At 66.3% G+C, this 114,187-nt stretch carries 103 protein-coding genes and 1 pseudogene (1 of these 104 only partly in view); 58 read left to right on the top strand and 46 right to left on the bottom strand.

Annotated features, from left to right (window positions below; all coding sequences use genetic code 11):
• Complete coding sequence (locus QA600_RS06885) at positions 1-2,097, bottom strand: hypothetical protein (RefSeq protein WP_278291212.1); 2,097 nt, start codon at positions 2,095-2,097, stop codon at positions 1-3.
• A 593-nt stretch (positions 2,098-2,690) separates the two neighbouring features.
• Here QA600_RS06885 and QA600_RS06880 point away from each other — a divergent pair.
• The 4 genes from QA600_RS06880 to QA600_RS06865 all read left to right on the top strand — a co-directional run bounded on the left by QA600_RS06880 (position 2,691) and on the right by QA600_RS06865 (position 4,872).
• On the top strand, positions 2,691-2,885 hold the full coding sequence (locus QA600_RS06880; RefSeq protein WP_278291211.1) for a hypothetical protein: 195 nt from the start codon (positions 2,691-2,693) through the stop codon (positions 2,883-2,885).
• A 252-nt stretch (positions 2,886-3,137) separates the two neighbouring features.
• A complete protein-coding gene (locus tag QA600_RS06875; RefSeq protein ID WP_005556697.1) occupies positions 3,138-3,728 on the top strand; it encodes a 50S ribosomal protein L15e in 591 nt (196 codons plus the stop codon).
• Between the two features lie 160 nt (positions 3,729-3,888).
• Positions 3,889-4,323: a universal stress protein gene (locus tag QA600_RS06870; protein WP_005556699.1), complete on the top strand. Its 435-nt coding sequence runs from the start codon at positions 3,889-3,891 to the stop codon at positions 4,321-4,323.
• A gap of 120 nt (positions 4,324-4,443) precedes the next feature.
• Positions 4,444-4,872 (top strand): low molecular weight phosphatase family protein, encoded by a 429-nt coding sequence (locus QA600_RS06865; RefSeq protein ID WP_278291210.1) that lies wholly within the window; start codon positions 4,444-4,446, stop codon positions 4,870-4,872.
• Positions 4,873-4,893: 21 nt separating this feature from the next.
• On the opposite strand, the gene QA600_RS06860 is transcribed toward QA600_RS06865, so the two are convergent.
• Both QA600_RS06860 and QA600_RS06855 read right to left on the bottom strand, forming a co-directional pair.
• Positions 4,894-5,604 (bottom strand): phosphoribosyltransferase family protein, encoded by a 711-nt coding sequence (locus QA600_RS06860; RefSeq protein WP_005556703.1) that lies wholly within the window; start codon positions 5,602-5,604, stop codon positions 4,894-4,896.
• 96 nt (positions 5,605-5,700) lie between these two features.
• Entirely contained in the window at positions 5,701-6,399 is a 699-nt protein-coding gene (locus QA600_RS06855) for a helix-turn-helix domain-containing protein (RefSeq protein ID WP_278291209.1), read from the bottom strand.
• A 92-nt stretch (positions 6,400-6,491) separates the two neighbouring features.
• Here QA600_RS06855 and QA600_RS06850 point away from each other — a divergent pair, with 92 nt between their 5' ends.
• Positions 6,492-7,094 carry a PEMT/PEM2 methyltransferase family protein gene (locus tag QA600_RS06850; protein WP_278291208.1) on the top strand — a complete coding sequence of 201 codons (603 nt, stop codon included), beginning with the start codon at positions 6,492-6,494 and terminating at the stop codon, positions 7,092-7,094.
• Between the two features lie 11 nt (positions 7,095-7,105).
• Here QA600_RS06850 and thrS read toward each other — a convergent pair whose 3' ends face one another.
• A complete protein-coding gene (gene thrS, locus QA600_RS06845; RefSeq protein WP_278291207.1) occupies positions 7,106-9,055 on the bottom strand; it encodes a threonine--tRNA ligase in 1,950 nt (649 codons plus the stop codon).
• Between the two features lie 317 nt (positions 9,056-9,372).
• Here thrS and tenA point away from each other — a divergent pair, with 317 nt between their 5' ends.
• From tenA to QA600_RS06825, 4 genes are read left to right on the top strand one after another with little or no spacing between them, the layout of a single operon-like run.
• On the top strand, positions 9,373-10,032 hold the full coding sequence (gene tenA / locus QA600_RS06840) for a thiaminase II (protein ID WP_278291206.1): 660 nt from the start codon (positions 9,373-9,375) through the stop codon (positions 10,030-10,032).
• Positions 10,029-10,778, top strand: coding sequence for a TenA family protein (locus QA600_RS06835; RefSeq protein WP_278291205.1), 750 nt, complete (start codon positions 10,029-10,031; stop codon positions 10,776-10,778). The genes tenA and QA600_RS06835 overlap by 4 nt, the downstream gene beginning before the upstream one ends.
• 56 nt (positions 10,779-10,834) lie before the next feature.
• Positions 10,835-11,536, top strand: coding sequence for an HAD family hydrolase (locus QA600_RS06830; protein ID WP_278291204.1), 702 nt, complete (start codon positions 10,835-10,837; stop codon positions 11,534-11,536).
• Positions 11,533-12,174 (top strand): class II aldolase/adducin family protein, encoded by a 642-nt coding sequence (locus QA600_RS06825; RefSeq protein WP_278291203.1) that lies wholly within the window; start codon positions 11,533-11,535, stop codon positions 12,172-12,174. Before QA600_RS06830 ends, QA600_RS06825 begins: the two co-directional genes overlap by 4 nt.
• 74 nt (positions 12,175-12,248) lie before the next feature.
• Here the strand turns inward: QA600_RS06825 and QA600_RS06820 are convergent, their stop codons facing one another.
• Together QA600_RS06820 and pyrE are read right to left on the bottom strand one after the other, a co-directional pair.
• A complete protein-coding gene (locus QA600_RS06820) occupies positions 12,249-14,321 on the bottom strand; it encodes a glycosyltransferase family 2 protein (protein WP_278291202.1) in 2,073 nt (690 codons plus the stop codon).
• 299 nt (positions 14,322-14,620) lie between these two features.
• Positions 14,621-15,148 carry an orotate phosphoribosyltransferase gene (gene pyrE / locus QA600_RS06815; RefSeq protein ID WP_278291201.1) on the bottom strand — a complete coding sequence of 176 codons (528 nt, stop codon included), beginning with the start codon at positions 15,146-15,148 and terminating at the stop codon, positions 14,621-14,623.
• Positions 15,149-15,270: 122 nt separating this feature from the next.
• On the opposite strand from pyrE, the gene QA600_RS06810 reads away from it, so the two are divergent.
• The 3 genes from QA600_RS06810 (at position 15,271) to QA600_RS06800 (ending at position 18,880) form a co-directional block, all read left to right on the top strand.
• A complete protein-coding gene (locus QA600_RS06810; protein WP_278291200.1) occupies positions 15,271-16,695 on the top strand; it encodes an amidohydrolase family protein in 1,425 nt (474 codons plus the stop codon).
• A gap of 363 nt (positions 16,696-17,058) precedes the next feature.
• Entirely contained in the window at positions 17,059-17,865 is an 807-nt protein-coding gene (locus tag QA600_RS06805; RefSeq protein WP_278291199.1) for a hypothetical protein, read from the top strand.
• 454 nt (positions 17,866-18,319) lie between these two features.
• On the top strand, positions 18,320-18,880 hold the full coding sequence (locus tag QA600_RS06800; RefSeq protein ID WP_278291198.1) for an HD domain-containing protein: 561 nt from the start codon (positions 18,320-18,322) through the stop codon (positions 18,878-18,880).
• Between the two features lie 93 nt (positions 18,881-18,973).
• Here QA600_RS06800 and QA600_RS06795 read toward each other — a convergent pair whose 3' ends face one another.
• Together QA600_RS06795 and QA600_RS06790 are read right to left on the bottom strand one after the other, a co-directional pair.
• The gene (locus QA600_RS06795) at positions 18,974-19,480 is read right to left on the bottom strand and encodes a hypothetical protein (RefSeq protein WP_278291197.1); all 507 of its coding nucleotides are present in this window, start codon (positions 19,478-19,480) and stop codon (positions 18,974-18,976) included.
• Between the two features lie 343 nt (positions 19,481-19,823).
• Entirely contained in the window at positions 19,824-20,183 is a 360-nt protein-coding gene (locus QA600_RS06790) for a 4a-hydroxytetrahydrobiopterin dehydratase (RefSeq protein ID WP_278291196.1), read from the bottom strand.
• Positions 20,184-20,319: 136 nt separating this feature from the next.
• Between QA600_RS06790 and QA600_RS06785 the strand changes: the two genes are divergently transcribed.
• Both QA600_RS06785 and gdhB read left to right on the top strand, forming a co-directional pair.
• Positions 20,320-21,498 carry a M24 family metallopeptidase gene (locus tag QA600_RS06785; RefSeq protein ID WP_278291195.1) on the top strand — a complete coding sequence of 393 codons (1,179 nt, stop codon included), beginning with the start codon at positions 20,320-20,322 and terminating at the stop codon, positions 21,496-21,498.
• A gap of 5 nt (positions 21,499-21,503) precedes the next feature.
• A complete protein-coding gene (gene gdhB / locus QA600_RS06780; RefSeq protein WP_278291194.1) occupies positions 21,504-22,793 on the top strand; it encodes a glutamate dehydrogenase GdhB in 1,290 nt (429 codons plus the stop codon).
• On the opposite strand, the gene QA600_RS06775 is transcribed toward gdhB, so the two are convergent.
• The 4 genes from QA600_RS06775 to QA600_RS06760 all read right to left on the bottom strand — a co-directional run bounded on the left by QA600_RS06775 (position 22,794) and on the right by QA600_RS06760 (position 28,320).
• Positions 22,794-23,396 (bottom strand): hypothetical protein, encoded by a 603-nt coding sequence (locus tag QA600_RS06775; RefSeq protein WP_278291192.1) that lies wholly within the window; start codon positions 23,394-23,396, stop codon positions 22,794-22,796.
• Positions 23,397-23,484: 88 nt separating this feature from the next.
• Positions 23,485-23,880: a VOC family protein gene (locus QA600_RS06770; protein WP_278291191.1), complete on the bottom strand. Its 396-nt coding sequence runs from the start codon at positions 23,878-23,880 to the stop codon at positions 23,485-23,487.
• 237 nt (positions 23,881-24,117) lie between these two features.
• Complete coding sequence (locus tag QA600_RS06765; RefSeq protein WP_278291190.1) at positions 24,118-27,339, bottom strand: FAD-binding and (Fe-S)-binding domain-containing protein; 3,222 nt, start codon at positions 27,337-27,339, stop codon at positions 24,118-24,120.
• A gap of 9 nt (positions 27,340-27,348) precedes the next feature.
• On the bottom strand, positions 27,349-28,320 hold the full coding sequence (locus tag QA600_RS06760) for a D-2-hydroxyacid dehydrogenase (RefSeq protein ID WP_278291236.1): 972 nt from the start codon (positions 28,318-28,320) through the stop codon (positions 27,349-27,351).
• 120 nt (positions 28,321-28,440) lie between these two features.
• On the opposite strand from QA600_RS06760, the gene QA600_RS06755 reads away from it, so the two are divergent.
• The 5 genes from QA600_RS06755 to QA600_RS06730 all read left to right on the top strand — a co-directional run bounded on the left by QA600_RS06755 (position 28,441) and on the right by QA600_RS06730 (position 34,282).
• Positions 28,441-29,763 carry an amidohydrolase gene (locus tag QA600_RS06755; protein WP_278291189.1) on the top strand — a complete coding sequence of 441 codons (1,323 nt, stop codon included), beginning with the start codon at positions 28,441-28,443 and terminating at the stop codon, positions 29,761-29,763.
• Positions 29,760-30,992, top strand: a complete 1,233-nt coding sequence (gene ilvA, locus QA600_RS06750; protein ID WP_278291188.1) for a threonine ammonia-lyase — start codon at positions 29,760-29,762, stop codon at positions 30,990-30,992. The genes QA600_RS06755 and ilvA overlap by 4 nt, the downstream gene beginning before the upstream one ends.
• A gap of 206 nt (positions 30,993-31,198) precedes the next feature.
• Complete coding sequence (locus QA600_RS06745; RefSeq protein ID WP_278291187.1) at positions 31,199-31,588, top strand: hypothetical protein; 390 nt, start codon at positions 31,199-31,201, stop codon at positions 31,586-31,588.
• 497 nt (positions 31,589-32,085) lie between these two features.
• A complete protein-coding gene (locus tag QA600_RS06735) occupies positions 32,086-33,249 on the top strand; it encodes a Gfo/Idh/MocA family oxidoreductase (RefSeq protein ID WP_278291186.1) in 1,164 nt (387 codons plus the stop codon).
• Between the two features lie 67 nt (positions 33,250-33,316).
• Positions 33,317-34,282, top strand: coding sequence for a C-terminal binding protein (locus tag QA600_RS06730; RefSeq protein WP_278291185.1), 966 nt, complete (start codon positions 33,317-33,319; stop codon positions 34,280-34,282).
• A 46-nt stretch (positions 34,283-34,328) separates the two neighbouring features.
• Here the strand turns inward: QA600_RS06730 and QA600_RS06725 are convergent, their stop codons facing one another.
• Positions 34,329-34,580: a hypothetical protein gene (locus tag QA600_RS06725; RefSeq protein WP_278291184.1), complete on the bottom strand. Its 252-nt coding sequence runs from the start codon at positions 34,578-34,580 to the stop codon at positions 34,329-34,331.
• Between the two features lie 123 nt (positions 34,581-34,703).
• Here QA600_RS06725 and QA600_RS06720 point away from each other — a divergent pair, with 123 nt between their 5' ends.
• From QA600_RS06720 to QA600_RS06705, 4 genes are all read left to right on the top strand, one after another.
• Complete coding sequence (locus QA600_RS06720; RefSeq protein WP_278291183.1) at positions 34,704-35,936, top strand: HD domain-containing protein; 1,233 nt, start codon at positions 34,704-34,706, stop codon at positions 35,934-35,936.
• A gap of 52 nt (positions 35,937-35,988) precedes the next feature.
• Entirely contained in the window at positions 35,989-37,011 is a 1,023-nt protein-coding gene (locus QA600_RS06715) for an amidohydrolase family protein (protein WP_278291182.1), read from the top strand.
• Between the two features lie 241 nt (positions 37,012-37,252).
• Entirely contained in the window at positions 37,253-38,056 is an 804-nt protein-coding gene (locus QA600_RS06710) for a thioredoxin domain-containing protein (protein ID WP_278291181.1), read from the top strand.
• 103 nt (positions 38,057-38,159) lie between these two features.
• Positions 38,160-38,885 (top strand): FAD-dependent oxidoreductase, encoded by a 726-nt coding sequence (locus QA600_RS06705; RefSeq protein WP_278291180.1) that lies wholly within the window; start codon positions 38,160-38,162, stop codon positions 38,883-38,885.
• A 349-nt stretch (positions 38,886-39,234) separates the two neighbouring features.
• Here QA600_RS06705 and QA600_RS06700 read toward each other — a convergent pair whose 3' ends face one another.
• Complete coding sequence (locus QA600_RS06700; RefSeq protein WP_278291179.1) at positions 39,235-39,879, bottom strand: hypothetical protein; 645 nt, start codon at positions 39,877-39,879, stop codon at positions 39,235-39,237.
• 204 nt (positions 39,880-40,083) lie between these two features.
• On the opposite strand from QA600_RS06700, the gene rqcH reads away from it, so the two are divergent.
• Entirely contained in the window at positions 40,084-42,240 is a 2,157-nt protein-coding gene (rqcH, locus tag QA600_RS06695) for a ribosome rescue protein RqcH (RefSeq protein ID WP_278291178.1), read from the top strand.
• A gap of 31 nt (positions 42,241-42,271) precedes the next feature.
• On the opposite strand, the gene QA600_RS06690 is transcribed toward rqcH, so the two are convergent.
• The 3 genes from QA600_RS06690 to QA600_RS06680 all read right to left on the bottom strand — a co-directional run bounded on the left by QA600_RS06690 (position 42,272) and on the right by QA600_RS06680 (position 46,076).
• On the bottom strand, positions 42,272-43,048 hold the full coding sequence (locus QA600_RS06690) for a CPBP family glutamic-type intramembrane protease (RefSeq protein ID WP_278291177.1): 777 nt from the start codon (positions 43,046-43,048) through the stop codon (positions 42,272-42,274).
• Positions 43,049-43,159: 111 nt separating this feature from the next.
• Positions 43,160-44,323 (bottom strand): ABC transporter ATP-binding protein, encoded by a 1,164-nt coding sequence (locus QA600_RS06685; RefSeq protein ID WP_278291176.1) that lies wholly within the window; start codon positions 44,321-44,323, stop codon positions 43,160-43,162.
• Complete coding sequence (locus QA600_RS06680) at positions 44,313-46,076, bottom strand: iron ABC transporter permease (protein ID WP_345782012.1); 1,764 nt, start codon at positions 46,074-46,076, stop codon at positions 44,313-44,315. Before QA600_RS06680 ends, QA600_RS06685 begins: the two co-directional genes overlap by 11 nt.
• A 240-nt stretch (positions 46,077-46,316) precedes the next feature.
• Between QA600_RS06680 and QA600_RS06675 the strand changes: the two genes are divergently transcribed.
• Positions 46,317-46,631, top strand: a complete 315-nt coding sequence (locus QA600_RS06675) for a thiamine-binding protein (RefSeq protein ID WP_278291174.1) — start codon at positions 46,317-46,319, stop codon at positions 46,629-46,631.
• A 75-nt stretch (positions 46,632-46,706) separates the two neighbouring features.
• Here QA600_RS06675 and QA600_RS06670 read toward each other — a convergent pair whose 3' ends face one another.
• The 3 genes from QA600_RS06670 to QA600_RS06660 form a co-directional block, all read right to left on the bottom strand.
• Positions 46,707-47,792, bottom strand: a complete 1,086-nt coding sequence (locus QA600_RS06670; protein WP_278291173.1) for a thiamine ABC transporter substrate-binding protein — start codon at positions 47,790-47,792, stop codon at positions 46,707-46,709.
• Positions 47,793-47,843: 51 nt separating this feature from the next.
• On the bottom strand, positions 47,844-49,589 hold the full coding sequence (locus QA600_RS06665) for an asparagine synthase-related protein (protein WP_278291172.1): 1,746 nt from the start codon (positions 49,587-49,589) through the stop codon (positions 47,844-47,846).
• 133 nt (positions 49,590-49,722) lie between these two features.
• On the bottom strand, positions 49,723-50,256 hold the full coding sequence (locus QA600_RS06660) for a hypothetical protein (RefSeq protein WP_278291171.1): 534 nt from the start codon (positions 50,254-50,256) through the stop codon (positions 49,723-49,725).
• 117 nt (positions 50,257-50,373) lie between these two features.
• Here QA600_RS06660 and QA600_RS06655 point away from each other — a divergent pair, with 117 nt between their 5' ends.
• Positions 50,374-50,634, top strand: a complete 261-nt coding sequence (locus tag QA600_RS06655; protein WP_278291170.1) for a hypothetical protein — start codon at positions 50,374-50,376, stop codon at positions 50,632-50,634.
• A 1-nt stretch (position 50,635) separates the two neighbouring features.
• Here the strand turns inward: QA600_RS06655 and QA600_RS06650 are convergent, their stop codons facing one another.
• The 3 genes from QA600_RS06650 to QA600_RS06640 form a co-directional block, all read right to left on the bottom strand.
• Positions 50,636-50,920 (bottom strand): DUF6360 family protein, encoded by a 285-nt coding sequence (locus QA600_RS06650; RefSeq protein ID WP_278291169.1) that lies wholly within the window; start codon positions 50,918-50,920, stop codon positions 50,636-50,638.
• A 137-nt stretch (positions 50,921-51,057) separates the two neighbouring features.
• Positions 51,058-52,836 (bottom strand): ferredoxin--nitrite reductase, encoded by a 1,779-nt coding sequence (locus tag QA600_RS06645; RefSeq protein ID WP_278291168.1) that lies wholly within the window; start codon positions 52,834-52,836, stop codon positions 51,058-51,060.
• A 76-nt stretch (positions 52,837-52,912) separates the two neighbouring features.
• Positions 52,913-53,239 carry a hypothetical protein gene (locus tag QA600_RS06640; RefSeq protein WP_278291167.1) on the bottom strand — a complete coding sequence of 109 codons (327 nt, stop codon included), beginning with the start codon at positions 53,237-53,239 and terminating at the stop codon, positions 52,913-52,915.
• A 289-nt stretch (positions 53,240-53,528) separates the two neighbouring features.
• On the opposite strand from QA600_RS06640, the gene QA600_RS06635 reads away from it, so the two are divergent.
• Positions 53,529-54,596 carry an mRNA surveillance protein pelota gene (locus tag QA600_RS06635; protein WP_278291166.1) on the top strand — a complete coding sequence of 356 codons (1,068 nt, stop codon included), beginning with the start codon at positions 53,529-53,531 and terminating at the stop codon, positions 54,594-54,596.
• A 6-nt stretch (positions 54,597-54,602) separates the two neighbouring features.
• Here the strand turns inward: QA600_RS06635 and QA600_RS06630 are convergent, their stop codons facing one another.
• Complete coding sequence (locus QA600_RS06630; protein ID WP_278291165.1) at positions 54,603-55,043, bottom strand: hypothetical protein; 441 nt, start codon at positions 55,041-55,043, stop codon at positions 54,603-54,605.
• 239 nt (positions 55,044-55,282) lie between these two features.
• On the opposite strand from QA600_RS06630, the gene QA600_RS06625 reads away from it, so the two are divergent.
• Positions 55,283-55,963 (top strand): DUF4336 domain-containing protein, encoded by a 681-nt coding sequence (locus QA600_RS06625; protein ID WP_278291164.1) that lies wholly within the window; start codon positions 55,283-55,285, stop codon positions 55,961-55,963.
• Between the two features lie 32 nt (positions 55,964-55,995).
• On the opposite strand, the gene QA600_RS06620 is transcribed toward QA600_RS06625, so the two are convergent.
• Positions 55,996-56,694: a phosphoglycerol geranylgeranyltransferase gene (locus QA600_RS06620; protein WP_278291163.1), complete on the bottom strand. Its 699-nt coding sequence runs from the start codon at positions 56,692-56,694 to the stop codon at positions 55,996-55,998.
• 152 nt (positions 56,695-56,846) lie between these two features.
• Here QA600_RS06620 and QA600_RS06615 point away from each other — a divergent pair, with 152 nt between their 5' ends.
• Together QA600_RS06615 and QA600_RS06610 are read left to right on the top strand one after the other, a co-directional pair.
• Positions 56,847-59,537, top strand: coding sequence for a PAS domain S-box protein (locus QA600_RS06615; protein WP_278291162.1), 2,691 nt, complete (start codon positions 56,847-56,849; stop codon positions 59,535-59,537).
• A 308-nt stretch (positions 59,538-59,845) separates the two neighbouring features.
• Entirely contained in the window at positions 59,846-60,127 is a 282-nt protein-coding gene (locus tag QA600_RS06610; RefSeq protein ID WP_278291161.1) for a hypothetical protein, read from the top strand.
• A gap of 261 nt (positions 60,128-60,388) precedes the next feature.
• Here QA600_RS06610 and QA600_RS06605 read toward each other — a convergent pair whose 3' ends face one another.
• The 4 genes from QA600_RS06605 to QA600_RS06590 form a co-directional block, all read right to left on the bottom strand.
• On the bottom strand, positions 60,389-61,582 hold the full coding sequence (locus QA600_RS06605) for a threonine synthase (RefSeq protein ID WP_278291160.1): 1,194 nt from the start codon (positions 61,580-61,582) through the stop codon (positions 60,389-60,391).
• A gap of 70 nt (positions 61,583-61,652) precedes the next feature.
• On the bottom strand, positions 61,653-62,351 hold the full coding sequence (locus QA600_RS06600) for a DUF4013 domain-containing protein (RefSeq protein ID WP_278291159.1): 699 nt from the start codon (positions 62,349-62,351) through the stop codon (positions 61,653-61,655).
• A gap of 248 nt (positions 62,352-62,599) precedes the next feature.
• Entirely contained in the window at positions 62,600-62,776 is a 177-nt protein-coding gene (locus QA600_RS06595; protein ID WP_005556804.1) for a 50S ribosomal protein L37e, read from the bottom strand.
• Complete coding sequence (locus QA600_RS06590; protein WP_005556806.1) at positions 62,773-63,000, bottom strand: LSM domain-containing protein; 228 nt, start codon at positions 62,998-63,000, stop codon at positions 62,773-62,775. Before QA600_RS06590 ends, QA600_RS06595 begins: the two co-directional genes overlap by 4 nt.
• Before the next feature lie 124 nt (positions 63,001-63,124).
• Between QA600_RS06590 and QA600_RS06585 the strand changes: the two genes are divergently transcribed.
• Both QA600_RS06585 and QA600_RS06580 read left to right on the top strand, forming a co-directional pair.
• On the top strand, positions 63,125-63,427 hold the full coding sequence (locus QA600_RS06585; protein WP_278291158.1) for a hypothetical protein: 303 nt from the start codon (positions 63,125-63,127) through the stop codon (positions 63,425-63,427).
• A gap of 570 nt (positions 63,428-63,997) precedes the next feature.
• Positions 63,998-64,954, top strand: coding sequence for a zinc-dependent metalloprotease (locus tag QA600_RS06580; protein WP_278291157.1), 957 nt, complete (start codon positions 63,998-64,000; stop codon positions 64,952-64,954).
• Between the two features lie 18 nt (positions 64,955-64,972).
• Here the strand turns inward: QA600_RS06580 and QA600_RS06575 are convergent, their stop codons facing one another.
• From QA600_RS06575 to QA600_RS06565, 3 genes are all read right to left on the bottom strand, one after another.
• Positions 64,973-65,194, bottom strand: a complete 222-nt coding sequence (locus QA600_RS06575) for a hypothetical protein (protein WP_278291156.1) — start codon at positions 65,192-65,194, stop codon at positions 64,973-64,975.
• Positions 65,191-65,616: a nuclear transport factor 2 family protein gene (locus QA600_RS06570; RefSeq protein WP_278291155.1), complete on the bottom strand. Its 426-nt coding sequence runs from the start codon at positions 65,614-65,616 to the stop codon at positions 65,191-65,193. The genes QA600_RS06575 and QA600_RS06570 overlap by 4 nt, the downstream gene beginning before the upstream one ends.
• Before the next feature lie 62 nt (positions 65,617-65,678).
• Complete coding sequence (locus tag QA600_RS06565; protein WP_278291154.1) at positions 65,679-66,230, bottom strand: hypothetical protein; 552 nt, start codon at positions 66,228-66,230, stop codon at positions 65,679-65,681.
• 117 nt (positions 66,231-66,347) lie between these two features.
• Here QA600_RS06565 and QA600_RS06560 point away from each other — a divergent pair, with 117 nt between their 5' ends.
• From QA600_RS06560 to QA600_RS06540, 5 genes are all read left to right on the top strand, one after another.
• Entirely contained in the window at positions 66,348-66,593 is a 246-nt protein-coding gene (locus QA600_RS06560; protein ID WP_278291153.1) for a hypothetical protein, read from the top strand.
• A 47-nt stretch (positions 66,594-66,640) separates the two neighbouring features.
• Positions 66,641-66,946 (top strand): hypothetical protein, encoded by a 306-nt coding sequence (locus tag QA600_RS06555; protein WP_278291152.1) that lies wholly within the window; start codon positions 66,641-66,643, stop codon positions 66,944-66,946.
• Between the two features lie 229 nt (positions 66,947-67,175).
• Positions 67,176-68,105, top strand: coding sequence for a substrate-binding domain-containing protein (locus QA600_RS06550; protein WP_278291151.1), 930 nt, complete (start codon positions 67,176-67,178; stop codon positions 68,103-68,105).
• 9 nt (positions 68,106-68,114) lie between these two features.
• Positions 68,115-68,831 carry an ABC transporter permease gene (locus tag QA600_RS06545; protein WP_278291150.1) on the top strand — a complete coding sequence of 239 codons (717 nt, stop codon included), beginning with the start codon at positions 68,115-68,117 and terminating at the stop codon, positions 68,829-68,831.
• Positions 68,828-69,595 carry a phosphate ABC transporter ATP-binding protein gene (locus tag QA600_RS06540; RefSeq protein WP_278291235.1) on the top strand — a complete coding sequence of 256 codons (768 nt, stop codon included), beginning with the start codon at positions 68,828-68,830 and terminating at the stop codon, positions 69,593-69,595. The genes QA600_RS06545 and QA600_RS06540 overlap by 4 nt, the downstream gene beginning before the upstream one ends.
• A 67-nt stretch (positions 69,596-69,662) precedes the next feature.
• Here the strand turns inward: QA600_RS06540 and QA600_RS06535 are convergent, their stop codons facing one another.
• Positions 69,663-70,184: a hypothetical protein gene (locus QA600_RS06535; RefSeq protein ID WP_278291149.1), complete on the bottom strand. Its 522-nt coding sequence runs from the start codon at positions 70,182-70,184 to the stop codon at positions 69,663-69,665.
• A gap of 163 nt (positions 70,185-70,347) precedes the next feature.
• Between QA600_RS06535 and QA600_RS06530 the strand changes: the two genes are divergently transcribed.
• From QA600_RS06530 to QA600_RS06515, 4 genes are all read left to right on the top strand, one after another.
• Positions 70,348-73,107 carry an AAA domain-containing protein gene (locus QA600_RS06530; protein WP_278291148.1) on the top strand — a complete coding sequence of 920 codons (2,760 nt, stop codon included), beginning with the start codon at positions 70,348-70,350 and terminating at the stop codon, positions 73,105-73,107.
• A gap of 76 nt (positions 73,108-73,183) precedes the next feature.
• Complete coding sequence (locus tag QA600_RS06525) at positions 73,184-73,411, top strand: hypothetical protein (protein ID WP_005556828.1); 228 nt, start codon at positions 73,184-73,186, stop codon at positions 73,409-73,411.
• A 78-nt stretch (positions 73,412-73,489) separates the two neighbouring features.
• Positions 73,490-74,749 carry a lactate racemase domain-containing protein gene (locus QA600_RS06520; RefSeq protein ID WP_278291147.1) on the top strand — a complete coding sequence of 420 codons (1,260 nt, stop codon included), beginning with the start codon at positions 73,490-73,492 and terminating at the stop codon, positions 74,747-74,749.
• Positions 74,750-74,815: 66 nt separating this feature from the next.
• The gene (locus QA600_RS06515) at positions 74,816-75,955 is read left to right on the top strand and encodes an ion channel (RefSeq protein ID WP_278291146.1); all 1,140 of its coding nucleotides are present in this window, start codon (positions 74,816-74,818) and stop codon (positions 75,953-75,955) included.
• On the opposite strand, the gene QA600_RS06510 is transcribed toward QA600_RS06515, so the two are convergent.
• Together QA600_RS06510 and QA600_RS06505 are read right to left on the bottom strand one after the other, a co-directional pair.
• On the bottom strand, positions 75,919-76,929 hold the full coding sequence (locus QA600_RS06510) for an AIR synthase family protein (protein ID WP_278291145.1): 1,011 nt from the start codon (positions 76,927-76,929) through the stop codon (positions 75,919-75,921). The genes QA600_RS06515 and QA600_RS06510 overlap by 37 nt on opposite strands.
• 79 nt (positions 76,930-77,008) lie before the next feature.
• Positions 77,009-77,419, bottom strand: a complete 411-nt coding sequence (locus tag QA600_RS06505; RefSeq protein WP_278291144.1) for a low molecular weight phosphatase family protein — start codon at positions 77,417-77,419, stop codon at positions 77,009-77,011.
• Between the two features lie 95 nt (positions 77,420-77,514).
• Between QA600_RS06505 and QA600_RS06500 the strand changes: the two genes are divergently transcribed.
• A complete protein-coding gene (locus QA600_RS06500) occupies positions 77,515-78,507 on the top strand; it encodes an arsenic resistance protein (protein WP_278291143.1) in 993 nt (330 codons plus the stop codon).
• A gap of 48 nt (positions 78,508-78,555) precedes the next feature.
• On the opposite strand, the gene QA600_RS06495 is transcribed toward QA600_RS06500, so the two are convergent.
• Both QA600_RS06495 and QA600_RS06490 read right to left on the bottom strand, forming a co-directional pair.
• Positions 78,556-79,563 carry a TIGR04024 family LLM class F420-dependent oxidoreductase gene (locus QA600_RS06495; protein WP_278291142.1) on the bottom strand — a complete coding sequence of 336 codons (1,008 nt, stop codon included), beginning with the start codon at positions 79,561-79,563 and terminating at the stop codon, positions 78,556-78,558.
• Entirely contained in the window at positions 79,560-80,336 is a 777-nt protein-coding gene (locus QA600_RS06490; protein WP_278291141.1) for a glucose 1-dehydrogenase, read from the bottom strand. The genes QA600_RS06495 and QA600_RS06490 overlap by 4 nt, the downstream gene beginning before the upstream one ends.
• 162 nt (positions 80,337-80,498) lie before the next feature.
• Between QA600_RS06490 and QA600_RS06485 the strand changes: the two genes are divergently transcribed.
• The 3 genes from QA600_RS06485 (at position 80,499) to QA600_RS06475 (ending at position 83,721) form a co-directional block, all read left to right on the top strand.
• The gene (locus tag QA600_RS06485; RefSeq protein ID WP_278291140.1) at positions 80,499-81,683 is read left to right on the top strand and encodes a lactate 2-monooxygenase; all 1,185 of its coding nucleotides are present in this window, start codon (positions 80,499-80,501) and stop codon (positions 81,681-81,683) included.
• Positions 81,680-82,414: an HAD family hydrolase gene (locus QA600_RS06480; RefSeq protein WP_278291139.1), complete on the top strand. Its 735-nt coding sequence runs from the start codon at positions 81,680-81,682 to the stop codon at positions 82,412-82,414. The genes QA600_RS06485 and QA600_RS06480 overlap by 4 nt, the downstream gene beginning before the upstream one ends.
• Before the next feature lie 185 nt (positions 82,415-82,599).
• Positions 82,600-83,721 carry a GNAT family N-acetyltransferase gene (locus QA600_RS06475; protein WP_278291234.1) on the top strand — a complete coding sequence of 374 codons (1,122 nt, stop codon included), beginning with the start codon at positions 82,600-82,602 and terminating at the stop codon, positions 83,719-83,721.
• 15 nt (positions 83,722-83,736) lie between these two features.
• Here the strand turns inward: QA600_RS06475 and QA600_RS06470 are convergent, their stop codons facing one another.
• Positions 83,737-84,951, bottom strand: a complete 1,215-nt coding sequence (locus QA600_RS06470; RefSeq protein ID WP_278291138.1) for an acyl-CoA dehydrogenase family protein — start codon at positions 84,949-84,951, stop codon at positions 83,737-83,739.
• Positions 84,952-85,106: 155 nt separating this feature from the next.
• Here QA600_RS06470 and QA600_RS06465 point away from each other — a divergent pair, with 155 nt between their 5' ends.
• The 4 genes from QA600_RS06465 (at position 85,107) to QA600_RS06450 (ending at position 89,206) form a co-directional block, all read left to right on the top strand.
• A complete protein-coding gene (locus QA600_RS06465) occupies positions 85,107-86,216 on the top strand; it encodes a phosphotransferase family protein (RefSeq protein WP_278291137.1) in 1,110 nt (369 codons plus the stop codon).
• Positions 86,216-86,668: a MaoC family dehydratase gene (locus tag QA600_RS06460; protein WP_278291136.1), complete on the top strand. Its 453-nt coding sequence runs from the start codon at positions 86,216-86,218 to the stop codon at positions 86,666-86,668. The genes QA600_RS06465 and QA600_RS06460 overlap by 1 nt, the downstream gene beginning before the upstream one ends.
• A gap of 117 nt (positions 86,669-86,785) precedes the next feature.
• Positions 86,786-88,747 (top strand): 3-hydroxyacyl-CoA dehydrogenase NAD-binding domain-containing protein, encoded by a 1,962-nt coding sequence (locus tag QA600_RS06455; protein ID WP_278291135.1) that lies wholly within the window; start codon positions 86,786-86,788, stop codon positions 88,745-88,747.
• A complete protein-coding gene (locus tag QA600_RS06450) occupies positions 88,748-89,206 on the top strand; it encodes a MaoC/PaaZ C-terminal domain-containing protein (RefSeq protein ID WP_278291134.1) in 459 nt (152 codons plus the stop codon).
• A gap of 6 nt (positions 89,207-89,212) precedes the next feature.
• On the opposite strand, the gene QA600_RS06445 is transcribed toward QA600_RS06450, so the two are convergent.
• The gene (locus tag QA600_RS06445; protein ID WP_278291133.1) at positions 89,213-89,605 is read right to left on the bottom strand and encodes a hypothetical protein; all 393 of its coding nucleotides are present in this window, start codon (positions 89,603-89,605) and stop codon (positions 89,213-89,215) included.
• Between the two features lie 170 nt (positions 89,606-89,775).
• Between QA600_RS06445 and QA600_RS06440 the strand changes: the two genes are divergently transcribed.
• On the top strand, positions 89,776-91,149 hold the full coding sequence (locus QA600_RS06440) for a polysaccharide deacetylase family protein (RefSeq protein ID WP_278291132.1): 1,374 nt from the start codon (positions 89,776-89,778) through the stop codon (positions 91,147-91,149).
• A gap of 22 nt (positions 91,150-91,171) precedes the next feature.
• On the opposite strand, the gene QA600_RS06435 is transcribed toward QA600_RS06440, so the two are convergent.
• The 3 genes from QA600_RS06435 to QA600_RS06425 form a co-directional block, all read right to left on the bottom strand.
• Complete coding sequence (locus QA600_RS06435) at positions 91,172-91,936, bottom strand: helix-turn-helix domain-containing protein (RefSeq protein ID WP_278291131.1); 765 nt, start codon at positions 91,934-91,936, stop codon at positions 91,172-91,174.
• Positions 91,933-96,930, bottom strand: a complete 4,998-nt coding sequence (locus QA600_RS06430; protein ID WP_345782011.1) for an MMPL family transporter — start codon at positions 96,928-96,930, stop codon at positions 91,933-91,935. The genes QA600_RS06435 and QA600_RS06430 overlap by 4 nt, the downstream gene beginning before the upstream one ends.
• Before the next feature lie 163 nt (positions 96,931-97,093).
• Entirely contained in the window at positions 97,094-97,828 is a 735-nt protein-coding gene (locus tag QA600_RS06425) for an MBL fold metallo-hydrolase (RefSeq protein ID WP_278291130.1), read from the bottom strand.
• A gap of 89 nt (positions 97,829-97,917) precedes the next feature.
• Between QA600_RS06425 and QA600_RS06420 the strand changes: the two genes are divergently transcribed.
• Complete coding sequence (locus QA600_RS06420; RefSeq protein WP_278291129.1) at positions 97,918-98,979, top strand: zinc-dependent alcohol dehydrogenase family protein; 1,062 nt, start codon at positions 97,918-97,920, stop codon at positions 98,977-98,979.
• 13 nt (positions 98,980-98,992) lie between these two features.
• On the opposite strand, the gene QA600_RS06415 is transcribed toward QA600_RS06420, so the two are convergent.
• On the bottom strand, positions 98,993-99,898 hold the full coding sequence (locus tag QA600_RS06415; protein ID WP_278291128.1) for a hypothetical protein: 906 nt from the start codon (positions 99,896-99,898) through the stop codon (positions 98,993-98,995).
• A gap of 270 nt (positions 99,899-100,168) precedes the next feature.
• Between QA600_RS06415 and QA600_RS06410 the strand changes: the two genes are divergently transcribed.
• Positions 100,169-102,970: an ATP-dependent helicase gene (locus tag QA600_RS06410; protein ID WP_278291127.1), complete on the top strand. Its 2,802-nt coding sequence runs from the start codon at positions 100,169-100,171 to the stop codon at positions 102,968-102,970.
• Between the two features lie 160 nt (positions 102,971-103,130).
• Positions 103,131-103,655 carry a winged helix-turn-helix domain-containing protein gene (locus QA600_RS06405; RefSeq protein WP_278291126.1) on the top strand — a complete coding sequence of 175 codons (525 nt, stop codon included), beginning with the start codon at positions 103,131-103,133 and terminating at the stop codon, positions 103,653-103,655.
• A gap of 51 nt (positions 103,656-103,706) precedes the next feature.
• On the opposite strand, the gene QA600_RS06400 is transcribed toward QA600_RS06405, so the two are convergent.
• A complete protein-coding gene (locus QA600_RS06400; RefSeq protein ID WP_278291125.1) occupies positions 103,707-104,498 on the bottom strand; it encodes an NAD-dependent deacylase in 792 nt (263 codons plus the stop codon).
• Between the two features lie 101 nt (positions 104,499-104,599).
• Here QA600_RS06400 and QA600_RS06395 point away from each other — a divergent pair, with 101 nt between their 5' ends.
• Positions 104,600-105,949, top strand: a complete 1,350-nt coding sequence (locus QA600_RS06395) for a cytochrome P450 (RefSeq protein ID WP_278291124.1) — start codon at positions 104,600-104,602, stop codon at positions 105,947-105,949.
• A gap of 13 nt (positions 105,950-105,962) precedes the next feature.
• On the opposite strand, the gene QA600_RS06390 is transcribed toward QA600_RS06395, so the two are convergent.
• The gene (locus QA600_RS06390; RefSeq protein WP_278291123.1) at positions 105,963-106,442 is read right to left on the bottom strand and encodes a cupin domain-containing protein; all 480 of its coding nucleotides are present in this window, start codon (positions 106,440-106,442) and stop codon (positions 105,963-105,965) included.
• 148 nt (positions 106,443-106,590) lie between these two features.
• Here QA600_RS06390 and aspS point away from each other — a divergent pair, with 148 nt between their 5' ends.
• Both aspS and QA600_RS22800 read left to right on the top strand, forming a co-directional pair.
• Positions 106,591-107,895: an aspartate--tRNA(Asn) ligase gene (gene aspS / locus QA600_RS06385; protein WP_278291122.1), complete on the top strand. Its 1,305-nt coding sequence runs from the start codon at positions 106,591-106,593 to the stop codon at positions 107,893-107,895.
• 470 nt (positions 107,896-108,365) lie between these two features.
• Positions 108,366-108,506, top strand: a complete 141-nt coding sequence (locus QA600_RS22800) for a zinc-ribbon domain-containing protein (RefSeq protein WP_345782010.1) — start codon at positions 108,366-108,368, stop codon at positions 108,504-108,506.
• Between the two features lie 118 nt (positions 108,507-108,624).
• Here the strand turns inward: QA600_RS22800 and QA600_RS06380 are convergent.
• Positions 108,625-110,827 (bottom strand): annotated as a pseudogene (locus tag QA600_RS06380) (amino acid permease).
• A 517-nt stretch (positions 110,828-111,344) separates the two neighbouring features.
• Between QA600_RS06380 and QA600_RS06375 the strand changes: the two are divergent.
• Together QA600_RS06375 and QA600_RS06370 are read left to right on the top strand one after the other, a co-directional pair.
• Positions 111,345-113,090 carry a cation:proton antiporter gene (locus tag QA600_RS06375; protein ID WP_278291121.1) on the top strand — a complete coding sequence of 582 codons (1,746 nt, stop codon included), beginning with the start codon at positions 111,345-111,347 and terminating at the stop codon, positions 113,088-113,090.
• Positions 113,091-113,092: 2 nt separating this feature from the next.
• A protein-coding gene (locus tag QA600_RS06370; RefSeq protein WP_278291120.1) for a cation:proton antiporter crosses the window boundary here: on the top strand, positions 113,093-114,187 show its 5' portion. 708 nt of this gene lie beyond the right edge of the window; 1,095 of the gene's 1,803 nt are visible here — the first part of the coding sequence; it begins with the start codon at positions 113,093-113,095; the stop codon falls past the right edge of the window.

Here is a 114,187-nt window from a genome sequence, read left to right as displayed (position 1 = left end):
TTAGGTCTCGAGCCCGACGACGGTCTTCGTGACGGTCTCGGCGTTCTCCTTCCGCCAGCCGAAGTTGTTGACGCTGACGCCACCACCGTACTCGCCCGCCGGGTCGGGACGGGCGTACTCGACCGGCCCGACCGTGTACGAACCGGTGTCGATCAGCTCGGTCGGCACCTCGACGAAGTACCGCACCGTCCCCTCTTCGACGGTTTCGTCGGCGGTCACGACTTTGCGCTTCCCGTCGCTGATCTCGTCGACGCTGACGTCGCCGTCGACGACCTCCCAGTTGGCCGGGATGCGGTCGCGGACCCGGACTGGTTCGTCACTGTCGACGTGAATCTGCACCTGGCTGGTCTGTCCGGCCGTGAACAGCGAGGCGTCGGCCTCACGTTCGACGTCGAGATCGATCGGCGTGTCCTCGCCGACGGTCACGTCGTCGTGGGCGATCGCCTGCGTCCCCTCGTTGATCCCGCCGGCGAAGGCCACACCGTTTCGAGCGACCGCACACCAGTGGAACGGCGTTCCCGTCGAGAGGGCGCCGAGGGCGGCGTCGTCGGGAATATCGGGCCCGACCCGGCTGTACCCGGTCTCCTCGAGCCCGGGGTCGTCGGTGATCTCCAGAAACCGTGTCCCCGCGTGGTAGTGCCCAAGGACGACGGTCCCGTCGGCGTCGATGTCGAGGTTGTGCGCGCTCAGGTTGAAGTCGTCGAACCCCTCGTACTCCTGGTCATCGTCCTCGGCCTCCGCTTCGAAGCCGGGCGTCTCGTCGAACGTCTGCTCGTCCGACTCGAAGAGGATCCAGTAGTCCAGTTCCGTTTGCCCGTTGTCCTCGTACATCTCGAAGGCGGTTCGGCTCGCGGGCTCGACGCCGTCCTCGCGCACCGTCGAGGACGCGCCCAGGTAGACGGGCTCGTCGCGTTCGCCCGCGAGGACGTCGTCGATCGGATCGGCGTCGACGAGGTAGTAGTGGCCGCTCTCGCCGTCGTTGCGGACGTGGCCCTCGGACTCGTGGCTCGAGGGGTTCTCGTGGCCGGCGACGAACACGCGCGTCCCGTTCAGCAGCGTCGGCGCCGGCACCGTGTGGTGGGCCCGGTCCTGTTCGAAGACGCCGAGTTCCTCGATGTCTTCGGGATCGCTCACGTCGAGCAGCCGGGTGCCGGCGTTCCAGTTCGCGAGGTAGGCGACGGGCGTCCCGAACCGGGGATCGTCCTGGACGACGATGTCGTGGGCATAGGCTTCACCACCGTCGATGTCGGTCTCCGTCCCCGGCTGGGCGAGTTCGGCCGAGTAGTTCCACCAGTTGACGAACTCGAGCGTTCCGGCCTCGCGATCGAACTCGAAGACGTTGATGCCGCCGGTGACGCCGTCCTCTCCGTGGGTCGTAAAGACGTACTCCCCGCCGCCGATCTGGTGATACCAGGCGTTGTGCGGGCCGAGGGTCCACACCGACAGCGACGACTGCGTGACGAACTCGGGGTTGCCTGGATCGGAAATGTCGACGACCTCGAGCGCCGCGCCGTCGGCACCGCCGGCGTCCGCGTCGTCGTCGTCGTCGAGGTCGAGTTCGGTCTCGTCGAACAGCGCTGTGAACGGCTGCTTCGAGATGAACGCGTACTGCCCGTCGTCCGTGAGCTTGACGTCCATGCAGGCGGCGCCGTCGTTCCGGTTGCCGAAAAAGGAGAGAACGTTAAGCTCGGCCGACTCGAGGGCCGCCTGGCTCTCGGCGCGCGTGAACTGCCCGATATCGAGGACGGCCATCCCCCGACCCGGCGTCTCGTCGCGCGAGGAAAACACCGAGAGCACCGCGATGTCGTCGTGGAGACGCAACTCGGTGAGGCCACCGTAGTGTGGCTCGTCGGGGGAGCCGGCCATCGATGCCGAGCCGATCCCGCCGAGGCTGTGGTAGCCGACGACGTCGGTGTTGGCCGCGGCGTCGGCACGGTTCCCGTCGAACTGGTCGCCGTAGGGGCCATCGGTCGTGTACTTGTGACCGGTCGCGACGCCGCCGACCGCACTGACTCCCAGCGCGCCCGCAGCCGCCGTCAGTACCGCTCGTCTGGTCGTTCCTGTGAGCGTGTCGTTCGAAAGAGTGTCTCGCGGCATGGATTAACAGACGGGAAAGACGATCAAGAACCGTGAACCAAATCGGTTAGGACGCTCGCTCGCCGGGCAACACCAACACTTCTTACAGGAACGGCGAGACGCCACTCGAACGGCCATCGGACTCGGCCCTCGAGCCGAAGTCGCAACCAGTTCACACCCTGTACGTTTGACCACCGGCCGAAGCCGACCACGTGTTTGATGGTATGTGGATAGCTGTTACGTCCATGTCTTGTCGGGCCGATTCTTCTGTCTCCCCCTGTCGACCGACGAGAGAACTATTATTAAATTTATTACTGTTTACACTGTCGAACCGGCGGGGCTGACGCCGTTTCTGCACGGTGAAACGCTCGGATCGAAACGTTCTGAGGACGGGACGACGCGAGAGCGCAGCTGCGTGCGTTGCAAAAACAAAACATACGGAGCCACCCGGGAGAAGCCATACGCCGCTGATTTCGCCGCTGCTTCGGCTCGGCCGGCCCCTTCGGCTCCCGCCCGGCTGCAGTCCCCGAGAGTACCTGGTCAACACTTCGCACTGAAGAACGATGATAGTGAATCTCATAACTAACTTGGCTGAGGGTGTGTGTCCAGTTAGCATGAGCGAGACACCACTCGAGTATCAACGGGACGTGCTCGAGACCGTCGTCGACGAGGCGGTCAGCGAGGGGATGACGTCGGAGTCCGAGGCCGAGCAGCTACGGCACCGGGTCGAGTCACTCGAATCGATGCAGTCGGTCGATCGGCTCTGGGACGACCTCTCACAGGAGTACGAACTGCTCGAGCCGGCGTGACCGGCTCGAGGGCAGGAGCGCGGCGCCGCGCGCCGCGGACCAGCCAACGGTGATCGCAGGGAACCGGGAGCCGACAGCGAGCGCCGTCGTTGCGCTTCGAAGCGTTTATACTCGGCAGTCCGATAGATCAGGACGACTCGCTGGGTCGCGGGCGCCGGCGGGCACCTGTTCGGTTTCGACGCCCACAGGTCGGGATGTGATCCGCGGGACCGACCCGCTGGGTTGAACCAGGAAACGCCCGCAGTGATCACGATGGCAAAGAGCTTCTACTCCCACATCAAGGACGCGTGGAAGGACCCCGACGACGGCAAACTCGGTGAACTGCAGTGGCAGCGCAAACAGGAGTGGCGCGACCAGGGTGCGATCGAGCGAATCGATCGTCCGACCCGACTCGACAAGGCCCGCGAACTCGGCTACAAGGCCAAGCAGGGTATCATCGTCACTCGCGTCTCCGTCCGCAAGGGGACGGCCCGAAAACAGCGACACAAGGCTGGTCGCCGCACCAAGCGCCAGGGTGTCAACCGGATCGGCCGGCGCAAGAACATCCAGCGCATCGGCGAGGAACGGGTTTCCCGGAAGTACCCCAACCTGCGGGTGCTCAACAGCTACTGGGTCGGCGAGGACGGCTCGCAGAAGTGGTTCGAAGTGATCCTCGTGGATCCCGAACACCCCGCGATCCAGAACGACGACGATCTCAACTGGATCTGCGACGACGCCCACACCAACCGCGCGTTCCGCGGCCTCACGAACGCCGGCAAGGCAAACCGCGGGCTGAACAACCGCGGCAAGGGCGCCGAGAAGGTTCGCCCGTCCAACACGGGCGGCCAGGGCCGCGCGAAGTAACGCCGGCTCGAACCCGATCTTCGATTCTTTGAACGTCGATAGCCACGGCTCCGCGAGCGGACGAAATCTCCATACGACCCCAGCTCGCGGAGCGAGAATCGCCCCACTGCGTGACCGTTTGTGGGGTGTACTTATCTGGGATGATACTGTACACCGAGCCATGGCGAAACGAATCCTCGTTCCGATCGACGACTCGGACCGCTCGACACAGGCTCTCGAGTTCGCGCTCGAAGAACATCCCGAAGCGTCGGTGACGGCACTCCACGTCCTCGATCCGGGCGACTTCTACGCGGCGACGGGGATCGAGGGCGGCGCGATGGCCAACTACGACGAGATCCAGGATCACCACGAGACACGGGCCGAGAACATCCTCGAGGACGCGGCCGAACACGCGAGTCAGCTCGGCGCGACCATCGAAACGGACAAGATCGTCGGCGGGATCTCCCGGTCGATCGTCGACTACGCCGAGGACAACGAGTTCGACCAGATCGTCGTCGGCAGCCACGGACGAACCGGCGCCAGCCGCATTCTCCTGGGAAGCGTCGCCGAGACCATCGCCAGACGCTCCCCAGTTCCGGTGACGATCGTCCGCTGAAGCCGGCCCTCACGGCTTCGTGTTCCGAAAACCGCTCCCGTAAGTATCCATATATGTGGCTATAGTTCTCACTCCACCGAACATACGAACCGTTAGGTTGCGGCTCGGACAGAGCGTCGTATGGAAGCCGACCCGACCCGTATCGCGATGGTGTGCGTACAGAACGCCGGACGGAGCCAGATGGCGACCGCCTACGCCGAGCGCGAACGCGAGCAGCGCGGCCTCGAGGGAGAGGTCGAGATCGTCTCCGGAGGAACCCACCCCGTCGAGTCGGTCCACGACGTCGTCCGCGAGGCGATGGCCAAGGAAGGGTTCGATCTCTCCGATCGAACGCCACAGGAGGTCTCCGATGCGGAGCTCAAGGCCTGCGACTACGTCGTGACGATGGGGTGTTCGACTCTCGAGCTCGATGCCGACACCGACATCCGGGACTGGGTCCTCGAGGATCCTCACGGGAAGGAGCTCGAGCGGGTTCACGAGATCCGTGAGGACGTGCGAGGTCACGTCGCGGCGCTGTTCGACGAGCTCGAGGCCGAGCGAAACGAATAGTTGACCGGAGAGAACGGGCAGTTAGACGGAAACCAGCGAACCGATCGGCGCGTCCGTCCGGTCGCGGGCGCGTTCGATCCCGTCGTCGCCGGCCGCGATGAGCGCGAAGACGCCGGCGACGTCGGCGTCGGCGGTCTCGACGATGTCGAGCAGGAGTTCCTGGGTCTCGCCCGAGCGGATGAGGTCGTCGACGACGAGGACGGACTCGCCCTCGTCGATCGCCGCGGCCGGCAGGTAGTAGGTCAGCTCGATCCCCGACTGGAGCCGCTCGCGGGCCTCGATGAACTCCTCGACTGCGGTCTCCTTGGTCTTTTTCGCGTAGGCACAGCGGGTGCCGTAGTAGCTCGCCAGCGCGCTCGCGAGCGTGATCCCGTCGGTCGCAGCGGTCAGGACGACGTCCGGACGGTCGAACTCGAAGGCGTTGGCGACGACCGGCGCGGCGAGGTCGAGAAACGGCTGGTCGAACACCGTCGCCGTGTTGTCGACGTACCCCTCGTCGTCGACGCTGATTCGGGCGTCTAGCTCGTCGGCCAGCGCCTCGCGGCCGAGGTCGTCGACGACCTCGCGGGCACGCTCGGTGCCGGGCAAGACGTGGCCGTTGACGTACCGGTTGAGGTCGCCCGCGGGAAGACCCGTTTCGGCGGCGAGCTCGTCGTAGGTGCGCGTCTCCTTCAACATTCCCAGAACGTCGACCGCCCGAAGCTGGAGGGCGGCCTTCTCGGCGCGGTTCATACTAGTATGCACGATGCTGCAAGTATGGGCATTTCGATTCATTTTGTGGCGTGTTCACACCACGTGTGTGTATCGCCGGAAACGAGAGCAGGCGATTCAGCGGCCGTGGCGGTCGAGCTCGCAGGACTGACCGTAGCGGCTCTCCAGTCGTCGCATGACCCGCGCCTGGGCCTTCTGTAGCAGCGTCGCCGCCGTGCTCGAGGCACAGTCGAGCACCTCGGCGACGTCGTCGACCCCACCCTCGCGGGGCACCTCGAAGTAGCCGACCTCGACCGCGGCCCCGACCGCCTCGAGCTGTCGGTCGGTAAGATCGCCGACGAGTGGCGCGTGACGGCGATCGTACTCGCCGACCGTCCGCACGGTGACGTCGATCGCCTTCGGGAGGTTCTCGAGCATCGCTCGCAGGTTCTCGCCGGTGCCGACGACGGTCATCGAGAAGGCCGCTGTCGAGTCGTAGACGATCGGCGGCACCACCAGGAGATCCAGCGCGGCGAACGCCCGCCGCCAGCGAACGTCCTGCTCACGGGTCTCCTGACAGATGTAGCAGTAGAAGGAGCTGTCATCGACGGGAGTCAGGTCGAACCAGCGGACCGAATCGACCGTCTCGAGGGTGTCCTCGTAGGGACCGCGCTCTCCCGCAACGTAGAACAGTTCGTACTCGAGGGTCGGCTCCCGGTCGTCAACGTTCCAGGCCCGCAGCTCTTCATACCGTACCGCCTCGCTCTCCCGGATGAACCGCTGCATCGGATGGAGCATCGCGTCGGGCTGGGAGAGACGAGCTTCGAGGTACTTCATTCGGGTCCCCTCGAAGCTGGCCCGCGAACACTTATAAAATCGCTAGTGGATCCGTGAGAACGCCGAGGCAGGTCCGCCCGTAATCGTCGGCTATGTTCGGCTGGAACACCCTCGAGTCGCTGGCGCCCGCGCTGTTTGCCGTCGGGATCGGTGCCCTCTCGCTTAACGCCGCGGGCGTCGTCGCCAGCGCCGCCGGCGCGGCGCACTACTGGCCCCCGGGAGAGCGCGACTGGCGATTCTACGCCCAGTGGTCCCTCTCGCAGACGTTCACGATCTGTCTCCTGCTGGTCGCCGTCGCGGACTGGAACGCGCTCGGATCACCCCACGGTCCCTCGCTGCTCGTCGGACTGGCGCTGGTCGTCCCCGGTTTCGCGATCGCGATCGCTGCCGGGGTGGATCTCGGGGGTGAGGAGACGGTCGGCCTGACCGGGAAGCTCCGAACCGACGGCTGGTACCGCTACTCGCGAAATCCACAGTACGTCGGCTACATTATCGCGAGCGTCGGGTTCGCGCTGCTCGCGAACTCGGCGTTCGTCGCCGTCCTCTGTGCGGTGTACGTCGGCTGGTGGCTCCTGCTCCCGCTCGCCGAGGAGCCCTGGCTCCGCAAGCAGTACGGCGAGGAGTACGAACGCTACGCCGAGCGAGTACCTCGGTTCGTCAGCGTAGAAACCGTACGAGCGTTCGCGTCGAACTGACCGGGCTCTCGTCAGCCCTGCAGGAAGTCGGGTTCGGAACGCTTCTCTGCGCGTTCAGTCTCGAGGTGCTCTCTGAACGAGTCGATCTCGACGTCGTACTCCTGGTCCTCGAAGCGGTCTCGCACCGAGATGTTGCCGTCGTCCTCCTCGTTGTCGCCGACGATGATCTGGTAGGGGACCCGGTCGTCGTGGGCCGCCCGGATCTTCCGTTCCAAGGTGCTGTCGCGCTGGTCGACCTCGACGCGGAACTCCTCGAACTCGTTTGCAACGCGGTGGGCGTAGCCGAGGTTGTCGTCCGAAATCGGCAGCACGCGAACTTGCTCGGGCGCAAGCCACAGCGGGAACCGGCCCTCGAAGTGCTCGATGAGCATCATGAAGAACCGCTCGTAGCTGCCGTACAGCGCGCGGTGAATCATCACGGGCTGGTGCTGTTCGTTGTCCTCGCCGACGTAGTCCAGATCGAAGCGCTCGGGCATGTTGAAGTCGAGCTGGACCGTGGGGCCGTCCCAGGAGCGCCCGATCGCGTCCTCGAACGCGAAGTCGATTTTCGGTCCGTAGAAGGCGCCGTCGCCCTCCTCGATCTCGTACTCGTGGGCGCGGGCCTCGAGGACTTCCTCGAGTTGGTCCTCGGCGCGGTCCCAGATCTCGTCGCTGCCGACGGACTTCTCGGGTCTCGTTGCCAGCGCCATCTCGTAGTCGAGGTCGAACGTCTCGAGGACCTCCGTGATCATGTCCATGATCTCCTCGACCTCGCTGCGGATCTGGTCGGGGCGGATGAACAGGTGGCCGTCGTCGATCGTAAACGCCCAGACTCGCGACAGTCCCGACAGCTCGCCGCGCTGTTCCTTGCGGTAGACCTTCCCGTTCTCCGCGTAGCGGATCGGCAGATCGCGGTACGACCAGGACTGGTCCTGGAAGATGGCGGCGTGGCCCGGACAGTTCATCGGCTTCAGGCCGAACTCGTCGTCGCCGACGTCGAAGATGAACATATCGTCGGCGTAGTTCTCGTAGTGGCCCGAGCGGTGCCAGAGATCCGTCTTGAACACGTGGGGCGTCTCGACGTAGTCGTAGCCCGCGTCCTCGTTGAGGTCCTCGACGAAGCCCTCGAGCTCCTTCAGCACCGTCTTGCCGGCGGGGTGATACAGCGGCAGTCCGGGGCCGGTGACGTCCTGGATCGAGAACAGGTTCATCTCCGAGCCGATTCGGCGGTGGTCCCGTTTCTCGGCTTCCTCCTTGCGCTCGAGGAAGCTCTCGAGGTCGCTTTCCTCCTCGAAGGCCGTGCCGTAGATGCGCGTCTGCATCTCGTTTTCCTCGTCGCCGCGCCAGTAGGCGCCCGCGATCTCGAGCAGTTTGACGACGCCGATCTCGCCCGTCGAGTCGACGTGGGGCCCGGCACAGAGGTCCTCCCACTCGCCCTGTTTGTAGAAGCTCACGGTGTCTCCCTCCTCGGCGAGCTCCTCGAGCAGCTCGAGCTTGTAGGGTTCGTCGGCCAGCCTTCCCTCGGCCTCCTCGATCGAGACGTCCTCGCGCTCGATATCGTAGTCCTCGGCGACGATCTCCTCGATCTCGTGTTCGAGCTCCGCGAGGTCCGCTTCGTCGATCTCGAGGTTATCGAAGTCATAATAGAAGCCCTCGTCGGTCGGCGGGCCGATCGCGAGCTTGACCTCCTCGTCGTCGTACAGTCGCTCGACCGCCTGCGCGAGGCAGTGCGAGGCCGAGTGGCGCATCACGCGCAGGTACTCCTCGGAGCCGTCGGTGACGATCTCGAGTTCGGCACCGTCGTAGACGGACTCTTCCTTGGCGACGAGCTCGCCGTCGAGCTTGCCTGCGACGGTGTCGCTTCCGAGCCCGGGCCCGATCTCGTAGGCGCAGTCCTCGACCGTCGCGCCGGCGTCGACCTCGAGTTCGGATCCGTCTGGCAGTACGACCGCTATCCGTTGCTGTGAATCTGATTCTGACATGGCTGTAATCGGTTGGGGAACTTCGGTGAGAAGTTCGGACGGGCGTCCGCGCACACCGCTCGCCGGTGGATCGACACGCCGAGCGGTAGGTAGTGGTTAGAAGCGGGCGAGAGCCCCTGTAAAGCGGACACCTACCATCGTGGATACAAGTTGTCTCGAGCGGGATAAAAGCGTTGTGATGGTGTGCGCTCGGATCGCACCGGGCCTCGAGCAATCGGTATCGATGCCCCGCCAACGACGGCAAATCCGCAGACGGTCACGTGTATTATTAGGTGGTATTCGCCAATTATATCTCCGCTCGGATCGAACTACCGCCGATGGCTTTCAGCGACGACCTCCTCGAGCACGGCAGTCACGTCTGGGAGGCACAGCTCGAGCATCCCTTCGTGGTCGAACTCGCCGAGGGGACGCTCGACGAGGACGCGTTCGAACACTGGGTGAAACAGGACTACCGATATCTCCTGGACTACGCGCGGCTGTTCTCGATCGCGGGCGGGAAGGCTCGCGACGAGGCGACGATGACCCATCTGCTCGGCGTCGCCCACCAGGTGCTGGACCACGAGATGGATCTCCACCGTGAGTTCGCCGCCGATTACGGAATCTCGGTCGAGGAACTCGAGCGCGTCGAGAAGGCCCCGACCTGCGTCGCGTACACGAGCTTTCTCGTGCGAACGGCCCACGAGGGCTCGATCGCCGAGATCGCCGGGGCGCTGTACCCCTGTATGCAGGGGTACCTCGACGTCGCCGAGCACATGGCTGACCTCGCGACCGAGGAACACCGCTACACGCCGTTTATCGAGATGTACACGAGCGACGAGTTCCGGGAGGCGACCGACTGGTGTCGCGAGTTCGTCGATCGCTGCGGCGAACGCTACCCCGGCGAGCACGAGGCGATGCGCGAGGCGTTCCTGACGAGCGCCAAACTCGAGTACCGATTCTGGGAGATGGCCTACACACGGGAGGGGTGGGAGCTGTGAGCGACGTCCCCGCCAGCTACGACGAGTACGCCGCTGGCGTCGACGAACCCCGGTTTACCGACTGGCTTCGGGAGCGCTCGGAGCCGGCGTGGACCGACGCGGTGACGCACCCGTTCACCCGCGAACTCGGTGCGGGAACGCTCGAGACGGACGCCTACGCGACCTACCTCGTGCAGGACTACGCCTTTCTCGAGGCGCTGGTCGGCACCTTCGGCTTCGCGGTCGGACAGGCGCCGGGGATCGAGGCCAAGCGGCCGCTGATCGAGTTCCTCGAGACCGTCACTGGTACCGAAAACGACTACTTCCAACGGTCGTTCGACGCGCTGAACGTTCCCGATACCCGCTGGAGCGATCCGGACCCCTCGCCGACCGCGGCCGCGCTGGTCGACCTGCTTGGACGGGCCGCCCGCGAGGGCGGGTACGCCGAGACGCTGGCCGTGCTCGTCCCCGCGGAGTGGATCTACCGCGAGTGGGCGACCGCAGTCGCAGCGGAGTATGGCGATCCCGACACCGAACCGCCCAGCGACGGGGCCGACCTCCCGTTCTACTACGCCGAGTGGATCGACCTCCACGCGGTGCCGTCGTTCGTCGCGTTCGTCGACGAGCTCCGCGACCAGCTGGATACGGTCGGAGCAGAGTGCTCGACACGACGACAGGCACGAGTCGAGCGACTGTTTCGGCGAACGGTTGATCTCGAGGTCGCGTTCTTCGACGAGTGCTACGACGTGGACTCGGGGAGCGGGTAAGACGCTGCTTCGCACGGACCGGTACTCGTTTCCACCTCGACCGTAACGGGTAGCGTATGACAGCCAACGTCGTGCTCTTCGACCTCGACGACACGCTCTATCCGTACGCGCCGTGTCGGGACGCCGGCCTCGAGGCGGCCCGCGAGACAGCCTCCGATCTGGGCTACGACTTCGACGCGACCGCGTTCGACGAGTTCTATCAGACCGGCCGTCGGGAGGTGAAACGCGAACTCTCCGGCACCGCAGCGACCCACGAACGGTTCATCTACTTCAAGCGCGCGGTGGAAGAACACACCGGCGAGCCCCGGGCTGGCGACGCCCTGGCGCTCGGCGAGGCGTTCTGGGAGGGGTACCTCGAGGAGATGGAACTCTTTCCGGGCGTCGAGGAGACCCTCGAGACCCTCCGGAGTGAACTGGTGGACGTCGCGATCACGACCAACCTGACGACCCGTATCCAGCTCGCGAAGGTCGAGCAACTTGGACTCGAAGAGTACATCGACGTTCTGGTCACTTCGGAGGAGACGGGTCGGGAGAAGCCGGGTTCGGTCATGTTCACCCTGCCGCTGGCCCGGGTGGACCGACGCGTCTCGGAGGCGGTGATGGTCGGCGACAACGTCGGCGCGGACATCGTGGGTGCCAACGCGGTCGGCCTCGAGACGGTGCTGTGGAACGCCGAGCCCGACGAGTCGCTCGAGGGACGGCGACAACCCGACCACAGGATAGATGCCTTCGGGGAGCTAACGGAGCTGGTACTGTGATCCTCGAGTCCGAGCGCCGACAGGTTGTCGCACACGCCGCCGAGCTGGCCGAACTGACCCCCGCGCGGACGGGGAATCTGAGCGTCCGCGAGGGCACCGACGGCGACGCGTTCGCGATCACGCCGACGGGGGTCCCCTACGACAGCTTCGACGTCACCGAGACGCCCGTGGTCGGCGTCGACGGCGAGCAGCGCGAGGGCGAGATGGCCCCCAGCAGCGAGGTGCCGATGCACAGCGCGATCTACCGCCGCGAGGACGTCGGCGCCATCGTCCACACTCACTCCCCGTGGTCGACGGCGCTTGCGGTCGCCCACCAGCCACTGCCGCCGATCCACTACATGATCGTCGCGGTCGGCAAGGAGGTTCCCGTCGCCGAGTACGCCCCCTACGGCTCCGATCAACTGGCCGCGAACATCGTCGAAGCGATGGACGAGGCTGGCTCGACCGCCTCGTTCATCGAGAACCACGGGCTCGTCGTGACGGCGCCCGACCTCGAGGCGGCCCTCGAGAACACCCACCACGTCGAGAGTCTGGCTCGACTGTATCTCGAGACGCGTTCGGCTGGTCTCGAGCCCCGACGGCTCTCCGACGAGCAGTTAGAGACAGTGCTTGAGAAGTTCGAGTCCTACGGACAGTAATTCGACGCACGGTCGATCGGTTCGGGATCGACGGGCGGCGGAAGCGGTCGACTCTCTCTCGTCCGATCCGTATCCTACTCCGTCGATTTCTCCGTTACGTACCACAGTCGTGGCGCACCCGCGAGCTGGAGGTACAGCGCGTGCAGTTGGACGAACCAGCCGAACAGGACCCAGAGATTCGCGTAGGCGATCACCTCGCCAACGCGCTTCGGCGTGGTCGGGAACGGGATCTCCGGATCGCACAGCGCCGCGTAGCCGAAGGAAACGACGCGAGCGGGCAGCATGAACAACCCGAGCGCGATCGCCGCGTAGAGCGGCAACGGCGGCGCGAAACCCACGAACCAGAGGATCATGAGGATCGGGAAGACCGTCGACACCGGCGCGCTTATCGAAGTGAACAACAGCCACTCGATCCCCAGGGTTCGGCGCCAGCCTAGTTCTCGTCGGGATCGGAGAATGTCCCCGAAGTGCCGTATCGAAGCCTGTACCCAGCCGCGGGCCCATCGGACACGCTGGCGCACCAGCGCCCGAACGGTCGCGGGATGGAGCTCCCACCCCACCATGTCGGCCGTGTACTCGACCACCCAGTCGGTTTCGCTGTAGAGCCGGAGCGTGAAGTCGATGTCCTCGGTGAGCGCGTCCGGGTCCCAGCCGTCGACCGCCCGGGGAACCTCGCGGCGAAAGAGGGCTATCGATCCGCCGAAGTGTCCCGCACCGAAGATATCGTCCATGAACGGGTGGTCGATCCAGGTGCTGTGCTGTCGTTCGACGCTCACGTACCGCGAGAAGGCGTCCGTGCCTGGGTGGGACGCCGCTTTCCGCCCCTGGACCACACCCACCTCGGAGCGCTCGCGCAGAATCTCGACTCCGCGCGCGACGGACTCGAGCCCGATGGTCTCGTCGGCGTCCAGGATGAGTGCGTACGGCGTGTTTACGTGTGACCACGCCTGGTTGAGATCCCCTGCCTTCGATCCCGACGTGCCCTCTACCACGCGGAGTCGGTCGTGGGTCGCTGCGTACTCGCGGGCGATCGCTACAGTGCCGTCGTCGGACTTCGCCGCCGGAACGACGAGAAACGGGAGGCCGTCGAGCACCTCGAGGTTCGTCGAGAGGCTCTCCGGTAACACGTCCGCCTCGAAGGCGGCGGTGACCACCACGGTGACGGGCGGGTCTTCGGACAGCGAGGGTGGATCGGATGACGGTCGCTGTCGCCGTCTGTGAGCGTATGCGGTCTGCAGATACTCGATCGTGGTGACGAGAAGGAGCCAGCCGAGAAACGCGACGACCGCCCAGACGAACACCGGCGTGGCGACGAGGAATACCGCCAGCAGCAACGCGTTCAGCAGGATGATGAGGGTCGCGCCGTGCTTGAGGACGGTGACGACGGTACCGGTGAGTGGCTCGAGCAGGTCCGGTGGCGAGGGCGGGCGACCGAGGATACCGAAGCTGAGGACCGCCGCACCGCCGGCCGCGACCGCGGCCGATCGCGCGAGCGGCGACGGAAGCGTCAGCTCGCCGGCGGGAACGGTAAAACCGGTCGCTGCGGCACCGATCAGTCCGACGATGAGGGAGATGAGTAGTCCTGCCTCCCACCGGGACATCGTGTCGGGCTCGGGCGGCGTGTCGTCGGCGATCTGGCGCATCCAGAACGTGTGGAGGATAAGCGACGCGAAGCCGGTCGCGTACATGATAAGCGCCGCGCTCGGATCAAACGGTCCCACACCGAGGACTAGCGTCATGCCGGCAAACATAGTCGTATGACCCGTCACGGGGACCAGCCATCGGGTGCTTCGGGAAGCGCCAAGCGGATGGACGTTGATGGCGAAGAGAAACGCCTGTACTCCCAGCGCGAGCGCGGCCATGCGCTGAGAAATCGAGAGCTCCGGTGGCAGCACGCCGCCAGTGATTCCTGCCGATACGAACAACACCAGCGGACCGCCGACGAGGGCGGCGACGCCGCCTACGGGTCGAACCGCGCCGTACCGAGTTCGTAGCCACGCAGCGGCGATCGTTAGGCCACCGAGGACGGTTCCGCCCACGATGAGGATTGCACTGCCCGCTTCCCATCCCGCTCCTTTACCGACGATACCGGCCAGCATCGAGGCCACCGCTGCATACCAGACGAAACCGCGCAGTCGCGATACCATCACCGCTAGGAGACCGATTGTGCAGAAAAACTCTCGTCTTGCAAAAGATTTCCATACAAAAACCCTCTATTCTAGTAATAGTTGGTATTATCGTGCGCCACTATCGCAATATGTATGAAGTATTGATGAAGGATGTATACGGCTGATCTCGAGGTGGTATTTTGGAACTGTCGACCGTCTACCGACGGTTGCGATGCGATCGGATCGTATACGCGGCCCGAACGGTAACGAACGCCGTCCGAAAAGAGGGTACGCGCGGATCCCGACCGGAATCGGTACGGAGACCGGATCGCAGGCCCTCAGTCCCGCTCCGCCAGCAGTTCCTCGGCCGTCACGAGCGCCTCCATCTCGAGGCCCGCCTCTTCGACGGTCTCGCGGCCCCCTTCCTGGCGGTCGACGACGACCAGCGCGCGCTCGACGGTCGCACCCGCCTCGCGCAGCGCCTCGACGGCCTCGACCAGGCTCGTTCCTGTGGTGACGATGTCCTCGAGGACGACGACCTCCTCGCCTTCCTCGAGGCGGCCCTCGACCAGGTTGGACGTGCCGTACTCCTTGCGCTGCTTGCGGACGATGACGTAGGGGGCCCCCGCCGCGACGCTCGTGGCCGCGGCCAGGGGAACCGCGCCGAGGGCGACGCCCGCGAGCTTGTCGTCGGGCTCGAGTCGCTCGGCGAACGCTTCGGCGATCGCCTCGAGACAGTTGGGATCAGTCTCGAAGAGGTACTTGTCGACGTAGTACTCGCTTTTGCCGCCGTGGGAGAGTTCGAACTCGCCGAACTGGACGGCGTCGGCCGCACGCAGGGCGTCGATGAGCTCCTGGTTGGTCATTGCGAGAAGGAGTGCGTCCTACCGAAATAAGCGGTCTGGTCCCAAGCGCCCGACGGTTCGATTCACCCGCACCGAGTTCCGGTTCGCCGACGGTTTTGTCGGCGGGTGTCGTCGGTCGGGGTATGGACCTCGCTATCACGAACGTCCTCGCACTGACGATGCGTAACGACCGACTGGGCATCCTCGAGGACGCGACGATCGGAGTCGACGGCGGTCGGCTCGCGTACGTCGGCTCGAGCGACTCGCTCGACGACGAAGCGGAGCGAACGATCGACGGCGACGGCCTCGTCGCGACGCCCGGCCTGGTGAACGTCCACGCCCACACCGACCTGACGCTGCTGCGCGGTGGCGCACAGGACGTCCCCGAGATCGAGTGGATGAACCGCGCGCTCGGACCGCTGTCGGCGGCGATGGAGCCCGAAGATCGCGTCGCGGGTGCCCGGCTGGGCGTCCTCGAGGCGCTTCGCTCGGGCGTGACGACCGTCGGCGAGTACGCCCACGATGTCGAACGGCTCGTCGACGAAGCTCACGAGCCGATGGGCGTCCGCACCGTCGCGACGGAGACGATCAACGCCGTCGACGGCCCGACCGACCATCTGGGTCCGGACGAGCCGTATCCGATTAGCGAGGAGCAGGGGTGGAGTGCGCTCGAGCGCAACGAGACCCTGTTCGAGGCCTGCGCCGACCGCGAGCGCGTCTCGGCGCTGTACGGGCCGCAGGCGCTGGACATGGTTCCACGGGAGCTGCTCGAGGAAATCCGCGAGCGCGCCGAGTGCCACGACCGGGGGATCCACATGCACGTCGCCCAGGGCGAGCGCGAGCAGCGCCAGATCGAGGCCCGGTACGGCGCGGGTGAGACGACGGTGAGCGTCCTCGAGGAGCTCGGGCTCGTCTCCGACCGATTGCTCGGGGCCCATCTCCACGGCGCGACCGCCGAGGAACGCACCCGCCTGGCCGATTCGGGCGTCCGGATGGCCGCCAACCCGAGTTCGATCGCCGCCATCGACGGGATCACGCCGCCGATCGTCGAGTACCGGGGGTCGGGCGGCGTCGCGGGAGTCGGTACCGACCAGGCGCCGGGACCCGGGGGCCACGACTTCCTCCGGGAGCTACGGACCACCGCGTTGCTCGCGAAGACGAAGCGAACCGATCCGACGGCGTTTCCGGCCTGGGAGGCCCTGCGAGTCGCGACGATCGAGGGCGCCCATGCGCTCGGGATCGAGGATCGGGTAGGGTCCCTCGAGGCGGGAAAACGGGCCGACCTCGTTCTGTTCGACCTCGAGCATCCGTCGACAGCCCCCGTTGTCGCCGAACCGCTGCATACGGCCGTGCCGAATCTCGTCTACGGCTCGAACGGGGGCGTCGTCGACACCGTACTGGTCGAGGGCGAGGTCGTCCTCGCGGACGGCGAGCTTCGGACCGCAGAGGAAGAAGCGATCGTCGCCGAGGCGAACGACCGTGCGGCCGACGTGTTCGACCGGGCCGGCGACGCGTGGCGAGCGGCCGGCTCGGAACTCGTGGGAGCCGTCGAGGACGGGTGGGTGTAGCGCTGTGACACCGCATGGGATGCGGTTCGATGAATCGGCGTACTGGCCCTCCGTTCGAGGTTTTTCGAGCACGACACGCTACAGGAGCGCTCGCGGGCCGATAGCTGACACTCCACGCGGTCTTCGAGCGTGACGCGTCGACCGGGCCGACGGACCGTCCCCTGACAGCGGTGAACGCGGCGCAGTGTCGACTGAGGAGGGGCTGTGACCCCGTCGTGGTCGTACCAGAAAATACTAGAACAACAAATAGTATCAAAACAAGACATGTTTGTGGATGATAACAAACACAGAATACGGACGTCTCGATGCCTCAGGCACAGTTGTATATAATTACGTTCATTAATTTTTATTATAATGAAATTGTTGGAACGTGATACAGAGCGGCGGACCGTCGGAGCCGGGAGACGAGCGGTCATCCGAGCGATCGGTGTCGCGAGTCTCCCACTGCTCGCGGGGTGTGTCGGCGGCGAGGACGACGACGCCGCGGACGCGGACGACGCAGACGACGTTGCGGACGCAGACGACGACGCGGGGGAGGATGCGTCGGACGACGCGCCCGACGTTCGCCCGTCCGAGATCGACCTCGAACCGGACGACGCGTGGGACGACGACCACCCCGACATCGAGATTCCCGACGAACCCGGACGGGCGGTGCTCGTCCTCGGTGACGACCGGTACGAGATGGAGGGGGACTTCAGCGGTGGACCGAGAGAGGAGATGTACAACATCGTCCAAGAGGGCGACGAGTTCGAAGGGGACGGGGTGTACTTCCTCATGGACGGAATATTCCAGGTGACCGACGAGAGCAAAGCAGAGTACGGCCTTGAGGAGGACGGCTACAACGTCCGGTTCTTCCGACGGATGGTCGGGTGGTCCGGAAACGAGTTCAGCTACCTGAACTCCGACGAGATCGAGATCTGGTGGCCTGGCCTCATGGAGATGATGAAGTACGTCTACCGCGAGGCCGCCGACGGTTCCGCGGAGGTTCGGGACTCGCCGATCACGACCTACGGTGAGGAGCCGTTCCTGCGGATCGACCGATCGGGCGTGCTGACGGCGACCGGCACGATCGAAGACCCCGGGGAGAGCGAACTACCGGCGGGCACGGCCTTCGAGTTCGGCGCACGCGCGGACGAGGGCTGGATGGATCGACGGGAGGCAGAACGATAAACGGACGCGGCGAGGACGACGACGTCGCGGCCGTCGTGGTCGGAGACCACGGGGAAGTCGACCTGCGATACCCCGTTCCGCACTACTCGGTTTCCGCCGTGACGGACGGCGTCCGTGCGGATATCGACGTCACCTGATTCGGGTCGAGCACCGTCACGCTCTGGCTCGGTCTCAGCGGGGGGCAGTGAAACGGAACCGACCGCCGCCGCGAGGGATGGATCGACACGGCCCGCTCCGTCGTGAGTCGGTCTCGTGCCGTGTGAGTCCGTTACATTCCTTCGAACGACGTCGTCGCTGCCGTTTCACTCCAGCACGGTCTGTGGCCGCTCGAGGCCCTGTACTGGTCGACGACGTGCTCGTCGCGACCGTCGAGAACCGGTGGTTGTAGCGACGAACCGTGGAACTCGCAGTTGGACTGGTAGCCTACTTACCGACCCCGGTCGTAGACAGCGCTATGAGCGAGGACGCGGTCCGGGCGGCGTTCCCCGAACTGACCGCCATCGGAGACGACGAGCTTCGAGCCGGCGTCGTCGACGCCTGGTCGACGGCTGTTCTGGAGAACGACGTCGACGACCTCACCACCGTTCCGTGGCTCCCTCCGACGCAGCGTGACCTGGCGCTGGACGACGAGTCTCTGGTCACCCACGTCCGCGACGTAACTGCCTGTGCTGTCGCGCTCGCTGAGACGCTCCTGGACCGTCGCGAGGGGATCCTCTCGCTGGATATGGACACCGTCGTTGCGGGAGCCCTCGTCCACGACGTGAGCAAACTCGCCGAGTTCGACGGGATGGACGAAACGGCGGTCCACGCGTTGCTCGGTCATCCCTACTACGGTATCCACGTCACCGCCCGAGCGGGCCTGCCGGTCGAACTCGCACACATCGTGCTCTCCCACACCAGTCGGACGGCCGTCGAACCGGCGACGATCGAGGCGGAACTCGTCAGGCGGGCCGACGAGATGGCTGCGGCCGCTATCAGGTGGCGGGCGACGGACGATCTCCGGACGGTACGGTGACCGCTCTCGGTCGAGTCGACGTGAGCGTGCGATTCACCGGGTCGAGTAGTGCCACCGAGAGAGTCTGGAGGGGTATTCCGACGGCGTCTCACACTACTCGAGAACGGTCTGGGGCCGCTTGAGGTACATCTCCTGGTCGACGACACGCTCGTAGACCTCGTAGAGGGTGTCGATCGCCGCCTCGTCGGGCGCAAACTGGATGTGCACCGCCGAGCGGTAGGCCCGACAGGAGGTCAGGAAGAAGTACAGTGTCTTGTGATGTTTCGGCGTCGCGTCGACGACGCTGACCGCCTCGCCCGCGAGGTCGTCGGAGAAGTCGTTGAGCATCGCCGCGATGTCGTCGACCAGTTGCTCGTCGGGACGGTACACCGGCGTGCCGAACGTCTGCTCGAGGAACCGCGTCGTCGACTTCAGAAACGGGTTCGAGTCGAGCCCGGTGGGATCAACGGCGGCGAAGGTGTCGTACAGCTCGAGCAAGGTCCGTAGCTCCTCGCGGGTGACCGCGATCGGCATGACCGGATCGCCCTTGGGAAGCGAGTAGTCGGGGAAGCTATGGCCCCCGGGGTCCGGGAGCGCCGAGAGCGTGTCGTCGATGCCCATACTCGACCCACGACGCGCGCTCCCTAACCGTTTCCGGGGGTCTTCGGCTCGAGCGACGGGCTCGGTGCGACGGCTCCTGCTCACAGACTCGGTTTCCCGCGGTTTTCGCTCTCACTCACTTCGTGCTCGCGGGTCGCTTTCGCTCGCACGGTCCGCGGGACCGTTGGTCCCGCGCTACTCGCAGCCGCGGCTCTCGCTCACATCGTTCGCTCACGGGTCGCTCCTCCCCGTTCGCTTTTCGCGGTTCTCACTCACTCCGCGCTCGCGGGTTGCTTTGCTCCCCGCTCGCCCCGCGATTTTCACTCACTTTGTTCGTTCCGAACCGCGCACACTCCGAACCGCGCTACTCCTCGAGGTCGTACCCCTCGTAGAATCGATCCATCCGGGCCGCCATGACGAAATCCGTCTCCCGAAGGCCGTCGATCTTGTGCGTCCACAGTTCGATCACGACTTCGCCCCACGAGAGGTGGATGTCGGGGTGGTGAAACTCCTCCTCTGCGAGCTCGCCGACCTCCTTCGTGAACTCGAGGGCGTCCCGGAAGTCCACGAATTCGTAGGTGCCCTCGAGGTGGTGTTCGTCGACGACCTCCCAGACGTCCCGATCGAGGTCCTCGAAGAGTGGAATCAGTTCTTCGCCCTCGAGGGGGTCCTCGTCGCCGGTGCAGGCGGTACACTCCCGGTCCGCGAGTTGACTCTCCGTCATACGCCGACCTACGGGCTCCCGACCCATGTAACTGATCGACACGACCGTTCGGCGCGAGCCGAGTCGTACACAGTTACTGTAATCATTATACACAAATTTTTTATTGTCACTGCACGACCTCCCGGGTAGAGCCCAGATGTCCCAGGAGATATTCGACGAACAGGAGTACGAACGCCGACTATCGCGGACCAGAGAACGGCTCCGCGAGGAGAGCCTCGATGCGATCGTCGTCTCCGATCCAGCGAACATGAACTACCTCGCGGGGTACGACGGCTGGTCCTTTTACGTCCACCAGGCGGTCGTCGTCACCGCCGAGCGCGACGAACCGATCTGGGTCGGCCGCGAGATGGACGCCGGGGGCGCGCGAGCGACGACGTGGCTCGCAGAGGAGAACATCCGATCCTACAGCGACGACCACGTCCACTCGCCCCACGACCTGCATCCGATGGACTACCTCGCGGGCGTCCTCGAGGAACTGGACGTCGCCGACGGCCGGATCGGTCTCGAGATGGACGCCGCCTACTTCACCGCAAAGTCCTACACGCGCCTGCAGCAGAACCTCCCGGATGCCGAGTTCGAGGACACCACCCTGCTCGTGGGCTGGGTCCGGATCAAGAAATCCGATCGGGAACTCGAGTACATGCGCCAGGCCGCCGAAATTTCGGAGAACGCGATGCAGGCGGGGATCGACGCGATCGGCGAAGGGGTCCCGGAGTACGAGGTCGCGGCCGAAATCTACGACGCCCTGATTCGAGGTACGGACGAGTTCGGCGGGGATTACCCCTCGATCGTCCCGCTGATGCCCTCGGGCGATCACACCGACACGCCCCACCTCACCTGGACTGACCGCGAGTTCGAGGACGGCGACCCTGTCATCATCGAGCTCTCGGGCTGTCGCCACCGGTATCACTCCCCGCTGGCCCGGACGACGTTCGTCGGCGATCCGCCCGAAGAACTCGAGGAGGCCGCCGACATCGTCGTCGAGGGGATCGAGGCCGCCCTCGAGGTCGCAGAACCCGGCGTCACCTGCGAGGCCGTCGAGGAGGCCTGGCGAGAGACCATCGCCCAGTACGGCATCGAGAAGGAGGATCGCATCGGCTACTCGATGGGACTCGGCTATCCGCCGGACTGGGGCGAGCACACCGCGAGCATCCGGCCCGGCGACGAGACCGTCCTCGAGGAGAACATGACGTTTCATATGATTCCCGGCATCTGGACCGAGGAGATCGGAATGGAGATCAGCGAGACCTTCGTCGTCACCGACGACGGAGTCGAAACACTTGCGGAGTTCCCGCGAAAACTGTTCACAGCGTAAGACTCATGACGACTACACCACCCCAGCAGGACGACGAATCGGGCGAGAGCGACCTCGACTCGGCACTCGTGACGGCCCGCCGTCAGCTCGAGCGCGCCGCGGCCCACGTCGACGTCGACGACGGCGTCGTCGAACGACTCAAACACCCCACACGAGTCGAGCAGGTCTCGGTCCCGCTCGAGCGCGACGACGGCAGCGTCGACGTATTCACGGGGTACCGCGCCCAGCACGACGACGTTCGCGGCCCGTACAAGGGCGGGCTGCGCTATCACCCGGAGGTCAACGCCGACGAGTGTACCGGGCTCTCGATGTGGATGACCTGGAAGTGCGCCGTGATGGATCTCCCCTTCGGCGGCGGCAAGGGCGGCATCTCGGTCAACCCCAAGTCGCTGAGCAATGACGAGAAGGAACGGCTCACCCGCCGGTTCGCGGAGGAGTTGCGGTACGTCATCGGCCCGACGCGCGACGTTCCGGCACCCGACATGGGTACCGACGCCCAGACGATGGCCTGGTTCATGGACGCCTACTCGATGCAGCAGGGCGAGACGATCCCCGGCGTCGTCACCGGGAAACCGCCCGTCATCGGTGGGAGCTACGGCCGCCAGGAGGCGCCCGGGCGCTCGACGGCGATCGCCGCCCGCGAGGCCATCGACTACTACGACAAGCACCTCGAGGAAACCACGGTCGCCGTACAGGGGTTCGGCAGCGTCGGCGCCAACGCCGCCCGCTTGCTCGAGGAGTGGGGAGCGAACGTCGTCTCGGTCAGCGACGTCAACGGCGCGATCTACGACCCCGACGGTCTCGATATCGGCGCGATCCCGACTCACGAGGAGGAGCCCGAGGCCGTCCTCGAGCAGGACGCCCCCGAGACGCTCTCGAACGAGGAGATCCTCGAACTCGACGTCGACGTCCTCATTCCGGCGGCGATCGGGAACGTCATCACCGCCGACAACGCCGACGACATCGCGGCCGACATCGTCGTCGAGGGTGCGAACGGGCCGACGACGTTCGCCGCCGACACGATCCTCGAGGAACGCGGCGTCCACGTGATTCCGGACATCCTCGCCAACGCCGGCGGGGTGACGGTGAGCTACTTCGAGTGGCTCCAGGACATCAACCGCCGCAAGTGGAGCTTAGAGGAGGTCAACAAGGAACTCGAGTCGAAGATGCTCGACGCCTGGAAGGAGGTCCGAACCGAGGTCGAGGAGAAGGAGCTGTCCTGGCGGGACGCGGCCTACGTCGTCGCGCTCTCGCGGATCGCGGAGGCGAAGGCGACGCGCGGGCTCTGGCCCTGACTACCGGAAGCAGTCGACGAGTGTTCCCGTCGAGACGGGATCGGGCGTCTCCGTCTCGCTCGGAACGGAACCCGACGGTCCCAGCGAGAGACCCGTTCTGACGGCGGCCGTCTCGTCGACGGCGTAGACGGCGCCGCCGTAGCCGTCGGCCGCCGCCCACGGTTCACCGTCTTCATCCACGCCGCTCGGCGCCTTCGTGTACCGCACGCGGACGACGTGGATCTCGTCGTACCAGTCGAACCGCCTGACGTCGTCGAACTCGATCGAGTGGTCGACGATCCGTCCGGATCGCTCGCGGGAACAGAGCGCGTCGTTCCTGGCGTACGCACGCTCGTGGTCGCGGACGAACGAGACGACGACGTCCGCAGCGAAGGCGATCGGCGGATCCGGATACGGTTCCGTCTCGGCACCGTGGGCCGTCTCGGTGCCGTCGTCGGCTCGTTCGATTTCGACGCTCGCGAGGTCACACGCCGGCCGCGACGCCTCCACGCAATCGAAGCGCTCCGCCAGCGAGTCCTCGGCACCGCGTTCGTGCGGGTCTCCCAGCACGCCGGAGGAGACGGCGCCCACGCCGATCATCCCGAGGAGTACACGACGTTTCATAGCGGTGTTCTGACGGAGTTACATAAATACTTTCTCCATATAACTTCTGAAAATTGCAAGAACAGCGTCGTTGATGGGTGTAAGCCGATCAATCGTCCTCGTACCGACCGATCTCGACGAGGTTCCCGTCCGGATCCCGGACGTACACCGACTCGAGGCGACCGACGGTGCCGGTTCGCTCGACCGGCCCCTCGACGATCTCGACGCCCCGCTCGCGGAGGCGGTCCGCGACCTCGGTGATCGGGGTTTCGGTCAGCAGGCAGAAATCGCCCGCGCCGGGGGTCGGCGCTGCGGCGACGTGCTCGACGTTAGTGTCGACAGGGTGGAGGTTGATCTTCTGCTCGCCGAACCGTAGCGCCCACCGCTCGCCCGTCCGTCCGTCGTCGAAGGCGACGATCTCGGCGCCCAGCGCCTCGTAGAACGCGCAGGTTCGCTCGAGGTCCTCGACGGTGAGCACGAAGTGGTCGATCCCGGTGAGGTTCACAGTCTATCGCCCCCGGCTAGTTGATGCATACGTAGCTCTTCGGCCCGATCATACTAATTCCCCGTACGCGGGGGCTCGATCGAGAAGCGTGCTCAGCGGAGGGACGCGAGCAACATTTCAACCGCCACATCGAGCGGATCAGACCGGATTCGACAGACGTAGTCCGTGATCAACGTCGGTTGGACTGACGCGATCGTATGCGGAACGATCGAGAGAATAGAATCGCTTGCGGTGAGGTTAGCGATCCGGATTACGCGACAGCGCTGCGGAAACCTTCTCTATCGGGTGGGGCGGTTCCTCGTGACCGTCGTAGCCCGCAATCTGACTCCGACAGGACGCGCCGGGGGCGACGACGGTCTCGCCGTCGCTGCCGGCGATCTGCTCGAGGAGCACGTCGCCGATCTTCCGGCTGAGCGAGTAGTGTTCGGCCTCGTAGCCGAAGGAGCCGGCCATCCCACAACAGCCCGAATCGAGGGCGTCGACCTCGTAGCCGACCGTCTCGAGGACGCCGGCCGCGTGGCCGTCCTTCTTCGTCGCCTTCTGATGGCAGTGGCCGTGGTAGGTCAGGGACTCGCCGGACGCTGCGGTCGGGAGCCGATCGACCAGGTCGAACCGCTCGAGATACTCCATGATGCCGTAAGTGCTCTCGGCGACGGCCTCGACGTCTGGACCCGAGAGCAGATCCAAATAATCGGACTGGAGCATGACGGCGTCGGAGGGTTCGACGAGGACGACCTCCCAGCCGTCCTCGACGTACGGAGCGAGCGCCTCGACGTTCGTTCGCGCGCGCTCGCGGGAGACGTCGAGGAAGCCCTTCGAGTGGGCGGGCCGACCGGTCGACGTCACCTCGTCGGGGATCCGGACGTGGACGCCCGCGGTCTCGAGGACCTGCACCGTGGCCTTCCCCGCCCGGGGATGGTTGTAGTTGGTGTAGGCGTCGGGAACGAGCAACACCTTGCGGTCGGCCTCTGCGGGATCGACGTGCGATCCGCGCGCGTCGAACCAGTCCTCGAGGCTCTCGTCGGCGAACGAGGGGAGGTCCCGCTCGCGGGCGATTCCCAGTGTCTTCTCGGCGACGAGCCCGGAGCCCGGCAGCGACGCGGCCCAGTTCGAGACGGGCGCCAGCGCGGAGCCGACGGCGTTGAGCCGATCGACGTTCGCGAACAGGCGCTCGCGCAACCCGACGCCGTGTTCCTGGTGGGCGGCGTGTTCGACCTCGGCTTTGAGCTTGGCCATGTCGACCTCGCTCGGGCAGTCCCGCGCACAGCCCTTGCAGCCGATACACAGGTCCATGATCTCGGCGAGGAACTCCGTGTCGGTGGCGTCGGCCTCGAGGTCACCGCTCATCGCCTGGCGGAGCATGTTCGCCCGGCCCCGCGTGCTGAGGCTCTCCTCCTCGGCTGCGCGGAACGTCGGACACATGACGCCGCCGGTGGTCTCCTGGTCGCTGCGACAGCCCCCACAGCCGTGACAGAGTTCGGCCATCCCCTGGAAGCCGTTCTCGTTCTCCCAGCGCAGGGCGGGCTCGAAGCCGGCCTCGAACTCGTAGTCGGGGTCGAACCGCAGGTGCTCGGTCATCCGGTGGTCGCCACAGACCGTCCCCGGATTGAGCAGCCAGTCGGGGTCGAACGCCGACTTCAGATCGCGGAAGAGCTCCCACACGTCCTCGCCGTACAGCTTGCGGTTCCACTGGGTGCGGGCGTGGCCGTCGCCGTGCTCGCCCGAGACCGAGCCGCCGTACTCGACGACCAGATCCGTTACCGCGTCGGCGAGGGACTCGAACTCCTCGAGGCCGGCCTCGCTTTTGGTGTCGACCAGCGGCCGCATGTGCATACAGCCCGGCCCCGCGTGGGCGTAGAAGCTCGCGAACGTGTCGTGGTCGGCGAGCACCTCCTTGAAGTCGGCGACGTAGTCCGCGAGGTTCTCGGTCGGGACCGCGGTGTCCTCGATGAAGGAGATGTGCTTGGCGTCCGACGTGCGCGAGAGCAGGATCGGCGCCGCGCTCTTGCGAAGCTTCCAGAGCTCGGCGCGCTCGTCGGACGCGTGGGCCTCGAGCGCGTCGAAGGCGCGGACGGGGTCGCCGGAGGCGGTCGCGTTCCCCGCGGCGTCCGCGTCGCCCTCGTCCGCGGTCGGGTCCGGGACGGTCTCGTCGGGGAGTCGATCGGCCAGCAGGTCGGCGACCTGCTCGCGACCGTGGTCGTCGTCCTCGGCGTAGAACTCCACGAGCAGTGCGGTCTCGGTGCCCGCGGGGAGCTGTGCGACGACGTCGGCGAACTCCTCGGTCCGCCCGGCGAGGTCGATCAGCACGTCGTCGATCGCCTCGATCGCCGCGGGATCGTGGTTCCGGACGATGGTGTCGACGTCGGCCATCGCCTCGAGCAGGTCCTCGTAGGTCAGCAGGGCGACCGACGTGGTTTCGGGGATCGGCTCGAGAGCCACTTCGACCTCCGTGAGCACGCCCAGCGTCCCCTCGCTGCCTGCGAACACCCGCGCGAGGTTGACCGTCGCGTCGGGGTCGGGTTCGCCGTCGATGTCGACGGAGTCACCGCTGTTCTCGTCGAAGGCGTCGGGGCGGCCGTAGGCCTCGGCGACGAGCCGATCGAGGTTGTATCCCGAGACGTTCCGCTTGAGCTGGGGGTACGCCTCGGCGATCGCCTCGCTCTCCTCGTCGATCACCCGTCTGAGTGCCTCGTGGATGCGATCGGACAGGGAACCGTCGGGATCGGCCCGCTCGCGCAGCGTCTCGACCGTGACCTCGCCGAACCGTTCGACGGAGCCGTCGGCGAGGACGACCTCGCAGGACTCGACGTAGGCGTCGGTTTTGCCGTACTGCAGCGAGTGGGCGCCCGTGGAGTTGTTGCCGACGGCACCGCCGACCGCGCTGCGATTCCCCGCGGCGGGGTCTGGCGCGAACTTCAGCCCGTGGGGCTCGAGCTCGTCGTTGAGTTCGGCGAGGACGGCCCCCGCCTGCGCGGTTGCCCGCCGCTCGTCGGGATCGATCTCGAGGAGGCCGCCCATGTGAGTCGTGAAGTCGAGGACGACGGCCTCGTTGACCGCCTGGCCCGCGAGGCTCGTCCCGCCGCCTCTCGGTAGGACGGGAATCTCCCGGTCGGCGCAGTAGGCGACGACGCTGGCGACGTCCTCGGTCGATCGCGGGAGGACGACGCCGATCGGCGTCATCTCGTAGGCGCTGGCGTCGGTCGCGTACAGCTGGCGGCTGTACTCGTCGAAGCGGACCTCGCCGTCGATCCGTCGCCGGAGGTCGGAGACGAGTCTCGGGCGGTCGATCCGACCGCCGACGTAGTCGTAGTCCGCCCGCGAGTCGGCGGCGGGATCCTCGGCTCGCGGATCGTCGGGCGGCCCTAGCTGCACGTCCTCGGGGGCCGCGGTCTGATCGCTGTGGTCAGTCGTCGTTCGATCGCCGTGATCGGTCGTCGACCGGGTGTCTTCGCTAGCCATCGTGACGACTCAACTCGAGTCCGGCCGGAAGACGACGTTTTCGAATCCGCGCCCGTCCTCAAGCGCGTCGACGTTCGTCGCGACGATGTCGGCCAGTCGGTCCCAGTGTTTCGGCGTGTGGCCGCCCGTGTGGGGCGTGATCAGGCAGTTCTCGAGGTCCCAGAGCTCGTGATCGTTGGGGAGCGGTTCGGGATCGGTGACGTCGAGGGCGGTGCCCCGAATCCCGTTGAACTGCAGGGCCGAGACGAGCGCGTCGGTGTCGATAATGCCGCCTCGCGCCGCGTTGACGATCACGGCCTCGGGCGGCAGCGTCGCCAGCGCGTCCTCGTCGACCAGGTTGCGCGTGAGATCGTTCAGCGGGCAGGCCAGCACGACGTACTCGCTCCTGGAGAACGCCTCGTGGACATCGTCCTCCTCGAAGCTCAGGACCTCGTCGGTCGGGCCACCCTTCGAGGGTGTGTATCGGATGCCGATCGTCTCCACGTCGAATCCCTCGAGGCGCTGGACGATCTCCTGGCCGATCGAGCCGAGACCGACGACTGTCACCGTACTATCGGTGAACTCGTGGGACTGGAAGTGGCGCCACTCGCCGTTCGATTTGCGCCGCCAGCCCTCGTGGAGGTTGCGCGCGAAGACGAGCATGTTCGCGATCGACTGCTCGGCGATCCCGGGCGCATGGATCCCGCCCGCGTTCGTGACGACGACGCCGTGTTCGGCCAGTGCGTCCATCGGCACGTGGTCGGTGCCGGCGAACGTACACGCGAACAGCTCGAGGCGATCCGCGTCCTCGAGCAGCTCCTCCTCGATCGTAACCCCCGTCACGATCCGGGCCTGCGGGACGAGCTCCCGTTCTTCCTTCGGCGTGCGGGCGAGTTCGACGGTCGCCTCGGGGAGGCGCTCGCGCAGCGTTTCGGCGTACGATTCCATCGAGAGTCCTTCCGTCCCCTCGCGGAGGACGACGATATCTGGCTTGCTCATGATAGTTCACGCCTGAGCGACGCGTTGGCGTACGATTGTCACCATCTACCTTATCCTTTTTGTGTAGCCGACGTTAACGACAATTGTGTACAATTAAGTTCGTGGGGGGAGTCATCGACTCCCATGAGCGAACCGATCCGGAACCGACTCTCCGCCGTTCGCCGGGACTTCCACCGTCACCCGGAGCCCGCCTGGCGGGAGTTCTACACCACGTACCGCCTCGTCGAGGAGCTCGAGCGCATCGGCGTCGACGAGCTGGCCGTCGGCGCCAACGCCTACGATCCTGCCGACCGGATGGCCGTTCCCGGCGACGAGCGCCTCGAGGACTGGCTCGCCCGCGCCCGCGAGTGGGGGGCCGACGAGGACGTCCTCGAGTGTATGGCCGACGGAAACACCGGCGCCGTCGCGGTGCTCGACCGCGGCGAGGGGCCGTCGATCGGCCTGCGCGTCGACATCGACGGGCTGTTCATCGAGGAGGCGGACGACGACGCACACCGCCCGGCCGCCGGGGGCTTTCGCTCGAGGATCGACGGCGCGATGCACGCCTGCGGCCACGACGTCCACATGACCTGGGGGCTCGCGGCGCTGGAGGCGATCAGGGAGAGCGACTTCTCGGGCAGGCTCGTCGTCTTCTTTCAACCCGCCGAGGAGGTTAGCGGCGGGGGCTGCCCGATGGCGAAGAGCCGCTTTGCCGACGAGCTGGACTACCTGCTCGCGGCCCACGTCGGCCTCGACCACCCGACAGGCGAGGTCGTCGCCGGCATCGAGAAACCGCTCGCGATGTGTCACCTCGACGTCCACATCGAGGGCGAGTCGGCCCACGCGGGCAAGGCGCCCCAGGAGGGGGCAAACGCCATGCACGCAATGGGGACGGCGATCGAGAACATCTACGCGATCCCGCGCCACGCCGAGGGAATGACCCGCGTCAACGTCGGGTACGCCGAGGCCGGCAGCGCGAGCAACGTCATCGCCGAAAAAGCACGAATGGAGGCCGAAGCTCGCGGCGAGACGACCGAGCTGATGGAGTACGTCGAATCGCGGTTCGTGCGGGTCGCCCGCTCGGCGGCGAAACTGCACGACTGCGAGGCCGAGGTCGACGTCGTCAGCAGGTCCCCGCGGGCCGACAGCGACCCCGAACTCGCCGCCGTGGTCGCCGACGTCGCCCGCGGCGTCGACGGGATCGACCGCGTCGTCGAGCGGGCCGACTTCGGCGCGAGCGAGGACGCGACCTTCCTGATGGAGCGAGTGCAGCAGGAGGGCGGGCTGGCGACCTATCTGATCATCGGCACCGACCACCCCGACAGCCACCACACGCCCCACTTCGACGTCGACGAACGGAGCCTCGAGCACGGCGCCGCTGTCCTCGTGGAGACGATCCGGGCACTCGAGGATCGGGGACCACGGACGGGATCGCGGTCGTCACCGGCGACGGAGGGGGGGCGGTGAGCGATCGGCGAATATCCCACGAAGACGTCGAGGCGGCCCGCGATCGAATCGGCGACGTCGCCCACCGGACCCCGCTCGACACCTCGCGGACGTTCGCCGAGCTGAGCGGGGCCGCGTCGGTCGGGCTCAAACTCGAGAACGTCCAGCGGGCGGGCTCGTTCAAGATTCGGGGGGCGTACAACCGGATGGCCCAGCTCTCCGAACGCGAGCGCGAGGCGGGCGTGATCGCCTCGAGCGCGGGTAACCACGCCCAGGGCGTCGCGCTCGCGGGCGACCTGCTCGGCATCGAGACGACCATCGTCGTCCCCGAGGTCACCCCCGCGGCGAAGATCGAGGCCACCCGCGGCTACGGCGCCGAGGTGATCGTCGAGGGCGAGATCTACGAGCGGTCCTACGAGTACGCCCTCGAGCGGGCCGAGGAGACCGGCGAGACGTTCGTCCACCCCTTCGACGACGGGGCGATCATCGCGGGCCAGGGAACGGTCGGCCTCGAGCTGCTCGAGCAGTATCCCGAGCTCGATACCGTCCTCGTCGCCATCGGCGGGGGCGGGCTGATCTCGGGGATCGGCACCGTCCTGAAGGCCGCCGATCCCGACGTTCGGGTGATCGGCGTCCAGCCCGAGGGGGCGCTCCACGCCAAACCCGCCCTCGAGAACGACCGCATCCACGAACTCGCGGACGTCGACACCGTCGCGGAGGGGATCGCCGACACGCGGATGCTCGAGACGACGTTCGCGAACGCCCGCGAGGTCGTCGACGACGTCGTCGGCGTCACGGACCGCGAGCTCGCGACCGCCGTCACCCTGCTCGCCGAGCGAGCGAAGACGGTCGCCGAGACAGCTGGTGCGGCCCCGCTCGCCGCCGCGCTCTCCGAAGAAATCGACCTCGAGGACGAGCACGTCGCCGTCGTCGTCTCCGGTGGGAACGTCAACCTCTCCGAACACGCCGAACTGACCCGCACCGGACTCGGGGAGCTCGGCCGCTATGCCGAGGTCCGACTGGCGGTCGCGGGCTGGCCGACGGCCGTCGGCGACCTCGTCGAGACCGTCGAGGCCGAGGGCGCGGCGCTGGACGTCCTCGAGCGCGCCCGCCGCGGCCCCGACGATCATCCGAACCGGGTCCCCGTGACGGTCGGACTCGAGGGCAGCGGCCCGGAGCACTTACGAGGTGTTCTCGAGTCCTTGGGAGAGCTCGAGGACGTTTCCGTCGTGGAGAGCGGGCTCGCGTAGCCGAAGCGGGCCCGTCGAACCGTGCCGGTTGGCCCAGCACGCTGTCGGTGCGCCGCGCTGTTCCACTCCTTTCGGCGCACGACGCCGCAAGCCGTCCCGCGTCGGGAGAAGTCAGGATCGATATCGTTCGAACACGGACTGGCTGATGCGTGAGACCTAATTGATAAGGTTGGGCGTTTAATTACGACACTAAAGAACTCTGAGCCGTGTCAGACAGCAATCAGAGATCGGACATGATCGGCGGGGGTGGCGAGTTATGTGCCAGCGACAGGATCGACGAAATCCTGCGCTCCCTCGGAGACGCGCGTCGACGACGTCTCATTTCGTACGTACGGGAACAGGGACCGACCTCCCGGACGGACGCGGCTCGACAGCTCGCCGCCTGGAAGAACGACACTTCGCCCGCGACACTCTCGGATGAGGCCGTGGAACGAGCCGAGATAGCGCTCCACCACAAGCACCTCCCGGCGCTCGAGGACGCGCGGCTCGTCGAGTACGATAGCCGATCCGAGACGCTCCTGGTCCGCGATCTGCCCGAGCTGGCCGAGCGCTGTCTCGAGTGCTGTGGCCTGGCGGAACGTTCGGCGTCGCCGTGATCGAGGGAGGGCCACGTCCTCAACGGGCGGCTTCGAAGCCTTTCGACACCGGCGACCGAAGATACGAGCAAGAGGGTCTTACGCTGTTCGCCCGAGGGCGCGGTGGTGCGGATTCGGCGAACGGCCCACGATCGGGACCGAACCGCTAGGGCTCGAGGATGACCTTGACGCAGTCGTCCTCCTTGTCGTTGAACGTCTGGTATATCTCGGGGCTGTCGCGTTCTCGGCGGCCATGTACCCCGTCGGGTAGATATCGGAGAGGAACAGGACCTCTTCGTCGGAGAGGTTCGAGCCGATCGCGTCCGTCGGTTCCTCGATCTCGGGCTTCGGGACGTCGTCGACGCGGATATCCTGCTCGCCGTGCCAGCGGAGTGTACGAGCACAGCCATGCCGACCGTTCGGGTAAGGGCGCGGCCTGTGCTCGCAACGGCCGCGCGACCGCCGAAAACCGCCGCGAGACGGAAACTTCTAACTACATCTGTGGTGAACGATCGCGCATGACCCTCGAAGTCGGCGTACTCGGCTACCGGTTCATGGGGAAAGCCCACGCGAACGCACTGGCACGACTGCCGATGTTCTTCCCGGACGCCCCGGACGTCGAGCGCAAGGTTCTCGTCGGCCGCGACGAGGAGGCGCTCTCGGAGGCCGCGGAGCAGCTCGGGTTCGCGGAGACGGCGACCGACTGGCGCGAGGTCGTCGACGACGTCGACGTCTTCTACAACCTCGGCCCGAACCACGTCCACGCCGAACCGTCGATCGCGGCCCTCGAGGCCGGTACGCCCGTCTTCTGCGAGAAGCCGTTGGCCCCGACCCTCGAGGAGGCAGAAGAGATGGCCGAGGCGGCCCGCGAGGCCGGCGTTCCCAACGGCTGTGCGTTCAACTACCGGTTCGTCCCCGCGATTCGGTACGCGAAACGGCTGATCGACGACGGCGAAATCGGCGAGATCCGCCACGTCCGCGGGCGCTACCTCCAGGACTGGCTGGTCGACCCCGAGGCGCCGTGGGCCTGGCGCCTCGACGAGGAGATGGCCGGCTCGGGTGTACTCGGTGATCTGGGCGCCCACACGGTCGACCTCTTGCGCTTTTTGATCGGCGACGACGAGCACGCGGGCGACATCGAACGGCTCAGCGGTCACCTGCAAACGTTCGTCGATGAGCGTCCGGTCGAAGGGGAGGACGGCGAGACTCCGGAGGAGTCTCGAGGAGACGGCGAAGCCGTCGAAACGCGCCCGGTCACCGTCGACGACGCCTACTCGGCCCAGCTCGAGTTCGCCAACGGCGCGATGGGCACGCTCGAGGCCACGCGGTACGCGACGGGCCACAAGAACGACCACACGATCGAGATCCAGGGCAGCGAGGGCAGCCTTCGGTTCTCCCTCGAGCGCCTGAACGAACTCGAGGTCCTCCGTCGAGGCGAGAACCGCGGCTACGAGACGATTCTCGTCACGGACGAGGACGACCCCTACGTCGACCACTGGTGGCCGCCGGGCCACGTCATCGGCTGGGAGCACACGTTCGTTCACGAGAACTACGAGCTGCTCAGCGCGGTCGAAAGCGGCGGCGAGTTCGAACCCAGCTTCGAGGACGGGCTGGCCGCCCAGCGGGTCCTCGCGGCGATCGAGGATAGCGACGAGCGCGGCGAGTGGGTCGACCTCGAGTAATCGCGGTTCGGTCTTCGTTGCAGACCGTACGCCTATCGGGGAGACGCCCGAACGTATCGACCGACCGATGACCCACACGATTCTCGTCACGGATTTCGACTTTCCCGACCTCGAGATCGAACGCGGCGTCCTGGCCGACCGCGACGTCGAACTCGTCTCGGCCGACGCCGAAACCGCCGACGAGGTGATCGAGGCGGCCCGGGAGGCCGACACCGACGCGTTGCTCGTCCAGTACGCGCCGATCGACCGGGACGTCCTCGAGACCCTCGACGTCGCGGTCGTGGGCCGGTACGGAATCGGCGTGGACACGGTCGACCTCGAGGCCGCGACCGACGAGGGCGTCGTCGTGGTCAACGTCCCCGACTACTGCGAGGACGAGGTGCCGACGCACACGATCGCGCTCCTGTTCGCCTGCGTGCGCAAGACCTCGCTGTACGACCGTGAGATCGCCGAGGGAACGTGGGACTGGACGGTCGGCGCGCCGATCCACCGGCTGGCGGGGAAGACCCTCGGCTTCGCGGCGTTCGGAAAGCTCCCGCGGCGGATCGCCGAGCGGCTCTCGGGGTTCGACCTCGAGTTCGTCGCGTACGACCCCCACCAGTCCGCCGACGAACTCGCCGAGTACGGCGTCGAGAAGGTGTCGTTCGACGGGCTGCTCGAGCGCTCCGATATCGTCTCGGTGCACGCGCCGCTGACCGAGGAGACGCGGGAGCTGTTCGACGCCGAGGCGTTCGCGGCGATGGACGACGACGCCGTCCTACTCAACACGGCCCGCGGCGCGGTCGTCGACGATGAGGCGCTGGCGACGGCCCTCGAGGACGACGAACTCGCCGCTGCGGGACTGGATGTGCTTCCGGCGGAACCGCCCGAGGACTCGCCGCTGGTCGGCCGCGACGACGTCGTCTGTACGCCCCACGTCGCGTGGTACTCCGAGGAGTCGATCGTCGAGCTTCGAGAAACCGTGACTCGAGACGTTCTGCGCGTATTAGGCGATGATCGGCCCGAGAACCCGGTCAACGAGGACGTTCTCTGAGAACGGGCGTTCGAGCGAAGTCGGAAGCGATCGCTCGTCCGGACGGCTACTTCGAGTCGACCCGAACGACGGTATGGATCTCGTCGTAGCGAACGCTGCCCTCGTCGACGGGCTGATCGTCGAGCTCGAGGTAGCCGGGCTCGAAGCTCGTTACCGTTCCTTCGAGCTCGAAGTCTTGGCTGTCGTCGGCCCACTCCTTGCTCTGGACCTCGACGACGTCGCCGACCGCGACGTGTTCCTGTACCAGCTCCTGTGCACGGTCCCCGTCTGCGTCCGGCGGGATCGTCAGTTCCGTCATGTACTCGAAGCGAACGGCGGCTACGCGTAAAGTGTTGCTGTCGTCGTATTCAGCGTGGACCTCGGCTCGACGGGAGTCTCGTGGTCCGACGACTTTTGTACGAACGCGGCGAAAAACCCGGTAATGAAGACCATAAAGGACAGCGTCCACGACCACATCCGGATCGACGGCGTGGCTCGAGCGCTGCTCGATACGCCGGAAGTCCAGCGCCTCCGCCGGATCGCCCAGCTAGGGACCGTCTCGCTCGTGTATCCCTCCGCAAACCACACCCGGTTCGAGCACAGCCTCGGGGTCTACCACCTCGCCTGCGAGGCCCTCGAGGGGCTCGGTATCGAGGGAAAGCAAGCCGAGCGCGTTCACGCGGCGGCGATGCTCCACGACGTCGGCCACGGCCCGTTCAGCCACAACCTCGAGTCGCTTACCCACCGCCGCACGGGCCGGTACCACGACGACGTCGACGAGCTGCTCGCCGACGGACAGGTCGGCGACGTCCTTCGAGAGCACGACCTCGAGCCCGAGGCGGTCGCCGGGCTGGTCGCCGGCGAGGGGCGGTTCGGCCAGCTCGTCTCGGGCGAGCTGGACGTCGATCGGATGGACTATCTCGTCCGGGACGCCCACCACACTGGCGTTCCCTACGGAACGATCGATCACGGACGGCTGGTCCGGGAGCTGACCTTCACCGACGACGAGCTCGTCCTCGACGAGGGGAACGTCCAGACCGCCGAGAGCCTGCTGGTCGCGCGGGCGCTGATGAATCCGACGGTGTACAGCCACAGCGTCGCCCGGATCAGCAAGGCAATGCTCCGGCGGGCCGCCGAACGCCTCCTCGAGGCGCCGGAGGCCGGAATCGACGCCGAAACGCTCCAGCGGATGGACGACTACGATCTGACGGTTGCGCTGCGCAACTGCGAGGCGACGAGCGCATTCTCGCGGCGACTGGATCACCGCGACCTGTTCAAACGGGCCGTCTGGGCCGAGATCGACGACGTGCCGGGCGGGATCATCGAGTCCGACCACGAGGCGATCCGGGAGTTCGAGCGCGAGATCGCCGGCAGGGTGGGCGTCGACCCGGCCCACGTCATCCTCGACGTGCCGGGACGCCCGTCGATGACCGAGTCGACGAGTCGCGTACTGGTCAACGGCGACGTTCGGCAGCTCGGCCAGCAGTCGCCGCTGGTCGAGGCGCTGCGAGCCGCCCAGTACTCCCAGTGGCGACTCGGCGTCTACTCGCCGACCGAGCTTCGTGAGCGGGTCGGGCGGGCTGCCGTCGAGGTGCTCGGACTCGACATCGAGGGCACGCTCGTCACCGAGGTTCGGGACGGACTCGAGACGACCCTCGACGAGTTCGTCGAGTGACGCTCGGAGGCGAACGCAAACGGTTGAAGGGACGGGCCACGAAGAAGCGAGCATGGAACGAACCGGGACGATCCTCTGCGGCGGAGACCTCGAGCCCGTCGAGGGACGCATCGTTGTCGACGGCGAGGGACGCATCGAAGCCATCGAGGAGGAGTCGGTCGACAGCTCGGATATCATCCTCCCGCCGTTCGTCAACGCTCACACCCATATCGGCGACTCGATCGCCAAGGAAGCTGGCGGCGGGCTCTCGCTCGAGGAGCTGGTCGCCCCACCCGACGGGTTGAAACACCGACTCCTTCGGCAGGCCTCCCGCGAGGAGCTCGTCGACGCGATGGAGCGATCGCTTCGGTACATGCAAAACGGCGGCACCGCCGCCTGTCTCGACTTTCGAGAGGGCGACGTCGAGGGCGTTCGGATGCTCGAGGACGCCGCTGCGGGCCTCGAGCTCGCGGCACTGTCGTTCGCCCGCGGCTCCGTCGCGGCGATGGAGGCGGGCGACGGATTCGGTGCTAGCGGCGCCAACGACGGCGACTTCGAGAGCGAACGGATCGCGACCCGCGAGGCGGGCAAGCCGTTCGGCATCCATGCGGGCGAGGGGGATCCGAGCGACCTCGACGGCGCGCTCGCGCTCGAACCCGACTTCCTCGTCCACGTCGTCCACCCCGAACCGGACCACCTCGAGCGAATCGCCGACGCCGAGATTCCGGTCGTGCTCTGCCCGCGGTCGAACCTCGTCACCGGCGTCGGCTTCCCGCCCGCGGCCGAACTGGCCGAGCGAACGACGCTCGCGCTCGGAACCGACAACGTGATGCTCAACTCGCCGTCGATGTTCCGGGAGATGGAGTTCCTCGCGAAGTGTTCCGACCTTCGGGCCGAGACGATTCTGCGGATGGCGACGGTCAACGGCGCCGACCTCGCCGGGCTCGAGGGTGGCGCCCTCGAGCCGGGAGCGCCCGGGCGGCTGCTCGTCCTCGACGGGGATTCGGACAACCTCACAGGGGCCCGTGATCCAGTCCGGGCCACGGTGCGGCGAGCCGGCGTCGACGACGTCCGCGAGGTCGTCCTCGAACCGTAGCGCCGGCCTCGGCGCGAACCGGACCCTGGGAAGGACGAGTACCGGCCAAGGGAGCCAATTCTCGCTCTCTCCCAGATAATGTATAACTATACCTGGGTGTTTTAATCGTCGTATTTCGTCACATTAGCTACTATATTAGGACTATGTTCGGAGAGTGAAATCATCAGTCCTGAATTATACTGCCAGTAACTAGTGACTTATCTGAGTAGTAGTAATTCCGGGTAACCGATTAGTTCGATCCGTGACGCAAGACAACCGAACCAGACGGCGCGTACTTCAGGTCGGCAGTGGCGCGGCCATTGCCGGGCTCGCAGGATGTACCGACTTCCTCTCCAGCGACGACGACGAGGACGACGACGATCCGTCGAACGAAACCGACGGCGGTAACGGGGAAAACGGCGGCAACGGCGACGACCCCGACGGCGAGGAAGATAAGGACGAGATCGAGGAGCCAAAGGGCGTGCTCGATCCGGTTCCGACGCCGGACGATCCGAAATCCGCGTTCCCGATCGCCGGCACGGGCGACGCGCCCGTGACGATCAAGCTGTTCGGCACCTGGAAGTCGACCGAGACCTCCGAGTTCATGCTCGAGGAGTTCACCGAACTGCTCGAGAAACACGTCAAAAAGGGCGAGGTCGACCTCGAGGTCCACGCCGTCGCCTCCCTCGGCGGGGCGTCGCTCCACGGCGACGATGGGGAGCGACTGGCTCGAGCGGGACTGGCCGTCTGGGACCACGACCCCGGTCAGTTCTGGACGTTCGTCGAGTGTATCGCGATCAATATCGACCTCGAGGAGGAGTGGGCGACGCCCAAGCGACTCAAGCACGTCGCCGAGAAATCTGACGTCGCCGACCCCGAGACGGTGTACGACGCTGCCGCGGGCGACGCGTACCAGGACGAACTCGACGAGACGATCGGGGAGGTCGAGAAGATGGACGTCGACGACGTTCCCCGCGTCAGCGTCGACGATACGGTCTACTCGCCGACGGAGGAGACCGACAAACTGTACGCGGCCATCGAGGCGGCCGTCGAGACGGAGACGTAACGGACCGGAGACGGTCGTCGATTGGGTCATTCACTTTTTCGATCGGAATCAGGATGCACGTGCCGACAGCACGGTTTAGTGGCTTCTGACCGCAGATCGGGCTATGACACTGTCCGTTACGGTCGCCGACGTTCACCGGATGACGCCGGACGTCAAGCAGTTTCGGCTCGTCGCCGACGATCACCGCTTCGAGTTCGATCCCGGCCAGCATACGTCGGTCCACTTCGAGGCCGACGGCGAGGAACAGGAACGTCCCTACACGGCGATCAACGCCCCCGGAACGAACCAGCTCGTGCTGACGATCAAGCGCTACGACGACGGCACCGGTTCGGTCTACATGCACGACCGAACGCCGGGCGACGCGATCGAGATCGATCCCATCGAGGGGAACCTCCACCTCCGCGATCCCGAGCGCGACGCCCTCTTCGTCGCCACCGGAACGGGGATCACGCCGCTGTATCCGATGATCAGACAGTACGCCAACGAGGGTCAGGGAACGGCCACGCTCGTCTTCGGCGAGCGCGACCAGGAGCACCTGATCTTCCGGGAGAGTCTCGATCAGCTTCGGGCGGGGACCGACGCCGTCTCGGTCGAGTACGTCCTTTCGGACGCCGACGACGACGCGGCCTGGAACGGACGAACCGGCCACGTTCAGGACCACCTCCAGGAGTCGTTCGAGGGCCTCGACGACCTCGCGAACGTCGACTGCTACGTCTGTGGCGTCCCCGAAATGGTCGTCGAGACCCAGAAACTGCTCGAGGACGCCGGCGTCGACGGCGATCGGGTCTTCACGGAGGGGTGGGAGGCGGACGCAGCCGACGAGGATTGAGTCCCTCGTACGAGGCCCGGTCATCACGTACACATCGCCTGACAACGACGGGTCTCGATCGTTAAAAACACACCAATAGGTGCGAAATTTTTATAGTAATGGGGCCTGAAGCATCAGGTGCCGACGAACGTCGGCATCGATCACACTCCCCTCAGAAACCAGCGCCACACCCGCTGTCACTCATTGGGGCGTGTCGTCGCCACTCCCCCCACCCCCCACCGCTCGAACTTCCCCCCCTTCGGGCGGACTGCGACGACGCGCCTCCGTGATCCCGCTTTTCCGCGATCGAACCGGTTCGAAACGAGGTTCGACGACTCCGTGAAACGTTTATGCGCCTGCTAACAGTCGATCAGCCGTCGATAGTCGCCTCGAGTTCGAGCAGTCCGAGGTAGTCCGGGGCCGCACCGCTGGTTCGAAACTCCGTGACCGTCGAGTCGACGAACTCGTAGAACTCCGACTGCGTGCTCGGAATCATCGGCTGACCGTCCTCTCGTAGGAGATAGGCCGGGGCGTTCGTGCTGCGGATCCGCTTCCGTTGTTCCGCCCAGGCGTCGCCGGCGTAGAGGAAGACGCCGAACGAGAAGCGACCGGCAGCGACCGCGTCACGCTTCGAGTCGAACTCGTCGGCCTCCTCGATCCGGTACTCCTCGTCGCTGAGCCAGGCGATCGCGGCGGCTCCCTCCGCTCGGAGGAGGTAGACGTCCCACGACAGCGTCTTGTCGAAGATCGCCCAGCCGTTTCGCGGGCCGATCGTGTCGATCTGAACGCTGAACGCCGGTCGGCCGCGAGAGCCGCTCGGCTCGTGGACGAACGTCGCGTCGTACCCCGGAATCCGGATCCCCCGATCGTGGTAGGCGACGCCCTCAACCGGAATCTCGACCTCGAGTTCGTCGATCAGCGCGCGGGCCGAGAGCCCGCCCGTCTGCTCGAGGCGCTCGAGGAACGACGGGAGTCGCGAGACCTCCGCCCAGACCGGGCGCTGGGGTGCGCTCATTGGCCGCCTCCGTCGCCGTGCGCTCGACGTTCGTCCGTAGTCGTCCCGTCCGTTCCGCTCGCGAGCGAGCCGGCCGTGTCCATACTTGTGTGAGACGGGCTCGTCGCCGATGAGCCTTTCTGACTCGGAGCGAGCGCGCCACCGCGAGACACTCGCTCGAGCCGGAGCGACACGCCTTTTTGACCGGACCGGGCAGGTAGAGGTATGGATCCAAAGCGGGAGCTTACGAGCGTCGATCTCGCGGCCCTCGTCGGGGAGTTCGGCACCTACGAGGGCGCAAAGGTCGACAAGGCCTACCTCTACGGCGACGACCTTCTGCGGCTCAAGATGCGCGATTTCGATCGTGGTCGCGTCGAGTTGTTGATCGAGGTCGGCGAGGTCAAACGCGCTCACACGGTTGCCCCCGAGCGAGTGCCCGACGCCCCCGGGCGGCCGCCCCAGTTCGCGATGATGCTTCGCAACCGGCTGTCGGGGGCCGACTTCGTCGGCGTCGAACAGTTCGAGTTCGACCGCATCCTCGAGTTCGTCTTCGACCGCGACGACGGCACGACCCGTATCATCGTCGAGCTGTTCGGGCAGGGGAACGTTGCGGTCACCGACGGCGAGTACGAGGTTATCGACTGCCTCGAGACCGTTCGCCTCAAATCCAGAACGGTCGTTCCCGGCTCGCGCTACGAGTTTCCCGACTCGCGGACGAACCCGCTGTCGGTTTCGCGGGAGGCGTTCGACCGCGAGATGGACGATTCGGACACCGACGTCGTCCGGACGCTCGCCACACAGCTCAACATGGGCGGGCTGTACGCCGAGGAAGTCTGCACCCGCGCGGGTGTCGAGAAGGCGATGGACATCGAGGACGCCACCGATGACGACTACCGCCGCGTCTACGAGGCCATCGAACGGCTCGCACTGGACGTCCGCAACGCGAACTTCGACCCGCGGCTGTACCGGAAGCCGGTCGAGGACGACGGCGAGAACGAGGAGTCGGAGTCGCCCGACGACGGCCCGGTCGTCGACGCCACGCCGTTCCCCCTCGAGGAACACGAGGAGGCCGGCCTGGCTGCCGAGAGCGCCGACAGCTTCCTCGAGGCGCTCGACGACTACTTCTTCGAACTCGAGCTGGAAGACGAGGAGGAGCCCGATCCGACCGAACAGCGCCCCGACTTCGAGGAGGAGATCGCCAAACACGAGCGGATCATCGAACAACAGGAGGGCGCGATCGAAGGGTTCGAACAGCAGGCTCAGTCCCAGCGGGAGAACGCCGAGTTGCTGTACGCCGAGTACGGGGTCGTCGACGACATCCTCTCGACGGTCCAGGAGGCCCGCGCGCAGGACCGTCCCTGGGACGAGATCGAGGAACGATTCGAGGAGGGCAAAGAGCGCGGAATCGAGGCCGCCGAGGCCGTCGTCGGCGTCGACGGCACGGAGGGGATCGTCACCGTCGAACTCGACGGGGAGGAGATCGACCTCCTCGCCCGGCAGGGCGTCGAGCAGAACGCCGATCGGCTCTACACCGAGGCCAAGCGCATCGCAGAAAAAAAGGAGGGCGCGCTGGCGGCCATCGAGGACACCCGCGAGGACCTCGAGGACGCCAAGCGACGCCGCGACGAGTGGGAGGCGACCGACGAGACGGCCGACGGCGACGACGAGGACGAAGCGCAGGAGGAGACGAACTGGCTCGAGCTGGCGTCGGTCCCGATCCGGGAGAACGAACCCTGGTACGATCGATTCCGCTGGTTCCACACCAGCGACGGCTACCTCGTAATCGGCGGGCGAAGCGCCGACCAGAACGAGGAACTCGTCAAGAAGTACCTCGAGCCGGGCGATAAGGTGCTTCACACCCAGGCCCACGGCGGTCCCGTCACGGTGTTGAAAGCGACCGATCCCAGCGAGGCGTCCTCGTCGGACATCGAGCTGCCGGAGTCGAGCATCGAGGAGGCCGCCCAGTTCGCCGTCACCTACTCGTCGGTCTGGAAGGACGGCCGCTACGCGGGCGACGTCTACGCGGTCGACTCGGATCAGGTCACCAAGACCCCCGAGAGCGGCGAGTACCTCGAGAAGGGCGGCTTCGCGATCCGCGGGGATCGAACCTACTACCGGGATACGCCCGTCGGCGTGGCGGTCGGCATCCAGTGTGAGCCCTACACCCGCGTCATCGGCGGCCCGCCGTCGGCCATCGAGGGGCAGGCCGAGACGACGATCGAACTCGAGCCCGGCCGGTACGCTCAGGCCGACGCGGCAAAACGGATGTACCGACGGTTCCGCGAGGAGTTCACCGACGAGTCGTTCGTCCGGAAGATCGCCAGCCCGGACCGCATCCAGCACTTCATGCCGCCGGGCGGGAGCCGGATCGCCGAGGAGTAGCTTCGCGTCCGAGTTCGACGTGCGATCGTTCTCAGACGAGGAGCGCGACGAGCCAGCCCGCGACGGCGACGACGTGCGCGAAGGCGTGGGCGACCATCGCGACCTCGAGGCTGTACCGCCAGAACAGCCACCCGAACGCGACGCCGCCGACGGCGTTGGCGCCCACGATGAACGCGACGACCGCGGGTGAGAGTGCGCCGTAGATGGTCGCCGCCATCGGCAGGTGGAGCACGGCGGCGATCGCGATCGCCGCCCACGCGATCCCGGCCGACGGCTCCGCACCACGTCGTCCGGTCACCGTCCAGAGAACGAGGGCGAGGACGGCCATCACGCCCAAGCGGAGCAGTAGTTCTTCGGTAATGCCACCGTAGAGGAGCCGGAGCGGGAGCGACTGCAGGAGAGCCGGGACGGTCATCTCCCAGGCCTCGCCGTTCGGAATCTCGGGGGCAACGAGTTCGATCGCGAGCAACATCGCTCCGACGGCGGCGCCCGCGCCGAGCGACGGCCGGAGCTCGGGCGGGATCCCGGACGCGACGGGCGTTCCGTCGGCGACGCGGTTCGCCAGGTGCGAATCGAACCCAACTCGCGGCGCCGCGTAGAGCCCCGCCGCGACCGCCGCCGCGAGGAGCACGAGCACCTGGAGGGCCGACGCGAGCAGGACCGTCTCCACCGAGAGCCCTGCTTCTGCGGCCACCGCTTCGTACTGGGACGGGTCGACGACCCCGTCGAAGACGAGCGCCAGTACGCCCAGCGAGCCGGCACCGACGAGGACGGCGAACTGCCCGAGCCGCAGTTTCAGTCGAGACACACCCTCCGTCTCTCGGTTAGCAACGTATCTCCTTCGGAGACGGTCGGGGACTACGGACACGTTCCCGCGTCGTGAGACGTCTCGTCCGTCGGGAGGGGCCCGCGAGGTCGCTCAGGCGGTGCGATCGACCGAAACGACGTGTGCGTCGCCGGGATCGAACCCCACGAGGACCTTGCCGGAGAGCGGATTCCGCGTTCGCACGAGCAGTTCCTGTCCCTGCCACTCGAGGTGGACCCGGGTCGTCTCGCCGAGAAACTCCGCGCTCCGGACGGTCGCCCGCGTCGCGTTTTCCGTCTCGAGGCCGTCGCTCGGATCGGCCGCGACGACCAGGTTCTCCGGTCTAACGCAGAACGCGAGGCCGTCGGCGACGGCGACGTCGCGTTCTCCGGGGACGACGGCGAACGTCTCCGGGCCGACGTCGACAGATGCGAGTCCGCCTCCTCCGAGCGACCGAATCGTTCCGTCGAATACGTTGTTGTCACCGACGAACTCCGCGACGAACCGCGTCCCCGGCCGGCGGTAGATATCCTGCGGGGTCGCCACCTGCTCCGGCGCTCCGGCCCGCATTACCGCGACGCGATCCGAGATGGCCAGCGCCTCCTCCTGGTCGTGGGTGACGTAGATCGTCGTGATTCCGAGTTCCTTCTGGATCCCTCTAACCTGAACGCGGAGCCGCTCACGCAACTGGGCGTCGAGTGCGCTCATCGGCTCGTCGAGCAAGAGGACGTCAGGGCCGGGTGCCAGTGCGCGAGCGATCGCGACCCGCTGTTGTTGCCCGCCGGAGAGTCGATCGGGCTCTCTGTCCTGCATCCCCTCGAGGTCGACCAGCTCGAGTAGCTCCCGGACCCGCTCGTCGTCCGAGACGCCCCCTGGCGGGTCGGCGAAGTTGAGCCCGTAGGCGACGTTTTCGCCGACGCTCATGTGGGGAAACAGCGCGTAGTTCTGGAAGACGACGCCGACGTCGCGTTCCTCGGGTGGGACCCCCGTGACGTCCTCGCCGTGGAACCGAACCGTGCCGTCGGTTGGGGACTCGAAGCCGGCGATCAGTCGCAGCGTCGTCGTCTTTCCACAGCCCGAGGGGCCGACCAGCGTGAAGAACTCGCCCTCGCGGACCGACAGGGAGACGTCGTCAACGGCCGTCGTCTCGGCGTAGCGTTTCGTGACGTCGGCGAGGTCGACGGCGATCGGTCGATCCTCAGTCGGGGACTCCGGGCTCGAGGACGTGGATCGGGACTCGAGCGACTCGAGCGATCGATCGGACTCTTCAGATGCCAAAGCTCTCACCCCCGAGGCGGTCGATGATCACGAAACTGATGCTCGTGACGACCAGCAGGACGACGCCCATTGCGGTTGCGGGTCCGAGCCGACGGCCGATGAACCGTTCGATCGCGACCGGCATCGTGTACTGATCCGTCCCGGTCGCCAGGATGACCGTCGAGGAGAACTCGCCCATCGAGATGGCGACGACGAAGGCGGCGCCCGCAACGACACCCGGCCAGACCAGCGGAAGCTCGACGTCGTACAGGGCTCGAGCGCGCGAGGCCCCGAGCGCGCGGGCCGACTCGACGAACGAGCGGTCGACCGACTCGAGCCCCGGCGCGACGGTGCGGACGACGAACGGATAGCAGGAGACGGCGTGGGCGGCGACGATCGCCGCGGCGCCGCCCATCGTGATCTGCCAGCCCGCGAGCTCAATGCCGAAGACGGGCCCTCGCAGGAGGCCGATCCCGACGATGATCCCCGAGATGGCGAGCGGGGCCATCGCCACGGCGTCGACGAGCTTTCGGCCCCGGTATCGTCTGGTCGTCAGCACCGAGACGACGACCCCCATCGGCAGAGCGAGCGCGAGCGCGCCGGCGGCAAAGAGCAGGGAGTTGCGGATCGCGGGCCAGGGTCGGACCTGGAACGCCGCGGCGGTCTGCTGGCGGTCTATCAGGAATCGGTAGTGATCCAGCGTGAGCCCGTTCGGGCCCGCGACGCTGGCGTAGAGCATGCTGACGATCGGCGAGACGAAGACGACCAGCGCGACCGCGGCGTAGACGGCGATCCCGGCCCGCGGAACGAGTTCGCGGACGGACAGAGTGGGCGGCGAGAGCGGTCGACGCGGGAGCGGGCGCACGCCTCGCGAGCGGACGACGTGGTTCGCCTCGTAGCGCAGGTAGCCGTAGAGGATCCCCAGCGTGATGACGAGTTCGACGATCGCCAGCGCGGCCGCCTCGGCGTAGTTCAGGTCCTGAATCAGCCGGTAGACGAACACCTCGACGGTCGCCAGCTCGAACCCGCCCAGCGCCAGCACGATCGGGAAGGTGCCGAACGTGAACACGAACGTCAGCGCGGCCCCCATTAATACGGCCGGATACAGCTGGGGTGCAACGACGTCTCGAAACGCCCGAAACGGGCTCGCGCCGAGGCTGCGGGCCGTTTCGATCGCGCTCGCGTCGACGGACTCCCAGGCCGCGGTCGTCACTCGCGCCACCAGCGGCGCGTTGTAGAAGGCGTGGGCGATCAGGATCGCTTCGAGCGTGAACATCAGCTCGATCGGACCGAGTCCGACGAGGCCGAGGGCGCGATTGAGCGTCCCGTTCTCGCCGAACGTCGCGACGAAGCCGACGGCGACCATGATCGAGGGCAGCACGAACGGGAGCACCGTCAGCGAGCGCAGCGTCCGCCGGCCGCGGAACTCGTAACGTGCGAGGACGTAGGCCGCCGGAACGCCGAGTACGACGCTAAGCAGGGTCGAGAGGAACGCCTGGTAGGCCGTGAAGCCGACGATGCCGATTCGGCGGTCACTCGAGAGCAGGTCGCTCGCGACCGCGAGCGGGGACTCGCCGGCGAACAGCCGGGCGACGTCCCCAAAGTAGAACGGGTCTCGCAGGAGCTCGAGGAAGACCGCGAGCGTCACGGCACCCTCGACGACGATGGCCTCGACGAACACCGTCGCGACGGGGTAGTAAAACAGCACGAGCAGCAGGAGGATCGTTCCGAGGCCGAACAGCGCGATGGCTCGTCGCTCGAGGCGGTTTCGGATCCCCCTCGCGTTCCGTCGTCCCGCCGGTTCGCCTTCCGAGCGGGGATCCTCGGGGTCGGAACCCGAAGCGGGAACGTCGACGGGCGCGGTCGCCCCGCCGTCGGCTTTCGGATCCGAGCGATCGTTCACGCGGCCACCTCCGCGCGTCCGCTCGCCGCGTTTCGATCCGCCGACCGCACCGACCACCGGGTGGTACTCGTGACCGAAACCACTACGTGACGACCGCGAGAACGGTCGCCGATGACAGTTTTCGCACTGCTTCGCGTAACGCCGATCACCGACGACGACGCGACCGAGAACGTCGCGGCCGCGATCGACGCCCTCGAGGAGTACGACGTCGAGTACGAGACGACGCCGCTAGCGACCACCCTCGAGGCCGAGGACGTCGAGGAGCTGTTTGCGGCCTGCGGGGCTGCCCACCAGGCGGTCGAGGGCAGCGAGGTCCAGACGCTAGTGCAGGTCGACGACAGACGCGAGAAGTCGATGACGGCGAGCGACAAGGTCGACGCCGTCGAGTCGGAGCTCGGACGCGATGCTCGGAGCGATGGCGACTGAGGCGTCGCTCGCGGCGTTCGCCGATTTGCGACGCCTGCGGTCGGCTCGTCCGGAGCGCTCGAGGCCACGGCTCGCTCAGTAGTCGCCGGCGGCGACCTGTTCCCACTCGTCGAGCCAGCCGTCGAGGTTCGCCTCGAGGGCGTCGTAGTCGAAAAACGGCGTTTCGTCGGGCTGTTTGGCGTACTCCTCGTACACCTCCGGTAGCTCGGTTTCCTCGTTGACCGGACCGGTGACGTTGCGTTCGGCGATCACCGCCTGGACCTCGGGATCGAGGATGAAGTCCATGAACTCGTGGGCGAGGTCGTCGTTCGTCCCGTCGGCGAAGCGGGCCATCCCGGCGATGTTGGCGTACGCCTGGTCGTGCAGCAGCGAGACCTGGTGTTTCTCGAGGTCGTTGTCGGCGCGTTTGGCGTAGACGCGGTCGTTCGCGTAGGAGGCGACGACCGGCACCTCGCCCTCCTCGAACTGCGCGTACACCTCACTCCAGGAGTCGAGAACGCGCGTGTCGTTGTCGAGTAAGTCCTCCCAGTACTCGAGGTACTCGTCCTCGCCGAAGTGGTCGATCGTCCACAGCAAAAAGAGCAGTCCGGTCGTCCCGCGCTGGGGGTTTGGAACCGCGATCTGGCCCTCGTACTTCGGATCGAGCAGGTCGTCGAACGTTTCGGGAGTGTCGACGTTCCGGCCGTCGTAGACCATCGCACAGAAACTTCGATAGGTCGGGATAACCCGCCCGTGTGGGTCGAAGTAGTGTTCCTCGTCGACGTTCTCGAGGTGCTCGAGGGCGTCCTCGTCGGTCTCGACGAACAGCTCGTCGTCGGTGTTGTCGTCGGCGCGGACGACTTCGTGGGGGTTCAGCCCCAGGTAGAGTTCGGGCTCGATCTCGACGCCCTCGTTGTGGCGCTCGATGTAGTAGTTCAGCTCCTGTTCGGGCGTCTGCCACTCGAACTCGACGTCGTACCGGTCGGCGAACTCGTCGGCGATCCACTCGCCGGGGCTGTCACTCGGCGCGTCGACGAACGCGGTGTTCGCCGCGACCCGGAGTACGTCCTCGTCGTCGCCGTTTCCGGTCGTCCCGCCGTTGTCGCCTTCCTGTGAGATGCAGCCGGCCAGCCCGAGTCCGGCGACTGTCCCCCCGCTCGCGAGAAACGTCCGTCGTCTCATTACCCGGTGATCACAGCCGGTGGTACGTAAGGGTCGCGCTTTCGATCCGCACTACTCGCCCGCGGTCGGCAGCCGAAGTGTCGGTCCGTCGGGAATCGATCCCGTCGCGCCCTCGAGATCGAGCCGACCCCTCGCGGCCAGCGTTCGCAGCGCGTAGAGGTTCCGGAACGTCGGGAGCGCCTCGAGGACGCCGTCGTCGACGATGCCGTACCACGCCAGGGGATGGGAGCCGGGCTCGCTCCAGGCCGACCGCGGCGCGAGAAACGGCGGCTCCCAGTCGCCGTCGCGCTCGGTGAACTGGCGGGCCGGCGCGTGTCGAACCAGCGCGAGGTGGCGATCCACGGGCGAGAGCGTTCGATCCGTCAACGCCGCTCGCTCCTCGGGGACGTCGGCCACGCGTCGATACTGTTCGCGTGCGAGGCCGGCGTGCAGTCCCTTGCCCCGTCGCGCCTTGAGTGGAACTCGTTCCCACGCACGAACGTAGGCGGGGTCCCACAGCGGCAGCCACCAGTCGAGATTCGCGTCCTCGTAGACCCGAAGGTCCCCGTTGGTGAACGTCGCCATCCGACCGCGCCACTCCCAGCGCTCGTAGGCCGCGGCCGCACTCGTGGGGTCCGCGACGGCGCCCGAATTGCGCTCGCCGCACAGCCCGCGACGGATCCGCTCGCGCGCAGCGTCCTCGAACCGCTCGTCGTCCCACTCCCACAGCACGTAGTGGTGCTCGAGGACGTAGTCGACGAGATCCTCGATAGCGGGATCGATCAGCCCCCGGTCGAGCGCGTCGTCATCAGCGTCGACGGCCGGCCCGCAGCCGACGCTCGAGTCCTCGCCCCGTTCGCGCTCGCCGACGAACCGCGGCAGCCGCTCGCTGGGCGTCGCGACGGTGTGACCCGGGCAGTACAGCGCGTCGGTCGGCAGCCGCCCCTCGGCGACCAGCTCGCGGACGGCGGGCCACTCCGCGAGAAAGGGGAGCGCGTCGCCGCCGAACGCCTCGCGCTCGTACCGTCGCCCCGGCGGACCGCGGTACCACTCGCGCCACGTCGACTCGTCGTAGTCACAGAACTCCCAGGGAATCCCGAGTCGAGCCGCGATCTCCCTGCTCAGTTCGACGTCCGGGTGGCCCGAACGTCCGAAGGTGAACCCGATCACCTCCCGGTCGCGCTCGACGAGCGCCGACGCGAGCAGCCGCGAGTCGTAGCCGCCCGACAACGGGACGACGACGGGTCGGTCGCCGGCGACGCGCTCGAGCCGATCGAGCGCGGTCTCGAGGGCCGACTCGAGGCTCGCTCGAGTGTTCGCGTTCGTGCGTTCGTCTTCGGAACCCGCGGGCCAGTATTCGCGGTAGGTTCGCCGTGTGATTTCGCTGTCATCGAGCCGAACTACCTCACCGGGCTGGGTCGCGTACACGCCCGACCAGATCGTCTCCGGACCGGTGACGTACCGCGTCAGGAGAAACTCGCTCTCGAGGACTGGATCCGTCGGCGCCTCGAGCGCCTCGCGAACCACGCGCCCGCGATCCGAAATGGATCCCTCGGCACCGTAGTACAGCGGAATCGACCGGGCGCCGTCGGCGACGAGGTAAGTGGCGTTGCCGTCCTCGAGAACAGCGGCGAAGAACCCCTCGAGGTCGGCCGCGAGATCAGCGACGCCCTCGAGTTCGGCGTCCGTCCCCTCGGCGTCCGCAAAGCGGGCGGCGAGGGACGGTCCCTCGAGGAGCTGCCCGCCCTCAAACGCGCGACCCCGAACCGCGACGCCGTCGGTTCGAGTCCAGCCGTCGTGACGAAGCACCGTCTGCATACTCGTTCGTTCGTCGAGGCGTACTTAGGTCCGCCGACGGGTGTCGACTCGGCGGCTCATACTGTCGGACAGAACTATTTGGAGATCGGTCGCGACTTCACGATCGACTTTGCACTGACTTCTGTTCGACAGCTTACTCCCGGTTGTCGGCCAGCTCGCGGCGCCGTCGGTCGGCCGCCGCGTCCCACCGCTCGGTCGACTCGTCGTAGGCCGTCCCCAGCGAGATAAGGAAACCGGTGATGGCGGTGACGAGTGCGATACTGCCGATCGCGACAACCGCGATCGAGAACAGCTGGCCGGCGAGAACCTGTGCCGAGGTCAGCAGCGAGACCGCCGTCACGAACGCGATCAGGGTACCCAGCCGCGCCAGCCGCCCGGTGTCGAGACCGCGCTCGGCGCCCGACTGCGTTTCGGTGCGCTCGATCAGCTCGTCGACGATACCGCTGTACTCGCCGCCGTCTCGTGCGTGACCCAGCGAGTGGATCGACTGGGCGATCCACAGTCCGGCCGTGAAGTTCAACAGCGCGACGAACGAAACCAGTCCCAGCTCGCCGCCGACGAACAGTCCGGCGGTGATCGCGCTGACGAGCGAGAGCGCCATGATCGCGTGGGTAATGATCGATCGGGTACCGAAGTCGGCCAGCCGGTTCAGCTGAGTCGTTTTCATACCGTATTATAGGTTTCCGTAGCGAAAGCCAGTACGCCCTAACCATGATAGGTATTTACACACGACCGTTGCAGCTGCCGGGCCAGCGGCTTCCCGTCCGGGATCGGTAATGGACGTATGGCAGAACTCGGCACCGCGACGATCACCTACAAGAACGCGAGCGACGAGATCGAGGAAGTCACCGTCGACAACGATCACATCGCCTACTTCCAGGACCACTGGCTGTTCGCCTACGGGACCGACGACGACGGCAACGACATGGTTCGGCGGGTTCCGAGCGAGCGGGTCTACCACGTCGAACGTTCGGTCGAGGAGCTCGAGAGCACGTTCGACACCGCGGTCGACAAGGCCAAGGACACCCTCGAGGAGCTCAAGTAGGCTACTCGTCGGTTGCGTCCTCGACCCGATCCGCGTGTTTCTCGAGGTCGGCTGCGATCGTTCGAGCCTGGTCGGGCGTCAGCTGAATCTCTTCCATGTGGGCCGGGAGGTGTTCCTCGGTCATGTTGTCAAGCTCGAGCTGCAGCCGGACGCAGTCGGGCGCTTCCCTGTCGGCCGTGGCGTTCACGACGGCGAACGATTCCGTCTCGAACTCGTGGCCCTTCGCGACGGCGTCGACGAGGTCGAGCGTCGTGTAGGCGTTGACTTTCATCAGGCGGTCTGCCATGGTACTCGAGAGCGGCCGAACGCACTTAGGCGGCCCGACAGCGGCTCGAAAAACGGGTTTCGCTGAATCGAACGCAGCGGCTCCGGGAACCGTCGCAAGGCGGCGGCCGAGAGCACAGCGCCGAGCGGCGATCGCTGTCAGTCGTCCGACGGAATCGGCGTCCCGTCAGACCTCGCAGGAGCGGGGCTCTCGTCCAGGTCGTCCTCCTCGGCGTAGGGGTACCACGTCCGCTTCGTGTTGTGCATGAAGGGATCGTCGTAGTCGGTCTCCTCGGGCTCGATCAGGTCGGCGAGCTCCTCGTCGTCGCGCTCGGCGACAAACTCCCGGAAGCTCTGAGTTTCGCTGTCGCGCGCTTCCTCGAAGTTCTCGAGCAGGTTCGCGATCGCACCGGGCACCTCGTCGGCGGGCACGCGCTCGGCGATCCAGGCGGCGAACTGCGGGTCCTCGCCGAGGCCGCCGCCGAGGCCGATGTCCAGCGCCTCGACGGGTTCGCCGTCCTTGCGCGTCTTCATCCCGCGCAGGGAGACGTCGGCGATCTGGGGCTGGGCACAGGAGGCGGTACAGCCCGACAGGTGGACGTGGAAGTTCTCGACGCCGTCGGGCAGCTCGACGTTGTCGACGAGCCAGCGGGCGTAGCGGACCTGGCGGTTCTTCGTCTCGACGATCGAGAGCGAACAGAACTCGGTTCCGGTACAGGCGATCGACCCGCGCTGGAAGGGGTGCGGATCGGGGCTGTAGTGCTCGAGAACGTCCTCGGAGCGCAGGTTGTCGACGTTCTCCTCGGGGACGTCCGTGAAGACGATGTTCTGGCGCTGGGTGAGCCGAACCTCGCCCGAACCGTACTCGTCGGCTGCGTCCGCGAGGTCGTACGCCTCGTCGACGCCGATGCGACCGACGAGGACGTTCAGCCCGACGTAGTAGTTGCCGTCAGGCTGCCCGTGGACGCCGACGTGGTCGTGTTTGCCGTCGGCCTCGCCCGCGTTGTAGGAGTACGACTCCCGGAGGTCCTCGCCCGCCGTGTGGAGTTCGAAGTCGACGAACTCCTCCTGGAGGGTTTCGCGGAACTTCTCGGGACCCCACTCGTCCATGAGGAACTTGATTCGGGCGTTGTAGCGGTTCTCGCGGTCGCCGTTGTCCCGGAACAGCGCCGAGATGCCGCCGGCGACGTCGACGGCCTGCTCGGGCGTCGCGAAGACGTCGATGTCCCGGGCGAAGCGGGGCTCGTTGCGCGAGAGGCCGCCACCGACGCGGATGTTGTAGCCCGTGACGGTCTCGCCGTCTATCTCCTTCTCGGCGGGCTCGAACGCGAGGTCGTTGATGTCGCCCTGACCACAGCCCTCGTCACAGCCCGTGACCGACACCTTCCACTTCCGGGGCAGGTTCGAGTGAGCCTCGTTTCGCTTGAACGTGTCGTGAAGGTCGGTCGCGAGCGCGTCGGCGTCGACGTGTTCGTGTTTGTCCTTGCCGGCGACCGGGCAGCCGACGATGTTGCGCCAGGAGTCGCCACAGGCCTGGACCGTCGAAAGGCCGACCGACTCGAGGCGGTCGAAGATCTCGGGGACGTCCTCGAGGCGGATCCAGTGGAGCTGGATCGCCTGTCGGGTCGTCACGTCGATCCAGCCGTTACCGAACACCGGATTCTCGGCGGGGCCGCGGGAGAAGTCGTCGGCGATCTCGACGATCTCCCGGAACTGGCCGGGCTCGAGGACGCCGCCCGGTGGACCGATCCGCATCATGAAGTACGACTCCTGGCCGGCGCGCTGGTGGTACAGGCCGTACCACTTGAAGCGCTCGAACCACGCGTCGTGCTCGTCGTCGGGGATCGCGTCCCACCCCTCCTCCGCGAAGCGCTCGATCTCGGCGCGGATGTCGGTACCGTAGAGTTCGTCTTTCCACTGCTCGACGTCACTCGGCATTGATATCACCGCTATGAACTCCGCCTATAAGCCCCCCTGCGTGACGTCAGTTCTCCCCGCCTCTCGGGGATTCCGGTTACGCTTGCCGCCCGGCGTCGGACTCGAGGGTCGACTGGACGGCTTCGGGACTGTAGGCCTTGAACTCGCCGTCGACGATGCGGCCGACGGGGAGTCGATCGATCGAGTCGCGGGTGCCACACTCGAGACACTGGCCGACCGTGTCGGCGACGACGACCGAGCCTTCGACCCCGGTTCCGAAGAAGCCCTCGAGCAGGACGTACGCCGGTTCGCACTCGCAGAAGACGCCTCGAGAGAGCGTCCAGACGTCGCTGACGCTCACCCGGCGGCTGTCGTCGACGCTGATCCACGCCCCGTCGTCGAGCGTTCGCAGTGCAATCGCCATACTCCCGATTCGAACCCGAGGGCTCTCCGTTCGTCGCCCCGGGCAATGCTTACCGATCCCGTGACGCATCCTCGAGCGGAAATCGCAGGACGTGATCGGGTATATCTCGAAACCCGCGTCTCGGCTAGCGGTTCATGTTGCCGGTATAGGTGAGATGCCCGTTCGCGGGGCTGCGGAGAGCCGCCGTCGTGTGGACAGAGAGAGCCTCGACGAACCCGCTCGAGCGCCGGGTCGCTGCCCCAGCTACCGGATCGCAGCCCACTTACCACCGCCCTGCGAACTCACGGCCATGCAGATCAAAGACCGGGAGCGACTCGACGGAGGTCGCGAGCGGCTCACCGTCGTCCCCGAGAGCGTGGACGACCTCTGGCACCTCCAGTACGTCCTCGAGCCCGGCGATCGCGTTGCGGGCGACACGACCCGGCGGATCCAGCGCAACGACGACCAGATGCGGGACACGGGCGGCGAGCGCGAGCACATGTGGGTCGCCATCGCCGTCGACGATATCGAGTTCCACAAGTTCGCCAACCGGCTTCGGGTCGGCGGCGAGATCGTCGCCTGCTCGCGGGAGGACCAGCTCGGCTTCCACCACACCCTGAACGTCGAGGAGCGCGAGGAGCTGTCGATCGAGAAGCGGTTCAAACCCGACCAGGAGGCCCGTCTCGAGGAGGCCGAGGAGGCGACCGAGAACCCCGATGTCGCCATTGCGACCGTCGAGGAGGGACAGGCCCACGTCCACACCGTCGCCCAGTACGGCACCGAAGAACGGGCGGCGATCACCGGACCCACGGGCAAGGGCGACTTCGCCCGCGAGCGCTCGGAGCTGTTCGCGGAACTGGCGACGGTGCTCGAGCGCCAGGACGCTGACGCGGTCATCCTCGCGGGGCCCGGCTTTACGAAGCAGGACGCCTACAAGTACATCGAGCAGAACGCACCCGAGATCGCCGAGAAGATCACGATGGTCGACACCGCGGCCGTCGGCGACCGCGGGGTCCACGAGGTGCTCAAACGGGGCGCCGTCGCGGACGTTCAACAGGAGACTCGAATCGAGAGCGAGGCCGAGTACATCGACGAACTCACACAGCGCATCGCTCAGGGCGCGAAGGCCGCCTACGGCCCTGACGAGGTCAAGCAGGCCGCCGAGTACGGCGCGATCGAACGCCTGCTGATCGTCGACGACCGACTCCGGCGGGAACGGGGGCCCGACGGCGAGTGGACCCTCGACGTCGACGACGTCGTTCGCACGGCCGAGCAGAAAGGCGGCGAGGTAACGGTGTTCTCGAGCGAGTTCCCGCCCGGCGAGCAGCTTTCGAACCTCGGCGGGATCGCGGCGCTGTTGCGCTACCGGCTCGAGTGACCGGCCTCAACAGCCGTCCGCTCGGTAGATTCCGAACAGTGGCTCGCCGACGTCGTCCGATTCGACGTCGATCCGATACGCCCGACAGTCGGCGTTCGTATTGGCTGCCCTGGCCCAGAACTCCCCCTCGACGTCATCCGGTCGCCGAGCGAGATTGAAGTAAACGTTGTAGACGCCGGGCTCTTCAGGTAGGTTTTCGACGGTCCGAGTTGTGGGGGACCCTTCGTCCGCGGGCGGAAGCGACGTAATCCCGTCAAACACCTGTTCGCCGTCGTCCTCGACGATGACCAGCACCGACTGGTAGTCCGCAGTGTGGTTCCGCAACTCGACTTCGAGCAGCCGAGCTTCCCGCTCGGGGGACCGAAACGAGCCGGTACAGCCGGCGATACCCGCACTACAAACGCAGCTCGCCGCCAGGAGGATTTTTCGACGAGAGACGGAAGGCATGCCAGGTGGAGTACGACGTATCGGCATATCCTTTCTGAACAGTCGTTGCTGATACGATCTGCTGTATCGAGTTCCCGGAGTGGCCGTAGGACGATTCGTGGTCGTTTCGGAACTAACGTACAGAAACCCATCTGAGAGGCGACCAGTTACGCGATCCGCGCGCGCTGTGACGAGCACTCGAGCCGACCCCGGCGAACCGTCGAGTGTTTTGATACCGTCTGAAAGCGTAGGATAACGGAATGCTCACCGAACGGGCCGATCGGCTGTGGACCTACGAGGAACCGCTTCAGTTCTTCAGTGTCGAACTCGGGCGGATCATGACCGTCGTCGAACTCTCGAGCGGGGGGCTGTTCGTCCAGTCGCCCGCCGAGCTGACGCCCGATCTACAGCGTGCGCTCGAGGAACTCGGCGACGTCCGCTTCGTCGCGCCCGCGAGCAAACTTCACGGCCACCTCTACATGGAGCAGTACCGGGCCGCGTTTCCGGGCGTCGAACTGCTGGCCGCGCCGGGACTGGCTGCTCGGCGACCCGATCTGCAGTTCGATGGACTGCTGGGCGACACTCCCGACCCGCGCTGGAGCGCCGACATCGATCAGGTCGCGGTCGACGGCCACCGCTGGCTCACCGAGATCGCGTACTACCACCGACAGAGCGGAACCGTGATCCTCGGCGACGTCGGCTTTCACGTCGGGCCCTCGAGCCCCCTGAAGACCCGCCTCGTCGCGCGGCTGTTGCGGATCTATCGGCGGGTCTCTCCGCCGATCGAGTTCCGGCTGACGATCGCCAACGAGGACACGTTTCGACGGTCGATCAGAGACGTCCTCGCCTGGGAGTTCGACCGGCTGATTCCGGGTCACGGCGAGATCGTCGAAACGGGTGGAAAACAGGCCGTCGCGGATGGATTCGACTGGGTTCTCTGAGCTCGACGGTGACCCGAGCGAGCGCGGTCCGATCAGGCGTCGTTCGCGGCCTCGACCGTCTCCCGCAGGGCGTCGACCCCCTCGTCGTGGGCGAGGTCGCCGACGACGATCACGTCGGCGTACTGGGCCATTCCGTACGCCGAGTCGTAGTCGTGGATACCCCCGCCGTAGAACAGTGTCGACTCGTCGACACCCCGGCTGGCGGCTTCGACGATCTCCTCGTCGCCGAGCATCCCCGAGTACTCGAGGTAGACGATCTCCTGGCCGAACATCCGTTCGGCGACCTTCGCGTAGGCCTCGACGTCGTCGGCCCCGAGGTCGCAGTCGGCCTCCGTCAGGGTCGCGACGTCGGCCTCGGGGTTCATTACGATGTAGGCCTCGGTGGTCGTTCGTTCCCAGTCGACGGTGTCGATCCGGACCCACTCCTTGTGAGCCTCGGTGATCCAGAACGGCGAGCCGGCGTTGAACACCGTCGGGATGAAGTAGCCCTCGAGGGCGTCGTTCCGGACGACGACGCTCGGGTTCGCGGGCTCCTGGTAGAGCGGCACGTCGTGTTCGGCGCAGGCGTCGATCACCGCGGTCATGTTCTCCTCGGTCATCCCCATCGTCCCCCCGATCTCGATCGCGTCGGTGCCGGTCGCACAGAGATCACCGAAGGTGACGCCGTCGGGAAGCTCCTTGTCGGGGTCGAGTTTGAGGATATGGTTCCAGTCGGTCCAGGGGGCAGTCATACCGCTCCGTTTCCCGACAACCGGGAAAAGCGCTACGAAACGGCCCCAAGACGGCGCTCCGACAGTAGCCGACGACGGCGACCGCCCGTGGCATCGAGGAGCGGGCCGACGAACGTCGGCTTTATTTTTCCACCGCCGAGAGTGGTCACCGTATGAGCGATCGGGCGGAATCGACCGAGGAACTGCGGTGGTCGACCGGCAGCCCGGCCGTCGAACGACAGCGGTTTCGGGCGATCGCCGACGCCCTCGACGGCGGCGTGCTTCAACTCGACGCCGACGGACGGATCGTTACGGTCACCGACGACCTGCTCGAGATCACGGGCTACGCTCGGGAGCAACTGGTAGACGCATACGTCTCGGCGCTGTTCGACGCCGACGTCCTCGAGCGCGAGGATGAGGACGAGAGTGAGGACGACCCGGGTCACAGACGGGACCTCGAGACGGTGATCGAGACCGCGGACGGCCGAACCGTCGACTGTACGGTCCGTCTCGAGCGGCTCATCGAGGAGGGTGAGGAACGCGGTACCGTCTGCATCGTCAGGCATTCGGGAGCGCCACCGCGGGCGGGTAGGGGAAGCGACGACCCGGATCCACGGACCCGGCGGCTCGAGCGTAGTGTCGAGCAGCTCTCGTCGGAGCTCGATGCGGTGTTTGACCACATCTCCGACGCCTTCTGTGCCCTCGACGACGGCTGGCGGGTCACCTACGTCAACGACCGAGCCGCGGAGCTGCTCGGCCGGCCGGCCGAGGACCTGCACGGGGCGAACGTCTGGGAGGCGCTGCCGTCGCTCGTCAGCACCCACCTCGAGGAGCGACTCCGGACCGTGATGGCGACGAAAAAGCCCCTCTCGTTCGAGCGACACGTCGAACCCCTCGACAGCTGGGTTCAGATGGACGTCTATCCGACCGAGGTCGGGATCTCGGTGTACTTCCGGGACGTGACCGAACAGGTCGAACGCGAACATCGATTAGCGGTGTCGGAGCGCCGGTACCGAACCCTCGCCGAGCAGTTCCCGAACGGGATCGTCGCCCTCTTCGATCTCGACGGGGAGTACACGCTGGCGGCGGGTCGCGGCTTCGATCGGCTCGACGCCGACCCAGCCGACCTCGAGGGGAAACACTTTCGGGAGGTCTGGGACGAATCGGTCGCGGCGACGGTCGGTCCGGCCTACCAGCGCGCTCTCGAGGGTGAGGAACAGCGGATCGAACTCGAGCAGGACGGCCGGGCGTGGCTCGTCCACGTGGTTCCGGTTACCGACGACGGCGGGAACGTCGTCGCCGGGCTGACGATGGCCCAGGACGTTACCGAACAGAAGGAACGCGAGCGCTTCCTGCAGGACGCGAAAGCACAGCTCGAGGCCGCCACGGAAGCCGGCGCCGTCGGCACCTGGGAGTGGCGCGTCCAGGAGGACCAGTTTATCGCCGGGGCGGCCTTCGCCAAGACGTTCGGGGTCGACCCCGACGAGGCTCGGGAGGGGGTCTCCCTCGAGCGTTTCGTCTCGTCGATCCACCCGACCGACCGCGACCGGGTCGAGCGAAGCATCGAGGACGCCCTCGAGCGCTGCGGCGAGTACGAGGAGGAGTACCGCGTCCGCAATGCCGACGGCGACCTCCGCTGGATCGTCGTCCGCGGCCACGTCGAATGCGACGAGGACGGAACCCCGCGTACGTTCCCCGGCGCGGTCGCCGACATCACCGAACGAAAGCGCGCCGAGCGGAAGCTCCAGACCCACAAGCGCCAGCTCGAGACGCTGTTCGAGGTGTTGCCCGTCGCGGTGATCGTCGCCGACGCCGACGGACGGCTCATCGAGGCCAACGAAACGGCTCGGGAGCTGTGGGGCGGCGACGTCTTCGACGCCGAAGCGATCGGCGACTACGACCGCTACGACGGCTGGTGGGTCGACACCGACGACCCGATCGAACCCGAAGAGTGGACGATGACGCGCGTCCTCGAGGGCGAGGAGGTCACGGAACCCGACGTCCACGAGATCGAGACCGTCGAGGGCGACCGTCGGATCGTCATGACACACGGGATGCCCGTGCGCGACGATCACGGCGAGGTTCGTCGCGGCGTGATCACCCAGACCGACGTTACCGAACGTCGGGAGTACCAGCGCCGGCTCGAGGAGACGATCGAGAAGCTCGAAACGTCGAACCAGCGCCTCGAGCGCTTCGCCTACGCCGCCTCCCACGACCTCCAGGAGCCCCTGCGGATGGTCTCGAGCTACCTCCGCCTGCTCGAGGATCGCTACGGCGACCGACTCGACGGCGACGCCGAGGAGTTCCTCGCGTTCGCCGTCGACGGCGCAGACCGGATGCGAGAGATGATCGACGGCCTGCTCGCCTACTCCCGGATCGATACCGCGGGCGAACCGCTCGAGTCCGTCGAGCTCGAGGACGTGTTCGACGACGTTCTCGGGAGGCTGGGCGGTCGTATCGAGGAGTCGAACGCCGAGATCGGCGCCGAGGCGCTCCCACGGGTCGAGGGCGACCCGAAGCAGCTCCGCCAGCTCCTCCGGAACCTCCTCTCGAACGCGCTCACGTACTCGCGGGAGAGCGAGCCACGGATCACCGTTTCGACCGAACGACAGGGGTCGATGTGGCGGATCTCGGTCCGCGACGAGGGGATCGGCATCCACCCCGACGAGACCGAACGCATCTTCGAGGTGTTCCACCGGCTGCACACCCACGACGAGTACGCGGGCTCGGGGATCGGGCTCGCGCTCTGTCGGCGGATCGTCGAGCGCCACAGCGGCGAGATCTGGGTCGACTCGGAGCCCGGAGAGGGCTCGACGTTCTCGTTTACGCTTCCGGCGGCCGACGAGGCGTACGGTAGCCGCTGAAAATCGGTGCGCACTCGATCGGACGACGGTTGGACGATAAGTGCCAATTTCTTTAGTTATCGTCAAAGTAGGAAGTAACACAATTTCTTTACTCAAGATCCGTGTGAACCTCGCGTTACGTACAGGTCAAGTAGGTAACGACGCAGCAATCAATCTCTCCGATGGCTGTCAAGAGACGCCTGCTGAATATAGAGGGTGAGTGCAGCAGACCGACATCCTTTGTCCTACCCGGCTTGCGGTGAATCTGTCGTGAGAGGAGTCTTCGGACTGACCGATACCATTATCCGTTGAAATGTGGTAGTTCTCCTATGCGAGCGGCTCGATTCGTAACGCTCTGTTTCCTATACAGCGGTTTGATTTTCATTGCGCAATTTATTACGGTCTACAGCGCTTCGACCGGCGTTTCGACCGAATTAGGGGCACTCGCTCAACTCGGCGTTGGACTTTCGATTTTCGCCGGCGGTCTTGTTAGACTGTGGAAGCCCAAAGAAGAGCAGAAGCCTACTGAGTACGGATTTATGGCGTATGGGATGGCTGTACTCTCGGTGTTCCTCACGGTCATTTTCCTTGCACAACTCCTGCTGTTGTGATCCGTGCGTGCATGAATCCCTCACCGATGTCGGCACCGCGTTGCTGATTCGCGCGCTGTATTCAGCACGACTCTCTCAACACCTCTATTAATTGATGAAAGAGACCGCGTTACGTTCTCGTGAGCAGAGAGCGGTTCCGAACGTAGTGAGGAATCCCGAGGCGGAAAAAAGGTACGTGGGCACGCTCCACGTAACGAATCGGACGGTTTAGATTCGTTGCCCAGACTAAACGAAGAACCGCACTACCAACGACTGCTCCAGTCAAACCCCCTTGCTCATCAGGTGGCTGCGCAACACGTCGGCTTCCTTGTTCCCCGTCCCGGTGTTGACCGCGACGACCGTCTCGTCACCGTCGAAGGCGCCCCGATCGGCCAGCTCGAGGAGACCACTGACCGCCGCGGCGCAGGTCGGCGCCATCTCGAGGCCCTCTCGCTTTGCGACCGCGATCGCGGCGTCGAGGATTTCGGGGTCGTCGGTCGCGACGGCGCCCCCCTCGCTCTCGCGGATCGCCTCGAGGATCCACGGGCTCGCGCCGGGGTCGGGGATCTCGATACCGCCGCAGATCGTGTCGGGGTGTTCGACCGGTTCGTGGGCGTCCCGTCCCTCCTCGAACGCCTCGACGATCGGCGCACAGCCCGACGCCTGGGCGGCGTAGAAGGACGGAACCGCGTCGGTCAGGCCGAGCGTCTCGAGTTCTCGAGCCGCTTTGTACATTCCGACGAGGCCGACCCCACCACCGGTCGGGTACGAGATCACGTCGGGGGTCTCCCACTCGAGCTGTTCGGCGATCTCGTAGAACATCGTCTTCTTCCCCTCGTGGCGGTACGGCGTGGCGAACGTTTGGAGGGAGTACCAGTCGTCGTGTTCCGCGAGCCCCTCCTCGAAGGCCGCGACGGCTTCGCCGAACCGTCCGCCGACGACGTTCATGTCGCCGCCGTGGACGTTGATCATCGCCTTGTTCGTAAAGCCAGAACGCGAGGGAACGTAGACGTGCGACTCCATCCCCGCCCGTCCCGCGTACGCTGCGGCCGCCTGACCCGCGTTGCCGGCCGACGCCAGCGCCACCTCACCCGCGTCGTGCCCATCGGCGGCCGTCACGGCGACGGTCTGTCCCCGGTCCTTGAACGTCCCCGTTGGGTTCCGCCCCTCGTCCTTGATCAGCAGCCGACCGACGCCCAGTTCGTCCGCCAGGGTCGGACACTCGACCAGCGGCGTCGCGCCCTCGTCCATCGTCACGGCGTCCTCGCGGGGGAACGGGAGCAGTTCCTCGTAGCGCCACAGCGAGTCGAACGGGCGCTCGGCGAGCGTCTCTCGATCCAGATCCACCGCGTCGTAGTCGTAGCTCGGGTCAAGGATTCCACCGCAGTCCGGACACCGGTGAGTCTCCGCATCGGCGTCGACCGTCGACTCGCAGTCGACGCACTCGAGGCCCTCGAAGGCGGCTGTCGTCTCCATAGTAGGTGTGTTCGCGGCGCGAGACTAATGGCTGTTCATCGGACTCGAGAGCGAGGTTCCGGTTCGGCGATCAGACCGCGGGACGTTCGCTCGAGGGGCCGTCGTCGGACGTCTCGAGCGAGACGGGGTGGAGGTCGCCCCAGGTGTGTCCGATGACGTAGTAGGCTGCGACGAGCGCGTAGAACGCGACGATCGCACCTAGCACGGTTCCGACGAGCGGGACGGCGTTGAGTACTCCCGAGACGAACGAGCCGGCGATAACGATCCCGAACGCCAGCAGCCACCCCGTCGCGTACGTTCCCGTCGCGAGGACCGAGCGGAGTTCGTCGACGTCGAACCCCGCGCCGAGGCGTCGCTCGCTCGCGAAGTTCGCGATCGCCGCGGGCGAGACGTACGCGGCCACGACGAACGCCGCGAGCGTGACCATCCCGGCGAGGAGGAACCCGATCGCGCCGATCGTCCCCGGCGTGCCGCCGGTGGCGAGCCAGACGCCCCCGAACAGGACGGCGCCGGCGGCCACGGGAACGAGCGAGTACGCGAGCAGGATCGCGAACGCCTTCGCGCCGTCGATTGTCAGGTCGCCCCAGTCCTCGAAGCCGGGGGCCTCGTCGTCGTCGCGGCTGGTCCGAGCCAGCACGCGAACGACGTACCCCCAGACGAGAAAGAGCGGAATCAGCAGGAAGCCAAACAGCAGGCAGAGCCCGCCGATGATGCTCGTCTTCAGCGCGTCGTCGCTGTCTTTCAGGTAGGTGAGTGATTCCGATAGCATGATTTCCTCGTCCGCGGGCGACTGCAGTCGCTCGCGGTCGATCGAGAGCTATACGCGCGGCAGCTATATCAAGCGATCGTCGACGCTCGGCTCGAGCGCCGGAGATCGGCTCGAGAGTCCCGCGATGGCGCTACCGGCTATCGGACTCCTCGAAGAGCTATCGGCCTCAACACCTCGAGGACGCGACTCGAGCGACTCCGAACGAAGAGACGCGTCGCTCGAGGGCAGCGAGTCGAAGAGGTAGAAGTTCAGTTGTCGCCCGTCTTGGACTGCCACTCGTAGTCGCGGCGCTTGGCGGACTTGCCGAAGCCGCACGACGAGCAGACCTTCTTTCTCGTGTGGTAGGACTTCTCTCCGCAGCGACGGCACTTCGTGTGGGTCGTCTTGTTCTTCTTTCCTTGGCTCGGGGTTCCTGCGCCAGTCATGGAGTGATCGAAACGACGTTATCGCCGCGTATAATCGTTGTGTCTTCGACCGGGGCCTCGTCGTCCACTTCCCGGTCGCCCGCCCTCGAGACGTCCTCGAGCACGAGGTTCATGTGCTGGTCGTAGCCCGTGAGATCGCCGACGTACTCGTCGCCGCTCTTGAGCCGCACGGTAACGCGTTCGCCGAGCGACGCCTCAAGGACGTCAAGCGGTCGTCCACTCATACAACACACCGCCAGTGACGCGCACTTAATCGTACCGATCGAGACTCCGAATCCTCGAGTCGACGGCCGTCGACGCGCTCGAACAAGCCAAACGGCTAAGTGACCGCTCGCCGACTCCCCCGACATGGGAGAGAAGAAGTTTACCCTCATCGAGCTGAACCTCCAGGGCGACCACCAGTTCGGGCCGCGAGCGATCGACGACGCGCTTCCGTTCGGCGAGAAGCGGGAGGAAGCCGACCTCGAGGCCGAGGAGGAGCTCGAGGGCGAAGCGGAAGCCGAGGAAGAGGGCGGCGGAAAGGGAGCGATCGGCGCCCTGATCGCGCTGGTCGTCCTCGTCGCGCTCGGCGTCGCGGCGAAGAAGTACACCGAGGACGACGAGGCCGAGGAGTTCCCCGAGGACGAACAGCCCGACGTCGTCGTCACGTAGTCGGTACAACGCAGCTTTTCTGACGCGATCGGAAGACCCGTCCAGTAGTTCGGAGTGCGATTGCTTCAGTTTGAGTGGTGACTGTGAACTGCTCGAGTCGTTACATAGCGAGTGCGTATGGATCGTCCGGCCTCGAGTCTGCAGCCCTAACTATCCACCGCTGGGTGGGACTGAAAGGGGCTGGCGTTCTCGGGCGTTCTGACGACGTAAGCACGCGACTCAAGGAGCACCCGAGAACGCCAAGGGCTTTCGCGGTGCTACCGATAGAAGCAGGTTCTGCTCACACGAACACAGGGGATCGCCACGCCCTCCCCAGCCAATTCGCTCGCTCCACTGTCGCTCGCTCATCCCTCGCGCAGCATCGTCGACCGCCCTCACTTGCGCTCGGTCGATCGACAGCGCACGCCACCGCAGGAAGAAAGATCGGACCGAACTCGGTCCGACGAGTGATACATAGTTCATCTCTACTGAACATGAGTTTCGTACGAAGTTCTGAATACCGAAGCCGCGTTCTCGAACCGCGAGTGGGCGAGCCGAACCCTTTTGCGTTCGCTGCCCGTAGCTCACCCCGTGAATCTCTATCGTAGTGCCCGCGCGGTCGCCGGCGCCTCCGGCGACAGCGTGATCGACTGGCAGTCGGCCGCCGAGGGTGCCAAGGCGGCGACCGACCCCGGATCGCTCGAACTCGAGCCCGGTGAGCGGGAGGCCTACGCCCGCGACGTCCGCGAGGCCCGCACAGCCGTCCGCGCGGTCTCGGGCGCGGAGTTCGACGTCCCCGACACCGTCGAGATCCAGAACCGCCACCACTGGATCGACGCCAACGTCGAGACGTTCGAACGGGTGATGGGCGCCCTCGAGACGCCCACGGGCGCCTTCCCGGGCGCTGCCCGGACGGTCAACACCGGAACGATGACCGTGTTGCTGGCGTTTCTGGGCCGGAACGTACTCGGCCAGTACGACCCGTTGTTGCTCGCGGACACGCCCTCCGAGGACCACGCGCTGTACTTCGTTCGTCCGAACATCCACAAGGCCGCCGACGCCCTCGAGGTCGACGTCGACCGGTTCCGCCGCTGGATCGCCTTCCACGAGGTAACCCACGCCGCCGAGTTCGGCGCGGCACCGTGGCTCTCGGAGCACCTCGAGGAGCGGATGCAGGACGGGATCGCGGACCTCTCGACGGGGTCGTTCAACAAGGCGGCGTTCAAGGATCTCGACGCGGCGATGACGGTCGTCGAGGGCTACGCCGAGTTGCTGATGGACCACGCCTTCGACGACGAGTACGAGGACCTGCGTCGAAAACTCGACGAGCGTCGGCAGGGACGGAGCCCCCTGCAGCGGCTGTTCCGACGCCTGCTCGGACTCGGCCTGAAGGAACGCCAGTACGAGCGCGGGAAGAACTTCTTCGAACACGTCGTCGCGGTACGGGACGTCGAGACCGCGAGCCGGGTCTGGGATAGACCCGAGAACCTCCCGACCCAGGACGAACTCGACTCGCCGGGGCTGTGGATCCAGCGAATGGGTCGCTGACACCTCCGATCAGCTCTTCTATGCCAGGATCCAGTGGAGATACCAGAGCAGTCCGCTGCCGGCGACTAACCCGACACCGATCGCCGTTCCGATTCCCGCAAGCGACGCCTCGCCGTGGATCGCGATCAATCCACAGGAGAGTCCCACGAGCAGGACGAACGCGATCCCCACTCGAGTCGACGGAGTCGTCACCACGCTGGACTGCGGTGGTCGGCGGTCGGGGCCCCGCCGCCGACTCATAGCTCGTCGGCCGTGCTGACGTGCATCGTCCGGAACAGCCACGGGGGAGCATCGTCGCCCGCGTCGACGGCTTTGGATCCCGACTCGACGACCTCGGGACGAACCAGCGTTCCGCTCCAGCGAGTGTCGAATCGACGATCGGTTCCGGCTTCGGTGTCGGTCCAGGCCATCGTCACCTCGTCGACGAACGTGGCGTACGCTCCGTCCTCGTTGATCGAGAGCCTGTGGCTCTCGACGCTCCAGTCGGCGGTCGTCTCGGTCTGGCTCTCGAGGGCGTTGGCGACGGCGTCGTACCCGAAGGCTGCCTCGCTGATCCCGAACTTCGTCGTCGAGGAGTCCTCGAGGAAGTACGGCGCCAGGGGCGTGCCTCGTCGGAGGGCCTCGTAGTACTCGCGGACGACGGCCGCAGCTTTGTCGCTCATACCGTAGGCTGTCGGAGTCGGTGGTCAAAGGCTCACCGGACGCAATCGCAGGCGCCGCGATCCTACATGAAGCCCCGGTCGACCTCGTCGGTTTCGATGAGGTCGTCGAGCTCGGCGCTCAGCAGCTCGTCGGCCTCCTCGAACCGATCCGAGAGGTCCTCGAGTTCGTCGGGTCGGTCGTACTGGTCGTACGCCATCGGTCCGAACGCGGGGCTCTCGAGGGCGTCCATCACGTCGTCGAACAGGTCCTGCGGTCGGGTCGGCGCGTCCGAGTGGGTCTCGAGGACGGTCTCGAGCCGTTTCGAGACCGTCTCGGCGTGGTCTGCGTCCTCCGGCGGCGACTGGACTGCGAATCGCCCGCCCGACTCGCGTTCCGGCATGAACGAGCCGATCTCGTCGTCGAGGCTCCGGGCCACCTTTGTCCCGACGCCGCGAACCTCGAAGGGGTTTTTCGCGTACGTCTTGAGGAAGAACACTCCCGCCCGGGGATGTGCGAGGTACATGTCCTCGCCGACGCCGCCCGCGCGGTCGCCGGCGACGGCCCGCCAGTCCTCGGGGTCGACGCTGCGCTCGGTGACGTCCTCGAGCACGTCCTGCCAGTCGCGAATCCGCATGGGGAACGCTTGTCGCGCGGGCAGAATGAACGTATCGGTTATCTCGAACCTCGGATCGGCGGGAACCGAAAGGCATACCATCGCGCTCCCGACAGCACACGCAACCGCCGACCTCCCATGGCCTCACGCCGACGCCCGTCGTTTCGCGAACTGTTCCGTACCGAACCGGTAACCAGCGCCCTGCTTTCGGTCTGCCCGCTCGTTCTCGCGGCCGGCCAGCTCGCGAACGGCTACCTCAACGATCTCCCGCCGACGATCACCTTCTCCTTTGCCCTCGTCATGATCGCGTTCGCGGTCGTCGCGACGGACCACCACGCCGCCCGCTACCGTCGGCGACGGCTCGAGGCAGATCTGGAGCGCTGAGACCGACCGGTACCTATTCCTCCCAGGCGACGGGATCTCGCTGCTACATGATCGGGACGGGGCCGACTCGAGAGATCGTCGATTGGGAGCGGACGACCGACGACGGGACGACGGTGTACGTCATCGAGTACGACGAACCCGTCCCGGAGCCGTCTCTCCGATCGGCGTCGCTGTTCGGAGCCAGCAGCGGCGGAACGGTTCCGGAAGCCGACCGCCGGATCGCGCTGCCCGACGGTGAGCAGCTCCCCGCCGACGAGGTCGTTTTCGACGCGGACGGAACCGTTCTCGAGGTCCGACACGAGGGGCCGTCGCTGCTTCGCCGGATGCGGCGCGCGCTGTTTCCCTGGCTGTAGGGTTCGTCCTCGACGTGTGTGCCTCCCCGGTTCGTGACCTCGACGGGCAGCGTTCCGTGATCGGTCGTTCCGGACGGATCGGTAGAGTTCGACTCTCGAGGGACTCCTGTACAGTATCCACCCATTGTTAACCACACACGGTTACAGAAAGGTGTATCTTTCGCGAATATCGACGTCAAGTAAACCAATCTTCGAAACCCATTTATACTGTGCGTTCGACGAAGTATCCATGCCGATACATCGCCGCGAGATGCTTGCGGGGATCGGCGGGGGCGCGACGATCGGCCTCGCTGGCTGTACCAGTAGTTCCGACGGCGGTGACGACGACGAGCCGGAGATCAGCGGCGAGACGATTACGCTCACTACGACGACGAGCACGTACGATACGGGCCTCATCGACGAGCTCAACGCGCCGTTCGAGGATCGGTACGGCGTCACCGTCGACACCGTCTCGCAGGGAACGGGCGCCGCCCTCGAGACCGGGCGGAGCGGTGACTCGGACGTCGTCATGGTCCATGCCCGATCGCTCGAGGACGAGTTCATCGAGGACGGCTACGGTGTGAACCGCCGCGACGTTATGTTCAACGACTTCGTCGTCGTCGGGACATCTGACGATCCGGCCGGGATCACGGGTGGAAACGACGTCGAAGCGGCGCTTACCACAATTGCCGAGAAAGGCGCGACGTTCGTTTCGCGTGGCGACGACTCCGGGACCCACGCGAAGGAACTCGAGCTCTGGGACGCGGCCGGCGTCGGCGAGTTCGGCGAGTGGTACCGGGAGGCCGGTCAGGGGATGAGTGAGGTGATAATGCAGGTCGGACAGACCGGCGACTACACGCTCGCCGACCGCGGAAGCTTCCTCTCGATGCAGTCGGAGATCGACCTCGATATCCACGTCGAGGGTCCGATCGAGGGCGGGCCCGAACTGCTCGCGAACCCGTACGGGATCGTCGCGGTCAACCCCGCGGTTCACGACGGCGTCGAGTACGACCTGTCAATGGCCTACATCGGCTATCTGACGGGTCCCGAAGGCCGGGAGATCATCGAGGAGTACACCCTCGAGGGCGAGCAGCTGTTCTTCCCGGAAGCGATCTCGGAGGAACCGAACTTCCAGCAGTACGTCCCCGAAGACTGGGCTCCCTCGGAGGCCGACGACTGAACCAAACCGATGCCACTCGAGTTAGCGACCGTCTCCCCGTTGTTTGCCGAGTTCCCCTTCGAGTGGAACTACATCCGAAGCATCGTCCGCGTCTCGCTGTACGTGAGCCTCGTCGCGGTGGCGCTGAGTACCCTGTTCAGCCTGCCGATCGCACTCCTCATCGGGTTCAAGGAGTTCCGGGGGAAGACGCTGCTCACGTCGATCATCAACACCGGGATGGGGTTTCCCAGCGTCGTCGTCGGACTGATCGTGCTGTTTGCGGTCTCGGGCCAGGGTCCGCTCGGGTCGCTGGATCTCGTCTTCACCCCGGAGGCGATGATCTTGTCACAGTTCGTCCTCGCGACGCCGGTGATTACGGGCGTGAGCCTCGCAGCGGTCAGCAGCGTCGAGCAAAACGTCCGCGACGCGGCGTACGCGATGGGTGGAACGCGATTCGACGTCGCCCTCGTGACGATCAAGGAGGCCCGCTACGGAATCGCGACGGCGCTGCTCGCCGGCTTCGGCCGGGCGATCAGCGAGGTCGGCTCCGTGCTCATCGTCGGCGGGAACATCGCCGGCGCGGACGGCGAATCGTACACGCGGACGCTCACGACCGCGATCCAGCTCGAGGCGCGGCAGGGTCGGTTCGAGACCGCGATGATCCTCGGAGCGATCCTCGTCGTGCTCGTGCTCCTCGTCAACGCGATCGTGGTTCGGCTGGGTAGCGGTAACGGAGGCTATCGATAATGCTCGACGCACGAAACATCCACCACGGCTACGGTGCCGAGACGGTTTTCGAATCGGTCTCCCTGTCGGTGACGCCGGGCGAAGTCGTCGCGATCATCGGCCCGTCCGGCGTCGGGAAGTCGACGCTCCTTCGGCTGCTCGCGCTGTTCGACTCCCCTAATCGGGGAACGATCGAGTACGGCGACACCGACGTGTGGGACGTCTCGGAACAACGACGGCTCGAGTTCCGACGACGGATCGGAATGGTCTTTCAGGAGGCGAGCCTGTTCGACGCGAGCGTCCGTCGCAACGCCGAGTACGGCCTGCGCGTCCGCCAACCCTGGACGGATCGGCTCCGCCACGAGGTCGCCAGTCTGGTCGGACGGACCAACGGAACCGGCGCCGAGATCGAGGCGCTCGAGACGGTCGGGCTGGGCGAGAAGGTCGAGCAGGACGTCTCGTCGCTCTCCGGCGGCGAGGCTCAGCGTGTCGCGTTCGCTCGCGCGCTCGCCTACGACCCGGAGATCCTCCTGCTCGACGAACCGACGTCGGACCTCGATCCGCGAAACACCGCGCTCATCGAGGACGCCGTTCTCGAGGCCCGCGATCGGGACATCGGCGTCGTCGTCGCGACACACGACATGCACCAGGCCGAGCGCATCGCGGATCGGGTCGCGGTGTTTCTCGAGAACGACATCATCGAGGTCGGCCGTACCGAGGACGTTTTCGACGATCCGGACGACGAACGGACGCGGAAGTTCATCGACGGCGAGTTGATCTACTGACCGACACTGCCAACCGTTCGGACGTACCTCGAGGGGGAGCTGACGATCGTCGGTCGGTTCGCGTCGGCTACGGCGCGCCGGCGTCGGGTTCCGTCGCGACCGTGCGCGCCTCTCGAGCCTCGTAGGCGTTGTAGCTCGCCAGCCCCGCGATGAGCAGGCCGGAGACGAGCGTGCTCCAGAACCCGCTTACCATCCCGAACAGGGCCGGTGCGACGATCAGCCAGATCCCCAGGATCGCGACCAGCGAGCCGACGCCGATGCTCAGCGGGACGTCGTTGACCAGCCGGTAGTAGTTGTACGCACCCGCGACGAAGACGGCGCCGCCGACGAGGACGTTGTTCCAGAGGCCGGCCGCGCCGACGTCGTAGATGAGTACCGAGAGCGCGACCCAGGCGCCGATCGCGGCGACGATCGCGCTGATGAAGGGGGTGTGGCGTCGTCGCTCCTCGTTCGCGATCTGGGTCGAGTCGTCCCGCGGGTCACGTCCGCGGTCGTCTCGGTCGCCGGCGCCGGTTCCCGAATCGGTCTCGGTGGGCGTGTGATCCGCCGGGGAATCGTCTCGAGCGTCGTCACTGCCGGAGTCGTTCATGGCGGCCAACGGTTCGCCGCGGAGTTGCAAAAGGGCCGCGACCGTTACGCTGTGCGAACGGGCCGTCCCCGAGGTAATCCGAGGTTACGTCGGGGCGGAGGAAACGAGCGCTCCTCGAGTCGTGACCGATAGCGTTTTTGACGCCTCGCGCCTGACGACAGGCGTGGACGTACGCGGAACCGTCGCGGACGACGTCGAGGTTCGCTCGGTATCGACCAGCTACGGCGAGAGCGACCTCGCCGAGGTCCGGCTGGTAACTGACGATGGCCCGACGGGCGAGGACGACCGCCCGGTCGAGGCCCACGAACCGATCACGGTGACGCTGTGGAACAAGTGGACCGAGTCGGCCGAGTTGCTCGAGCCCGGAATGGAACTGCTCGTTACCGACGCGGAAATCGACGAGTACCAGGGGGAAACGCGGTACAAGACGACGAGCGACTCGTACGTCGTGGTCGAGCCGAGCTTCCTGGTGAACGTGACGGCGATCCGGAACTGGACCGAGTGCCCTCGACTGTACTACCTGAACAAACTGTCGGGCGTGCCGCTGAACTACCCCGTCGTGAAGGGGACGCTGGTCCACGAGGTGTTCGGCGATCTCCTTCGAGGCCGGGAACTCGAGGAGGCGATCGATGCCCGCGTCGAGGAGCGCGGTCTCCAGCTAGGCCTGCTCGGCGAGGACCCGGAGTCGGTCGCCGAGGACGTCAGACAGAACGCGTCGGCGATCGAGGGTTGGCTCGAGCAGGGTCGCCTGACCGAAGAGGATAGGGCGGCTACTGCCGCCGATAACTCGGAGCGGGCGTTCTCGCCCGCGAAGAGCAGCTGGCGCTCCGAGCAGCTGCTGATCAGCGAGACGTTCGGTATCCGCGGGCGGGCCGACGCCATCCGGCGGGGGGCGCCTGTCGAACTCAAGACGGGGAAGAACCTGAAGAAGGAGCCCCGGTTCAAGGACAAGGTCCAGGCCGCCTGTTATGCACTCCTGCTCGAGGAACACGGCGGAAGCGTCGACATCGGGACGCTGCTCTATACGAAGAACTCGGCGCTGGACCGCAACGAGGAGACCGGTGACCTCACCCCCGCCAAGGAGTTCTCGATGGGCGCGGGGCTCCTGAAGTACGTCGTCCGGCTGCGCAACGAGATTGCGGCGGCCGAGGTCGCGGGCGACGTGCCGACGGGCTACGAGGGCAACGCCAAGTGCGAGTACTGCTTCGAGCAGGACACCTGCATGGTCGTCTCTGGCCGGCTCGACCAGGAGTCGAAGGCGGGCCAGATCGGCCAGCCCCTGCCCGCCGAGGAGCGCGAGTTCTTCGAGCGCTTCTCGCACGCGATCGAGGAGGAGCGACGCGAGGTCCACCGCGAGTACGCCAAGCTCTGGGAACAGAGTGCAAAAGAGCGGGCCGACGACGACCGCGCGCTGATCGACCTCGAGTTCGCGGAGAAACGCCCGCTCGAGGAGGGCCGCTGGGAACTCCGGGCCCGTCGGACGAGCGGGGCGAACTCCAAGATTCGCGAGGGCGACCTGGTGCTCGCGAGCGACGGCCACCCGGTTCGGGGCCAGTCCGAACTCGCGCGGATCGAGCGGTTAGACGAGGACGAGGTGATCCTGACGGCAGACGAGCCCGTCGAGGTCACCCGGCTCGACGTCTACCCCTCGGAGCTGACGACCGACCGACTGCTCGTCGCGCTCCACGACACGCTCCTGAAGGGCAGTGAGCGACGCAAGGACGTGCTGTTCGGTCGCGCCGAACCCGAGTTCGACGAGATCGAGGAGACGTTCATCGGGAACAACGCGGCACAGGACGAGGCCGTCCGGAAGGCCGTCGGCGCCCGGGACTGTGCGCTGATCCACGGACCGCCCGGAACGGGCAAGACGTACACCATCGCCCGAGCCATCCGCGCGATGGTCGAACGCGGCGAGCGCGTCCTGCTGTCGGCGTTTACCAATCGAGCGGTCGACAACGCCCTCGAGGCGCTGCTCGAGCAGCTGGAAGGCGTGATCGAGGAGGATCGGATCGTCCGAGTCGGCTCCGAGAGCGGCGTCCGCGAGGACATGGCGCCGTACCGCCTCGAGCGCGCCGGCGACCCCGAGGAGCGACTCGCGGAGCTCGAGAACGCGCAGGTCGTCGCCGCGACGACGGCGACCTGCGGCTCCCGGATCATGAAGGAGCAGTCGTTCGACGCCGCCCTGGTCGACGAGGCGGCCCAACTCACCGAGCCCGGAACGTTCGCGGCGATCAACCTCGCCGAGCGGTTCGTCCTCGTGGGCGACCACGAGCAGCTGCCGCCCGTCGTGCGCGCCGAAAACGAACTCACCGAGTCGCTGTTCGAACGGCTCGTCGGGCTTCACCCCGAGGCGGGCGTGATGCTCGATCGCCAGTACCGGATGAACCAGCGCATCCAGGCCTTCGCCTCCCGGGAGTTCTACGACGGGAAGCTCCGGCCCGCCGAGCCCGCAGTCGCCGGGCGGACGCTCGACGACCTCGAAGGGGTCTCACGCGACGACCTCCCTGCCGAGTTCCGGGACCCCGTCGCGTTCGTCGACGTGGAGGGCGACGATGAACGGTACACCGACAGCCGCGAGGCCGCTCGCATCGCCGAGCTGATCGCGGCCTACGAGGCCGCAGGCGTCGACCCGGCCGACGTCGGCGTCATCGCCCCTTTCCGCGCTCAGGTCTCGGAGATCTCGAGGCACGTCCCCGAGGGCGTCGCCGTCGACACCGTCGACCGCTTCCAGGGCTCGAGCAAGGAGGTGATCATCGTCTCCTTTACCGCGACGGGAACGCTCGAGGGGCCGATCTTCGAGGACTACCGGCGGATCAACGTCGCGCTCACCCGTCCGAAGCGCGCGCTCGTTCTCGTGGGTGACCCAGCGGCGCTGTCGTCCGATCCGGTGTACGGACGGATGCTCGAGTGGGCGCGCCGTTGAGTCGTCGCTCGGAATCGCGCGGCGGCCGTCGATCGAAACCGCGCAGCGTTATGTATCCCCGTCCGCAAGTTCGGGTATGTCAGAGGAGGTTCCGGTACACACGAACGATATCCTGGTCCTCATCGTCGTCTCGATACTCGGCGGATTCCTGCTCGCGGCCTGGACCCTGCCGCCCGCGCTCGCGTTCGACTTCGCGGTCTCGGTGCTGGCGGGAACGGTCCTGATGGCGTTCCTGCTCTTCATTCCGGTGATGGGCGTCCGACTGTTCATCGACGACTACCGCGACGACGGATCGTCGGGGTAGCCACGACCGTCGCCTTCGGCCGATCGGCGGAGTGGCTGACCGAGGTGAATTTTTGTCGCTCCGCTTCGAACGTGGTTCGTGAACGTTCCACTCGGAGGCGGGTCGATCGACGTCTCCCTCCCCGACTGCGACGTGACGGTCGCCGAACCGCCGGGCGGCGAGAGTGTCGACGTCAGATCGGCCGCCCGGCGAGCGCTCGAGGAGCCGCTCGGAGCACCGCTCGCCGAGCGGATCGACGCGAGCGACGACGTCGCGATCGTCGTCACCGACATGACGCGGGAGGCGCCCGACGACGTTCTGCTCGAGGTCCTCCTCGAGCGCCTCGCCGACCTCGGCGTTGCCCGCGAACAGGTGACCGTCGTCGTCGGACTCGGCCTCCACCGTCCGATGACCGACGCGGAGCTCGAGTCGATGCTCGGCCCGCACGCCGACCTGGCTGTGAACCACAATCCGGAGTCGGTCGTCGAGGTCGGAACGGTCGGCGGGAGCGAAGTGTACGGTGCTTCGGGCAACGCGAGCGACGGCGTCCCCGTCGAAATCGGACTCCCGGTCGCGAACGCAGACGCGGTCCTCTCGACGGGCGTCGTCGAACCCCACCAGTACGCCGGCTTCAGCGGCGGCGCGAAGACGGTCGTTATCGGCGCAGGTGGCGAGTCGCTGATCCGCCACACGCACGGCCCGGAGACGCTCGCCCGCGAGGGCGTTCGCCTCGGACGGCTCGAGGGGAACCCGTTTCGCGAACTGCTCGACGAGGCGGGCGATCTCGTCGGGATCGACCTCTCGCTCAACCTGACCCACGGTCCGACCGGGGTCCTCGGCGTCCGGGCCGGCGACGGCAGGCGGATCGTCCGGGAGCTGGCGACGGTGGCTCGAGACGCCCGGTCGGTCCCGGTCGAACGCGAGTACGACGCCGTCGTCTGCGGGGTCGGCGCGCCGAAGGACGCGAACCTCTACCAGGCGACTCGCAGCGCGACCTACGTCGCTCTCGGGGACCGAAACCCGCTGCGGGAGGGCGGCAGGCTGGTCGTTCCCGCGGCGCTTCCGGAGGGCGCAGGAGAGGGGACCGGCGAGCGACGGTTCTCCCGTCGGCTGCGCGAGGCCGACGACGCCGAGTCGTTGTACGGAGAGCTGCGCGAGGGGTACGACCCTGGCGCCCAGCGGGCGTTCGTCGTCGCTCGCGTCCTGTGCGAACACGAGATCGTCGTGACGAACAGCGAGGCGCCCGACGTCGTCGAGGAGTGTCTGATGCGCGCCGAACCCGACGTGTGCGACGCCGTCGAGCCCGGAAGCGACGTCCTCGTCGTTCCCGACGCCCTGAACACGCTGCTCGTCGCTTGATCTCGAGCCGACGGCGGCCTGCGAACGCGGATCTAGCTTTACCCCGCTCGAGGTGGTGCGAGCGGTATGTTCGACCCTCTTAGCTACCGACCGACCGGTCGCGTCGCCGTTCGGATCGTTGCCGCGATCGCGCTCGTCTCCGTCGCGACCGGGATCCTCTCGATCCTCACGGATCCCACCCTCGAGGCAGCGGGGCCGCTCGCGGATCTCCAGGCCACGGCCGAGTTCAGCGGGACCGTCGTCGGGTTCGCGCTGCTCGTCGCCGCCTGGGGTATGCGTCGGGGCTACCGCATCGCCTACCTCACGGCCGGGGCGCTCGTCCTGCTCGCGGCCGCTCACGGGGTCGTCCAGCTTCGCCTCCTGTCGGTGCCCCTGATCGTGCTCTCGATCGGCGGGCTCGCGGTTCTGGCGCTGACCAGTACCCGGTTTACGCGCTCGAGTCGGCTCGACCTCTCGCCGACCCAGTTCGGGTCGTTCGTCGCCATCGTCGGCGTCTTCTGTTACGGCGTCGCGGGCGCGTACACGCTCCGGAACGGGTTCGCCGAACTCGAGACCGTCGTCGACGCCGTCTACTTCACGCTCGCCACGGCGAGTACGGTCGGCTACGGTGACATCCACCCGACGACGGAGGCGGCGCGGCTGTTCGCCGTCTCGCTGCTCCTGCTCGGGCCGACGACGGTCGCGGTCGCCGTCGGCAGCCTGTTCGGCCCGGCCATCGAAACGCGACTCGCCAGGACCGGTCGTCGAGTGACGAACCATCATCCCTCCGACACCGACCGCGTCGCCGTCCTCGGACTCGACGAGATAACCGTCGCCGCGGTCGAACGGCTCGCCGATCGGACTGCGGTAACCGTAACGGTCGCGGCGAGCGACGAGAAGCGTCTGCAGGGGCTCCCTGACTCGGTCGAGGGAGTTGTCGGCGAGCCGACGGCCGACGAGACGCTCGAGCGGGTCGACCTCGGCGCGTGCGATGCGGTGGTGCTCGCCGCGAGCGAAGAGCCGGCGCTCGCGTCCGTCGCACGGGCCACGACGGACGCTCGCGTGATCGCGATCGCAGGCGGGTCGACAGCTCCGGACCTCGAGGGTCGAGCCGACGCCGTGATCGATCCGCTAGCGGTCGCGGCCGACGCGACGACGGCTGCGACGCTCGGCGAGTCCGACGCCGCGGCTCAGTCGTCGGCGTCGGCGGCCTCCCACAGCGGGTAGAGATCGTCCTCGATCGGCTCGGTGATCGTCTCGGAGCCGAGCTCGAGGGCGAACTCGTCGCCCTCGTCGTCGCTCAGCCCCGCCTCCTCGACCGTTCCGATCGCTGCGGCCTCGAGCCCGGCGGACTCGAGTTCCGCGAGACAGTCGTCGAGCGCGTCGGCGGGAACGGTCGCGAGCAGGGCGCCGGAGCCGAAGATCCGGAACGGGTCGACGTCCGCTGCCGTACACAGTGTCTCGGTTTCCGGCCGGATCGGAACCGCGTCGCGGTCGACTGCGAGTCGAACCCCGGAGGCGCGGGCAACCTCGAGCAGCCCCGCCGCGACGCCGCCCTCCGTGGGGTCGTGCATCGCGGTCGCGTACTCCCGCAGGACGCGACCGTCGGGAACGACGCTGATCTCCTCGAGGAAGTCGACTGCGCGCTCACGGACGGCGGCGTCGACCCCCAGTTCGTCGCCGAAGTCAGCCGCCAGAATGGCCGTACCCTCGATCCCCGCGGCCTTCGTGATGACGATCCGGTCGCCGGGCTCGGCGCCCCCGGTCGGGACGAAGGCGTCGGTCGATCCCATCGCGGTCAGCGAGACCAGCGGGCGCTCGAGCTGGTCGACGTACTCCGAGTGGCCGCCGACGATCGACGCGCCGACCTCGCGGGCCGCGGCGTCGATATCGGCCGTGATCTCCTCGAGGGGCGACGCCTCGTCGGGCAGCAGGATGACGGTTGTGAGCCAGCGCGGGTCGGCGCCGGATGCGGCGACGTCGTTACAGGCGACGTGGACGCCGAGACGGCCGACCTGGGAGGCCGCGAGCGAGATCGGATCGGAGCTGACAACGAGCGTGCTCTCGCCCTCGGGCCAGGCGATCGCCGCGGCGTCCTCGCCGTCGGCGGGACCCTGGATCACGGACTCGTCGTCGCTCGCGGTCCCCGTGCGACCGAACACGTGCTCGAGCAGTTCCGCCGGCGGTACCTTTCCGGGCATACCACGAACTGGGCGGATCGGCGGTTTGTAGCTGTCGGCAGCGATCGGTCCGTTCTCCGGCACCGTTTCGAGGCGCGAGTCAGGCCGCTCGCTCGAGGTCGTCGAACAGCGCCGTTACGCGGCGCTCGATCTCGTCACGCTGCTCGCGGGTGTCCTCGATCCCGTCGCCGTGTGACTCGAGCGACCAGATCCGGACTTCGCCGTCCCAGTCCTCGGGGACGAACTCCGCGGCCGAACAGCCCATCGTCACGACGGTGTCGGCGTCGGCCACGTCGTCCGACTCGATCCGTCGCGGCGTCCGGCCGCCGACGTCGAGGCCGTCCTCCTCGAGGGCCTCGAGGGCGTCCTCGCTGATCGACACCTTGGGATCGGTGCCGCCGGTGACGAGTTCGACGTCGAGTCCGCGTCGATCCCGCTCCCGTTCGGCGTAGGCGGTCGCCATCTGACTACGGCCCGCGTTTCCGACGCAGGCGAACGCGATTTTCGTCATCGACCGTCCTACACCCGCGACCCTTACCAGTATTTGCCCGGCGAGCCCGAGTCGGAATCCCAACCCATTCCGCCTCTCCCGCTAAACCGATCACCGTGAACGCCCTCGAGAAGTATCAGACCGCCGTGGTCCTCGCGGCGATCGTCGTCGGGCTCGCGCTCGGCCAGCTCGAGGGCGTTCCCGCCGTCGCCGACGCGCTCATCCTCCCCTTCCTGATGGTGATGCTGTTCGGCGCGTTCGCCGGGATGCCGCTGTCGAAACTCAAATCTGCCTTCGGCAACCGGCGGGTCGCCGGCTCGAGCCTGCTCGTGAACTTCGTCTGGAACCCGCTGTTCGCGGTCGGGCTTGGCGCGATCTTCCTCCGTGATCACCCCGCGCTGTGGGTGGGACTGATCATGCTCATGGTAACGCCGTGTACCGACTGGTACCTGATCTTCACCGACATCGCCGACGGCGACGTCCCGCTGGCGACGTCGATCCTGCCCTACAACCTCGTGTTGCAGCTCGTCTTGCTGCCCGTCTACCTCTACGTCTTCGCGGGCGAGCTCGTCGAGCTGCCGCTCGAGTTGCTGCTCGAGAGCGTTGTTCTCGTGTTGGTCGTCCCGCTCGTCCTCGCCGGTATCGCCCGGAAGGGGCTGATCCGCTGGCGGGGCGATCAGTGGTTCAGGCGGGCATTCCTGCCGAAACTCGGTCCCGTACAGATCGTCTTCCTCAGCCTCGCCATCGGAGCGATGTTCGCCTCGCAGGGTCAGGCGGTCCTCGAGAACCCCGGACTGCTCGCGCTGCTTGCGGTTCCGGTGGTCGCCTTCTACGCGCTCAACCTCGCCATCGGGTTCGGCATCGGCCGCGTCCTCTCGTTCTCCTACGGCGAGATGGTCTGTTTCAACAACACGATCCTCTCGCGGAACTCGCCGACGGCGCTGGCGATCGCCGTCGTCGCCTTCCCCCACGAGCCGCTGATCCCGCTGGCGCTGGTTATCGGGCCGCTGCTCGAGCTCCCGCTATTGGGGCTGATCGCACAGATCCACACGGGGATCGAAGATCGGGACTGGTGGCCGATCGAATCGTCGATTCTCGAGAGAAACTGAAAACCGTGACACGCGGATTCGCCCGTTCGTCGTCCGTCTCCGGACCGGTCAGCTCTCCGAGGCGGGAGCCACCGCGTCCATCGTCGCCTCGATCTCGCTCTCTTCGGCACCCCGCGGGAAGCTGACCGCGACGGCGTCGATCCCGTCGGCGGTCTCGAACCGCTCGAGTCGCTCTCGAGCCGTCTCGGAATCACCGACGGCACAGAGGTCGTCGAGCAACTCGTCGGAGACCCCCTCGAGTGCCCGTTCCCGGTCGCCCTCCTGCCAGGCGTCGTGGATCGTCTCGGCCTCGTCGTACCCCTGGCGCTCGAGGGCGTCGCGGTAGAACGTTCCCATCCCGCCGACGTAGAACGCGACGTGCTGGCGGGCGAGTTCCCGGGCGCGTTCTTCGTCCTCGAGCGCACAGCAGGTGACCCCAACGGTGACCGCGACGTCCGCTGGATCTCGATCACCGAGGCCGGCGCCGCGCTCGAGATCCGCGAGCCGATCCCGAACGCCGTCGGGAGTGAGCATGATCCCGTGCCAGCCGTCGGCGAACCGGCCCGCGAGTTCGACCGCCTTCGGTCCCATCCCGGTTACCTCGACGGGCGGGGCGGGATCGGGCGCTCCACAGCGGAGCCGAAAGCCCGACAGCGAGAACTCGTCGCCGTCGTAGTCGACGGGCTCACCCGACAGCACCTGCCGGACGATCTCGACGGTCTCGCGGGTCCGCTTGAGTGGGTTCCCGTACTCGAGGCCGTGCCAGTTCTCGATCACGACGGGGCCGCTGGGGCCGATCCCGAGCCGGAACCGACCGTTACTGGCCTCCTGGAGCGTCGCGGCGGTCTGGCCCAGCAGGGCGGGCGACCGGGAGTAGGCGTTGACGATGCTGGTGCCGAGGTCGACCTCGTCGGTTCGCTCGGCGATCGTCGAAAGCACCGTCACCGCGTCCCGGCCCCAGGTTTCGGGCAGCCAGACGCAGTCGTAGCCGCCGTCCTCGGCCCGTCCGGCGTAGTCGGCCAGCGAGTCGACGCTCGGCTGGGCCGCGACGGGCAGGTGGACGTCCCGGTCGGTCATATCTCGGGGGACTCCTCGACGCGCGGAACCCCCTGTGCGGTGATCGTCTCGCCGACGATATAGGAGGAGGCGGGGCTCGCGAGGAACTGCGCGAGGTCGGCGATCTCGTCGACGGTGCCCATCCGCCGTTTTACCTCCGTTCGGTCGACCTCGTCGGCCGAGATCCCCATCTGATTTTCGACGCCCTTCGTCGCGACGAAGCCTGGCGCGATGCAGTTGACCCGCACTCCCTCAGAGGCCCACTCGTAGGACAGCGTCGTCGTCAGGTTCACGACCGCGGCCTTCGCGGCGCCGTAGTGGCTCATGTACGGCGAGCCCAGCTGGCCCGCGACGCTGGCGAGGTTGATCACGATCCCGCCGCCGTCTTTGAGCTGTTCGGCGGCGGCCTGGGTGCAGTGGTAGGTGCCGTGGACGTTGATGTCGACGATCGTCTTCCAGCCGTTTTCGGAGATGTCGTCGAAGCTCGCCATGAACGAGGCGCCCGCGTTGTTGACGAGAACGTCAAGTCCGCCGAACTCCTCGACGGTCGCCTCGACCAGCGCGTCGACGGCATCTCGATCGGTAACGTCGCACTCGACGGGCAGGGCTGATCCGGGGCGGTCGCTCTCCTCGATCTCCTCGGCCACGGGATCGACGTTCTCCTGCTCGCGCGAGCAGATCACCACGTCGACCCCGTCGTCGGCGAACCCCTTCGCGATCGCCGCGCCGATGCCGCTCGAGGCGCCGGTGACGATCGCGACGTCGCCGTCGACGCCGAACTGATCGGTGCTCATCGGAAGTCACCCGCTGCGAGTGTGATTACCATTGTTAGATCCAGTAGGCTATATGAAGACGCTGTTAATAAAGATGGGTACAACCCCCGCATCGTTAAGGGTGTCGAGGAGAATCGTCACCAGTACGCACACCCGAGCGACGCTCGTCGTTTCCACACTACTATGACAGGCGAAGACACCAACTACGGGCCGGATCGACAGGAGACAGTGTACCGACAGGGAATGCTCGAGGGCGAGCCGCCCGAGTTCCCGGTGGCTTACGAGGGCCTCGAGGAGCGCGCCCGCGAGGAACTCGACGAGAAGGCGTTCGCCTACGTCGCCGGCGGCGCGGGTTCCGAGTCGACCGTCGAGGCGAACGACCGCGCCTTCGACGCCTGGCAGATCGTCCCGCGGATCCTGCAGGACGTCTCCGATCGCGACCTCTCGGTCGAACTGTTCGGCAGCGAGCTCTCCGCACCCGTCCTGCTCGCGCCGATCGGCGTCCAGGGGATCCTCCACGACGAGGCCGAACTCGCGGTCGCCCGCGCGGCGAACGTCGTCGGGGTGCCGATGATCTCGAGCTCCGTCTCGTCGTACACGATGGAGGAGATCGCCGACCAACTCGAGACGACCGGCTGGTTCCAGCTCTACTGGAGCGCCGACCGCGACGTGGCCGCGAGCTTTCTCGAGCGCGCCGAAGATGCGGGGTTCGAGGCGATCGTCGTCACCCTCGACACGCCGAAGATGGGCTGGCGCGAACGCGACATCGAACTCGCCTACCTCCCCTTCCTCGAGGGCCAGGGGATCAGGAACTACTTCGAGGACGACGCCTTCTGCGACCGCCTCGAGACCGACGATCCGTGGGCCGACCCCGAGGCCTCCCTCGAGTCGTTTACCGACTGCTTCGGCGACGCCTCGCTCACCTGGGACGACCTCTCGTTCCTGCGCGAGCATACGGATCTGCCGATCGTCCTCAAAGGCGTGCTCCACCCCGACGACGCCAGCCGCGCCGTCGAGCACGGCGTCGACGGCCTGATCGTCTCGAACCACGGCGGTCGTCAGGTCGACGGCGCGATCCCAGCGCTCGAGGCCCTTCCCGAGATCGCCGAGGCCGTCGGCGACGACGTCCCCGTGCTGTTCGACAGCGGAATTCGCCGGGGCAGCGACGCCATCCGGGCGATCGCGCTCGGTGCCGACGCCGTCCTGCTCGGGCGACCGTACGCCTACGGGCTCGGCATCGGCGGCGCCGACGGCGTCGAGGCCGTGCTGCGAAACTTCCTCGCCGATCTCGACCTCACCGTCGGGCTCTCGGGCCGGGCGAGCGTCGACGAACTCGACAGATCGACGATCCGACGGGCCGAACGATGAGTCGGGGTTCACACGACGGCGCCGGCGATCCGGACGCAGTCGAGGAGTGGGAGGCCGTCTTCTGGGATATCGGCGGCGTCATCCTCGACCTCGAGTCGGTCCGGACCGCCCACACCGCGTTCGTCGCGGAGCTCCTCGAGCGCCGCGCGGTCGACGCGACGATCGAGGAGGCGCTCGCGACCTGGCGCTCTGCGGTCGGCGACCACTTCCGCGGGCGCGAGGGGACGGAGTTCCGGGCCGCCCGCGACGGCTACCGGAAGGGCGTCGAGGCGGTCGTCGGCGACCCGGTTCCTCGCGAGGAATGGGAGCCGGCGTTTCGGGCGGCTGCCGGGGAGTCGATCGAACCCGTTCCCGGCGCCGTGGAGACGATCGAGCGGCTGACCGACCGGGAGCTTCACGTCGGCGTCGTCAGCGACGTCGACGACGACGAAGGGAAGTGGATGCTCGAGCGCTTCGGCGTCCGCGAGCGGTTCGACTCGATCACGACCTCCGAGGAGGTCGGCCGAACGAAGCCCGATCCCGCGATGTTCGAGACGGCCCTCGAGAAGGCGGGCGTCCCGGCCGAACGATCGCTGATGATCGGCGACCGGTACGACCACGACGTCCGCGGGGCCGACGAGGCGGGACTGCACGGAGTCGCCTTCGGCGCCGAGGACGGTCCCGCCGTTGCCTACCGAATCGAGTCACCGCTCGAGATCCTCGAGATCGTCGACGGAGAGCGAGATGCCTGACGGATCAGGGAGGCGATCCCGCTCGAAAACGTGTACGCGTATATGACGTCGATCGACTCGAGAAGTTCTCTATCCCGTAAATTCCGGCGTATTCAGGCTCAAGAACTATCTACAAGTCCGGTGGAGAACGAACGTGATCGGTGGCGCGCTCGATCCCGGATGAACCGCGGTACAACCTCCACACCATGAAAACGGCCAGTCGACGGACGTCGCGGGTTACGATCCGGCAGTTCCAGCCCGGCGACCGAGAGGCGTTCCTCTCGCTGTACGAGCAGGTGTTCGGTCGCGGGCGATCGTCCGCCTGGTTCCGCTGGAAGTACGAGGACAACCCCTACGTCGACCACGTTCCGATCGTCGTCGCCGAGGACGACGGCAGACTCGTCGGCTGTCGCTCGCTGTTCGCCCAGGAGATGCGCGGCCACGGCACGGTCAGAACGGCGTTCCAGCCCTGCGATACGATGGTTCACGCCGACTACCGCAGGCGCGGGCTGTTCGACCGAATGAACGAACGGACCCTCGAGCGGTACGCCGAAAGCGGCCCCGCCTTCTTCTTCAATTTCCCGAACGAGGCCTCGAAGCGAGGAAATCTCAACCACGGCTGGCGGGAGATCGGCACCGTCCCGCTGTACTACCGAGTTCGGGATCCCGTCGGCGCCCTCGAGCGGTGGACCGACGGAACGGGAGCCAAAGCGCCGGTGCGAGCCGACGGACGCGCTGCGACCGCGGTCGCGAAATCGTTTGCGAGCCGGCTCGTTGAGGGTGCCCATCGAACGGGGGATCGGCTCCTGGCGCCCGACGCGGAGATCGCCCTCGAGCGCCACGAATCGTCGCCCGCCGAGGCGCTCGCGACGGCCTACCGACGATCGATTCCCGAGGCGATGCATACGAACCGAACGGCGACGTTCTTCCGCTGGCGGCTCGCCAACCCCGAACACGCGTACACGACGTACGTCGCGAGACGCGACGACGAGCCGGTGGCCGCGCTCGTCACCGCGGACGTCGACGACCGCGTCCGGATCGTCGAGACGGTCCCGCGAGCGCTCGAGGCCGAACGGGGGGCGCTCGAACGACTTCTCGTCGCCGCGCTCGCCGACCGCGAGCGCCGGGAGTTCGTCACGGCATTCGGCGAGACGCTGCCGAGACCGATTCGGTACCGGTTCTTTCCCGATACGCGGCCACCCCTCTCGACGGTGGTTCGGCCGTCGTCACGGACACTGCTCGCGCGGGATCTCGACGCCAGCGCCGCGGTCGAAAACAGCTCCATCGACGACTGGACGTTATCGCGGCTCGATCTCGACACGACCTGAGCGGACCCGCGGTCCTCAGCCGCGGAACCGCGTTACGGGGTCGAGCTCGCTCTCGTCGACGTCCTCGAAGGCGTCGCGAGCGATCACGCGCTTGTGAACCTCGTCGGCGCCGTCGACGAGCCGGAACGCGCGGACGTTCTCGTAGAAGTCCGCCAGCGGCAGGTCCTTGCCGATCCCGTTGGCGCCACAGCACTGGATCGAGAGATCGACGGCGTCCTGGACGACGTCGGCGGTGAAGACCTTCGCCATCGAGACCGGGACGCGGGCCTCCCGTCCCTCGCCGATCTCGCGGGCGGCGTGGCGGACCATCGTCCTGGCAGCGTGGAGCCGCGTCTCGGCGTCGGCGATCCCGTAGCGCAGGCTCTGTTTCTCCGAGAGCGCGCTGCCAAAGCCCTCGCGCTCGCTCGTGTAGGCCTTCGCGACCTCGAGCGAGCGCTGGGCCATCCCGGAAAAGCGCATGCAGTGGGTGAGCCGCGCGGGGCCGAGCCGTTTCTGGGCGATGGCGAAGCCGGCGTTTTCTTCGCCCAGCAGGTTCTCCTCGGGGATCCGCACGCCGTCGTAGACGATCTCGGCGTGGCTTGTTCCCGTCACCTCGCCGCCGACGTGGGGGATGTCGCGCTGGTACTCGACGCCGTCTGCGTCGCTCGGCACGAGGAAGATCGAACACCCCTCGTAGGGATGGGCGTCCTGATCGGTGCGGGCCATCACCAACAGGACGTCGGCCTCGCTGCCCTGAGTCGTCCACCACTTGTGGCCGTCGAGGACCCACTCGTCGCCCTCCTTTCGGGCTTCGGTCCGAATCATCTTCGGATCCGATCCCCCGCCCTGCATCGGCTCGGTCATCGAGAACCCCGAGTGGATCTCGGCCTCGACCAGCGGCTCGAGCCACCGTTCTTTCTGTTCGTCGGTGCCCGCCATCTCTAAGGTGTGCATGTTCCCCTCGTCGGGCGCGTCGACCCGCAGCGCTAGCGGGCCGAGCAGGCTGCGGCCCGCCTCCTCGAACGCCGGCAGGACGTCGCGGAACGCGAGGCCGAGTCCGCCGTACTCCTCGCTGACCTGCGGGGCGTACAGCCCGCGCTCGCGGGCCGCCTCGCGTAGCTCTTCGACTGTCTCCTCCGAGACGGGACCCTCGCCGAGGACCTCCCGCTCAGCGGGGATCACGTCCTCGTCGACGAACTCGCGAACGTCAGCGGCCAGCTCGCGCGCCCGATCGCTGTCGTGGTACTCCATACCCTAGCTACACGAACATTGTAAGATAAGGTTTCGGGCGTAACTATTTTCGTTAATCGGACCGCGGGTAGTACCATGCCGCATGCACCCACCCACTCGACGCAGTCGACGAATCGGGACGCCTCGACGGACCAGCGGGCCGATCCCCTCGAGCCATGACCGACACCTACTACGAGCGGCTGGTCGATGAGGACGCCCTGGCGGCCTACCTCGAGGAACAGCTGGGCGCCGTCGAGACCTACGAGATCGAGCGTCACCGGGAGGGCCACTCCAACGAGACGCTGCTTCTCACCTGGGGCGACCGCGATCTGGTGATCAGGCGACCGCCGCCGGGCGAGACGGCCGACACCGCCCACGACGTGCTCCGGGAGTACCGGGTGACGAAGGCGTTGATCGACACCGACGTCCCTATCCCCGAGCCGGTGCTCGCCTGCGAGGACCACGACGTCATCGGCAGCGACTTCTACGTGATGGAGCGACTCGCGGGCGATGTCCTCCGGGACGACGAACCCGACCGCTTCGCCGATCCCGGCTCGCGCGAGCGGATCGGCGAGGAGCTGGTCGACACGCTGGCGGCGATCCACGAGGTCGACTACGAGGCGGTCGGGCTCGAGGAGTTTGGCTATCCGCCGGGCTACACCGAGCGCCAGGTCGAACGCTGGGGCCAGCAGCTGATGTGGGCGTTCGAGACCACGGTCGAAGAGCGGGAGGTCCCGGACCTCTACGAGGTCGGCTCGTGGCTCCAGGAGAACGTTCCGGAGGAGCATCCGCACACGTTGGTTCACGGTGACTACAAGCTGGATAACGTGATGTATGGGCCAGCGGGACGCGACGCGTCCCGGGACGAGCGAGCGGACGACGTCCGCGAGCCGGCGACGCCGGAGCTCGTCGGGGTCTTCGACTGGGAGATGGCCACGCTGGGCGACCCCCGGGCCGACCTGGGGTGGATGCTGTCGTACTGGCGCGACCCCAAGGACCCCGAGCCGGCCGTGCCGGAGCTGACGGCGACGTTCATGGAGCGGGAGGGGTACCCGAGCCGGCTCGAGCTGGTCGAGCGCTGGGAGTCGAGGACCGGGTTCGAGTTCGCACACGAGCGGTTCTACCGCACGCTTGCGGTGTACAAGCTGGCGGCGCTCGGGGAGATGTTCTTCCGGCGCTACCTCGAGGGCAACAGTGACGATCCGATGTACCCGAAGATGGAGGAACGGGTGCCCGCGCTGGCCGCGCGCGCGGTGCGGATCATCGAGGGGGAGGAACCGCTCTGATGCGGTACTTCGAAGACGTCGAGGTCGGCGAGACCCACGAGTTCGGCGAGTACGAGGTGACCGAGGAGGAGGTCGTCGAGTTCGCCGAGCAGTACGATCCCCAGCCGTTCCACGTCGACAGGGAGGCCGCAGCCGACAGCATGTTCGGCGAGCTGGTCGCCTCGGGCTGGCACACCGCCGCGATGTCGATGCGGCTGCTCGTCGACGGTCCCGAGGGCGAGGAGGAGCGGGCGGCGATGGGATCGCCAGGCGTCGAGGAGCTGCGCTGGCACCAGCCCGTCAAACCCGGCGACACGCTCTCGGTGCGAACCGAGGTGCTCGAGAAGCGTCCCTCCGAGAGCCGTGAGGATCGGGGGTACGTGACGAGCCGGCTCGAGACGTACAACGAGGACGACGAGCTGGTGATGAGCTGGGTCGCGGACACGATCTATCGGCGACGAGACGCCGAGTAGTTACCACTGTACGCATCCGGGAGCTTTTCGCACTGGGCGTACACCAAAACCACACTATAGCTAACATTGGTAGCTTCGTTCGGTGGAGTTAAGCCCGTCCCGGCCGACCACACAACCATGTCAGACGACACCATCGACCGCGTTGCGGTCCTCGGCGCGGGGAACATGGGCCACGGAATCGCCGAGGTAACTGCGATGGCGGGCTACGACGTCGTCCTCCGGGATATCGAGCCCGAGTACGCCGAGGACGGTTACGAGTCGATTCGCTGGAGCCTCGAGAAACTCGAGGAGAAGGATCGCCTCGACGAGCCCGCCGACGCGATCCTCGCGCGAATCGAGATCACGACCGACCTCGAGGCAGCTGTCGCCGACGCGGATCTCGTGATCGAGGCCGCGCCGGAGAACTTCGAGCTGAAACAGGATATCTTCGCCGACCTCGAGCGCTACACGGACGAGGACGCCCTGCTGGCGACGAACACCTCGAGTCTACCGATCACGGACCTCGCAGAGGCGGTCGACACCCCCGAGCGCGTCCTCGGCCTGCACTTCTTCAACCCGCCGGTGAAGATGGACCTCGTCGAGGTCATCTACGGTCGGGAGACGAGCGACGAGGCGGCCGAGGCCGGCCACGACTGGGTCGAGTCGATCGACAAGACGCCGATCTACGTCCGCAAGGACGTGCGGGGCTTCGTCGTCAACACCATCGTCGGCCCGTTTATCGGCGAGGCCGCCTGGATGGTTTCGGAGGGCGACGCCGACGTTCGCCAGGCCGACGCAACGATGGTCCACGAGCGCGGCTACCCGATGGGGCCGTTCGAACTCGCCGACCTGACGGGGATCGACGTCGGCTACCACGTCCGCAAGGAGGCTGGCGACGATGTCCCCTCGATCATGGCCGAGAAGGTCGAGGCCGAAGAGCTGGGGAAGAAGACCGGAAAGGGGTTCTACGACTACGAGACGGATGACGGTCCCGACTACGAACCCGGCCAGGGGGAGGGGTTCGACACGCTGCAGGTCGAGGCCCGAATGATCAACCGCGCGGCGTACCTCGTCGGCGAGGACGTCGCGACCCCCGAGGCGATCGACATCGGCGTCCGCCTCGGCCTCGGTTTCCCCGAGGGGATCTGCCGTCGCGCGGACAAGATCGGTCTCGATAGGGTGCTCGAGAAACTCGAAGCGAAGTACGAGGAAACCGGCGACGATCGGTTCGAACCCCACCCGTACCTGCGCGAGCTCGTCGCGGCGGGGAAGACCGGCGAGGACGCCGGCGCGGGCTTTTACGAGTACGGCGACGGCGGCGCGAGCAACCTCGACTCCTACCGCTACCTGAACGCCGGGATCGATGACGGCGTCCTGCAGGTGGAGCTCGATCGTCCCGAGCGGATGAACGCTCTCTCGGCGGATCTGCTGGGCGAGATCGACGACCTCTTCTCGACGGTCGACACCGACGAGCTCCGGTGTGCGACGATCGAGGGCACCGGCGATCGGGCCTTCAGCGCAGGTGCCGACATCGGCGGCTTCGGATCACTCGAGCCCACCGACGCGATGGACGTGACGCCCGCCTTCGAGACGGTCAACGAGTTTCCGCGGCCCGTGCTGGCGAAGATCGACGGCTACTGCCTTGGCGCCGGCCTCGAGCTCGCGCTGGCCTGTGACCTTCGGATCGCGACGAAGCGGTCGTCGTTCGGCGCACCGGAGATCGGCCTTGGACTCATTCCGGGCGGTGGCGGTACACAGCGACTCATGCGCGTCCTCGGCGAGACGCGCGCGAAGGAACTGGTCTTCCGGGGCAACCACATCGATGCCGAGCGAGCCGCCGACTGGGGGCTCGCCAACCGCGCGGTCGACCGCGACGAGTTCGACGAGACGGTCGAGGCGTTCGTCGACGACCTGCGCGAGGGGCCGCCGCTTGGCCTCGAGGTGGCGAAGAAGGTGATGAACCGAGGCGAGGACGCCAGCCTCGAGGCGGCGCTGGCGATGGAAAGCCAGGGTTTCGGCCTGCTCATCGGCACCGACGACGTCCGCGAGGGGACCGCGGCGTTCGCCGAGGACCGCGAGCCGGAGTTCGAGGGCCGGTAGATGGGCGACGCGAACGACGACGGGGCCGTCAGGTTCGTGGATCTCGAGGTCGGCGACGAGACGATCACCCACTCGCGGACGCTCACCGAGGCCGACGTGCGCGAGTTCGCGGGGGTCAGCGGTGACTTCAACCCGCTGCACCTGAGCGAGAGCTACACGGCCGACCTGCCGTTCGGCGAGCCGATCGCTCACGGTGCCCTGCTGTTTGCCGTGACGACGGGGCTGCTCTGGCAACACCGTCACGAGCGACCCGAGACGGTCGCGTTCTACGGCGTCGACTCGCTGCGGTTTACCGAGCCCGTGACGATGGGAACGACGGTTCACGCGGAGTCCGAACTGATCGAGAAAGAGCCCCGCGACCACCCCGTGGGCAACGGCCTCGCCCGCTACGAGACGCGCCTCGTGACCGACGACGGGGCGGTCGCGCTCTCTTGTGAGTTGCTGACGCTCGTAAAGTAGCGGGTTTCAGCTGGTCTCGTCCGTTTCGTCCGCTGCGTCAGTGTCGTCCTCGCCGTCGACGTCGTCGAGTTCGTCCTCGGCGGCGTCGGCCTCGTCCTCGACCGACGACTGGACGTCGTCCATCTCGACGTCCGACTCGAGTTCGTCCCGGTCGATCGCATCCTCGAGGACCTCGGAATCGGTAACCGCGCCCATCCCGTCGTCCTCGACGGCGGATTCGATCGTCGTCGCGTCGATGGCCGAATCGACGTCGCCCGACTCCGATGCCGACTGTAGCGCCCGACGGACGGCGACGTATCCCGCCAGGGCAACCCCTCCGGAGGCGACGGCTCCCGGGATGCCGAAGCGTTTGTACCCGAACGTGACGGCCTTCTTCCCGACGGTGAATGCGCCAATCATAGCGCTTGTCGTAGCGTCGGCGGCGGGAAGAGGTCGGGGCTTTCGTGTGGAGGGGCGAATCGAGACCCTGGCTCGAGCCGGCCATGGGCTCCGAACCGCTTCGTCGGAGGGATTCGTCAGCAAGTCAGACAGAAGTATAAAGATAGTTGATGTTCAATTCAAATTATATTATGGTGGACCGACCGAACACTCGACGACGATTCCTCGCGCTGTCCGGAGCGACGATGGCCACCGGCCTGGCCGGCTGTTCCGACTCCGACACGTCCGAGGACGACGGCAATGGGACGAACGAGACGACGAACGGTGACGACGATCCACCGGAGGACGACACTGAAGACGAGGACGACGACAAATCCGAAGCCGAGGAGGAGGACGAAGACGAGGTCGAGTCCCCCGAACTCGCACTCGAGACCGAGTACGACAGCCGCGAGGAGTTCGGCCAGCCCGGGGAGGGGTTCGACGACTTCGAGGACGCCGAGGAGTGGGAAGTCGTTCGTGGCTCCGCCGAGCCCGACGAGGAGGTCGCGTTCGAGGGGTCACAGAGCCTCCGACTCTCCGCCGAGGACGGCGAGGACGTCATCGTCGAACGGGAGATCGAATCGACGGACCTCACCGACCGCGATCTCTCACTGGCCGTGCGGACGACCACCCCCGAGAACGTGGCGATCGATATCCGGCTCGTGGACGCTTCCGGCGGGTCGACCCACCACCAGCTCCGTTCGGTCTCCTACGGCGCCGACGACGTCGGCTGGTTCCGGACGAACCCGGGCGTCTTCGAGGACGGATCGGCGCCGCTCGAGCGCGACGCCGTCGAACGGATCCAGCTGCTCGTCTACAACACCGACGAGGCCGAGGTGTGGGTCGACGATCTCCGGGTTCACGACAGGCCCGAGACCGGGTACGTCGTGCTCTGCTGGGACGACGGGACGCCCGACTTCTACGATGCTGCGAGTCCGCTCCACGACGAGTACGGCGTCAACGCGGTCCAGTCGGCGGTTCGGCAGTGGACCCAGGGGTCCCGGGACGACGTCATGACTCTCGAGCAGCTACAGGAACGCCAGGAGGCCGGCGATCAGATCATCGCCCACGGGAGCCACGTCTTCCTCGAGGACCTCGAGGAGGACCAGCTCAGGGAGTCCCTCCAGGGCGACAAGCAGTGGGCCGTCGACAACGACCTGCAGGGCGGCCACTACATCACGTACCCGCACAACAGCTTCGACCAGACGGTCCTTGACGTCGCGTCGGACTACTACTACGCCGGCGGGTTCAACCAGGCCGGCGACGTCAACCTCACCGGCGTCTACGGCTTCGATCCGCTGGTGCTTCCGCGAACGATCGGCCACGACCTCGAGATTGCGATGCGGTGTGTCGATCTCGCCGCCGAACACCGCCAGTGTACGATCCTGAACTTCCACGCCTTCGATCTGGAGAACACGATGGGCGAAGCCGACTACGAGGATCTCCTGGAACACATCAATAGCGAGGACGGTATCGAGGTCGTCGATTTCGACGATCTCTGGCGGATGCGCCGCGAAGGACACTGACTCGAGCGCGGCGCGGCGACGGCTATGCCGTTTCGGACTCGGGCGTCGCCGTGCTCGCCTCGATGAGCTGAATAAGAACGGAGGCGAACAGCGAACCCGCGCTCCAGATCGCCGTCTCGCTCCTGTCATCGTCGACGACGCTCAACAGGATACTGTCCTCATCGGCGATCACGATTCGGCCCGAACGCTGATCGTCGTCGCGGTGTGCCGGCGGAATGGCTGTCACAATGCCGTCGATCGCACCCAGGCGGTCCCGGACGGTCTCGTTTCTGCTAATGACGGTGACCGAGACGCCGTTGGTCGCTTGCTCCTCGAGGGTCCGTTCGATCTCGGACGTAACGAGTTCCGTCAGGCGGGTCCCGAAGACGATCTCCTCGTCAGCCTGCGACAGGAGGTCGACGACGCGGTCGTCGACTCGGTCGCGGCTCCGTACCGTCCAGATGTCCTCCTGGGTTTCCTCCGTCGTCGACTCCTGTTTGACCGAGTCGACGAACTCGAAGGCTCGATCGCGTTCCCGCTCGAAGCGGTTTCGAAGCGTCTCTTCGGCCTCGTCGATGCTGACCGGTCGATACCGAATCGGGCTCGACTGCTGGACCTCGAGTAGCCCCCGATCCTCGAGACTCTCGGCGACGCTGTACACCTGCGATCGAGGGACGTCGGTGACGCTCGCGACGTCGCGGGCGGTTCCCGACCCCAGCCGGTGAAGTGCGATGAAGACCTTGGCCTCGTAGCTCGTGAGGCCGAGTCGCTCGAACGCGTCGATGGCCTCGCTCTCGTCGTCGGTCACGGTTCGTCCTCCCCTGCGTTCTCAGAGACGGTGTCCGTTTCCATCTCGGTCCCGCCGTCGCTCGCGGCCGGCGTCGCGGCTCCCGCCCTCGAGCGGTCGAACGAGACGTCCGGGCCGAAGTACCGCGTCCACAGCACGAGCAGCGTCGGCAGGACGATCACGCTCGCGAGGAACGAGTAGATGATCGTCATCCCCGTGATGATTCCGAACTGCCGAAGCGCCGGGAGGATCGCGAAGGCGAGGGTGCCGAAGCCGCCGACGGTCGTCGCGGCGCTGCCCAGCAACGCGCCCCCGGTTCCGGTCACTGTTGTGTGCATCGCCGACCAGACGTTGCCCTGGCGCTGTAACTCGAGCGTGTACCGGGCGCTGACGTGGATGCTGTAGGCCACGCCGAGCCCGATCGTGAGGCTGGTGATCATCCCCGTCAGCACGTTGAACGGCATCCCGAACAGGTACATCGTCCCCAGGATCCAGCTGACCGCGAACGCGACCGGAAGCAGGGTCACCGCCCCGAGGGTCGCGCTGTTGCCGGTGAGCTTGTACGCGACCGTCAGGAACGCGAAGACGGCCACGAGCGTGATCAGCAGACTTTGCAGGACCGTCTCGAGCAGGTCCTGTTCGACGATGTAGTTGACGATCGGGTCGCCGGTGGCGAAGGCGTTGAGTTCGCCCTCGCCTGCGTCGAGGTTGCGCTCGTCGCCCGTGCTGGCGGCGTCGAGGTCGCCGGCGATCGATCGCAGCTCGGTGGTGACGTCGCCGACGTTCGCGCCGCCGTCGGTCGCGACGATCAGCCGAACCGACTCGTACTCACCGTCGGCGGTCCGGTGGATGACCGTGCTCGCTTCGTCCTCGTTGACCTCGAACAGCTCGTCGTACAGCGCCTCGACGTCCCGGTCGGGGACGCCGTCACCGGTCGTATCGGCAGCCTGGAACGACTCGTTGAACGACTCGTTCTCGGCTGCAGTGTCTTCCATCACGGACAGCGGCCCCTGGACGTCCGCCTCGCCGTTCGGCAGCGTGTAGACGACGTCGCTCTGGGACGCCTCGTCCTGGGTCTCGTTGAGCTGCTGTAAGGTCCCGTCGTCGGTTATTCCGCCCTCGACGAGTATCTGTGCCTCCGTGTCCTCGCGCTGGAAGTTGTCGTTGATGTACTCGAGGTCGTCGGCGGCCTGGTACTCACCGGGCGCCATCGACCCCGGCAGGTGTTCGGTCCAGCCGGGCGGACTCTCCGCGAGGAAGTCCTCCTCCTCGAAGCTGGTGTCGACCTGGGTCGCGCCGTAGACGCCGCCAGCCGTGAGCAGAAGGGCCGCGATCAGGACGATCACCGGGATCTTCCGGGCCGCGCTCGAGCCGAGCGTCAGCGCGCTCGTGAACCCGCCCTCGCGGGTCCCGAACGCGCGCTTGCGCCGGCTCCAGCCACGGGATTCAAGCAGCGAGTCGATCTCGACTTTCAGTGCCGGGATCAGGCCGCCGAATATGATCAGCGCGGCGACAATTCCGAACGCACTGACGATTCCGAACTCCTGGATCGGAGCGATCGGACTCACGAGATTCGCGAGGAAGCCGATCGCCGTCGTCGCCGTCACCCAGACGAGCGCGACGCCGACGCCGGCCAGCGCGATCGCCATCGACCCGCGGACGGTGCTCGTCTTCCCTTCCGCCTCGCGTTGCTCCCGATGGCGCATGAAGACGTGGATCGCATAGTCGATCGAGAGCCCGATCAACAACACGGGAACGGCGATCATCATCTGGTTGAACGCGATCCCCACCCAGCCCATGAAGCCGAACGTCCAGATCAGTACGCCGCCGATCCCGACGACTCCCAGAGCGATGTCGAGGGGGTCGCGGTAGGCGACCGCCAGCGCGGCGACGACGAACAGTAGCGCCAGCGGACCGACGATCGCGAGGCTGTCGTCCATCGAGTTCTCGATCTCGTCGGTGATGATCCCGGCGCCGAAGATGACGTACTCCTGTTCGTGCTGGTTCGCGAGTTCGCGGAGATCAAGCTGGGTCTCGAGGGTCGCGTCCATCTCGCCGCCCATCTCCATGTCGCCGCCGACGGTCTCCTGGGTGACCATCGTCATCCGGGCGTCGGCCTCGGTCGAGCCGGGCTCGTAGTCCGAGGGCATGAAGCCGAGCGCCGCGCCCTCGTTGCCGTCGTCGTCCTCGTCCAGTACGTCTCCGATGAGGTCCTCGAACTCCTCGTCGTCTAAGTCCTCGAGCGCCTCGATCTGCTCGTCGAGCGACGGCGTCTCGTCGTCCTCCTCGAACTCGTCCCAGGCCTCCTCGAGCGCCTCGGCGTCGTCGCCGAGCTGCTCGTACTCGTCCTCGAGGACGCCCATCGTCGCGCCGGCGTAGATCCCCTCGAGGGCCTCCTCGAGCTCCTGGTACTCGGGACTCTCCTCGGGATCGTCCGGCATCTCCTCGATCGCGAAGCGGTTGGACTCGATTTCGCGGGCCTGCTCGGCAAGCTCCGTGTACTGGTCGGTCTGCTCGGCGTCGAGTTCGGCTTCGGTCGCCGTTTCCTCGATGGTCGCCTCGATCTCGGCTTCGATCTCGGCCGCGGTTTCGTCGTCGCCAGCCTCGGACGCCTCCTCGTACTCGCGCTGGAGCTCGAGCACTTCGTCGAGACCTTGCTCAAGCGTCGTCGCACGGTCGTCGAGCGCGGACTCCCGCTGTTCGAGTTCCTGTCCGTCCTCCTCGAGTTCCTGTCCGCCATCCTCGAGTTCAGCGGCCTCGGCCTCGAGTTCGGCGATCTCGTCGTCGAGGACGCCCGCCGTCGCGGCGGTGAAGACCCCCTCGAGCTCGTCTTCGTCCGGTCCGATCCCGGCTTCGGCGGGATCGAACTCGTCGGGGTCGGCGTCGGCTGCGTCCTCGAGCCCGGCGGCCTCGGCCTCGAGGGCCTCCTGTTGCTCCTCGAGTTCGGTGGCCTGGGCCTCGAGCGCGGCGAACTCCTCCTCGAGAACGCCTGCCGTCGCGGCAGTGAAGACCGCCTCGAGTTCGTCTTCGTCGGGTTCGAGCCCCGCGTCGGCGGGATCGAGCTGTTCCTCGACGTCGTCGCCGGCCGCGTCCTCAAACTCGGCGGCCTCGGCCTCGAGGGCCTCCTGATCGTCCTCGAGCTCGGCTGCGTCGTCTTCGAGCTGGTCGAACTCCGCATCGAGGACGCCCGCGGCTGCGACGGCGAGCGTTTCGAGTCCGTCGTCCGCCTCGAGGTCGTCCTCGGCGGATTCGAGTTCGTCGGGATCGGTCTCGGCGAGCGCCTCGAACTCGGCGACCTGCTGGCCGTTCAGGTCGGCGTCAGCGATCGTTTCGGCGATCGTCGCCTCGATCTCGTCTTCGATCGTTTCGGCCGCGGCCTCGTCGTCGGTCGCCGCCAGCTCGGCGCGGAGTTCGGCGATCTCGAGGAGTCCGTCCTCGAGGGTCTCGACACGTTCCTCGAGCTTGGCCTCGCGATCGGCGAGTTCGTCGCCGCGCTCCTCAAGTTCCGCCTGCTGGGCCTCGAGCTCGGCGCCGTTCGTCTGTAGCTCGTCGGCTCCCGCGTCCATCTCGTCCGCGTCGATCTCCTCCCAGGCCGTCTCGACGGCGGCCTCGTACTCGGCGGCCTGTTCGTCGTCGAGGTCGGCCTCGGCGACCGTCTCGTCGATCGTCGCCTCGATCTCGGCCTCGGCGTCGGCGGCAGCCGCCTCGTCGCCGGCCACACTCGCCAGTTCGTACTGGTACTCGAGTTCGATTACCTCCTCGAGGCCCGACTGGAGCGTCTCAGTTTGGGCCTCGAGTTCGGCTTCCTGCTGTTCGAGCGCTTCGGCCTGACTCTCGAGTTCCGCCTGCTGGGCCTCGAGCTCGGCGGCGTCGCCGCCGGCGAGTTCGGCGAGGTCTTCCTCGGAGACGGTGATCTCCTCGCGGGCCGACTCGACGGCGGCCTCGTACTCGGCGGCCTGTTCGTCGTCGAGGTCGGCCTCGGCGATCGTCTCCTGAGTTACCGTCTCGATTTCGGCCTCGGCGGCGGCCGCCTCGTCGTCGTCGCCGGCCGCGCTCGCTAGCTCGTACTGGTACTCGAGTTCGATTACCTCCTCGAGCCCCGACTGGAGCGTCTCAGTTTGGGCCTCGAGTTCGGCTTCTTGCTGTTCGAGCGCTTCGGCCTGGCTCTCGAGTTCCTGTTGCTCTTCCTCGAGTTCGGCGGCGTCTTCTTCGAGCTGTTCGAACTCCTCGGCGAGTACGCCCACCGTCGCGCCGGTGTAGACCTCCTCGAGGGCCTCGTTCAGTTCCTGGTATTCGGGAAGCTCCTCGGGCGGCAGCTCGGCCTGTCGCTCGAGCATCCAGCGGTTGGTTTCGACCTCGCGGGCGTCCTCGGCGAACTCCTCGTACTCGTCGGCCTGGTCGGCGTCGAGTTCGGCCTCGTCGACCGCCCCGTCGATCGCCGCCTCGATCTCGGCGTCGATCTCGTCGGCCGCGGCCTCGTCTCCGTCGGCCGACGCCTCCTCGTACTCGCGCTGGAGCTCGGTGACGTCATCGATACCCTCCTCGAGGACGTTGCTGCGGTTCTCGAGTTCGGCCTCGCGGTCGGCGAGTTCGTCGCCGCGCTCCTCGAGTTCGTCGATCTCCTCGTTCGTGATCGCGGTCATCGCGAGGATGTTCTCGACGCCGGTGATTGGATCGTCGTCGGCCAGCGTCGCGTTGATCGATTCGTTATCGCGGATCTCCTGTTGGAACTCGAGCGAGGTGATCAGCGATTCCTGCGTGAGGACGTTCCCGCCCTCGTCTCTGTGTATCAGCTGGACCGAGGTCGTGTTCTCATCGCCTTCCGCGGCGAAGTTGTCGTCCATCTCCTCGAGGGCTTCGGCTTCCTCGGACTCGCCCTCGAACTGGTCGAGCGAGGAGTCGTCGTCGACCATCGGCATTCCTGCGCCGACGAGCGCCGTAGTCAACAGTAACGCGACGATGACGATCTTGGAGTACGACGTGATCAGTTCCGAGAGCCGATACGGAAGGCTCATCCGCTCACCTCGGGCGTACGGGTGGATCGGATTGGGAGGGACATTCTGTTGTTACGATCCTACAAACTCGCCGCATATACTTGTTCGCATCTCCTAACCCGCGGGCGGTATCGCCGTTGCTAGTCGAATCGAGGGGCTGAGAGAACGGAGTCTGCGCCGAGAGCTACTCGATCGAGACGGTCGTCAGGTCCTCGGCGAAGCGAACGTCGCCGTCGTAGTGGGCGCCGATCGACTCGAGCATCTCCTCGTGTCGGCCCTCCGTGTGGGGATAGAGGTGGGTCAGATAGACCCGACCGATCTCCCGGCCGGCCAGTTCGCGCCCGAGCGTTTCGGGCGTCGGGTGGTTCGAGACGTCGACGTCGTCGGGAAACGAACAGTCGTGGGCCAGAATCGCGGATCCCTCCGCGAAGTTCGCCAGCCCCGCGAACGCCTCGCTGTCGCCGCTGAACGTAAAGCGGTCGTCGAACCGGTAGGCCAGACACGGCAGCGAGTGACGCGTCTCGTAGGCGGAGACGTCGAACCCCGCGACCGAAAACTCGCCGGGGTGGACCTCTCGGATCTGCAACTCGAGTTTGTCCTGCATGTACTCGTGGACCTCGAGCAGACCGTCGACGAGCGACTTGGTGCCCTGCGGACCGACGACCTCAAGGTGTTCCTCGCCGGCGAGCCAGCGGGCCTTCATCAGCGGCAGTAGGTCGGCGACGTGGTCGAGGTGGTGGTGAGTCAACAGGACCGTCGAGATGGCCTCGTAGCCGACGCCGGACTGCTGGAGCCGGTGGAGGATACCGGAGCCGCAGTCGACCAGCAGCGTTCGGCCCTCGTCCTGAACGAGGATCCCGGTCTGGAAGCGTTCGCCGGCGGGCATCGCGCTGCCCGTGCCGAGAAAGGTGACGCGCATGTCCGACTCTGGGACCGCACACCCGATAAGGCTGGCTCTCGGTCGCCGCATCCGTCAGTGATTACTCGTCCGCTCGCGGACGCCCCGGTATGCGCGCTGCAGTACTCGAGGCCTACGGCGAGCCCCTGTCGATCGAGTCGGTCGAGGATCCGGAGCTCGAACCCCACGGCGTCGTCGTCGACGTCGAGGCCTGCGGAATCTGCCGGAGCGACTGGCACGCCTGGCAGGGCCACGGCGAGTGGGCCGACGACCAGGTACCGGTCGGACAGATACTGGGCCACGAACCCGCCGGAACCGTCGCCCGCGTCGGCGACCGCGTGAGTCGATTCGAGCCCGGCGACCGCGTCGCGATCCCCTTCAACCTCGGCGAGGGCTCCTGCCCCCAGTGTCGAAACGGCCACGGCAACGTCTGCGAGGACGGCTATGCCCTGGGGTTCGAGGAGACGGTCCCCGGCGCGTTCGCCGAGCAGGTCGGCGTTCCCCACGCCGACTTCAACGCCGTGGCGCTTCCCGACAGCGTCTCGACGGTCGAGGCGGCCGCGCTCGGCTGTCGGTACGTCACGGCCTTCCACGCGCTGGCCCACCGCGCCGATCTCGCGGCCGGCGACTGGGTCGCCGTCCACGGCTGCGGCGGGCTCGGCCTCGCAGCCGTCCAGATCGCGGGCGCGCTCGGGGCCAACGTCGCGGCGGTCGACATCCGCGAGGACCCCCTCGAGCTGGCGACCGAGCTGGGCGCCGACATGACGGTGACCGCGGGCGACGGCGTCGACGTCCCGGCCGAGATCGAGTCCGCGACGGACGGGGGCGCCCACGTCTCCGTCGACGCGCTCGGCCGCGCCGAGACCTGTCGGAACAGCGTCGACTGTCTCCGCACCCGTGGTACCCACGTCCAGGTCGGGCTCACCACCGACGCCGAGCGCGGTGAGGTCGCCCTGCCGATGGACGAGATCACCCGCTGGGACGTCACGGTCGTCGGCTCGCGGGGGATGCCGCCCTCGCGGTACGACGAACTGCTTCGGCTGATCGCGTCGGGCCGGCTCGAGCCGGCGACGCTGATCACGAGGGAGGTCGGGCTCGAGGACGTCTCCGATCGACTGGCGGCGATGTCCGAGTACGAGACGCGCGGCGTGGAGGTCGTCACCGACTTCTAGGGGATCCGCAGTACTACCGATCGACCCTGCCGCGGGCGCTGATCGCCCTGTCGGCCGGGATGAACAGGAACCGGTCGTACGTCCCCACGTACGATCCGAGCAGCGGTTCGTGATCGTCCGTCCGAATCCCGATGACGGGTGGGTCGTCAGCGACGTACCGGTCGGCCGGGTCGTTGGGATCGTAGACGGCGAAGACGACGTCGGCGTCGGCCACGTCGTAGTCGTACAGCAACACGTAGTGACCGTTGAGGACGTCCTCGCCGGAGATCGTTATCCCGGCGGATCCGAACTCGTCGATCGCGGCCCGAAGCTCGCGCGCCTGCGTTTCGTAGTCGATCCAGTCGGGACTGAGAAGCGCCCACCGCCGGAGCCACGACTCGGCGTCGAGGAACTGCTGGCGGTGGAAGCGCTCGATGTCGTCCCGAACCGGCGCGGCCGCGTCGTCCTCGAGCGGTTCGTTCACGTGGCCGATCTCGCTGGCGGAGTCGCGCTCGAGCGGGACGGCGGCCGGCTCCTCGGAGTACCACTGCGCGGCCGTGACCATCCCGTAGCAGTACCCCCTCGTGCCGAACAGTCGGTTGGCGTTCGCGTAGAGTTCGTCGACGACCGTCCCGAGCCGCGGTCCCGAACCGACCTGCACGGCGGCGGTCGCTCGCGTCCCCAGCGGAGTCTCGAGCCGGCCCGTTAGCTCCTCGCGGAGCTCGCGCCTCGAGACGAACTCCGTCGGCTCCGGCGGGACCGGCGGCGTCGCGTAGTTCTCGAAGCCGAACCCGTCGATGCGGGGATCGAACTCCTGTCCGTCGGTCGAGCCACCGTCCGACGTCGACCGCGACCGTTTCAGTGATACTGCCGACAGCGCGCCGACGCCGGCCGACAGCGAGAGACCACAGAGCAGGGTGCGACGGGTGATTCGTGTCATGCTTGTGAAAGAGACTCGAGCCGTCGATCCCTCGAGTTCGGCTGCGGCGTGCGGTCGCGAGCGGAACCCTGAGGGGCTTGGACCCCGAGTCGGAGGCACGTTCTGTGCCGCCACGCGACGCGGGTCGTCTCTTCCTCCCATCGAACAGGAGTATATACGTACGACTTGCGTGTGAAGGCAGCTATCCCGGTTGCCGACCGTGCGAACGGTCGTTTCACTTTCGCCCCGCTGGCCAAACCCTCTTACACCGCGGCCCCCCAGGTCGGGATGATGGACGGGACCGACGGGCTCGAGTTGCCGATCGCCGACGAGGAGCTGCCCTTCGACCCGAACGCCGTCACGATCGAGGACCGCGACATCTTCGAGCTGCTCGAGCCCGCCGTCCAGGAGTGGTGGCTCGAGGAGTTCGGCGAGTTCGTTCCCGAGAACGACGGCTTCTTCACGCCACCCCAGAAGGGAGCGCTCCCGAAAATCGACGCAGGGACGAACACGCTTGTCTGTGCTCCGACAGGTTCGGGAAAAACGATGGCGTCGTTTACCGCGATCATCAACGAACTCTACCGTCGGAGTCGGGAACACGAGGACGGCCTCGAGAACTCCGTCTACTGCCTCTACGTTTCGCCGCTGAAGTCGCTGGCAAACGACATCCACCGCAACCTCGAGGTGCCCCTCGAGGGGATCGAATCGATCGCGGCGCGTGGCGCCGCGGGGAACCCGAGCGGTGAAGCCGCGAGTAGCAGCGAGGATACGGGCGAGATCCGCCACGCCATCCGCCACGGCGACACCCCCTCGAGCGAGCGCCAGAAGATGCTCGAGGAGACGCCCCACATCCTGAACACCACGCCCGAAACCCTCGCAATCTTGTTGAACTCGCCGAAGTTTCGCGAGAAGCTTCGCACGGTCGAGTACGTCATCGTCGACGAGATACACTCGCTGGCGGGTGGGAAACGCGGAACCCACCTCTCGGTGAGCCTCGAGCGACTCGAAGCGATGGCCGCAGGCGAGATCACGCGAATCGGCTGCTCGGCGACGATCGACCCGCTCTCGCAGGTCGCGGAGTTTCTGGTCGGACAGGAAGAGCCGAGGGGCGCTCCCCGGGAGTACGAGATCGTCGACGCGCGCTTCGCCCGCGAGTTCGACATCGAACTCGAGTCGCCGACCGACGACCTCATCCACAACCCCCGCGAGGTCGTCCAGGATCGTTTCTACGAATCGCTCCACGAGCACGTGCAGAACCACACGAACACGCTCGTCTTTACGAACACGCGATCGGGCGCCGAGCGAGTTCTGCACAACCTCCGGGAGCGCTTCGACGACTACGACGAGGAGAACTCGGGCTGTCACCACGGCAGCCTCTCGAAGGAGGTCCGCCAGGACGTCGAGGGCCGTCTGAAAGCGGGCGACCTCGAGGTGGTGACGTCCTCGACCTCGCTGGAGCTGGGGATCGACATGCCCCACGTCGACCTTGTGGTGCAGGTCGGCTCCCCGAAGTCGGTCGCCGCGCTGCTCCAGCGTGTCGGGCGGGCGGGCCACCGCGTCGGCCAGACCGTCACGGGGCGGGTGATCGCGCTCGACCGGGACGAACTGCTCGAGTGTGCGGTCATGTTGAAGAAGGCCGAGGACGGGTTCGTCGACTCGGTGTCGATCCCGACGAACGCCCAGGACGTCGCCGCCCAGCAGGTCTACGGGATGGCTATCGCCGAGATCCGTCCCGAGAGCGAGGTGACAGCGATCCTCCGACGTGCGTACCCCTACCGGGAGTACGGCGCCGGGGAGTGGGAGTCGCTCTGTCGGTACCTCACTGCCGAGTACGCGGGCCTCGAGGAGAAGAACGTCTACGCGAAGATCTGGCGCGACGAGAACGATCCGCCCGGGGGGGAACACCACCACGAGAGCTTCCCCGTCGGCGAGCCCCTGATCGGCAAGCGCGGCCGGCTCGCGCGGGTGATCTACATGACCAACATCGGCACCATTCCGGATTCGTTCACCTGCGACGTCCACACCCGCGCGAGCGACGAGTGGGTCGGCCAGCTGGACGAAAACTACCTCGACACCCTGGAGAAGGGCGACGTCTTCGTCCTCGGCGGGAACCACTTCGAGTACCGCTACCGCCGAGGGTCGAAGGTGTACGTCGACCACACCAGCGCCCGGCCGACGGTCCCATCGTGGTACTCCGAGCGACTGCCGCTCTCCTACGACCTGGGTTGCGAGATCCTGGCGTTTCAACGCCAGCTACTCGAGCACTACGAGACGGGCGGTCCCTCGCGCGTTCGCGGGTGGCTGCGCGGGTTCCCGCTCGACGACGACAGCGTGCGGGCGATCGCGCGGCTGTTCGACCACCAGCTGCGGTACGCGGGCGTCGAAAGCGTCAGCACGGACGAGCGACTCGCGATCGAGGTCGAACGCGACCGCAACGAGTACGAACGCCGCTACTACGTTCACTCGAACTACGGGCGGAGGGTCAACGACGGCCTCTCCCGGCTGCTGGCCTACCACTGCGCACAGGAGGCGACGGCGAACGTCAAGGTCGCCGTCGCCGACAACGGCTTCGCCCTCTCGATGCCGCTGAACCGCAAGATCGACCTCGAGGGGATCCTCGACGACCTCGATCCCGGGACCGTCCGCGAGGACCTGCGCGCTGCCCTCTCCGGAACCGACCTCCTGCAGCGGTACTTCCGGATCAACGCCACGCGGGCGCTGATGATCCTCAAACGGTACAAGGGCTACGAGAAATCGGCCAGCGAACAGCAGGTCTCGAGCGAGATGTTGCTCGGGTTCGCACAGGATCTCGAGGGGTTCGCGGTGATCGAGGAGACCTACCGCGAAATTCTGGAGGACAAGCTCAACGTCGCCGAGATCGAGGGGATCGTCGCGGCGATCGACTCGGACGAGCTGGCGGTCGAGCGCCAGCTGCTTGACTCGCCGACGCCGCGGGCGTTCGGGCTGGCGACCCTCTCGGCGAGCGACGTCGTCCTCGCCGAAGACGAGAGCGCGGCCCTGCAGGCGTTCCACGAGCGCGTGCTCGAGGAGATCGGTGAGGAGTCGCTCGGGCGGCTCTCGACGGAGAACTGAGGAACGCCAGTGGCTTTCCTCACCGGCGGCGGTTAACAGTGGAAACGGTCGCGGCTTTCGCGGCGGGTCGAGCGGGTGGCCGAACGGTCGACTCGATCGCTACTCCAAGGCGTTGCGCGAACCGAACATGTAAACAGTGGAAACCGCGTTAGTAGAAATCATGAGCGACGACCCCCCGAACTGGGAGTTCAAGGACCGTGACATCGCGATCCTCTGTGAACTTTCAGAGGACCCGCAGCTCTCCTCGCGGGAGCTAACAGAGGTGCTCGAGACCGACTACGATATCGACGTCTCTCACGTGACCGTCAGCGAGTCGATCCGCAGGATGCGAAACGAGGGCGTCTTCCGGGAGGCGATCATCCCCAACGAAGAGTACTACATCTTCGCGCTGTTCGAGTTCAAGTTCAACACCGACGGCTTCGCCGACGGCTGGCGCGAGGCGATGGAGCACATTCGCGAGGACAAACACACCCTCTTTTTCTTCCTCTCGGACGGGGAGTACCAGTGGAAGACGGTGATGATGTTCCGGAACCGCGAGCAGGTCTCCCGGTGGATCCACGACTGTTACACCGAGTACGGCGACGTCATCGCCAACGTCCGCAACTCGGCGGTCCACAACGTGCTCAAGTTCCGGACCGATCCGGAGATCTACGAGGACCTCGGTGAGGAGTACGACGCCTCGTAACGGAGCTCCCCCTCGAGCAGCGGCGTCGATCCCGTTCGTCGACGACCGAGATCAGGCGTCGACGAGCTCCTGCAGCCGCGGGAGTACCTCGGTCACGTCCCCGCGGCGGACCACGTCGGCCGCCTCGTCACACGGGGTCGACTCGAGGTTGACGATGCCGACCGTCGCGCCGCTCGAGGCCGCCTGACGAGGCAGCGAGGCAGCGGGCTCGACGACCAGCGAGGAGCCGATCGCCAGGAAGGCGTCGCTCTCGCGGGCCAGCGACTGTGCGCGCTGGATGACGGCACCCGGAAGCCGTTCACCGAAGAGCACGACGTCGGGCTTGAAGACGCCGCCACAGTCGCAGGTCGGCGGGAGGTCGCCGTCGGCGGCCCGCTCGAAGATCGGCTCACCCTCGCGCCGTCGGCCGCAGTCGGTACATCGAACACGGCGGGCGTTGCCGTGAAGTTCGAGCACGGAGCCCGCACCATCGACGTTCGGCTCGTCGGTCTCGTGGTCACGGGTGGCGACCGCCGCGTCTCGGTGGAGGCCGTCCGTGTTCTGGGTACAGACCGCGTCGAGGTAGCCGTCGCGCTCGAGTGCGGCCAGCGCCTCGTGGCCCGCGTTGGGCTCGTACTCGCCGCCGAACATCGCCTCCTGGAGCTCGAGGCGGTCCGCCCAGAACCCCTCCGGGTCGCTCCGGAAGCGGCCGTAGGTGAACTGCCCCTCGTCGAAATGGTCCCAGACGCCGTCGTCGCCCCGGAATGTGGGGATTCCCGAGGGCGCCGAGATGCCGGCACCCGTGAGGACGGCCGCGGTGTCGGCGGCTCGAATCGCTTCGGCGAGCGTCTCGAGATCGTCCATACCGAGGACCTGGGGTCGGATCGACAAAAGCGAGACGAAAACCGCGTTCCTCGAGCGGATCGACCCATAAAATAGAGTAGTCCCAACCGCAACTCGTACCTGTGCGATCCGATACATCTTCCTCGTCCGACGGACAGCCGCCCGGGCCCAACGGGCTTCCACTGGTTGGCAACCAGCTGGCGTTCGTTCGCGACCCGTACGGGTTCATGACCCGAACTGCCCGCGAGTACGGCGATATCGCCTCCTGGGAGGAACCCACGGGCCGGGTCTATCAGCTCAACCACCCGGACCACATCGAACAGGTACTGGTCGGGAACAACCAGCACTACGTCAAGGGCGAGCAGTTTCAGCATATCCTCAGACCGGTCACCGGGAACGGCATCCTGAACAGTGAAGGCGCCGTCTGGCGCCGGAATCGACACCTCATCCAGCCCGCGTTCGCTCCCGACCGGATCGAGGAGTACGCCGAGATGATGACCGCGTTCACTGAAGACGCACTCGAGGATTGGCGCGACGGCCAAACCCGGCTGTTCCACGAGGACATGATGAAGCTCACGCTGCGAATCGTCGCCCGGGCGCTGTTCGGCGTCGATATCGACGACCACGTCGACACGATCGGCGACGTCCTCGAGGAGTTCATGCTCGCCAGCGAGAGCCTCTCGCATCTCGTCCTGCCGCCGGGGATACCGGCACCCTCCAGGCGGCGTATTCGGCGTGCACGCGAGAAGCTCGACGCCGTTATCTACCCCCTGATCGAGCACCGACGAACGAACCCCACTGACCGGGGCGTCATCTCGAAACTTCTCGAGGTAACCGACGAGCGCGGAACCGCGCTCTCGGACGAGCAGATCCGCGACGAGGTCGTGACGCTGCTGCTGGCCGGTCACGAGACGACCGCCCTCTCGCTGACGTTTACCGCCCACCTCCTCGCGAGGAACCCGGCCGTCGAGGACCGTCTCGTCGAGGAGCTCGAGGCCGAACTCGACGGCGAAACGCCGACGATGGCCGACCTTTCCAGTTTGTCGTACACCGAGCGGGTGGTCAAGGAGTCGATGCGGCTCTACCCGCCCGTACCAGGAATCGTCCGTGAGCCCGTTAAGCCCGACATTATCGACGGCTACGAGATCCAGCCGGGCTCGACGGTCCGGATGCACCAGTGGGTCGTCCACCGCGATCCCCGCTGGTACGACGACCCCCTCGCCTTCCACCCCGAGCGCTGGACCGACAGGATGGAGTCCGAGCTACCGAAACTCGCGTACTTCCCGTTTGCCGCTGGGCCGCGACGGTGTATCGGGGATCGGTTCGCGATGCTCGAGGCCCGGCTGATCCTCGCGACGATCTACCAGAACTACCACCTCGAGCTCGTTCCCGGAACGGAGGAACTCGATCTACTGGCGACGATCACCGCCCGTCCGAAACACGAGATTCCGATGGCCGTCCGCGAGCGGTAACCCGCATCGAGACTCAGTCCTCCCAGTACCCGACGTCCTCGTCGAGCCGGTAGTAGCCGTGAAGCGAGCGCTCCCCCTCCCCGCCGGGCGGGGAATCGACGAAGACGCCGAACTTGTTCATCTCGGGGTAGACGGTGACGTCGGGTTCGGCCATCGTCGAGACCAGCAGATACCGGAGCACCCCGTCGCCGTCGTTGACGACCTGATGTCCGCCGTCCTCGTTCGCCGGAAGCGCCGCAAAGACGCCGCCCTCGAGCGGCTTTTCTCCCTCTTCGCACCGGAGGATCCCTTCGCCCTCGAGGACGAAGATCGCCTCCTCGTTGGCGGTGTGGTAGTGGTAGGGCCACGATCGCTCGCCGGCCGGCAGCTCGTACAGGCTACAGCCCAGATCCGCCGCGTCGACGGCGTTCGAGAGCTGCTTGCGCCGGAACCGTGAGGATCCCCGGTCGTACTCGGTCCACTCGAGGTCGGCCTCGTTGATCGCGGTCGTCATGCGGTGGCAGTACGACGGAGGCCACAAAGAGTCCTCGGGGCGAGGCCGCGACACGGACGGGCGGACGACGGGAACGGTGTTTCGATCTCGGCCGAGACCTCGACTTCGAACGATTGCGCTTAAGTTCCGGCGACCGGAATCGGGTGGTATGCAGGATAGAACCTACACTGCCGACGCCGAGCCGGGCGACGACGCGACGGTCGCCGGCTGGGTACACGAGATCCGCGACCTCGGCGGGATCGCCTTCCTGATTCTCCGAGATACGACCGGCAAGATTCAGGTCAAATTCGAGAAAGACGAGATGGACGACGAGCTCGTCGAGACCGGTCTCGGCGTCTCCCGCGAGAGCGTCGTGAAGGTCTCGGGCGCCGTCGAGGAGGAGCCGCGCGCGCCGACCGGCGTCGAGGTCACGCCGGAGTCGCTCGAGGTCGTCGGCCCCGCCGACCCCGAGCTACCGCTGGATCCCTCCGGAAAGGTCGACGCCGAGCTCTCGACGCGACTGGACAACCGCACGCTCGACCTCCGAAAGGACGAGGTCCAGGCGATCTTCGAGATCCGCTCGGAGATCCTGCGCGCGGCCCGCGATGCGTTCCGCGAGTTCCGCTGTACGGAGATCACGACGCCGAAGATCGTCGCCACCGGGACCGAGGGCGGCACCGAACTCTTCCCGATAACCTACTTCGGCGAGGAGGCCTTCATGAACCAGTCGCCGCAGCTGTTCAAGCAGCTGATCGCGGGCTCGAACGTCGAGCGGGTCTTCGAGATCGGTCCGATCTTCCGCGCCGAGGAGCACAACACGCCGCGCCACCTCAACGAAGCGACTTCGATCGACTTCGAGGGCGCGTTCTGTGACGAACACGACGCGATGGACGTCGCCGAGGGCGTCGTCACCGCCGCCTACGAGGCCGTCAACGAGAACTGTAGCGAGGAGCTCGAGGCGCTCGGTCTCGAGGACTCGTTCGAGGTACCTGACGGCGAGTTCCCACGACTCAGCTACGAGGAGGCCATCGAGCGCATCAACGCGACGGGTGAACTCGACGAGCAGCTCGTCTGGGGCGACGACCTGCCGACCGAGGGCGAGAAGGCCCTGGGCGACGACGTCGGCGGCCACTACTTCATCACCGACTGGCCGAGCGAGATCAAACCGTTCTACATCCAGGACCACGACGACGACGAGGAGCTCTCGACGGGCTTCGACCTGATGCACCCGCGTATGGAACTGGTCTCGGGCGGCCAGCGCGAACACCGTTACGAGCAGCTCATCGAAGGGTTCGAGCAGCAGGGCCTCGACCCCGAGCAGTTCGACTACTACACGAAGATGTTCAAGTACGGCATGCCGCCCCACGCCGGCTTCGGGCTGGGTGGCGAGCGCCTGATCATGACGATCCTGGGCCTCGAGAACATCCGGGAGGCTGTGTTGTTCCCACGCGACCGGCAGCGGCTTTCGCCGTAACGGTCGCATGGGTGTTCGCGGGACCGAAGGTCCCGCGCTATTCCCGCGAGATCGCCAGCGTTTGTCGCCGTAGGCGACAAACCTGGGGGCCAGCAAGGCGTGGCGAACGTAGAGAGCCACGCCTTGCAGGACCGCCAGAGACTGAGCCCGTAGGCGAAGTCTCTGGGAGCGCGTGGAAACCACAAGTGCGCAGCGCGAGTGCGTTTCCTCGAGACCGCCAACGTCTGAGCCCATAAGGGCGAGGACGTGGCGAGCCAGCGGAACGAACGGAGCGAGTTCCACAGAACCGGCAGCACCCGTCACCGACCGAATCGCGACCCTCTCGTAATCGGTGTCGGGAGCGACGACCTCTAATCGCGACTCCCACGACTATACGATGTCGCAGCTCATGCATGTGCATCTCGTTCTTATCTCCCGTTCCAGAATCGAGAGTGGGATTAATGATGGTATACCAACAACGTCTACTACGGATGGGGGTACTCGATGCGCTACGAACCGGTAGACGTAGCACAGAGCTGTACGAGTGCAGAAACTGCGGTCAGAAGCTCGACGACGACCACGACGAGTGTCCTCACTGCGGGTCACAGGAGGTCGCCCACTACGTATTCTGAATCCATTGCGGTCAGATCCGAGGAGTAGACGCGTTTCGGACGCACATAGCTGGTTTTGCGTGTAGCGTCCGGAACAATCGTAAAAAATGACGAACTCGAGCGATCGAAACCGCTCCGGCTACGCCGAGAGCCGTTCGGCGACCGCTTCGCCGATCGCCCAGTGCGTTTCGTAGGGTCCGCGGACCATCACGACGTTGCCGTCGGCCTGCTCTTGGACCGTCTCGGCGATCGAGCCGTACAGAATCTTCGAGACGCTGCTCTTCTCCGAGACGCCCGCGCAGATCGTGTCGTAGCTATCGACCTCCTCGAGGATCGCCGACTGGGCGTCCTCGGAGACGAGAACCTTGCTCTCGTAGTTCTCCGGCTCGAGTCCGGCCGTCTCCGCGATGTCCTCGATCACGGCTTCGCCCTGCGCGATCGGGTCGTCGTCCTCATCCTCGCCATCGGCGGGCGACTGGACGTTCAGTAGGGTCGGCGTCGTTCCTGAGAGCGTCGCGAACTCGGCCGCGCGTCGCGCGGCCACCGGCGCATGCGGACCGGGGCCGGCGAGCGCGACGGCGTCGCCGATCTCGTCGTGTCGGAGGTTGGCGATCGTCACGTCACACGGAGCGTTTTTCAGCACTGGGTCGATGGTCGATCCGAAGATGAACTCCTTCGTCCGCCGGCCGTGTCCGCGGTCGCCGAGCACCACCTGGTCGGCGGCTTCCTCCTCGAGCACCGTCAGCAGCGTCTGCCCGATGTCGCGTCCAAGAATCGCCCGCGTTCGCAGACTGATGTCGAGATCAGCGGCCGCCTCGCGGGCGCTTTCGAGCAGTTCGCGCTGCGTTTCGACGCGTTGCTCCTCGAACTCGAGTTCCTGCTCGAGGGCCGTCTGGGTCGGAACCCGGGTGATGTTGACGGCGACGATCTCCGGCGTTTCGCCCTCGGAGTGGGTCCGCGCGCTGACCGCGGCGAGCCGGAGCAGGTTCTTCTGGGTCTCCGGGTTCGCGATCGGAACGATGACCCTGTACCGTTCCTCGTCGATGTCGAGGCTGCTCCCCTCCGACCCGTTGACGATCGCGTCGCCGACGAGGCTCTGGTCGATGTCCTGGCGTCGAGCGTACAGGAAGTACCAGACGATCCCGAGGACGATAATTCCGATCCCGATTCCGATGACGGCGAGATTCATTTGTGTGATGACCAGCATCGAGAGCGCGATGCCGGCGATCGGCACCCACGGGTAGAGGACGCTCGGGATCTCGAAGTCCGGCTCGTAGTCCTCCGGCTCCGCGCGCCGGATGACGACGACGGCACCGTGGACCAGCGAGTACGCGATCAGGAAGCTGAAGCTGGCCACCTCGGCCAGCACCTCGATGATCGCTTCCACCTGCAGGCCGGCGGCGACCAGCAGACCGGTCAGGAGTCCCGTCGCGATGACCGCCCGGTGGGGCGTTCGGAAACGGTTGTGGGTCGTGTTCAGCCAGTCGTGCATCAGGTTGTCCCGCCCCATCGCGAAGACGACTCGCGCCGCAGCGAGCACCGACGAGTTCGAACTCGAGATCGCCGCCAGCGCCGCAGCGGCGACGATCGCGGCGACGCCTGCGACCCCCATCGACACCTCGGCGACGTCACCGACTGGAACGAGCGAGTCACCCAGTTCGTCGAACGGCACGACCCCGGTACTGACGATCATGACGACTACGTACAGCAGGGTCACCGAGACGACCGAGAGGATCATCGTCAGCGGGATGTTCTTCCCCGGATTCTTGACCTCCTCGGCGACGGTCGCGATGATCTCGAAGCCGAGGAACGTGACGAAGACGAGTCCGGTCGTCGCGATGATCCCGCTCGGTCCCGTCGGCGCGAACGGCTCGAGGTTCGCGGCGTCGATGTAAAAGAAGCCGACGACGAGGTAGACGATGATCACGACGAGTTCCAGCCCAATCATGATGTTCTGGAACGACCCCGACTCCTCCGTGCCGTAGTAGTTGACACCGACGAGCAACGCGAGGCCGAGCAGGCCGAACAGAACTACCAGTGCTCGCCCGCTGAGAAGCGGGATCGGTTCGACGATGTACTGGCCGAACCCGATCATGTAGAACGCGCTCGCGAACATCAGCCCGGTCCACATCCCCCAGCCGACGATACTGCCGAAGAGGCTGCCGAGCGCGCGGTTGACGTAGTGGTAGCTGCCGCCGGCGATCGGCATCCCGGTTGCCAGCGCCCTCCGCGGCGATTCCGGGGAGAATAAAGATGCCGGCGCCGATCATCGTCCCGCCGCCCATCGTCATCGCCTCGGTGAAGCCGAGGTTCCGGGCGAGTTCGCCTTCGCTGTCGCTCACGAGTACCACCTATCCGAGACGGGAGTCGGACGAGCCGCAGTCGTTAGATTTCGATCCGTCGCGCCCCGAATCAGCCGTACGGACCGATGAGTGAACGGCACGAGAGAACAACGACCGAACTCAGACAATGACACAGTGGGTCAACAGTAGGTATTCCGGATAGATACGTTCCGACTCGTAATGTGCAAGCGGTGAACGACGACCGCCGATCTGGATACGACGGGTTCCCGAAGAACGTGCGGCTTCGCCCGGCGAACTCCTCGTGAGAGACCTCGTCGGTAAGCAGCGCGGTCAGCACTGCGATCGCAACGGAGATCGAGTTCGTCGGACCGACGTCCTCTGTAGCGATTCCGAAACGCACGAAGATCCGAGTCTTCTAAAGGGGAGCGTACTCAGCCGCCTGACCGGCGCCGTTCCGTACGGTAAGCACCAACCGATCACCGTCTTTGTCCTTGGTGGATCATGCGGTGGACTTTTCAGCGCTTCAAGGAAAGCAGAGGTAGTGGTGAAATAAGAGATGGTCGAGGTCGGCCTCGCGAGTGATGTGGCTATTATTCTCGTCGCTGCTGCACTCGTCGGGGTTCTTGCGGTTCGATTGGGACAGCCGACGATCATCGGATACATTCTTACCGGCGTCGTGATCGGCCCGGTCGGACTCGGGCTCGTGGAGCCGAGCATCATCACGGACACGATGGCCGAACTCGGTCTCGCGTTTCTGTTATTTTTGCTCGGTATCAAGATACGAATCGGCGAGATTCGCCATCTCATCGCACCGATCGTCAAGATCTCGATTCCACAGATGGTCGCGGTCGGAGCTGTTGGGTTCGGTTTTGCAGTTCTCCTCCCGTTTTCATTCGAGGAGGCGGTGATCATCGGGCTGGCCGTGGTGTACAGTTCGACAGCCGTCGTGATCAAAATGCTCAACGACAAGGGCGAGGCGACGTCGCTGCACGGCAAGATCGACGTCGGCGTACTCCTCGCCCAGGACATCGTCGTCGTCATTATTCTCGCAGTGCTGGCCGCAGGCCGGCCCGAAAGTGTCGCCGACGTCGCGGTAACACTTGGTATCGTGATGGTGCTCGTCTCGATCACTACCGTCGCGGCGATCGCCGCGTCCCGATACGTGCTCCCGTCGCTCTTTAGACGAATCGCCGACGACACGAGGCTGCTCTTTCTCGTCGCGATCTCGTGGCTCTTTCTGTTCGTCCTCGTCTCCGACCAGATCAACGTCCTCCTGTCACCGATCGGAATCGACGCCTACCTCTCTATCGAGATGGGGGCGTTCCTCGCCGGGCTGGCGATCGCCCAGCTGCCCTACAGCAAGGACCTCCAGGGCCGCGTCAACCCATTGACGGACCTGTTCGTGATGGTGTTTTTCGTCTCCGTCGCCCTCGACTTCGAAGCCAGCGATCTCCTCGCGTACTGGCAGGAAGCGGTCGTCGTCGCCGTCGGACTGATGATCGTCAAATTCATCGTGTTTTTCACGCTTCTCAACTGGCAGCGGTTCGATCTCGAGACGACGTTCCTCGGCAGCATCGGGATGATCCAGGTCAGTGAGTTCGGGATCGTCGTCGCCGTCGCTGCGGTCGAGAGCGAGCCACCGTTTATCGGCCAGGCTGAGCTCGGGTTCATCACCCTCGTCGCGCTGATGACGATGAGCGTGTCGGTGTACTTCATCCAGTACAACCGACAGCTGTTCGAGCGCGTGGAACCGTATCTCTCACGATGGGAGCAATCTGATCCCGTCCAACCAGCTGATACGGAGTATCGAAACCACGTCGTTGTCATCGGTTACGACGAGATTGCACGCAGGGCGTTGCGAATCCTCGAGGACCAGTACGACCAGATCGTGGTCATCGACCGAAACGTCGAGCACGTCGAAGCGGTCGAAAACGCGGGGTACGATGTCCTGTTCGGTGACGTCCAGTACGAGAAGATTCGCAAGGACGCCGGCGTGAAGTACGCCGACTTCGTGTTCTCGTCGTCGGATCAGAGGGAGATTAACGAGATCTTGCTCAGAGAGACAACGGAGGAGACGACTGTGTTCGTCGAGGCCAGAACTGCCGAGGAGGCAGAGCAGTTGTACGATGCTGGCGCCGAGTACGTTATTCTGGCCCCACAGCTCGGCGTCGTCCAGTTCATCGTACTACCTCGAGTCGTACTTCGAGAACAGATCGACCTTCGACCGAGAGGTCGCCGCCGACATGGAGCTGTTGCGAAGCGGGAAGCTGTTCCCCGACATCACGGATCGAGTAGGTGGTGACGATGACTGACGTCACGTTGCTTACCGCGATGGCGATCCTTTTCGTCGTCGCCGGACCGCTGTTGCTGATCGCGAAGGGATTGCAGCTGTCGGTCATCCCGTCCCTCATCTTGGCGGGGTTATTCGTCGGACAGCTTGATATCATCGACGAGGAACTGATGCTCGAGCTCGCCCGGCTCGGAATCGCGTTCCTCGTCTTCACCTTCAGTGTACAGATTCAGACGAAACACGTCCGTACAGTCATCTCGGATACCGAAGTCGTCGCGATCGTTCAGGCACTCGTCCTCGGCGTACTCGGCGTCGCCTTCGCGTTCGTGGTCGGCATCGCACTGGAGTCCGGGATCCTCCCGGGCGGAGGACTCGTAGACCCGGTGACGATCGAACAGGCGCTCTTCGTCGGGATCGCGGCTGCGCTCTCGTCGATGATCGTTGGCACCGCACTGTTTACCGAGCCACAGTCCGACATCGTTCACGACTATCTCTCGAGCGAGATCAATTCTGTCAACGACTTTCTGGCAGTGGTGCTGTTACTCATCGTCAGCGCCGGTGTCTTCGCACTGGATCCGATCGCAACACAGCTCGGATACGGTGTCATACTCCTCGGCACGGCGATCGTCATCAACCGGTACCTGTTCGGTATCATGGATCGCCTCGCCGGCGGTTCCGACGAGGCGATGCTCGTCAGCATCGTCGCATTGTTGATCGCCTTCCTCGCTGCAGCGGAGTTCCTCGAGACCTCGATCGTCGTCGGCGCGTTCGCCGCCGGACTGGCAATCCGAGATGACCCAGTCGAGTATTCGGAGGTGTTCAACGGGCTGGAATCGATCCAGGAGTTCTTCGTTGCGATCTTCTTCGCCACCGTTGGTGCCCTGGTCACGCTCCCCCCACTGAGCGCGGTAGTGAGCGATCCGTCGACTGGTCTTGCCCCCTTCGTCCCCGTCGTGACGATCGCGCTCGGACTCGTCATCCTGACGGTCGTTATCAAGCCGATCGTCATCGGCGTCCTGCTCGTGTACAACGGGTACGACAGGCGATCGGCGACGATTACGGGACTCAATCTGGACCACGTCGGTGAGTTTGGCGTCATCGTAGCCATC

Origin of the sequence: Natronococcus sp. A-GB1, assembly GCF_029688845.1 — an archaeon.
Classification (GTDB): Archaea; Halobacteriota; Halobacteria; order Halobacteriales; family Natrialbaceae; genus Natronococcus.
Note: the sequence above shows the minus strand (reverse complement) of the source record. Positions and strands in the feature narration are given on the sequence as shown.

Bases quoted from the DNA above. Each gene is read 5' to 3' on its own strand.
- QA600_RS06885 (WP_278291212.1), bottom strand. From the start codon at position 2,097: ATGCCGCGAGACACTCTTTCGAACGACACGCTCACAGGAACGACCAGA.
- QA600_RS06880 (WP_278291211.1), top strand. From the start codon at position 2,691: ATGAGCGAGACACCACTCGAGTATCAACGGGACGTGCTCGAGACCGTC.
- QA600_RS06875 (WP_005556697.1), top strand. From the start codon at position 3,138: ATGGCAAAGAGCTTCTACTCCCACATCAAGGACGCGTGGAAGGACCCC.
- QA600_RS06870 (WP_005556699.1), top strand. From the start codon at position 3,889: ATGGCGAAACGAATCCTCGTTCCGATCGACGACTCGGACCGCTCGACA.
- QA600_RS06865 (WP_278291210.1), top strand. From the start codon at position 4,444: ATGGAAGCCGACCCGACCCGTATCGCGATGGTGTGCGTACAGAACGCC.
- QA600_RS06860 (WP_005556703.1), bottom strand. From the start codon at position 5,604: ATGAACCGCGCCGAGAAGGCCGCCCTCCAGCTTCGGGCGGTCGACGTT.
- QA600_RS06855 (WP_278291209.1), bottom strand. From the start codon at position 6,399: ATGAAGTACCTCGAAGCTCGTCTCTCCCAGCCCGACGCGATGCTCCAT.
- QA600_RS06850 (WP_278291208.1), top strand. From the start codon at position 6,492: ATGTTCGGCTGGAACACCCTCGAGTCGCTGGCGCCCGCGCTGTTTGCC.
- thrS (WP_278291207.1), bottom strand. From the start codon at position 9,055: ATGTCAGAATCAGATTCACAGCAACGGATAGCGGTCGTACTGCCAGAC.
- tenA (WP_278291206.1), top strand. From the start codon at position 9,373: ATGGCTTTCAGCGACGACCTCCTCGAGCACGGCAGTCACGTCTGGGAG.
- QA600_RS06830 (WP_278291204.1), top strand. From the start codon at position 10,835: ATGACAGCCAACGTCGTGCTCTTCGACCTCGACGACACGCTCTATCCG.
- QA600_RS06820 (WP_278291202.1), bottom strand. From the start codon at position 14,321: ATGGTATCGCGACTGCGCGGTTTCGTCTGGTATGCAGCGGTGGCCTCG.
- pyrE (WP_278291201.1), bottom strand. From the start codon at position 15,148: ATGACCAACCAGGAGCTCATCGACGCCCTGCGTGCGGCCGACGCCGTC.
- QA600_RS06810 (WP_278291200.1), top strand. From the start codon at position 15,271: ATGGACCTCGCTATCACGAACGTCCTCGCACTGACGATGCGTAACGAC.
- QA600_RS06800 (WP_278291198.1), top strand. From the start codon at position 18,320: ATGAGCGAGGACGCGGTCCGGGCGGCGTTCCCCGAACTGACCGCCATC.
- QA600_RS06795 (WP_278291197.1), bottom strand. From the start codon at position 19,480: ATGGGCATCGACGACACGCTCTCGGCGCTCCCGGACCCCGGGGGCCAT.
- QA600_RS06790 (WP_278291196.1), bottom strand. From the start codon at position 20,183: ATGACGGAGAGTCAACTCGCGGACCGGGAGTGTACCGCCTGCACCGGC.
- QA600_RS06785 (WP_278291195.1), top strand. From the start codon at position 20,320: ATGTCCCAGGAGATATTCGACGAACAGGAGTACGAACGCCGACTATCG.
- gdhB (WP_278291194.1), top strand. From the start codon at position 21,504: ATGACGACTACACCACCCCAGCAGGACGACGAATCGGGCGAGAGCGAC.
- QA600_RS06775 (WP_278291192.1), bottom strand. From the start codon at position 23,396: ATGAAACGTCGTGTACTCCTCGGGATGATCGGCGTGGGCGCCGTCTCC.
- QA600_RS06765 (WP_278291190.1), bottom strand. From the start codon at position 27,339: ATGGCTAGCGAAGACACCCGGTCGACGACCGATCACGGCGATCGAACG.
- QA600_RS06755 (WP_278291189.1), top strand. From the start codon at position 28,441: ATGAGCGAACCGATCCGGAACCGACTCTCCGCCGTTCGCCGGGACTTC.
- QA600_RS06735 (WP_278291186.1), top strand. From the start codon at position 32,086: ATGACCCTCGAAGTCGGCGTACTCGGCTACCGGTTCATGGGGAAAGCC.
- QA600_RS06730 (WP_278291185.1), top strand. From the start codon at position 33,317: ATGACCCACACGATTCTCGTCACGGATTTCGACTTTCCCGACCTCGAG.
- QA600_RS06725 (WP_278291184.1), bottom strand. From the start codon at position 34,580: ATGACGGAACTGACGATCCCGCCGGACGCAGACGGGGACCGTGCACAG.
- QA600_RS06720 (WP_278291183.1), top strand. From the start codon at position 34,704: ATGAAGACCATAAAGGACAGCGTCCACGACCACATCCGGATCGACGGC.
- QA600_RS06715 (WP_278291182.1), top strand. From the start codon at position 35,989: ATGGAACGAACCGGGACGATCCTCTGCGGCGGAGACCTCGAGCCCGTC.
- QA600_RS06705 (WP_278291180.1), top strand. From the start codon at position 38,160: ATGACACTGTCCGTTACGGTCGCCGACGTTCACCGGATGACGCCGGAC.
- QA600_RS06700 (WP_278291179.1), bottom strand. From the start codon at position 39,879: ATGAGCGCACCCCAGCGCCCGGTCTGGGCGGAGGTCTCGCGACTCCCG.
- rqcH (WP_278291178.1), top strand. From the start codon at position 40,084: ATGGATCCAAAGCGGGAGCTTACGAGCGTCGATCTCGCGGCCCTCGTC.
- QA600_RS06675 (WP_278291174.1), top strand. From the start codon at position 46,317: ATGACAGTTTTCGCACTGCTTCGCGTAACGCCGATCACCGACGACGAC.
- QA600_RS06670 (WP_278291173.1), bottom strand. From the start codon at position 47,792: ATGAGACGACGGACGTTTCTCGCGAGCGGGGGGACAGTCGCCGGACTC.
- QA600_RS06665 (WP_278291172.1), bottom strand. From the start codon at position 49,589: ATGCAGACGGTGCTTCGTCACGACGGCTGGACTCGAACCGACGGCGTC.
- QA600_RS06660 (WP_278291171.1), bottom strand. From the start codon at position 50,256: ATGAAAACGACTCAGCTGAACCGGCTGGCCGACTTCGGTACCCGATCG.
- QA600_RS06655 (WP_278291170.1), top strand. From the start codon at position 50,374: ATGGCAGAACTCGGCACCGCGACGATCACCTACAAGAACGCGAGCGAC.
- QA600_RS06650 (WP_278291169.1), bottom strand. From the start codon at position 50,920: ATGGCAGACCGCCTGATGAAAGTCAACGCCTACACGACGCTCGACCTC.
- QA600_RS06645 (WP_278291168.1), bottom strand. From the start codon at position 52,836: ATGCCGAGTGACGTCGAGCAGTGGAAAGACGAACTCTACGGTACCGAC.
- QA600_RS06640 (WP_278291167.1), bottom strand. From the start codon at position 53,239: ATGGCGATTGCACTGCGAACGCTCGACGACGGGGCGTGGATCAGCGTC.
- QA600_RS06635 (WP_278291166.1), top strand. From the start codon at position 53,529: ATGCAGATCAAAGACCGGGAGCGACTCGACGGAGGTCGCGAGCGGCTC.
- QA600_RS06630 (WP_278291165.1), bottom strand. From the start codon at position 55,043: ATGCCTTCCGTCTCTCGTCGAAAAATCCTCCTGGCGGCGAGCTGCGTT.
- QA600_RS06625 (WP_278291164.1), top strand. From the start codon at position 55,283: ATGCTCACCGAACGGGCCGATCGGCTGTGGACCTACGAGGAACCGCTT.
- QA600_RS06620 (WP_278291163.1), bottom strand. From the start codon at position 56,694: ATGACTGCCCCCTGGACCGACTGGAACCATATCCTCAAACTCGACCCC.
- QA600_RS06615 (WP_278291162.1), top strand. From the start codon at position 56,847: ATGAGCGATCGGGCGGAATCGACCGAGGAACTGCGGTGGTCGACCGGC.
- QA600_RS06610 (WP_278291161.1), top strand. From the start codon at position 59,846: ATGCGAGCGGCTCGATTCGTAACGCTCTGTTTCCTATACAGCGGTTTG.
- QA600_RS06605 (WP_278291160.1), bottom strand. From the start codon at position 61,582: ATGGAGACGACAGCCGCCTTCGAGGGCCTCGAGTGCGTCGACTGCGAG.
- QA600_RS06600 (WP_278291159.1), bottom strand. From the start codon at position 62,351: ATGCTATCGGAATCACTCACCTACCTGAAAGACAGCGACGACGCGCTG.
- QA600_RS06595 (WP_005556804.1), bottom strand. From the start codon at position 62,776: ATGACTGGCGCAGGAACCCCGAGCCAAGGAAAGAAGAACAAGACGACC.
- QA600_RS06590 (WP_005556806.1), bottom strand. From the start codon at position 63,000: ATGAGTGGACGACCGCTTGACGTCCTTGAGGCGTCGCTCGGCGAACGC.
- QA600_RS06585 (WP_278291158.1), top strand. From the start codon at position 63,125: ATGGGAGAGAAGAAGTTTACCCTCATCGAGCTGAACCTCCAGGGCGAC.
- QA600_RS06575 (WP_278291156.1), bottom strand. From the start codon at position 65,194: ATGAGTCGGCGGCGGGGCCCCGACCGCCGACCACCGCAGTCCAGCGTG.
- QA600_RS06570 (WP_278291155.1), bottom strand. From the start codon at position 65,616: ATGAGCGACAAAGCTGCGGCCGTCGTCCGCGAGTACTACGAGGCCCTC.
- QA600_RS06565 (WP_278291154.1), bottom strand. From the start codon at position 66,230: ATGCGGATTCGCGACTGGCAGGACGTGCTCGAGGACGTCACCGAGCGC.
- QA600_RS06560 (WP_278291153.1), top strand. From the start codon at position 66,348: ATGGCCTCACGCCGACGCCCGTCGTTTCGCGAACTGTTCCGTACCGAA.
- QA600_RS06555 (WP_278291152.1), top strand. From the start codon at position 66,641: ATGATCGGGACGGGGCCGACTCGAGAGATCGTCGATTGGGAGCGGACG.
- QA600_RS06550 (WP_278291151.1), top strand. From the start codon at position 67,176: ATGCCGATACATCGCCGCGAGATGCTTGCGGGGATCGGCGGGGGCGCG.
- QA600_RS06545 (WP_278291150.1), top strand. From the start codon at position 68,115: ATGCCACTCGAGTTAGCGACCGTCTCCCCGTTGTTTGCCGAGTTCCCC.
- QA600_RS06535 (WP_278291149.1), bottom strand. From the start codon at position 70,184: ATGAACGACTCCGGCAGTGACGACGCTCGAGACGATTCCCCGGCGGAT.
- QA600_RS06525 (WP_005556828.1), top strand. From the start codon at position 73,184: ATGTCAGAGGAGGTTCCGGTACACACGAACGATATCCTGGTCCTCATC.
- QA600_RS06515 (WP_278291146.1), top strand. From the start codon at position 74,816: ATGTTCGACCCTCTTAGCTACCGACCGACCGGTCGCGTCGCCGTTCGG.
- QA600_RS06510 (WP_278291145.1), bottom strand. From the start codon at position 76,929: ATGCCCGGAAAGGTACCGCCGGCGGAACTGCTCGAGCACGTGTTCGGT.
- QA600_RS06505 (WP_278291144.1), bottom strand. From the start codon at position 77,419: ATGACGAAAATCGCGTTCGCCTGCGTCGGAAACGCGGGCCGTAGTCAG.
- QA600_RS06495 (WP_278291142.1), bottom strand. From the start codon at position 79,563: ATGACCGACCGGGACGTCCACCTGCCCGTCGCGGCCCAGCCGAGCGTC.
- QA600_RS06490 (WP_278291141.1), bottom strand. From the start codon at position 80,336: ATGAGCACCGATCAGTTCGGCGTCGACGGCGACGTCGCGATCGTCACC.
- QA600_RS06485 (WP_278291140.1), top strand. From the start codon at position 80,499: ATGACAGGCGAAGACACCAACTACGGGCCGGATCGACAGGAGACAGTG.
- QA600_RS06480 (WP_278291139.1), top strand. From the start codon at position 81,680: ATGAGTCGGGGTTCACACGACGGCGCCGGCGATCCGGACGCAGTCGAG.
- QA600_RS06475 (WP_278291234.1), top strand. From the start codon at position 82,600: ATGAAAACGGCCAGTCGACGGACGTCGCGGGTTACGATCCGGCAGTTC.
- QA600_RS06470 (WP_278291138.1), bottom strand. From the start codon at position 84,951: ATGGAGTACCACGACAGCGATCGGGCGCGCGAGCTGGCCGCTGACGTT.
- QA600_RS06465 (WP_278291137.1), top strand. From the start codon at position 85,107: ATGACCGACACCTACTACGAGCGGCTGGTCGATGAGGACGCCCTGGCG.
- QA600_RS06460 (WP_278291136.1), top strand. From the start codon at position 86,216: ATGCGGTACTTCGAAGACGTCGAGGTCGGCGAGACCCACGAGTTCGGC.
- QA600_RS06455 (WP_278291135.1), top strand. From the start codon at position 86,786: ATGTCAGACGACACCATCGACCGCGTTGCGGTCCTCGGCGCGGGGAAC.
- QA600_RS06450 (WP_278291134.1), top strand. From the start codon at position 88,748: ATGGGCGACGCGAACGACGACGGGGCCGTCAGGTTCGTGGATCTCGAG.
- QA600_RS06445 (WP_278291133.1), bottom strand. From the start codon at position 89,605: ATGATTGGCGCATTCACCGTCGGGAAGAAGGCCGTCACGTTCGGGTAC.
- QA600_RS06440 (WP_278291132.1), top strand. From the start codon at position 89,776: ATGGTGGACCGACCGAACACTCGACGACGATTCCTCGCGCTGTCCGGA.
- QA600_RS06430 (WP_345782011.1), bottom strand. From the start codon at position 96,930: ATGAGCCTTCCGTATCGGCTCTCGGAACTGATCACGTCGTACTCCAAG.
- QA600_RS06425 (WP_278291130.1), bottom strand. From the start codon at position 97,828: ATGCGCGTCACCTTTCTCGGCACGGGCAGCGCGATGCCCGCCGGCGAA.
- QA600_RS06420 (WP_278291129.1), top strand. From the start codon at position 97,918: ATGCGCGCTGCAGTACTCGAGGCCTACGGCGAGCCCCTGTCGATCGAG.
- QA600_RS06415 (WP_278291128.1), bottom strand. From the start codon at position 99,898: ATGACACGAATCACCCGTCGCACCCTGCTCTGTGGTCTCTCGCTGTCG.
- QA600_RS06410 (WP_278291127.1), top strand. From the start codon at position 100,169: ATGGACGGGACCGACGGGCTCGAGTTGCCGATCGCCGACGAGGAGCTG.
- QA600_RS06405 (WP_278291126.1), top strand. From the start codon at position 103,131: ATGAGCGACGACCCCCCGAACTGGGAGTTCAAGGACCGTGACATCGCG.
- QA600_RS06400 (WP_278291125.1), bottom strand. From the start codon at position 104,498: ATGGACGATCTCGAGACGCTCGCCGAAGCGATTCGAGCCGCCGACACC.
- QA600_RS06390 (WP_278291123.1), bottom strand. From the start codon at position 106,442: ATGACGACCGCGATCAACGAGGCCGACCTCGAGTGGACCGAGTACGAC.
- aspS (WP_278291122.1), top strand. From the start codon at position 106,591: ATGCAGGATAGAACCTACACTGCCGACGCCGAGCCGGGCGACGACGCG.
- QA600_RS22800 (WP_345782010.1), top strand. From the start codon at position 108,366: ATGGGGGTACTCGATGCGCTACGAACCGGTAGACGTAGCACAGAGCTG.
- QA600_RS06375 (WP_278291121.1), top strand. From the start codon at position 111,345: ATGGTCGAGGTCGGCCTCGCGAGTGATGTGGCTATTATTCTCGTCGCT.